This is a genomic window from Pseudomonas sp. FG13, assembly GCF_057809755.1.
This window is the reverse complement of the sequence record NZ_JBMDKO010000001.1, coordinates 519,044-615,985: the sequence shown is the minus strand read 5'-3', so window position 1 is coordinate 615,985 and position 96,942 is coordinate 519,044. Positions and strand designations below refer to the sequence as shown.

The window sequence follows — 96,942 nt, the reverse complement described above, 5'->3', positions numbered from 1 at the left end:
CGGGCTTGCTCGCGAAAGCGGTGTATCTGTCACAGAGATGTTGAATGTGCCGCCGCCTTCGCGGGCAAGCCCGGCTCCCACAGGTTCAGCAGTGTCCCCAATGCCGCACACACCACAACTCCCCTGTGGGAGCGGGCTTGCTCGCGAAAGCGGTGTATCTGTCACAGAGATGTTGAATGTGCCGCCGTCATCGCGGGCAAGCCCGGCTCCCACAGGTTCAGCAGTGTCCCCAATACCGCACACACCACAACTCCCCTGTGGGAGCGAGCCTGCTCGCGATGGCGGTAGTTCCGCCAACAACCATCCCGCCTCAAACCATCCCCAAGGCCAGCTGCAGGTGGCTGGAGCGAAAATCCTTGGGTGACTGTTCGAACTGCTTCTTGAACGAACGGCTGAAGTGGGCCGAGTCGGTAAAGCCCCATTTGTAGGCGATCGAGGTAATGGATTCGTCCCGCAGGAACGGGTTGCTCAGGTCATCGGCACTGCGCTTGAGCCGTGCCCGCTGGATGTAGCGGCAGACGCTGTCATCCTGCTCTTCGAACAAACGGTACAGGTGCCGCACCGAGATGTTCAGGCGATTGGCCAACCCGACCGGGCTCAGGCCGGGCTGGCTCAAGGATTCGTCGATGACCTTCTGCACATAGCTGCGCAGATGGCTGCCCTGCAGCGACACAGCGTCATCGCGGGCATCGGTGGTGTGTTCCAGCGCCGACCCCAGCAGCGAGACAAACGCATTCTGCAAGGCTTCCCCCTCCCCCTCCACGCCCTCGCCGTCCGGGGTGTCCTTGCACAACTGGTCCATCAGCACATGCAGCATCCGCCCGCAGGCCTTGCTCGAAGAGATCTTGCCGAAGGTCTTGGTCTCTGCGCCCAGTTGTCTCGACACATCCTGGCGAGACAAGGACAGCACGGCGTGCTCGATCAAGCCGAACGGGCTGATCTCAAGCGAGCCGGCCGAATCCATCAACAGCAGCTCACCGGGGGCCAGTTGGATGCTCAGGCCGTTCTGGGTGATGCGGCAGTAACCACTGCGCTGACTGACCAGCAGGCAATCCTGATCATCGTCGTGATCCGGATTGGGTGAATGGCGCTTGATGGAGCCGGCGTTGGTGCGCAGGTTGGAAAGGGATAGGCCGCCACGGCAGAAATTCGATACCTGACCGATGAACAACGCACGATTAAACGCCAACTCCGTCTCGAAGTGACCGCAAGTGGCGCGCAGATCCCGGTTCCAGGATTCCAGCCCGTCTTGCCCAACCTGTTGCATGCTCATGGCGCTCTCCGCAGTGGCTTATTGTTTTTGTACGGCAATAGTTAACATGTTATCTATATGCACGCAACAAGTACCTGATCGCCAGAGCAGTAGCAGGATTGATGCCAGGGCATCACAACAGAATCAAAGGTTCCTCAAGACCCGTTGCAAGCCGCTCAAGACCGTCAGCAACGCCCTGCGCTGCTCGTGTCCGATAGGAATGTAACGACGAAAGGCCGGCATGCGGTTGACCACCTCGCTGCCGCCCATGTGCTCCAGGCACACACGCCATTCGCGCCCTTGCAGCTCGATGCGCAAGCGCTTGAAGTCCAGTGGCATGAGCGCCTGATACAACGCCGGGTCCTGCTCTACAGCCTCCTGTAACCGGGCCGCCAACGCCGTGTCCCCGCCCCGCGGCCGGCAGCGAATGCCATTGCGGCGAATGGCCCCGCCATGGTGCAATTCCAGGCGCGCCATGCCCTCTATCGATGCCGGCACGCGCAGCACGAACTCAGTCATCACCAGGTGCATCAGGAGCTGTGACTCGGTGCGTTCGACAACCTCCAGATGAAGGCTGCCGTCGTCGGTGACCAGCGTCGCCGACGCCGGCCCCGATAACTCGAATCGAGCCAATCCGAGGTTGCGCCGCAGATATTCCAGGGTTACCCCAGGCCGATAACCGGCCGGGGCCCGGCTGGCGCTGAACAGCTCAGACAGTTTTTGCAGCACGCTCGTCAAACGCATCGACAGGTTGCCCTGGTTCATGGGAAAACTCCTTGGCCAGCACGTCTTCCACCGACGCCGGCGTGAATGGATTGACCTTCTGCACCACCAGGGTCCAGAACAACGCATAGGCTGCGGTGCCACCGAGCATCACCGCGAACGGGATGTAGATGTCCGCCGGGTTCATGCCCGGTGGCGTGATGAACCACATGCCCAACACGATGCCGACGCTGGACAGGATCTGTGGCAACGGGAACCACGGCGAGCGATAGGCCCGTGGCAGGTCGGGCCGACGGATCCGCAGGCTGACCACCGACACGGTCACCAGCAGGTAGGCAAAACTCCAGGCACACACCGCCGCCAATACCAGGTGCATGATGTTGTCGGTGTTGCCGCCGAGCCACAGCGCATGCAGGCAAGGAATCAGCACCGCCACCACGATGCACAGTAGCGGCGTCTTGAAGCGCGGGTGCAGGTAGGTAAAGACCTTCGGCAGAGCACCGTCCACCGCCATTCCATAGAGAATCCGCGGCACGCCGGCCATCAGGGTGTTGATGGTCGCAGCGCCGGCAAACAGAAAGCCGATCCCCAGCCATATCGGGCCGATATCACCCATGACCTGTTCGGCGAAGCGCGGAATCGCCATGGGCGTGTCCAGCAGGTGCACGCCGCTGGCAGCGTCCAGCAGCACGTTTTCCACCTGGCGTTTCATGGCTGCGCCGTAGATGAACATGCACGAAGCGACACTCAACAAGCCCAGCACCATCGCCCTGGGCATGACCTTGGCCGAGTTGCGCAGGTCCGGCGCCAATGGCGTCACGAACTCGCAACCGACAAACATGAACATTGCCATGCCCACCAGCGACAATATGGTGATCAGGTCAGTGCCCACCAGCGAGACGCCGAACCAGCCCTCCAGTTGCACCGCCGGCGCGGCGATCAGGCCCAGCACACCGAACACCATCAACGTGGTCCACATGCCGAAGGTCAGGATGATCTCGGCCCTGCCAAACGCGCTGACACCGAAAGCGTTGAGGACCCCGAAGACGATGACGAAGCCGACCCCAAGCAGCCAGGAGCCCCCGGCGGACTCGGCCAGGGTGTTCAGGTGTTCGAAGTTCACCAGTGCCATGACCCCGGAAAGAATGGTCTCGGCGGTGCCGGCGAACACGTGCACGATCAGATAGGCCGACAGCGTGCCGGTGATCGCAAAGAAGCGCCCCATGCCACAGTTGATGTAGTCATAGACCGAACCGGTGGTGGGCAGGATCGACGCGGCCTCGGCGAACGTGGTCGCCTGGGCCAGCATCATCACCACGGCGATCAGCATGGCCACGGCAAACGCGCTGCCGCCGATACCGAAACCCATGGTCGCGGTGAGAATCACCGGACTGGCCATGATCAGGCCGATGGTGCTGGCCAGGGCGGTGGGAAAGCCCACCGTACCCCGGTTCAAGTGCGCGGTAAGCCGGTCATTGATCGACATGATGCAGATCCTCGATAAGCGGATTTTTAGTATGGATGCCACCGCCGTCCAGGAGCCGGCATTCGAGCCCCCCAGCCAGTCCCTGATCGAAACGGCGTTGCGTGCAGCCTCACTTTGCGCCGCGCCGTCCCGGGCGTCTTGCCCATGTCTGCCGCCGGTTTTGTTGCTGCCTGCCAGCGTCCGTCACCTGGCGGGCTGGGTCAATTCCCTGGCAGCCAGGTGAAAGACTTCCCCGCCCCCCGCTCGCCTTAATGCGTGCTCTGCCATCCAACCACACTGGGGAAACACCATGGAGCACACACATCACACACCACCGCTGCGCCACGCCATTGGCCTGGGCATCGCCTTGCTGGTCGCCGGGCCGTCGGTCCAGGCCTATGAGCTTTACGCCGACGAAGACACCACTGTCACCGGTAACTTCCTGGCGGTCTACGGGATGTTCAACAGCCGCAAGAACTACGACGGCAACACCGGCGGTTCGAGCTGGCGGGAAGGTTTCATCAAGTATGGCCTGAGTATCGAGCAGACACTCGCAAGCATGGGCAGTGTCTACGGCACGGCCAATCTGGTCAGCTCCGGCACCTGGGGCGACGGCGATCCGGCCGGCCTGAGCGACGGTTCCGAACGCACCACCCAGTTCGATGAAGCCTTCGCCGGCTGGCGTTCGGGGGATCTGTTTCCGGTGCTGGGCAAGGATGGCGTCGACCTGTCCTATGGTCGCCAGGTGATCACCCTGGGCGATGGTTTCATCATCAACGACGACGGCTTGAACCTGGGCAAAGACCCAGCGGATGGCGAGTTCAACCGGGGCGGCGCCTATTACCTGGCGGCCCGTCACGCCTTCGACAAGACCGCCGTGCTGCGCCTGGGCGGCAAGGAAGGCGTGCATGGCAGCCTGATGTGGATCAAGTCCGATAACCGCGCCCAGGCCAACACCGAAATGGCCGCCGGTACCCTGGAATACACCCGCGCGCCCGGCACCCTGGGCTTGACCTACATCCATGGCATCGACGTCGATGATCACTACGCCAGCGACTTCCAGAAGCAGCGCGAAGGCATGGACATCTACAGCCTGCGCGGCAGCGGCAACGCCGGCATCGAAAACGCTCACTTCGCCTTCGAATACGCCTGGCAGGACAAGGACGCCGGCCCGGAAAAAGCCTGGTACACCGAGGCCGGCTATACCTTCTCCGAGCTGCCCTGGACGCCGGACCTGACCTATCGCTACAGCCGCTACTCGCAGAACTGGGACTCGATGTTCAACGGCCTGAGCCGTGGCTACGGGACCTGGTTCCAGGGCGAAGTGGCCGGCAACTATTCCGGCCCGTTCAACAGCAATACCGCCATCCAGCACGTCGGCCTCAAGCTCAAGCCGGCGGAAACCGTGACCCTCGGCGCGCTGCTCTTCGACTACAAGACCCTGCACACCCGCCAGGCCTTGAACCTCGACGGCCGAGAGCTGGACCTGTATGTGGAATGGGCGCTGAACGAGCACCTGATCGTCACGCCGCTGGTGGGCCTGTACAAGCCGGAAAAGGACGAGAGCAACGGTGGCAATCAGGTGGGCGGCAACGGCACCAACGTCTACAGCCAACTGGTGGTGGCAGTGCCGTTCTGAACGCATCGGGAGCGGCCAGGACGGCGGCTCCCGATCCGCTTACTGTTTATGCTGATGCAGCATCGTCTGGATCTGATGCGTCGCCTGGCGGGTACTCTCCGCCAGCTTGCGCACCTCATCGGCTACCACGGAGAAGCCCCGTCCGACCTCCCCCGCCCTGGCGGCCTCGATCGCCGCGTTCAAGGCCAACAGGTTGGTCTGGTCGGCAATCCCCTTGATCACCCCCACCACCGTGGCGATCTGGGCGTAGGTGACCTGGTTCTGCTCCAGCATGCGCTGGTGGGTGGATTGGGCCGAACGCTCATCGCTGATATCACGCACCGCGCCAATGACCCGCACCAGTCGCCCCTGGGCATCCCGTACCGCACGCCCGCGCTCACGGCACCAGATGTAGTCGCGGCTGTTGTGGCGCATGCGGTACTCGAAGACGTATTCGCCGCTGCCCTGGGAACCGAGGATCTCCCGGTCGAAAATCGCCATGATCTTCGGCAGGTCGTCCGGGTGGGTGATCCCCACCTGGGCATCCCAGCCATCGGGCAGCTCGTCTGGCCTGTAGCCCAGCAGCGAGCGGAACTGGCTGGAAAAACGCATGCCGCTGGCAGGGTGCTGAAGATCGCCATTGACCACCGTGATGTCCCAGCAGCCTTCGGTCAGGGTCGATTGCAGCAACTCCCAGATCTGCGCTTCCTGGCGTTGCTGCTGCAACTGCTGGCGGTATTCATCCAACTGCATCTGCAGTTCGCGTTCGCGCAACTCCGCTTGGGCCAGGTGCTGATGCACCGTTTCGAGTTCACGCTCGCCTTGCTGACTTCGGGCCACTTGCTCGCCCAACTGTTCTTCGAGCCGAAGAAAGCGCTCGGTGGCTTCCGCCATCTGTCGAGCGTGCCGGGCCAGGCACGCCCGCAGCTGCGGATACGCGTCGAGCACGGCTGTGTCGTCGGTTTCACCGGCCAGCACCCGTTGCACCTGAGCGCTCAATGCCAGCTTTTGTCTGTTAGTCTGGAGAAACATCGCCCGCCCCTTTGCCCATCACGTCGAAACACCGATCTGACCGCAAACCGACGACGCTGGCTTGTTTCTGGCTGCAATGGGTTTTGCTCCTGGCTGCCAACGCCTCCCTGGCAGGCACAGACATACGTTACGGCAGGCACAGTCAAGCCGCGCCATCCGCCAGCGATTAACCTCGGGTCTTCTCTTGTTCGCGATCAGGAAACTCCCATGAGCGATATTGCCCTGCTGCCTCAGGTCGACGCCTTTCTCGGTCGGCGTCACGCCCTGTTCATCGACGGCCGCTACGTCGAAAGCCAAGGCGGCCAGACCCTGGACGTCATCAACCCCGCCACCGGTCAAGTCATCGCCCAGGTCAGCGACGCCATGGCTGCCGATATCGACGCGGCAGTGGAGTCGTCCCGGCGCGGCTTCAAAGAATGGTCCCAGACGGCACCGGCGGTCCGGGGCCATGTGTTGCTCAAGCTGGCTGACCTGATGGAGCAGAACCGCGAAGAACTGGCGCAGATCGAAACCTGCCAGTCGGGCAAGATCATTCACATTTCCCGCGCCTTCGAAGTCGACCAGGCCGCTCACTTCCTGCGCTACTACGCCGGCTGGGCCACCAAGATTGGCGGCCAGACCATCACCCCGTCGCTGCCCTCCTTCGCCGGTGAGCGCTACACCGCGTTCACCCTGCGCGAACCGGTCGGCGTGGTGGTGGGTATCGTGCCGTGGAATTTTTCCACCATGATCGCCATCTGGAAACTTGCCTCGGCGCTGGTGACTGGCTGCAGCGTCATCATCAAGCCCAGCGAATTCACGCCGCTGACCATCCTGCGCATCGCCGAACTGGCCATGCAGGCCGGCCTGCCGGCGGGCGCCCTGAACGTGCTCACCGGTGGGGGTCAGGTGGGTAAAGGCTTGATCGAGCACCCGGGCACCAACAAGGTTTCGTTCACTGGCTCCGTGCCGACCGGCATCGCGGTGGGCCAGACGGCGATGGGTGCGGGACTGACCCGTGCCACCCTGGAGCTGGGCGGCAAGAACGCGGCGGGGTTCCTGCCGGATGTGGATCCGGACGTGGCGGTCAACGGCATCATCGAAGCCGGCTTCCTGCACTCAGGGCAAATCTGCGCCGCAGCGGAACGGTTCTTCGTCCACCGCTCGCAGATCGAGCCAATCATGGACAAACTGGCCCAGCGCCTGGGCCAGCTCACCATCGGCTCCCCCCTGGATGAAGGCACCCAGTTCGGCCCGGTCAGCAACCGCCCGCACCAACGCAAACTCGGCGAATGCTTCGCCAAGGCCCGGGCGCAGAACAACACCATCGTCCACGGCGGCAACCTGATCGAGGGGCCGGGCTGTTATGTCGAACCGACCATCATCCTCGCCCACCGTCGTGACGACACGTTGCTCCACGAAGAAACCTTCGGCCCCATCGCGACGTTCTTTCCCTACGACAGTGAGGAGGAACTGCTGGACCTGATGAACGACAGCCCATACGGCCTGAGCGCCAGCCTCTGGACCCAGGACTTGAGCAAGGCCCTGCGCATGGTGCCGGCCATCGAAGCCGGCACCGTCTGGGTGAACATGCACACCCTGCTCGACCCGGCCGTGCCGTTCGGTGGCAGCAAAGCCTCGGGGATCGGCCGGGAGTTCGGTGGTGCCTTCATCGATGACTACACCGAACTCAAATCAGTGATGATTCGCTACTGAGGACCGCGGCCGCGTTCGCCCTGGAGATCCGGCTCGTCTCAACCCACCCAGCCGACTGCCGTCTTGGGAATGACATCGGACTCATCGAGCTTGGATGCAAACATGCTCACCGCTTCGAGTGCATCCGTGGTGCCGGCCCTGATCTGCACGATAACCGATCCGGCCTGATCGGCCAGGGTCACCCCGCGCAACGCGCCCTCATGGGTCACGCTCATGCTGGCAACCGCTTCGCGGGTTTCGGACAGGATCATGTTGATCATTTCCGCGATCTCCGACGTCGAGCGACTGGTACGCCCGGCCAGTTGCCTGACCTCGTCGGCCACCACCGCGAACCCCCTTCCCTGGTCACCGGCCCGCGCAGCCTCGATGGCAGCGTTCAGGGCCAACAGGTTGGTCTGTTCGGCAATGCCGCGAATGGTATTGACGATTGCTGTGATCTCTTCCGAACGAGCCCCCAGTTGCCCGACCAGACGCGCGGAGGCACCGATGTTGTCGGCGATCTCGCGCATTTCCTTGGCCGTCTGATGGATCACCTGGGCGCCCTGCTCGGCGACCCTCTCGGTCTCGGCGGAGATGTGATAGGCACGGGACGCCCCTCGGGAATCTTCCTCGAACTTCTCCACCCGTTCGGTGATGTCGGTGGCGAACTTGACGATCTTGCTCAACTTGCCTTCAGCGTCGTAGACCGGGTTGTAACTCGCCTCCAGCCAGACCACCTTGCCGTGCTTGCCGATACGCTTGAACTGGCCGCTGAAAAACTCACCGGCGTTGAGACGGCGCCAGAAATCGCTGTACTCGGAACGGCTGACCAGCTCCGGTTCGCAAAACATCCGGTGATGCTTGCCCTTGAGCTCAGTCAGCGAGTAGTTCATGACGTGCAGGAAATTATCGTTTGCGGTCAGGATGTTGCCGCCCAGGTCAAACTCGATCACCGCCATGGCCCGGTCGAGCGCCGCCAGCCTGCCGCGGGTTTCAGCCTCGTTCGCGACTTTGGCCGTGACGTCCAGTGCGTACTTGACCACCTTCACGACGCGGCCATTTTCATCCTTTACAGGGTTGTAGCTGGCTTCCAGCCAGATGTGCTGGCCTTGTCCGCCGACGCGTTGAAAAGTGCCGGAAACGAACTGACCGGCACGCAACTGATTCCAGAATTCGCGATATTCAGCGCTGCCTGACAGCTTGGGGGTACAGAAGTCACGATGGGACAGACCGCCCAACTGGTCCGCACGGTAACCCATCGTACTGAGAAAATTCTCATTGGCCCGAAGCACCTTGCCATCGGGGCTGAACTCGACAACGGCCATCGACCGTTCCAATGCACCAACCAATCCCTTGTAGGTTGCCAACTCGGCTGTCCTGGCCATCAGTTCGTTTTTTAGCGTTGAATTAAACATGACGTACCCCTCGACGAAACTACAAATCAGTCGGACCTTGTAGGGCTATCGACTCATCAGTCGGGGGCTTGATACCGCCTAACAAAATTATGTATTGACGTCAAGAAAGCATCGCAAGGGCCCTAACGATCTAATCCGGTCAGCGGCTCGAGCATTGCTCCAGTATTGCGCTGGCCTCGCGGGTAAAGCGGTAGCTTTTGTCAGGCTGAAAAAGGATGACGCCCTCATCACACAACCGTCTGAGCACTTCACGGACACTGACAAGCGACAGCTCGGCCGCAAACAGCCCCAGGTAGTGGTGCACCCCGCGCACGTTGATGGAACGCCCATCCCTGGCGGCAACGAGCAAGGCATCGATGACCTTGAGGCGGATCAGGCTGGTGCGCAGGCCGTAATGTCGCAGCAACTCCCGGATGCTGTGGCGGTCGTCTTCGGGGGGTTGTCGAGTGGCCGCTGTCTCGCCTTGTTTATGTGTAGCGGGAGACGCGGATACGGAATGTCTGTACATGCGAATAGTCCTTTTCAAAATGTACGGGTAGCAAAAGTCTGGTGACCTCTTCCCGACCAACAGGCTTGCCGTCCCTGTCGGCAAGCCTGTTGGGGGATCCTTTAGCGAACGGGACGCTCGTTGATCGTGCTGGCCGCTTGGAACAGGATTTGCGCGACGAAATCGATTTCCTGTTCGGTGATGATCAGCGGTGGTAAGAAGCGCACGGTCGCACCGTGGCGTCCGCCCAGTTCGACGATCAAGCCATGCTTCAGGCAGGCCTGCTGGAACGCCTTGGCCCGGGTAGTATCCGCCGGTGCATGCCCCTGCACGTCGAGGGTGCCCTGTGGGTCAACGATTTCCATGCCCAGCATCAGCCCGCGCCCACGCACGTCGCCAATCCAGGCGAACTCGCTTTGCAGCGCCTGTAGCTGTTTGCGCAGGTGGGCGCCCACGGTTTCGGCATGCTTGACCAGGCCTTCATCGCGAATGAAACGCAAGGTCGCGGTGCCGGCTGCCATGGCCAGCTGATTGCCGCGGAACGTGCCGGCGTGGGCGCCCGGTTGCCAGGTGTCCAGCGAATCGTTGTAGACCATCACCGCCAGCGGCAGGCCACCGCCGATGGCCTTGGACAGGGTGATGACATCCGGGGTGATACCCGATTGCTCGAAGCCGAACATCCGGCCACTGCGGCCGATGCCGCACTGGATCTCGTCGACGATCAGCGGAATGCCGTGGGCCTGGGTCAAGCGGCGCAGTTCCTGGAGCCAGCGGTCCGGCGCGGCAATCACCCCGCCCTCGCCCTGGATCGGCTCCAGGATCATCGCCGCCGGGGCGGTCACGCCACTTTCCGGGTCATTGAGCAGATGCTCCAGATACCGCACGTTCAACGTCACGCCCTGGTCCCCGGCCACCCCGAACGGGCAACGGAAATCATGGGGGTACGGCAAGCGTTGCACCCCCGGCGTCAGTGCGCCGAGGGCATTTTTCGGCGACAGGTTGCCGCTGATGGCCAGCGTGCCCAGGGTCATCCCGTGATAAGCGCCTTCGAACGCTAGCACCGAGTGGCGGCCGGTGGCGGTGCGGGTGAGCTTGAGCGCGGCTTCGACCGCGTCGGCACCGCTCGGGCCGCAGAATTGGATGCGGGCGTTACGGGCGAATTCGCTGGGCAGGCAGGCGAAGATCTCCTGGACGAAAGCGTCCTTGACCGGGGTCATGAGGTCGAGGGTGTGCATGGGCACGCCGGCCGCCATGACCTGGGTGATGGCTTCGACGATCACCGGGTGGTTATGACCCAGGGCCAGGGTTCCGGCGCCCGCCAGGCAGTCGACGAACACCTGCCCGCGACTGTCCTGCACATAAATACCATGGGCCCGTTCGAGCACCAGGGGAATGCGCCGTGGATAGCTGCGGGCATTGGATTCCTGCTGTTGCTGGCGTTCCAGCAGCGGCGTCGGATCCAGGCAGTAAGGGCTCGACAGACCGGTATGCAACAGGCGTAGCTGTGGCGCGCCACCTGTCGTGGCATTTGAAAAAGCGTTCATGATTTCCTCCATGGAGGCTGGGTTTGGAAGGGAACAACAGCCTGAAAACAAACATCCGTGACACGGCAAACCGGGCGCGGGAAGATTGCCTTCCCGCGCCCCTGGGCTTACATGTCGTAACGCAGGAGCATGCCCAACGTGCGCGGTGCGCCGACGTCGATGATGTCGTCGTCACGGTTGTTGGTGATGTATTCCTTGTCGAACGCGTTCTTGACGTAGGCGGACACGGCAACGTTCTTGGTGATTTTGTACTCGGTGTTGAAGTTCACCAGTACATAGGCATCGCTCTTGCGCTCGCCACTGACCTTGCCATTCGAGTCGAACTCGTATTCCGACGGCGCGGTGCTCTGATAGACGATATCGGTGCCAAACATCAGGCGATCGTCGAAGCGATAGACACCACCCACCGAAGCCTTGTATTTGGGCGAATAAAGGAACGACTCGCCGCTCCTGTCCTGGCCATTGTCAGCGACAAAGTCCTTGTACTTGCTATCGGTGATTGCGCCACCGAAGTTCAGGGTCAGTTGATCGGTGACGTCTTTCTCGACGAAGACCTCAAGGCCCTTGATGTCACTGCGACCGGCGTTATAGATGTCAATGACGGTACTGCCAGGCTGCCGCACGCTGACCTGCTGGTCTTTCCAGTCGGTGTAGTACAGGTTGGCGCGGGTGCGCAGGGTCTTGTCGAAGAATGAACCGCGATAGGACAGCTCGTAGTTGGTGGTGTATTCCGGGTCGTAGGCCTGGTGGCCGCTACCGGAACGCAGGTTGACGCCACCACCGCGATAGCCCTTCTGCACCATGAAGCCGAGGTACTGGTCCGTTGCCAGTTCGTAGTCGATGCCGAGTTTCGGCAGCACGGCATCAAACGATTTCTTGATTTTCTCGGGAACGAAGCGGCCGTCTGCCTCGATGTCGGTATCGTTCGTTTCGTGGTCGTACCGCAGGCCGGTGATCAATGTCCAGCGCGGCACGAACGTCCAGTTGACTTCACCGAAGACCGCCTGGTTATCAATCTTGGTATCACCTTTGACGGTGCGAGCCAGGACGTTATCGAACAACAGCCGATCATGGAATTTGTTGGTGTTGTGACCGTAGTAGGCACCGACGAAACTCTTCACGGTGTCCGACGCGTAGTTCAGGCGCAGCTCCTGGCTGAACAGGTTACCGTCCTGCTTGCGCAGAACGACCTCGTTGTCCACGGCGGTCTGGTCAAAGTCCAGGCGGTTGCTGTAGTCCGAGCTGGTATTGGCGGTCATGCTCGTCAGCGACCAGGCATCGTTCAGACGATAATCCACCTTGGCGCTGAGGGTGTCCTGCTTGAGGTTGTCGTAGGCCTCGGTGTTGGACGCGATATCGTAATAGCTGGGCTTTCCATCGGCGCCGCGCATCGTCGAGCGGTCACCCTGGCGGTGTTCGCTATGGGCGTAGGTCAACAGGACGTCAGTGTCGTCATTGGGCAGGATCAGCAATTTGCCGCGGCTGTTGCTGGTGCGATGCGGGTTGGCATCCTTATCCAGCGTGGTGTTGCGGATGTAGCCGTCGCCGTCGGTATAGTCCACGGCAATCCGGCCGGCGATCTTGTCATCGACGATAGCGCCACCACCTGCGACGGCCGCCCCATGCTCACCATAATTCCCCATGCTGGTCTGCGCCGAGAAGCTGGGCTCGAACGTCGGTTTCTTCGTCTCGATCACCACCGCACCGGCCAGGGAGTTACGGCCCTGGGTAGTGGATTGCGGACCGAGGAACACTTCGACCTGCTCCGCGTCCCAGAGCGGAACCGGGCTCAAGGTCAACGCACGGTTCGGCTGTACGGCACCGTCGACATACACGGAGACCGCACCGTTGAGGGCTGCCGGCCCCTGGTCGTCAAAGCCGGACACCGGCACGCCACGAATACCCCAGTTTTCGTTGCCGGCCTGACTATAGACACCCGGCGTGCGCGCAAACACATCCACCAGGTCCTTATCAGCATGCTCACGCAGCTTCTCTTCGGTGACCACTACAACGCTGGACTGAGTCTGCTCCAGGGTACGGTTGATTTTCTCACCCGTCACAGTGATCGGAGCGATCTCCACGGCAGTGGACTCTTCCGCTGCCCATGCACAGTTGCCGAGGCCGATTGCCGACCCCACAGCCAACGCAATTGTATTCTTTTTGAAATTCAAGCCCCGCACCCCTGCGACAGATATTTTTGGTTTTTTTGAGCTGGCCGAACGCTGTTTGGCGCCAGCGGAGCGGAGTCTAATCCAAAAAAAAAATTAAATAAATAGTATTGATAATCTCTCTCATTTGTACCTAGTATGTCGTCCTGTATTAGATCCAAAACACTACAGACGAGTCCTACAGAGGCGCCTGGCGCGCCATCTTCAGGTCTCGTAACGGGTCGAAAAAGATAGAAGAGGATGTGCAAGGATGACCTCAATCGAACACCTGGACAGGCGTTCCGAGCCTTTTTCAATGACTTCCACGGACGGCGGTGAACACTCGTTGCCCGTGTTGGTGCAGGCGACGCCTGGGCAGTCGATTCACGATTTGGACGCCTCGCTGCGCGACATCCTGCCCCATGTGCTGAACACCGTGGGCGGGGTCTTGCTTCGCGGCTTCAACGTGGCGACCCCGATCGACTTTAAGCGCTTCGCCGCCAGCTTCGGTGCCCCCCTGGCCAGCTACGAATTCGGCTCCACGCCGCGCAGTAAAGTCTTCGCCGGGGTGTACAGCTCCACGGAATACCCGGCCCATCAGTTCATCCCCCTGCACAACGAGCAGGCCTATACCCGACCCTGGCCTTCGCGCATCTGGTTCCACTGCATCAAGGCCAGTGAAACCGGCGGCGAGACGCCGATTGCCGACAGTCGCCTGATCTACCAGCGCATGCCCACCGAGATCCGCGAGCTGTTCGCCAGCCGCGAGCTGCTTTACGTGCGCAACTACAGCGGCGCCCTGGACCTGCCCTGGCAGAAAGTCTTCAACACCGAGGACCGGGCCCAGGTCGAACGCTACTGCCAGGACAACGACATCGAGTGGGAATGGAAAGCCGACGGTGACCTGCGCACCCGTCAGCGTTGCGCGGCGGTGCAGCAGCATCCCGAGACCGGCGAGTGGGTCTGGTTCAACCAGGCTCACTTGTTCCATGTGTCGGCCATCGAACCGAGCGTACGCGCCAGCCTCCTGGCCGCCGTGGGTGAAGAGAACCTGCCGCGCCATGTGTATTTCGGCGACGGCTCGGCCATCCCCGACGAGATGCTCGACCGCGTGCGCGAGGTCTACCGCCAGACCGCCGTCAGCTTCCCCTGGCAGCCCGGCGACGTGCTGATGCTCGATAACCGACTGGTCGCACACGGTCGCAATCCTTACACCGGTGACCGCAAGGTCATCGTGGCCATGGCGTGAATTGCACAATGTCTTCATTCGAACAGTGGATCGAAGTGCTGGAAACCAATTCCCGGCGCTTTCCAGAACGTGCTGCCCTGCACTTTTTGCCGGACGGCGTCACGATCGGCGAAACCCTGACCTTCTCCCAGTTACACGAGCAGTCCCAGTCCCTGGCGGCCGCGTTGCAGTCGCGCTATGCGCCGGGCGATCGCGTGCTGTTGATGCTGCCCAGCAGCCTCGACTATGCCCGGGCGTTCTGTGCCTGCCTGTATGCCGGCATGATCGCCGTGCCGTTGTTTCCGCCGCCGTCGCGCAAACCGCGGCACCTCGAACGCGTGCGCAACGTGGTGGTGGACGCTGAGCCGGCACTGATTCTCGCCCCGGCAGATCACTGCGAAGGCTTGTTGGAACTGGTGGAGAGCCGTGTCGACGTGCTCACCGTCCAGCACCTGGGCACACCACCGCCCAGCCAATGGCAACGCCCGGCCATCGACGGTTCGACCGTGGCCTTCCTGCAATACACCTCCGGCTCCACCGGCTCGCCCAAGGGCGTCGAGGTGCGTCAGCGCAACCTGATCGCCAACGTCGAGCTGATGCGCCAGGCCTATGGTTTCGATGAGCACGGCGCCATGGTCAACTGGCTGCCGCTATACCACGACATGGGCCTGATCGGTGGCCTGCTGGCGCCGATCTACAGCGGTATGCCCTGCTACTTGATGGCTTCGCAAACCTTCGTCAACGCACCGTCGACCTGGTTGCAGGCATTGAGTCGCTACCGCGGCACCGTCAGTTTCGCGCCGAATTTCGCCTATGCCCTGTGCAATCGGGTGGTCAGCGACAACCTGATCGCCCAACTGGACCTGAGCGCCTGGAAACACGCCATCAACGGCGCCGAGCCGATCCACCCCGGCACCCTGGAAACCTTCGCCCAGCGCTTTGCCGCCTGTGGCCTCAACCCGTTGGCGATCAGCCCCGGTTACGGCCAGGCCGAAGCGACTCTGTGTGTCAGCGCTACGCCGGAAGACGCCTTGCCGGTGACGCTGCGCCTGGACAAAGCGGTGTTGGAAACTGGTCGCGTGGCCCTGGCGGCCGCCGGTGCCGCCGCCGTCGAATTCGTCGCCTGTGGCTTCCCCCAGGCTTTGCACAGCATTGCCATCGTCGACCCGCAAACCCATGAGCGCTGCGCTGCCGATCGCATCGGTGAAGTGTGGCTGAAGGGGCCGAGCAACGCCGAGTCCTATTGGAAAAACCCCGAGGCCACCCGCGAAGCCTTTGAAGCGCGCATTGTCGGCTCGACCGACCATTACCTGCGCTCCGGCGACCTGGGTTTCATGCACGAGGGCCAGGTGGTGATCTGCGGGCGGCTCAAGGACTTGCTGATTCTCAACGGACGCAACCTGTACCCCCACGACATCGAGTTCGCCATCACCGATGCCGAACCGGGCATCCGCACCGGGCGCATCGCCGCGTTCTCGGAAATGGACCCGACCCTGGGCCGGGAGAAACTGGTGATCGTCGCCGAGCCGCAGCGCAAGTTCGTCGACCCGGCGCGGCACCCGGCGCTGTTCGCCTCGATGCAGAACGCCGTGCGCGAAGCCGCCGACTGCGGCATCGACCAGATTGTGCTGGTGGAAGCCGGCACCATCCCGATGACCACCAGTGGCAAAATCGCCCGCCAAGGTGCGCGCAAGCAACTGGCGGCGGGTACGCTGAGCATCATCGCCCAGAGCGGCGGGCAGCTCGCTTCCAGCGGCGAAACCCTGGAACTCGGCCAACTCAGAGGTCTTGTGCAGGCTTCGGCGCAAGACGCCCAGGCCGCTTGCCGGCAATGGCTCCAGCAGACCTTGCACGGGGTGAATCCGTATCTGCTTCCAGACTTCGAACGGAGTCTGATCGGCCAAGGCCTGGACTCCATCGGCGTCGCCGATTTCGCCGCTCGCCTGCACAGAGACCTGGGCTGGAACCTCGATACTCAGAGCCTGTTCGGCGAACAGACGCTGGCGCACTGGGCGCAAGATCTGCTGGCGTTCCTCAGTGCACCATCAGCGGCGCTCACTCCGTCGGCCGAACGTACGGATGGCAGCGAAACTCGCCAGTCCTTCGCCCAACGCCGGCTGTGGTTCCTGCGCCAGATGAACCCGGACGACACCCGCCACAATCTGGTGCTGCACCTGCGCCTGCAAGGTCCATTGGACGTCGAGGGGTTGGCCGAGCGCTTGAACAGCCTCGTCAACCGTCACAGCGTGCTGCGCACGGTCTATCGCGACGGTGTCGACGGCCCGCAGCAACAGGTTCTGCCCGCCACGCCTGTGCCGTTGAACTGGCACGGACAGACCGAACAGCAAGCGCTACACGACTACCTGGCGAGCGAACACGCCACGCCGGTGGATCTGGTCAACGGTCCCCTGCTGCGGGCGCAGTTACTGAGCCAAGCAGACCAGCACCACCTGCTGCTGACCGTACACCACATCGCCTTTGACGGTCGCTCGGCGCAAGTGCTGCTGGCGGAACTGGCTGGCTCGGCGGACGCCGGGTGGCCGGTGCAGTACCTCGATTTCGCCCAGTGGGAAGCGGCGCACTGGAGCGAACAGCGGATCGTCACCGAGCAGGACTTCTGGCGTGAGCATTTGGCCGGTCTGCCACAGACCCTCGAACTGGGCGGCAGTGGCCAGACCCCGGGCGAACACAGCCTGGACTTCAAGGTGCCCCAGGCCCTCTGCGAGCCACTTTCGACGCTGGCCCGCGAACGCGGCATGACCTTGTTCATGCTGTTGCTGGCCAGCTATCAACTGGTGCTCAAGCAACTGGGCGGCCAACAACGATTCCTGTTGGGCACTGACGTCAGCGGCCGTCCACTGGCGGAGCACAATGACGTCATCGGTTTCTTCGTCAACCAGCTGACGTTGCGCTGCAACCTGCAGGGTGAACCGACCCTGGCCGGTTTCCTGGAGCGTGTTCGCGATGAGGCGCGCCTGGCCTATGCACACCAGGGCCTGCCTTTCGACCTGGTGGTGTCGGCCCTGGCGCCGCAGCGCCTGCCCGGTCACTCGCCATTGTTCCAGGTGAAGCTCAACTATCAGCCGTCACGAGTCACGCCGACCGCCATCGCCGGCGCGCACCTGCAGACCCTGGAGGTGGCACAGGCACCGGGAGATTTTCACCTGGTGCTCGACCTGGTGCACGGCACCGAAGGGCTCGACGCGACGCTCAAGTATCGCGGCGAATATTTCGACCAGGACCGCGCCTTGCGCCTGCAACACCTGTGGACGCGCCTGCTGGAAGAAACGCATCAGTTGCTGGACGAGCCGCTGCCGGCCCTGGCCGAGCGCATCGATACCTGGGACCTGGCCTTCCAGCGCGAGCGGCAACAGGCCCGGACGCTGGCCGGTCGCAGCCAGATGCTGCAAGCCAAACGTCGCTCAATGTTCCTTTAACCGAGTCGGATGCCGTTATGTCTACCCTGCCCCCATCGCCCCGCGCTCTTGGCGCCGTGCGCCGCAAAGTCATGAACGTCTCGGAACAGCAACTGGTCACCGAACGCCTGCTCAGCCCGGACCATGCCCTGCCACTGGTGATCGAGCCAGCGGTGAGTGGCGTCGATCTGGTGGCCTGGGCCGCTGGCAAACGCGAGTCCCTGGAGAAAAAACTGCTGCAATACGGTGCCCTGCTGTTTCGCGGGTTCAACGTGGCGTCCGTCGAACAGTTCGACCAGGTGATCGCCACCCTCTCCCCCGGCGCCCTGGAATACATGTTCCGTGCTTCGCCCAGGACCCGGGTCGGCGGCAACATCTACACCTCGACCGACTACCCGGCCGACCAGATGATCTTCCCCCATAACGAACACTCCTATTCGCCGCGTTTCCCGCTGCGACTGTTCTTCTATTGCCAGCTTCCCTCCGAGACCGGTGGCGAAACCCCGATTGGCTCGACCCGTACGGTCAAGGCCGCCATCAGCCCGGAGATCGAAGCACGCTTCCGGAAAAAAGGCGTGATGTACGTGCGCAACTATGGCGACGGTTTCGGCCTGCCGTGGCAGAGCGTGTTCCAGTCCGAAGACCGTAGCGACGTCGAAAGCTACTGCGCCAGCGTCGGCATCGAAGTGGAATGGAAAGACAACAATCGCCTGCGCACCCGCCAACGTGGACCCGCTGTGGTGCGCCATCCGCGCACGGGTGAAGAGGTCTGGTTCAACCACGCCACCTTCTTCCACATCAGCACCCTGCCGCCGCACATCCGCGATTCGCTGCAGAGCAACTTCACCGACCTCGACCTGCCCACCAACACCTTTTATGGCGACGGCGAACCCATCGAACCGCAGGTCCTGGAGGCGCTGCGAGCGGCCTACCTCGACTCGCTGGTGCGTTTCAGTTGGCAACAGGGCGATGTGTTGTTCATCGACAACATGCTCGCGGTCCACGGTCGCGAACCCTTTACCGGCAAGCGCGCAATCATGACCGGCATGGCCGAGGCCCTGCTGTCGAGCGACGTGACCCTTTGACTTTCAACGGCGGCACCCGTCGTTCGCCAGCGGCTTGCGTGACGGTCAGTCCGTAAGCCCCGGCGCCGGCGCTGCCCCCAGATCAAACCCCATTTTCCAGTCGAGTTGAACATGAGCGGACTTCAAGGTTTTCGTATTTCGCCGCAACAGGCAGCGCTGTATCCCCACATCAAGGGCGCTGTCGAGCACCCGTTCGGTTGTCACTTGCAATGGTCGCTGTCCGGCCCGACCGACGTCGACGCGCTGAACAGCCGCTTGCAAGCGTTACTGGCTGCCAGTGAAATCCTGCGGACTCGCCTGATGCCGGTACCGGGCCTGCGCCATCCGGTGCAGGTGATCGACGAGACCGGCACGCTGACGGTGGCCCAGCTGGATCTGCGCCAACACAACAGCGCCGACCAGGATGCCGAACTGGCGCGCCTCGTTTCACACTCCCGGGACTGGACCGCGCCGCTGGCCGTGACCCTGGTGCGCCTGGCGGATGACGCATCGGTGCTGGACCTGGCTGGCGCGGGCAGCCATTTCGACCTCGCCAGCCTCAGGCTGCTGGCCGACGCCTTGCTGCAAGATACCCCAGCGGATCTGTCCGAGGCCCTGCAATACGCCGACTACGCCGAATGGCGCTGGAACCTGGTGGAAGACGAACCCGACCATCCAGGCGTGAGCTTCTGGAAAGCCTTGGGCGAGGTCGAGCAGCCCACCTTGCAGCTGTCCCTTGAAGCGCCCTGCGGTGCCGGCTTCGCCCCTGCCCGGCAGGCACTGGCACTCCCCGCCGACCTTGCCCGTCACCCGGCTCTGACCTCAGCGTTGATGCTGGCCGCCTGGGCGGCGGTACTCGGCCGGTTGGCCGGTCAGCAACAGGTCCCGCTGACCCTGATCCACGAAAGCCGTGGCGCCGAACTGGACAACATCCTGGGCGTGTTCGAACAGTGCCTGCCCCTGAACATCGACCTGGATGCCCAGACCACCCTGCTCCAGCAGAGCCAACAACTGGCTGCCTCGGTGGAACGCAGCACCGGCTGGCAAGACTATTACACCCGGGACCTCACCACGGGCTACGCCTTCGCCTGGCGTTCCGGTGATGCCCGGGAACGCTACGCCGACGCGCTGATGGGCCCGGTGAAAGCCTGCCTGAATATCCGCCAATTGCCGGACAGCCTGCAGGCCAGCGTGATTTACGATCGCCACACCCTGAGCACCGAAGCCGCACGCAGCCTTGGCGAACAATGGCTGCAATTGCTGCAAGGCGCCCTGGCCGAACCGCAACAGGCCTGGTCCCACCTGCCCCTCGGCGGACCGTTGCAATCAGCGATTATCGCTAACACGCCAAGCTCGCCATCCATCGAGCCGCTGACCCTGGTGGACCTGATTGCCCGTCAGGTTCGTCAGCAACCGGACGCCATCGCCCTCAGCGACACCGACGGCGACCTGAGCTATGCCCGCCTCGACGCCTGCGCCACCCGTCTGGCCCATCAACTGGTGGCCGCCGGCATCGGCCGCGACGTGCCCGTCGGCATTCTGTTCCCCCGCAGCAACGCCGCCATCGTCGCCATGCTCGCGGTGTTGAAAGCCGGTGGCGCCTATGTGCCGATCGACCCGACCTATCCGGCCGATCGACGTGCCTACATGCTGGCCGACAGCGGCATCGCCCACATCGTGGTCAGTGCCGAATTGGCCGACAGCCTGCCGGCGACCCTGCAACGTTTCGTGCTGGATGACTTGAGCGGGCACGACACGAGCGACCTGCCGCCGCTGCCCCTGCCTGACGCGAACGCCCTCGCCTACCTGATCTACACCTCGGGCTCCACCGGTGCACCGAAAGCCGTGGAAATCAGCCACGGCGCCCTGAGTTTCTCGACCCAGGTGCGCATGGCTGCCTATGAAACGCCCGTGCGCGCTTACCTGCTGTTGTCGTCGTTTGCCTTCGACAGCTCGGTCGCCGGGATCTTCTGGACCTTGGCTCAAGGTGGCCGACTGGTGCTGCCGGCGCCTGGGGAAGAACTGGAGATGGCACGCCTGGCGCAGCTGGTTGCCCAGCACAAGGTCAGTCACGGCCTGTCGCTGCCATCGCTGTATCAGGCCCTGCTCGACCAATTGCAACGCAGCGCCAGCGCCGACAGCCTCGAGTGCTGGATCGTCGCCGGTGAAGCTTGCCCGCCGGCCCTGGTCGCCCAACACAGCAAGACCCTGCCTCACGCCCGCCTGGTGAACGAATACGGCCCTACCGAAGCCACGGTCTGGGCCAGTCATGAGGTACTGGAGCCGAGCCGCAGCGTCAGCATCGGCCGTCCGATTGCCGGCATGGACCTGCGCCTGCTGAACGAGTTCGACCAGGCCTGCGGCATCGGTGAACCGGGTGAGATCGTCCTCGCCGGCCCGACCCTGGCGCGGGGCTACCGCAACAAACCGGAAGAAACCGCCAAAGCCTTCGTCACCCTGGCCGACGGCACTCGCGCCTACCGTACCGGTGACCTGGCCTGCTGGCTGGCCGACGGGCGCCTGGCGTTCCTCGGACGCAAGGACCACCAGGTCAAAGTGCGCGGCTATCGCATCGAACTCGGGGAAATCGAACGGCAACTGTGCAGCCACAGCGACGTGCGCGAAGCCGCGGTGATCGTGCAGGAGCATGCTGCCGGCAAACGCCTGCTCGCCTACGTCCTGGCCGCACATGGCTATGCACCGGACTCGGAAGCGATCAAGCGTTTCCTCGGTGAGCGTCTGCCGTCGTACATGGTTCCGGCCCAGGTGCTGACCCTGGCGACGTTCCCACGCACCCCCAACGGCAAACTCGACACCCGTCAGTTGCCCGACCCGGATCAGTTCGACGAAAGCACCCACGTCGCGCCGCGCAACGCCATGGAAACCACTTTGCAAGCCATCGTCGCCAAAGTCCTGAAGCTGGCGAACGTGAGCGTCACCGACAACTTCTTCGCCATCGGCGGTGACTCGATCCTGAGCCTGCAAGTGGTGGCCCAGGCCCATGAGCAAGGAATCGCGCTCTCGGCCAAACAAGTCTTCGAACGCCAGACCATCGCCGCCATGGCCGAGGTCGCGCAACCACTGGCCGAATCCGCCGCCCCGCTGGCAGACAGTGCCGAGTTCAGCGCCTCGGGCCTGTCCGACGACGAAATGCAAGCGCTGATGGCCGAACTGGACGAGGCCGACCTGTGAGTCGCTCCTCCCGTCGCCAGGCCATCACCGTTGCCCCCTTTTACGCAGGACGCTTTCAATGACCACCGAAAAAACCACCGGCAATCCAATCGAAGACGTTTACCCGCTGTCGCCGTTGCAGCAAGGGATGCTCTTCCACTCCCTGCTCCACGAAGACTCCGGTGTCTATCTGATGCAGGACCGCTACCGCATCGGCGGGGCCATCGATGAAGTGGCCTTCCTGGAATCATGGCGCCAGGTGGTGGCGCTACACCCTTCCCTGCGCGCCAGCTTCCAATGGAAAAGCCAGAAGCAACCGGTGCAGGTGATCCACCGCGAGGTCAAGGTTCCGCTGGACACCCTCGACCTGCGCGGGCTCGCCGCCCACGAGCAGGAAGCGCGCATCCGCAGCCTGCTGGAAGACGAACAGAAAGTCGGCTTGAACCTGTCGAAGCCACCGCTGATCCGCTTTCGGCTGGTGCGCCTGGCCGATGAGTCCTACGAATTCATTCGCAGCTTCCATCACATCCTGATGGATGCCTGGTGCATTTCCCTGGTGACGGTGGACTTCCTCAAGGTCTACGAGGCGCTGTGCAACGACCGGACCCCGGAACTGAAAAGCCCACGGCCGTTTCGCGACTACATCCAATGGCTGCAACGCCAGGACGCGGGCAAGGCCGAGCAATTCTGGCGCGGCCAACTGCAAGGCCTCAATGCGCCGACGCCGCTGACCGTGGACAACGGCGTGGCCCATGATCGCTACACCGACGCGGTGCTGGTGGACGATCAGTTGATTCACCTGAGCGAACAGCAAACCCAGGCGCTGGCGGCGTTCTGCCGTAGCCGTCGGATCACCCCGAACACCTTTTTCCAGGGCGTCTGGTCATTGTTGCTGTCGCGCTATAGCGGCCAACGGGACGTGGTCTTCGGCGTCACCGTGGCCGGTCGTCCGGCGGACCTGACCGGCGTCGCGGAAATGATCGGACTGTTCATCAATACCTTGCCGCTGCGGGTGTCGGTGGACCCGGACGCCTCCCTCGGCAGTTGGCTGGGTGATCTGCAAGGGCTCAACGTCGACATGCGCGACTTTGAACACACGCCCCTGACGGATATCCAGGGCTGGAGCGATTTCCCCCGGGGCGAAACCCTGTTCGACAGCATCCTGGTGTTCGAAAACGCCCCCATCGACGAACAGATCCTCGAAGGCGGTTTCCAGTTCAGCCTCGAAGGCATGGACCACAGCGTGCACACCCACTACGGCTTGACCGTGGTGATCCTGCCCGGCGAACAACTGGGCATTCGCGTGTCCTATGACCGCGAACGCTTCGAAGCCGCCACCGTCGAGCGCCTGCTGGGCCATATCGCCAGCCTCGTAGCGGGCATGCTGGCAGCGCCGGATGCGCCGTTGAGTCATTTTGATTTGCTGGCCGTCGAGGAGCGCCAACAACTGTTGGGCGATTGGGCGGTCAATCCCCATGATTTCCCGCTGGATCAGAGCTACGCGCAGTTGTTTGCCCGTCAGGTCGCCCAACACGGCGGGCAGGTCGCCGCCCTCTGTGACGGCGAATCCCTGACCTACGCCGAGCTGGACCAGCGCTCCACACGACTGGCCCACGCCTTGCGCGAGGCCGGCGCCGGCGAAGATCAACTGGTCGCCCTGGCCGCCCCCCGTGGCCTGGCGCTGTTGACCATGATGATTGCCGTGTTCAAGACCGGCGCGGCCATGCTGCCCCTGGAAGTCAATCATCCAACTGAACGCCTGCGGGAGATCCTCAGCCTGTCCCGCGCGCCGTTGTTGGTCGCCAGCGAAGGTTGCAGCGTCCTGCTCGATCCGTTGCTCAGCGGTCTCGATCAGGCCCCGGTGGCGCTGTTCGCCGAAGCCTGCTGGAAGACTGGCAACGACTCGCCACTACCTGTTCTCGGCCGTCCGGACAGCCTCGCCTACGTTCTCTTCACCTCGGGTTCGACCGGTACGCCGAAGGGCGTGATGATCGAACAACGGGGCATGCTCAATAACATCTTCGGCAAGGTCCCGGCCCTGGGGCTCGGCGCCGAGGACCGAATCCCGCAGACCGCTTCGGTGGCATTCGACATTTCCGTGTGGCAGTTCCTCGCCGCGCCGGTGCTCGGTGCCACCGTGCACATCCTCCCGGACGAAGTCGCCCACGACCCGCAGCGCCTGCTGCAGGTACTCGCCAGCGAACGCCTGAGCGTGCTGGAAATCGTCCCGAGCCTGATGCGCACCCTGCTCGCCCTGTGCCCGTGCGACCTGCAACTGCCGGACCTGCGCTGGGTGCTGCCCACCGGTGAAGCCCTGCCACCGACCGTGGCCCGGGACTGGTTCGCGCGCTTCCCCGACATCGCCCTGATGAATGCCTACGGACCGGCGGAATGCGCCGACGACGTGGCCTTCCAGCCGATCTTCGAAGCCCCGGCCGCTCACATCAGCCACATGCCCATCGGCCAGCCGACCGCCAATAACCGCCTGTATCTGCTGGACGAAGCCCTGCGTCCGGTGCCCGTGGGTGTCGCTGGGGAAATCTGTGTCGGTGGCGTCGGGGTCGGCCGTGGCTACCTGCATGATCCGCAGCGCACTGCTGATGCGTTCATCGAACATCCGCAACTTGAAGGCCGCGTGTACCGCACCGGTGACTTGGGACGCTGGCGCGCAGACGGGGTGATCGAATACCTCGGCCGCCGCGACCAGCAGGTGAAACTGCGTGGCCACCGGATCGAACTGACCGAAATCGAACACCGCCTCGCGCAACACCCGAACGTGCGCGAAGCCGCCGTCCTGCTGCGGGAAAACAGCGTCGGTGAGGCCTGGCTGGTGGCGTACTGGTCGGCCCATGACGACACTCTGGGCAGCGACGGCCTGGGCGAGTACCTGCGGGCGCAACTGCCGCCGTACATGGTCCCGGCCGCCTTCGTCTGCCTGGACAGCCTGCCGCTGAACAACAACGGCAAGGTCGATCGCAAGGCCCTGGCCGCCCGGGAACTGGACTGGCAGGCCGACGCCCAGCAAAGTATCGCCCCGCGCAACCCATTGGAAACCGCCGTGGCGGCGATCTGGGCCGAGGTCCTGGGGCGCGACACCGTGGGTGTGGAAGACAACTTCTTCACCCTCGGCGGCCATTCGTTGTTGGCGACCCAGATCGTTGCGCGACTGCGCAGCCATTTCAAACTCGACCTGCCGCTGCGCACGCTGTTCGAACAGCCCACCGTGGCCTTGCTGGCCGTGAGCATCGCCGCCCGTCAGGCCGACGCCGCCGCGCCACAAGCCGCCGCCCTCAAGTCACCGAAAGCCCAGCCGCGCCCGGCCCTGTTGCCGCTGTCGTTCTCGCAACAACGCCTGTGGTTCATCGAGCAACTGACCCCGGGCACGACGCTGTTCAACATCCCGTTCGCCCTGCACCTCAAGGGTGAACTCAATGTCCAGGCGCTGCATGCCAGCCTGAACGACCTGCTGGCGCGCCATGAAATCCTGCGCACCGGCATCCACAGCACCGACGGTGTGCCTTGCCAACGCATCAGCGAGTCGTTGGACATCGCCTTGCCCTTCGAGGACTTGTCCGGCCTGACCGCCACCGCCCGCGAAGGCGCGCAGTTCAATGCCCTGCAAGACACCTTCGAGCAACCGTTCGACCTGACCTCCCCGCCGTTGCTGCGTGCCCGCCTGCTGCGCCTGGCACCGGGAGAGCACGTACTGGGCATCGCCCTGCATCACCTGGTGTCGGACGCCTGGTCAGCCACCATCGCGCTGCGGGAACTGGCCCTCGGGTATGAAGCCCGTTGCAATGGCGCCGCCGCTGAACTGCCGGCCTTGCCGGTGCAATACGCCGACTTCGCCCTCTGGCAGCGCGAACACCTGCAAGGCGCCGAACTCAAGCGCCAGCTGGATTACTGGACCAGCACCCTGGACCGCCGCGACAGCGAAGGCAGCCCGCTGCTGGCGCTGCCCACCAACCATCCACGGCCGTCGATGCAGAGCTACCGCGCCGGGATCGTCCAGCGCGAACTCAGTGCCGACCTCAGCGGCCGGGTGCAAGCCTTCGCCAGCCGCCTCGGCACCACGCCGTTCACGGTGCTGTTCGCCGGCTTCACCGTGCTGATGCACCGCTTGAGCGGCGATGCCACCGTGCTGGTCGGCACCCCGGTCACCCACCGCGAACAACCGGGCACCGAAGGCCTGCTCGGCATTCTGCTGAACAACCTGGCGATCCGCGCCGACTTTGCGCCGCAGGCGGATTTCACCGCCCTGGTGCGACAGGTGGCCGAGCGCCTGCGCAGCGGCCTGCTGCACCAGGACCTGCCCTTCGAGCAACTGGTGGATAGCCTGCAACTGCCCCGCAGCCTCAGCCACGCACCGCTGTACCAAGTGATGGTGGCCCAGCAACTGGCCATGGAATCGCGGTTGCGCTTCCCGGGGCTGGAATTCGAAGCCCTGGACACTCCGTTGCGGCATTCGGAATGCGACCTGGATCTGCACGTGCTGTGCCCCGCCAATGCACCGATCCAACTGGAGCTGATGTTCGCCCTGGACCTGTTCGTCGCCGACAGCGCTCGCCAGACCCTGGCCCGCCTGGAGCACTTGCTCGAGCAGATGCTCGCCGAACCGCAACGCCCGGTGGCAGCCCTGCCGCTGTTGATGGACGCGGAATGGCAGCGCACGGTGGTGGAATGGAACCGTACCGAGATGGCGGTGCCCACCCATCTGACCTTTGCCCAACTGTTCGAACAACAGGCCGAGCGCACCCCCGAACGTGACGCGCTGTGCTTCGAGGGCCGTCGCCTGAGCTACGGCGAGTTGAACCGCCGGGCCAACCAGGTGGCGCACTATCTGCGCAGCCGTGGCGTGGTCGCCAATCGTCCGGTGGCGCTGTGTGTCGAGCGCTCGCTGGAACTGTTGGTCGGCCTGCTGGGGATTCTCAAGGCCGGCGGCGCCTATGTGCCGCTGGACCCGACCTACCCGGTGGATCGCCTCGCCTACATGCTCGAAGACGCGCAACCGGCGCTGTTCCTCGGCCAACAGGGCCTGTTGGAACAGTTGGGCGCCGACCTGCCACGCCTGCGCCTGGACAGCGACGCGGCGCTGTTCGCCGACCAGCCGGACGACAACCTGCCGCCGCTCGCCGGACCGGATGATCTGGCTTACATCATGTACACCTCCGGCTCGACCGGTAAGCCCAAGGGCACCCTGGTCACCAACGGCTCGGTGGTCAACCTGGCCTGGGCGCGGATCCATGGCCTGTACCGCCGCTACACCGACCAGCCGATGCGCACCAGCTTCAACTACTCGTTCGCCTTCGACAGCTCGGTGGCCGAACTCATCCTGCTGCTCGATGGCCACAGCCTGTACCTGACCCCGGAAGACGTGCGCTACGACCCACAAGCACTGGCGCAGTTCTTCGAAGAAACCCGCCTGGAGACCTTCGAGTGCACCCCGGCGCAACTCAAGGCCCTGCTCGAAAGCGACGGCGTACGCCGTGGCGAGGTGTACCTGCCACGTTTCGTGCTGTTCGGTGGCGACGCCGTGGACGCGCAGTTGTGGCAACGCCTGCCGTCGATTGCCGGCAGCCGCTTCTTCAACACCTACGGCCCGACCGAGTGCACGGTGGATGCCACCGGTTGCGCGGTCGATGACTTCCCGGCGCGCCCCATCATCGGACGGCCGATTGCCAACGTGCGCACCTACGTTCTCGACGGGTTCCTCAACCCACTGCCGGTGGGCGTTCCGGGCGAACTGCACATCGGCGGTGCCGGGGTGACCCTGGGCTACCTCAACCGTGCCGAGCAGACCGCGAAGGTGTTCATCGAGGACCCCTTCTCGCCGCTGGAAGGCGCGCGGATGTACAAATCCGGCGACCTGGTGCGCTGGCTGCCCGACGGCCAGCTCGAATACCTCGGGCGCATGGACCATCAGGTGAAGATCCGTGGCTTCCGCGTCGAACTGGGGGAAATCGAAACCCTGATCGGCGCCCAACCCGGCGTCCGCCAGGCCGTGGTGCTGGCTCGGGAAGACGTGCCCGGCGAGAAGCGCCTGGTGGCCTACGTGACCTGTGACGAGCAGGCCGATGTCAACGCCTGGCGCAAGACCATCGGCGCCGCCCTGCCCGACTACATGGTGCCTTCGGCGTTTGTGCTGCTCGATGAACTGCCGCTGACCGACAACGGCAAACTCAATCGCAAGGCCCTGCCGGCCCCGGACATCCAAGCCGCGCCGGACGCCCTCGATCCGCCACGCAGCAGCGCCGAACGAAAACTCGCCGCGCTGTGGTCGGAGTTGCTGAAGGTGCCGTCGTCGCAGATCGGTCGCGACAGCCATTTCTTCTACCTCGGCGGTCATTCGCTGCTGGCGGCGGCCCTGTTTGCCCGTCTGCGCCAACAGTTCGCCACGGTGCCGCCATTGCGGGCGGTGTTCGAACACCCGACCCTGGAGGCCCTGGCCGCACTGCTGGGCGATCCGCTGCAAGCGTCCGCTGCGACCTTCGTCCCGGCACCACGTCCGGCGCGCTTGCCGTTGTCGTTCGAACAGCAACGCCTGTGGTTCCTGGAACAACTGAGCGCCGGCGGTGGCGAATACAACGTGGTCAGCGCCGTGCAATTGGACGGTGAGCTCGACACCCGGGCCCTGCAAGCGGCCCTGAACAGTGTGGTGCAACGTCACGAAATCCTGCGCAGCCGCATCGTGCGCGAGAGCGATGGCGAGTTGGCGCTGGTCATCGAGCCGCAAGTCGACATCACCTTGCAGTCGACAGCCCTGGAAGCCACCAGCGACGCGCACTGGCAGCAACTGAGCGACGACGCCATCCACGCAGAAACCGGACGCCGTTTCGACCTCGCCAGCCAAGTGCCGATCCGCGCCACCCTGCTGCAACGCAGCGGTCATGCCCAAGCCTTGCTGTTGCTCACCGTGCACCATTGCGCCACCGACGACGCCTCCAGCCAGAACCTGCTGGATGAACTGGGCCGCTGCTACAGCGCCCATTGCCAGGGCGCGACGGCCAGCCTGCCAGAACTGGTCCTGCAATATCCCGACTACGCCCTCTGGCAGCGCGAGCCGGGGCAACAGACCGCGTTCAGTAGCCAGTTGGAATACTGGCGTGGGCAACTGGAGGACGGCGACTACCTGCTGGACCTGCCCACCGAACAGGGTCGCCCCAACCAACTCGCCCCGGCAGCCGGTGCGGTGCAATTGCAACTGCCGCCGGCCCTGGTCGGACGTCTGCGACAGTTCGCCCAGCAACGCGGCGCCACCCTGTACATGCTGATGCTCAGCGCCGCGCAACTGCTGCTGGGTCGCTACGCCAACCAGCGCGACGTGCGGGTCGGCAGCCCGGTGGCCCAACGTCCGTTCTCCGAGCTGCAGCCGCTGATCGGTTGCTTCGTCAATACCGTGGTCATGCGCGCCGATCTCGATCCGAGCCTGGACTTCGAAGGCTTGCTGAGTCAGGTCCGTCACCGCGTACTGGACGCCCAGCAGCATCAGGACGTACCGTTCGACCAGGTTGTCGAGCACCTCAAGCCGGCCCGCAGCCTCGGCCAGACGCCGTTGTTCCAAGTGCTGTTCGCCATGCAGAACGGGGATTCCTCCTGCCCGCACTGGCCGTCGTTGCAGGTCAGCGAACGCGCCGTGAGCGCCCAGGCCACCAAGTACGATTTGAACTGGGAAGTGTATGACGGCGAGGTGCTGTCGGTGTTGCTGGAATACCGCGCCGCGCTGTTCAGCGAAACCACCGCCCGGCGTTGGCTGGAGCAATGGCAGCAACTGCTGGAAGCCATGCTCGATGCACCACAGACCCGCCTCGCGGACTGGTCGCCGTTGGCAGCGACAGAGCGCCAGCGCCAACTGGTCGAGTGGAACGCCACCGAGCGTCACTACAGCGGCCCTACCGACCTGCACACCGCCCTCAGCCAACAAGCCGCCCTCAGCCCCAACGCCCCGGCGCTGGTGTTCGAAGGCCAGCACCTGAGCTACGCCGAGCTGGATCACCGGGCACAAGCCGTTGCCCGGGCCCTGCGTGCGGCCGGCATCAGCACCGATGACATCGTGCCGGTGTGCATGGAACGCTCGGTGGACATGGTCGTCGCCCTGCTCGGCATCGTCCATGCCGGCGCCGCGTGGCTGCCGCTGGATCCGGAACTGCCCGCCGGGCGCCTGGCCTTCCTGATCGAAGATGCCGACGCCAAGGTCAGCCTGACCCAGGCGCAGTGGTTGTCGCGCCTGCCAACCGGCCATCAGGCCTGGACCCTCGACACCCTGCCCCAGGCTCCGGCGTTCGACCCGATCAGCGTCGCGGCCAGCGACCTGGCCTACGTGCTCTACACCTCCGGCTCCACCGGCCAACCGAAAGGCGTGATGAACGAACACGGCGCCTTGATGAACCGCCTGTACTGGATGCAGGACGCGTTCCCGATTGGTCCGAACGACCGCGTGCTGCAGAAAACCCCGTACAGCTTCGACGTCTCGGTGTGGGAGTTCTTCTGGCCGCTGATCACCGGCGCCACCCTGGTGGTAGCCCGTCCGGATGGTCATCGCGACCCGGCGTACCTCAGCCAACTGATCCAGCAAGAACAAGTCACGACGTTGCACTTCGTACCGTCGATGCTCCGCGCCTTTGTCGAGGAGCCGAGCCTGGTCGATTGCCGCAGCCTGCGCCAGGTGTTTGCCAGCGGCGAGGCGCTGCCAGTGGATCTGGTGCGGCGTTTCATGGGCCAACACCCGACGGCGCTGATCAACCTGTACGGTCCGACCGAAGCGGCCATCGACGTATCGGTATGGCGCTGCTCGGTGGACGATGTGATCGTGCCCATCGGCAAACCCATCGCCAACCTGCGCCTGTACATCCTCGACGAGAACATGCAACCGCTGCCTATTGGCAGCATCGGTGAGCTGTACATCGGTGGTGTCGGCGTCGCTCGCGGTTACCTCAAGCGCCCGGACCTGACCGAGGAACGCTTCCTCGCCAGCCCGTTCATCGACGGGGATCGCCTGTACCGCACCGGTGACCGCTGCCGTTTCCTGGCCGATGGCAACATCGAATACCTCGGACGTCTGGATCACCAGGTGAAGCTGCGCGGCCAGCGTATCGAACTTGGCGAAATCGACGCTGAGCTGCTGGCGCAAAGCGGCGTTCGCGATGCCGCGACCCTGCTGCTGGACCAACGCTTGGTGAGCTTCTGGTGCGGTGACGCAAACGAGGCAGTCATTCGTAGCGCATTGAGCAACAGCCTGCCCTCGCACATGCTGCCCAGCTTCTTCGTCCAGCTCGACAGCCTGCCCCTGAACAGCAACGGCAAACTCGACCGCAAGGCCCTGACCGCGACCCCGCTGCCGGAACACCACAGCGACCGGCCGCACACCGCGCCGCGCACTGCCACGCAAAGCGCGCTCTGCGAGTTGTTCAGCGAAGTGCTGGAATGCGCGTCGGTGGGCATCGAAGATCACTTCTTCCAGCTCGGCGGCCATTCCCTCTTGGCGACCCGACTGGTCAGCCGGGTCCGTGAACGCCTGGGGGTTTCCCTGCCGTTGGCAGTGGTGTTCGAACGCCCGACAGTCGCGGCCCTCGCCGATTACCTGGGCGTGGCGACAGCGGACGAATCAATCACCGTGCAGCCGCGTCCGGCGACACTGCCCTTGGGGCTGGCGCAGAAGCGCTTCTGGATGCTCAGCCGCCTGGTGCCGGACTCTCGCGAGTACCACATGCCGTTCGCCCTGACGTTGCGCGGCGAGCTGCAGGTCCGCGTCTTGCGCGAAGCCTTCGAACTGGTCAGCCAACGCCACCTGGTGTTGCGCAGCCGGATTGTCGAAGTCCAGGGCGAGCCGCAACTGCTGATCGACGACCACGGGCCAGCGCTCGCGGTCACGGCCGTTGCCACACAGGATTGGACCGCGACCTGCGCCACGGCCCAAGCCGAGTTGATGGCGCCGTTCGACCTGGCCGCCGCCGCGCCTTGGCGGGCGCACCTGCTGCAACGCCTGGACAGCGACGAAAGCCTGTTGCTGGTGTGCCTGCACCACAGCGCCACCGACGGCTGGGCCATGCAGTTGCTCATCGATGAGCTGACCCAGGCTTACGCCGCCGGCCTCGATGGGCAATCGCCGGGCTGGACGCCGCTGGCGATCGACTATGTCGACTTCGCCCTGTGGCAACAGCACCCGGACACCCAGGCCCGACGCAATGACAGCCTGGATTACTGGAAAAACCACCTGGGCCAGGACGACTACCAGCTCGACCTGCCCATCGACCATCCACGGGGCGCCGAAGCCGATCGTCGGGCCCGTCAGTTGATCGTCAACCTCGGCACCCAGCGCGCCGAATCGATCCGCCAGTTCGCCCGTCAGCGCGGCACCACCACTTACGTGGTGCTAGCCTCGGCCCTGAGCGCACTGCTGGCGCGTTACAGCGGTCAGCGCGAGATTCGTCTCGGCACTCCGGCAGACCAGCGCGATCAGCCGCAATCCCAGACGTTGCTGGCCTGCCTGGTCAACACCCTGGTGATCCGCAGCGAAGTCGACCAGCGGGCCCCGGCCGAGCAATTGCTCGCCAGTCTCGAAGCCGATCTGCGTGCGGCCCAGGCCCACGCGGACCTGCCCTTCGCCACCCTGGTCGGCGCCGTCGCCCAACACCGCGACCTGAACCGCACGCCGCTGTTCCAGGTGCTGTTCTCCCTCAACTATGGCCGCGTGGACAGCAGCCAATGGCCGGGACTGGAGGTCGAAGAGCAGACGCTGCCGGTGATCGACGCCAAGTTCGAACAGAGCTGGGAAGTCCAGGACGACGGCAGCGACATGACCCTGGCGCTGGAATACCAAGCGGCGCTGTTCGACGAGTCGACGATGCAACGCTGGAGCGCGCAGTGGTGTGCGCTGCTGGATGCGTTGGTGGCGGCGCCTGGGCGAACGCTGATCGAGCTGTTCCCGCAGCAGCAGGATCAGCAGCAACTGGACCGCTGGAACGCTACCGAGCGTCACTACAGCGGCCCTACCGACCTGCACACCGCCCTCAGCCAACAAGCGGCCCTCAGCCCCAATGCCCCGGCACTGGTGTTCGAAGGCCAACGCCTGAGCTACGCCGAGCTGGATAATCGGGCGCAAGCCGTCGCCCGGGCCCTGCGTGCAGCCGGCATCGGCACCGATGACATCGTACCGGTGTGCATGGAGCGCTCGGTGGACATGGTCGTCGCCCTGCTCGGCATCGTCCATGCCGGCGCCGCCTGGCTGCCGCTGGATCCGGAACTGCCCGCCGGGCGCCTGGCCTTCCTGATCGAAGACGCCGACGCCAAGGTCAGCCTGACCCAGGCCCAGTGGCTGTCGCGCCTGCCAAGCGCGCATCAGGCCTGGACCCTCGACACCCTGCACCCGGCACCGGCGTTCGACCCGATCAGCGTCGCGGCCAGCGACCTGGCCTACGTGCTCTACACCTCCGGCTCCACCGGCCAACCGAAAGGCGTGATGAACGAACACGGCGCCTTGATGAACCGCCTGTACTGGATGCAGGACGCGTTCCCGATTGGTCCGAACGACCGCGTACTGCAAAAAACCCCGTACAGCTTCGACGTCTCGGTGTGGGAGTTCTTCTGGCCGCTGATCACCGGCGCCACCCTGGTGGTCGCGCGTCCCGATGGTCATCGCGATCCGGCGTACCTCAGCCAGCTGATCCAGCAGGAACAGGTCACCACGTTGCACTTCGTGCCGTCGATGCTCCGCGCCTTTGTCGAGGAGCCGAGTCTGGTCGACTGCCGCAGCCTGCGCCAGGTGTTTGCCAGCGGCGAGGCGCTGCCGGTGGATCTGGTGCGGCGCTTCATGGGCCAACACCCGGCAGCACTGGTCAACCTGTACGGCCCGACCGAAGCGGCCATCGACGTGTCGGTCTGGCGCTGCTCGGTGGACGATGTGATCGTGCCCATCGGCAAACCCATCGCCAACCTGCGCCTGTACATCCTCGACGAAAGCCTGCAACCGCTGCCCATCGGCAGCATCGGTGAGCTGTACATCGGCGGTGTCGGCGTCGCTCGCGGTTACCTCAAGCGTCCGGACCTGACCGAGGAACGCTTCCTCGCCAGCCCGTTCATCGACGGTGATCGCCTGTACCGTACCGGCGACCGCTGCCGTTTCCTGGCCGATGGCAACATCGAATACCTCGGACGTCTGGATCACCAAGTGAAGCTGCGCGGCCAGCGTATCGAACTCGGTGAGATCGACGCCGCGGTGCTGAACCTGCCGGCCATCACCGGGGCCTGCACCCTGGTCATCGATAACCGGCTGGTGGCGTTCTACAGCAGCAGCGCGGCGCAATCGGGCCTCGACACCCTGCTCGCCGCCGAGTTGCCGGCCTACATGGTGCCGGCGGTGTGGGTCCACGTCCCGACGCTGCCGCTCAACAGCAACGGCAAGATCGACCGCAAGGCCCTGGCGGCCCTGCCCTTGCCGCAAACCCAGAAAGACTACGCCGCGCCGCGCAACGCGCTGGAAAGCCTGTTGTGCCAGTTGTTCGGCGAGCTGCTTGGCGAAAGTCTGACCGGCGGCCGCGAGGTCGGCACCACCGACAGTTTCTTCGCCTTGGGCGGGGATTCGATTCTCGGTCTGAAGCTGATCTCACGCCTGCGCGAACACGGCTACTCGCTGACGCCACGGGACCTGTTCCGCTCGCCCACCCCGGCGGCGCTGGCCCAGGTGACCACGGCCCTGCTGACCCAGGCCGAACAGGGCGAAGTGACCGGTACGATGCCGCTGATGCCTTTGCACCAGTGGTTCTTCGACCAACAGCAACCCCAGGCCGCGCACTGGAACCAGTCCGTGCTGGCCGACAGCGACCGGCGTCTTGAGCCAGCCATCGTGCAGGCGGTGTTGGATCGCTTGGTCGCGCACCACGACGCCCTGCGCTTGCGCTTCGCCGAGGTCGACGGACAGTGGCAAGCACGGATCGCTCCTGTAGCGCCGGCGCAAATGACTTGCTGCGAGCACCCGGATCAACTGCTACAGGTCGCACAAAGCCTGGACCTGCAACACGGTCCCCTGTTTGCCGCTGCCCTGCTGGAAGGTGAACCGCAGCGCCTGTATCTGGTGGCTCATCACCTGGTGGTGGATGCGGTGTCCTGGACGCCGCTGCTGGAGGATTTCCAACAGCTGTATTCAGGACTGGAGCGCGGCGAACAAACCACCTTGCCGGCGAAAACCACCTCCTACCGCCAGTGGGCCGAGCACCTGCATGCCCACGCCGCCAAGGTAGCGGGCGAACAGCGCTACTGGAGCACTCAGATCAGCGTGAACCGGCCGCCGGTTGCCACCGTGGCCGAGCGCCGGACCCTGTCGGCCCGTTGGGAGGTCACCCGCACCCACCAATGGCTAACCGAGTCCCACGCAGCGTACCGCACGCAACCGGAAGAACTGCTGATCGCCGCCCTCGCCGCGACCCTGGCGGAAACCGAAGATCGCAGTGACATCGTCGTGGATCTGGAGCGCCATGGCCGCGATGCGCCTTTCGACGGCCTGGACGTCAGCCGCACGGTTGGCTGGTTCACCACGCTGTTCCCGTTGCGCGTCAGCGCCAGCGGCGCCCATGGCGACCAGGTGCGCAACGCCAAGGAAGCCTTGCGTGCCGTGCCGGGCCAGGGCCTTGGCTACGGCTTGCTGCGTCAACGGGGTGAACTTCCGGCCAGTCATGGCGATGTGCTGTTCAACTACCTCGGACATGAGCAGACGCCCGAGGGCTGGTTGCGCGCCAGCAGCCTGACCCCACCGTCGGACGTGTCGCCGGCCAACCGGGTGACCCATGCTCGCGAAGTGGTGGCGTGGCTGGAGGACGGCGTGTTGCGTGTCGAATGGCACAGCGTCACGCCGGAGGCCGACAGCCGCTTGCCCGCTCGCCTGTTGGAGCACCTGCAAGCGCTGGTCGAGCACTGCCTCGATCCGCAGGCCGGCGCGCTGATGCCCTCGGACTTCCCGCTCGCCAAGGCGCTGAACCAGAAGTCCCTGGACAAACTGCTGGGCAAGCTCAAGACCAAACCGAACTCCCAAAGCCAGTGAGTGGCGCAGCCGCCGCGGGGTCACTGCCTGACCACCGCGGCGCCAGCCCGACACCCACTGTTTTCAAGCCTTTGAAATGGACCAAGCAAGCATGAACAACATCGAAGACATCTACTCCCTTTCGCCGACCCAGCACGGCCTGTTGTTTCACAGTGTCTTTGAACCGGATTCGCGGGTGTACTACCAGCAATTGAGCCTGGAAATGAACGGCCCGCTGCAACTCAACGCCTTTCGCGGTGCCTGGCAGGCGCTGATACAGCGCCACGCCGTGCTGCGCAGCGCGTTTCTCTGGGAAGAGCTGGACGACGCCTATCAGGTGGTGCAGCAGGACGTCGACCTGCCCCTGACCGAACTGGACTGGCAGGACCGCGCAGACCCACAGGCCGCCCTGGAACAACTGGGTCTGGAGCAACGGGCGCAACCCCTGGAGCTGAATGAATCGCCACTGATGCGCGTCTGCCTGGTGCGCCTGGCACCCGAGCGCTGGCACCTGATCTGGACCTTCCATCACATCCTCATGGACGGCTGGAGCGTCGGCATCGCGGTGCAGGAATGGCTGGCGCTCTACTACGAGCAAGCCCATGGCCGCCCCGCCCACCTGCCACCGACCCGCGCCTACCGCGACTACATCGCCTGGCTGGCGGAGCAGGACATGGCAGCCACCGAAGGCTTCTGGCGCGAGCAGTTGCAGGACCTCAGCGAACCGACCCCGCTGCCCAGCTTTGCCGTGCGCGAGGCCGCGCCTGCTGGAGCGCCTTTCGCCGAGCGGGAAAGCCTGCTGGATGACAGCGAAACCGAGCAGCTGTCACAGTTCGCCCGTCGCCACGACCTGACCATCAATACCTTGATCCAGGGCGCCTGGGCATTGCTGCTGGGCCAACACGCCGGACGTGACGACGTAGTCTACGGCGTCACCGTCGCCGGCCGCCCGGAGAACCTGGCCGCGGTCGACAGCACCGTCGGGCTGTTCATCAACACCCTGCCGCTGCGGGTGCAGTGGGCCGACAGCCCGGCGCTGGTGGACTGGCTGCAGCAGTTGCAGCACGCCAACAGCGACCTGCGCCACCACGCCTACCTGCCCCTGGGCAAACTCAAGGCGATGACGCGCATCGCCGCCGAGCAGGCGCTGTTCGATTCGATCCTGGTGTTCGAAAACTTCCCGGTCACCGATGCGCTGAACCAGGACACCGGCGGCTTGAGCTTCAGCGCTCCGGCCAGCGAGCAGCGGGCCGACGGCATCACCCTGACCCAGGGTCGCAACCACTTCCCGCTGTCGCTGATCGTGATGCCGGACAAACAGTTGCACTACCTGATCAGCTACGACCGCAGCCGCTTCAGCGACGCCGAGGTCGCGGTGTTGTCCGCACAGTTGCGCGCGATTCTGTTGGCGATGACGGCGCAAGCCCAGTGCCGGGTCAACGAACTCGAGTGGCTGAGCCTGGAAGAACGCCAGCAGTTGTTGGTACAAGGGCTCGGCGCGCAACTGCCGGTATCCCAGGACTGCCTGCACCAGCGTTTCGAACAGCAAGTAGCCGCATACCCCGAACAACTGGCGGTACGCGATCGCCAGGTGGCACTGACCTACCGTGAACTCGATAAACAGGCCAACCGCCTCAGCCAATACCTGCGCGCCCAGGGCATCGGCCACGACAGCGTGGTCGCCCTGGCCATGGAGCGCAGTGCCGATTTCGTCATTGCCCTGCTCGCCACCCTCAAGGCCGGCGCGGCGTATCTGCCGCTGGACATCAAGCAGCCCGCCGGCCGCCTGGCTGACGTGCTGGTAGACAGCCGCGCCGCGCTGTTGATCGGCGCCAGCCCTTCGCCGCTGCTCAAGGGCCTGGCCGAGCACACACCGACGCTATGGCTGACCGAACAGGCCCAGGCCATCGCCGCCCAGCCAGACGTGCCACCCGCCGTGGCCCACAGCCCGAGCGATGCCGCCTACGTGATCTACACCTCGGGCTCCACCGGCACGCCCAAGGGTGTGGTGGTCGAGCACCGGTCCATCGTCGACTACCTGACGGCGGTGCAAGCCGTGCTCAACCCGCCAGCGGCCGCCCGCTACGGCTTGCTGTCGAGCATCGCCGCCGACCTCGGCCATACCCAACTGTTCGGTGCGCTGTGCAGCGGCGCCAGCCTGTTGCTGGTGGATGAAGACAGCGGTTTCAGCCCACTGGCACTGGCCGAACTCTTCGACCAGCATCCGGTGGATGTGCTGAAAATCACCCCAAGCCACCTCGCCGGCCTGTTGCAGGCACTGCCCGATGCCCGCCTGCTGCCCCGCGCGCTGCTGGTGTTCGGTGGCGACGCCCTCAGCCCGGCGCTGCTGGAACAGGTGAACCGCCTGGCACCGGGCTTGAAGGTGTTCAACCACTATGGCCCGAGTGAAGCGACCGTCGGCGCCATCGCGACCGAACTGCCGGCGGGCCTGCGCAGCATCGCTCTCGGCCGGCCGCTGCCGAACCGTCAACTGCAGGTGGTCGATGGCAATGGTCGCCTGGCCGCCATCGGCGTGTCCGGTGAGCTGCTGATCAGCGGCGCCCTGGCCCGGGGTTACCTGCACCGGGACGACCTCACCGCCGAACGCTTCCATGTCGATGCGAACGAACAGCGCTGGTACCGCACCGGCGACCGCGTGCGCTGGCAAGTCGACGGTCAAATCGCGTTCCTTGGCCGAGTCGACAGCCAGGTGAAGATCCGTGGCAACCGCCTGGAGCTGGGCGAAGTCGAGGCGCAGATCAAGCGCCTGTCACCGCTGATCGAGCAGGCACTGGTGCGCGTCGTCGAACTGGACGGCAGCCCACGCCTGGTGGCCTGGCTGGTCGCCAGCCAATCGATCTCACCCGCCAAGCTGCGCAACGACCTCAGCGCCCGCGTGCCGGACTACATGGTGCCGGCGCACTTCATCACCCTCGACGAACTGCCCCTCACCCGCAATGGCAAAGTCGACGTGCAGCGCTTGCCGACACCACAGAAACCCACCGACGACAGCGCCAGCCATGTCGCCCCGCGCAACGAAGTCGAAGCACTGCTGGCCGACATCTGGCAGGACGTTCTCAAGCTTGAACGGGTGGGTGTGCACGACAACTTCTTCGCGCTGGGGGGGGACTCGATCATCAACTTGCAGATCATCGCCCGCGCCAACCAGCAGGGACTGAAGCTCACGCCTCGGCAGTTGTTCGAAAACCGCACCATCGCCGACATCGCCCGGGTACTGGGTGCCGATGCCAGCCAGGGGGTGGCGGAAAACCTTGCCAACGGTTACGAGCTGCCACTGGGCGCCGGCCAACGGGCACGCCTGCAACAGGGCCCGCTCGAGGCCACCTGGCGCTGCGTGGCGCTGGCCCAGGTCATCGACAGCGACTTGCTGGGCCAGGCGATCAGCGCCTTGCAGCAACACCACCAGGCCCTGCGCCTGGCACTCAAAGCGTTGCCCGACGGGCAATGGCAGCAACGGGTACTGGGCTCGGCCAAGGCGCCGCTGATCGCCCACGAGAAACTGGCCGAGTGCGACCCGCTGCACTTGCAAGCCCTGGCCCAGGCCGGTGTCGACGCGCTTGAACTGGATGCTGGCCAGACCTTGCATGCCTGCCTGCTGGACGTGGCTGGCAAGCCGTCCCTGTTGCTGGCCGCTCACCCGCTGTGCGTGGACGAGGCATCCTGGTCGCTGCTGCTCACCGACCTCAACCTGGCGCTGGCACAGCTGATGTATCACCGGCCGGTCCGCCTGTCCTATGCCGGCGGCGATTTCAGCCAGTGGACGCGACACCAGCAGGCACACGCCCAAAGCGATGCCCTCGACGACGCCTGGGAACATTGGCTGCAATACGCCGGCATGGAGCCGCTGCAACTGCCGGAAAGCGAGCAACCCAGCAGCGTGGTCGAACACGCCCTGCCCGCCAGCACCTCCAGCGAACTCAAACGCGTGGCCGAGGTGCTGCAACTGGACTGGAACAACCTGCTGGCCGCAGCCGTGGTCGAACAATGCCGTGAGCTGGGCGGCGACGGCCTGGTTGCACTGAGCGTTCAAGGCACCCGCCCCGCCACCGAGCGCTTGCCTGTCGATGCGCCCATCGCCGTGGCCGACCTCGAACCGGCACGCATCCTCGGCCCCCTGGATCTGGCCGTGCCGTACTTCCTCCAGACCGAAGGCGACAGCCTGCTGCAACGCGTGCAGGCCCTGGTCGCGCAGATGCGCGCCTACCCGCAACAAGGCGTTGACTACGGCGCCTTGCGCTACCTGTCGGACAACACTTACCTGCAAGAGCCCCTGCGCGATCTGCCGGCGGCAGCGGTCGCCATTCGCTGGTTGGGCAACCTCGACAGCCATCGCGAGGAGCACGGCATCCTCACCGGGGTCGAAGCGGCAAATCCACTGGCGGCGTCTGCCTGTCCGCTGACCCTCGACGCCTGGTGGCAGGACGATTGCCTGCACCTGCGCAGCCAGGGCGGCCTCGCCGCGACTTGGGCACCACGGCTCATGCAACGCTTGAGCGAACTCGCCAGGCTGCACAGCGCAACCGACCTGCGCCCTGCCAGCCAGGCCTTCCCGCTGTGCCACACGCAAGCGACGACCCTGGCGGCCGAGCCCCTGGACTGGTCGAACATCGAAGACGTCTACCCGTTGTCGTCGATGCAACAGGGCATGCTCCTGCACACCCTGCTGCAACCCCACAGCGGCATCTACCTGATGCAGCAACGCTACAGCTGGGACGGCGTGTTGCAACGCCCGGCCATGGAAGCGGCCTGGCAATTGTTCCTGCAACGGCACCCGATGATGCGCACCGCGTTCTGGTGGCAGGAAGACCACGAGCCGTTGCAATGCGTCTACCGACAGACCCACCGGGCTTTCGACTGGCAGGACCTGCGCCATCTCGATGAAGAGCAGCAGCGCCTGGCAATGGACCAGGCCCTGGAAGCGCAACGCCTGCAAGGCTTCGACATGGCCTGCGCGCCGCTGACCCATCTGCGGGTGTTCCAACTCGATGAGCGCCGCTTCGCCGTGGTGCGCAGCTTCCACCATATCCTCACCGATGCCTGGTGCTTCGGCCTGCTGATGGAGGACCTGCTGGCGATCTACCAGGCCCTGGTGCGCCAGGAGCCCGTGGCCCGTCCGCGCCTGCGTTCGTTCCGAGGCTACATGAGCTGGCTGGAGCGCCATGACATGGCCGCCGCGCACGCCTTCTGGCAAGCGGAAATGGCCGGTTTCAGCGAGCCGACGCCGCTGCATGTGGACAGCCCCGTGGCCCGCCCCGAGCAGGCACCGGAGCAAGTCGGCGACTTCGACCAGACCCTGAGCATCGCCCAGACCCAACGGTTGCAGCAGTTGTGCCAGCAATATCAACTGACCCCCAACACCTGGATCCAGGGCGCCTGGGCGCTGTTGCTGTCGCGCTACAGCGGCAACCGCGACGTGCTGTTCGGCGTGACTGTGGCCGGCCGCCCGACCGATCTGGCCGGTGTGGAGGAAATGGTCGGGCTGTTCATCAACAGCCTGCCGCTGCGGGTCGACGTCGACCCCGAAGCGCCGGTCGCCGACTGGCTGCAGGCATTGCTGTCGCACAACGCGCAGCTGCGCGAGCACGAAAGCGCGTCACTGGTGGACATCCAGCGTTGCAGCGAAGTGCCCCGTGGCCAGCAGCTGTTCGACAGCCTGGTGGTGTTCGAGAACGCCCCGCTGGACATCAGCAGCGTGCAACTGGACGCCTTCAGCATCGACATCTACGAAGACCGGGTGCACACCAACTTCCCGATGACGGTGGTGCTGTACCCTGGCGATCGCCTGGGCATTCGCCTGTCCTATGACAGCCAGCGCTTCAGCACCGACACCGTGCAGCGCATGCTCGGTCATCTGGTACAACTGCTGTCGAGCATGCTCGATCAGCCGCAAGCGCCCCTGGGCAGCCTGCACATGCTCCCCGAAGCGGAGCGCCAGCAGTTGCAGATCGAGTGCAACCGCAGCGCCGTGGACTTCCCGCTGGAGCGCGGCTACGCGGCGCTGTTCGCCGATCAGGTGCAGCGCCGTGCGCAACACCTTGCCGCGGTCTGCCAGGGCCAATCGCTGACCTACGCCGAACTGGACCGCCGCGCCAACGCCATCGCCCACTCGCTGCAAGCGTCGGGCGCCGGTCCGGAAACCCTGGTGGCGCTGTTTGCCGAGCGTGGCCTGGCCTTGCTGACGATGATGATCGCCACGCTCAAGGTCGGCGCCGCATTCCAGGCCCTGGACATCCAGCAACCGCCCGCTCGCCTGGCGGAACTGCTGAACCTCGGCGAAGCCCCGCTTCTGCTGGTCTGCGAGAGCGCGGCGGCGACGCTGGACAACGTCCTGCCGCAGCTGCGCCGGCAACCCACCTGCCTGATCGCCCAAGCGCTCTGGCAAAGCGGCGCACCAGCACCGGTCAGCTACGCCCATACCCCCGACCAGCTGGCCTACGTGATCTTCACCTCGGGTTCCACCGGCACGCCGAAAGGGGTCATGGTCGAACAACGAGGAATGCTCAACAACATGTTCGGCAAGGTGCCGAGCCTGGGCCTGGGCGAACACGACCGGATTGCCCAGACGGCGTCCGCGGCGTTCGACATCTGCGTGTGGCAGTTCCTCGCCGCGCCGCTGTTCGGCGCCACCGTGCATATCCTGCCCGATGCCCAGGCCCACGACCCGGTGGCCCTGCTCGACGCCGTTCAGGAACACGGGCTGACGTTGCTGGAAACCGTGCCAGCGCTGATTCGCGGCATGCTCCAGGAGAGTCAGGCGCATCACAACCTGGCAAGCCTGCGCTGGCTGCTGCCCACTGGCGAGGCCCTGCCACCGGCCCTGGCGCGGGACTGGTTCGCACGCTTCCCGGCCATCCCGTTGATGAACGCCTACGGTCCGGCGGAATGCTCGGACGACGTTGCCTTCCACCCGATCACCGAGGCACCGACCGACGACTGCCTGCACATGCCCATCGGCAAGCCGACCGCCAACAACCAGGTGTTCGTCCTGGATTCGGAGCTGCGCATGGTGCCCCTCGGCGTTCCCGGTGAGTTGTGCATCGGCGGCGTCGGCGTGGGTCGCGGTTACCTGCGTGACCCGCAGCGCACCCAGGAAGCCTTTGTCCCGCATCCGTTCCAGGCGGACGCACGCCTGTACCGCAGCGGCGACATCGGCCGGATGCGCGCCGATGGCGTGATCGAGTACCTCGGCCGCCGTGACCAGCAAGTGAAGATCCGTGGTCACCGTATCGAACTGGGCGAGATCGAAAACCGCCTGATGCAGCACCCGGCGGTGGACAGCGCTGCCGTCCTGGCGCTGCCCGACGCCCGTGGCGCCTTGCAGCTGGTCGCCTGGTACGTGCTCGACAGCGCTGCCGACCTGGGCGGCGAATCCGCGCAACAGGTGCTGAGCGCTTATCTGGGTACGCAACTGGCGCACTACATGGTCCCGGCCCGCTGGCTGGCGCTTGAGCAATTGCCGCTGAATGCCAACGGCAAGGTCGACCGCCGTGCACTCGCTGCCAAAGGCGTGCCTCAGGCCGAGAGCGCCGATGAGCTGTGCGTGGCACCGCGCACCGCCACCGAGCAGGTATTGGCGGAACTCTGGCAGGAGATCCTCGGCCTGGACAGCGTCGGTGTGCACGATGACTTCTTCGCCATCGGCGGCCACTCGCTCCTGGCTACCCAGGTGCTGTCGCGGATTCGTCGCCGCCTGAACGTCAGCCTGCCGCTGCGCACGCTGTTCGAACGCGGCACCCTGGAGCAACTGGCCACGGCGGTCGACCGGCAACGCGACGCCCAGGTCGTGGCCGAGGGCGACAATGAAATCGCCCTGGCGCCACGTCACCAGCCGCTGCCGTTGTCCTACGCCCAACAGCGCTTGTGGTTCCTCGATCGCTTCGAAGGCCCGAGTGCCGCCTACAACATGAGTACGGTGGTGAGGTTGCGCGGGGCGCTCGACATCCCGGCGCTGCAAGCAGCATTGCAAACTGTACTGGAACGCCACGAATCGCTGCGCACCGCCTTCCACCTCAACGGTGATCAGCCCTGCCAGGTGATCAGCCCGGCACCACGGGTCGACCTGACGCCGACCGAGTTGGCTCAGTTGACCGACGAGGCGCAGGCAGACACCCTGCAACGCCTGATCGATGAGCAGGCAAGCACCCCGTTCGACTTGCAACAGGCGCCGATGCTGCGCGCCAACCTGCTGCGCCTGGGCACGGATGATCATGTGCTGCAACTGGTGCTGCATCACATCGCCACCGACGCCTGGTCCATGGGCATCCTCGTCCAGGAACTGATCATCGGCTATCAGGCGTACACCAGCGGTTCGACGCCGACCCTGCCGGTGCTACCGATCCAGTACGCCGACTATGCCCACTGGCAACGCAGCGAAGCACAGCAACACCTGCTGGCACGGGCCATCGACTACTGGCGGCGCCAACTGGACGGCGCACCGACGCTGATCCCGCTGCCGCTGGATTACCCACGCCCGGCACGTCCCGATTACCAGGGCGCGGCCCTGGAGCAACGCTTCACACCGGCCCAGACCCAGGTGCTCAAGGCGTATGCGCAAGCGCAGCGGGCGACGCTGTTCATGGTCCTGCTCAACGCTTTCAACAGCCTGATGCAGCGTGCCACCGGGGCCAACGATTTCATCGTCGGCACCGACCTGGCCAACCGCGAACACCCGGCCCTGGAACACCTGATCGGGTTTTTCGTCAACGTGCTGCCGATCCGCGCACGCCTGACCGAAGGCGACACCTTCGACGCTCGCCTGCAACGCTTGCGTGAAGATTGCCTGTCGGCCTTCCAGCATCAACAAGTGCCGTTCGACAAGCTGGTGGAGGAGCTGCAACCGCCGCGCACGCCGGGGGTGAACCCGCTGGTCCAGGTGCTGTTCGTCATGCAGAACACACCGAGCGGCAACGCCAACCTGCCGGATCTTGAGGTGGAACACCTGGTCCCGCGCCAGGAGAGCAGCAAGTTCGACCTCGCGGTGTTTGTCGAGGAAGACGAGGAGCAGGGCCTGAACGTGCGCTGGGTGTATCGCACCAGCGTGTTGCAGGAAGCGACTGTCCGGCGTTTCGAGCAAGGTTTCGAAAGCCTGGTCGAGCAGATTGCGGTCTCCGGGCAGGCGCTGGACAACTGGTCCTGGCGCCTCGAGGAAGGCCAGGGCAGCACAGCGCCCGCCCTGCCCGACTCGCCCGCCGACGACGCCACGGCCCGTAGCGCCCGCAAGCTTTCCAAGCTGAGCAAGCTCAAGCAGACCCGCGCCACCGCCGTCAGCCAGCTGGCCCACGAACAGGTGCGCAGCCGCAGCCTGATCCCTGGACAACCCCTGCCGTTGGTGATCGAACCGTTGCTGGGTGACCTGGATCCGGTGCACTGGGCGCTGCAAGCCAGGGAATGGATCAACGGGCAATTGCGCACCCACGGCGGCCTGTTGTTCCGTGGCTTCAACCTGCCGGACGCCGCCGCGTTCGAACAGTTCGCCCAGGCCATCGAACCGGACCTCTATGGGACTTACGGCGATCTGCCGAAGAACACCTCCGGCAAGAACATCTACCATTCCACGCCGTACCCGGAACAACACATGATTCTCTTCCACAACGAGAGCTCGCACCTGCCGCAATGGCCGCGCAAGCAGTGGTTCTATTGCGAGACACCGTCCCCCGTAGGCGGCTGCACGCCCATCGTCGATTGCCGTCAGGTACTGGCGCGGTTGCCGAACGACATCGTCACCCGCCTGAAAACCCACGGCCTGCTCTATGTACGCCACTTCACCGACAAGCTGGACGTACGCTGGCAGGACTTCTTCAAGACCGAACAACGCGAGGAAGTCGAACGCCAATGCCGGGCATCGGGCATGCGCTGGGAATGGCTGGGGGCCGATAACCTGCGTATCGCCCAGCACTGCCCGGCGATTGTCGAGCACCCCGAGACCGGCGAGCTGTCGTTCTTCAACCAGGTGCAACTGCACCACACCGCCTGCCTGGAGCCTGAAGTGCGCAGCAACCTGATCAATCTGTTCGGCCCGGAGCACCTGCCGCGCAACGTCTACTACGGCGATGGCAGCGTGATCGAAGATGCGGTGATGGACGTGATCGGCGCGGCATACGAGGACTGCGCCGTGCGATTTACCTGGCAAAAAGGTGACATGGTGATGCTCGACAACATGCTGGTGGCCCACGCCCGGGACCCCTTTGAAGGCGAGCGCAAGATTTGTGTTGCCATGGGCCAGATGATGCGCCGCGAAGAACTGAAGGAGCATTTGCCTGAAGCGCAGGCGCTGCCGGTGGCGGAGGTGCAGGCATGACGGCTTACGAAAAGCGTGAAGAAGCCTTCGCCCTCTCGCCGCAGCAGCGCAGCCAATGGCTGGGCGGGTTGCCGCCGGTACGGCTGGAGCTGGAGATTCGCGGTGCGCTGGCGCTGGAGCGCCTGCAACAACGGCTCGCCGCGTTGAGTGCTTGCCATGAGGCCCTGCGCTTGCGGGTGCGGCCGGAGCCGGGGTTGCTGACGCCGTTGCAGGTCATTGAGTCCACCGTCACCGCAGCCGATGGGATCACCGTCGAAGTCCAATCGGTGGATGCCGACCGGCACCGGGTCGTGCTGCAACTGCAGGCGCTGAGCGCGGACCGCGGGACCTTGCTGCGCCTGGTGCAGGCACTGGCATCAGCGCAGGCACCGGTGCTCGACGACGAAGCCATGACCTACACCCAATACAGTGCCTGGCTCTACGAATTGCAGGCTGACGACGATGCCGAGCAGGGCCGGCGCTTCTGGGCTACCCAGGCGCTGGACGATTCGGCCGGCGAGTTGCTCTACCGCCAGGTACGCAGCGATCGCGCCGATGCGCCGGTGACCACCCGCCTGATTGCAAACCCGCAATTGGGCATGGCCCTGGACCGTTTTTGCCAGCGTCACGGGGCCTCCCACGAGCAGGTGCTGATGGCGGCCTGGGGCGTCCTGTTGCAGCGCTTGAGCAGCGGCGACAGCCCGGCGCTGACCCTGAACTGGGTGCATGACTGCCGTGACGACTACGAAGAACTCGCCGACTGCTGGGGGCTGTTCGCCAAGCCCCTGCCTTTGCGCTGGGAAGCGGCTCCCGAGCATTCCTTTGCCCAGGCGCTGGCAAAGCTGCAGACGCTCTGCGAACACGCCACCGAATGGCAGGAGTATTGCGGCGCCGGCACCGCCCAGGTGGTCGAAACCGCGCATTACGGCTTTCAATGGGGTGCTCGCCTGCCTGGGCCACTCGGAGTCTTCGGTAGCAGCGCATCGACGCTTGCCGTGCTGGACCTCCAAGCTGTCCCGTCGGGCATGGAACTGCTGCTGGTGGCCGAAACCCTCGGCGGCGACTATCGCCTGAACCTGTCTCACCCGCCGAGCCGCTACAGCGAACAGGCCGCCACGACACTGCTGGAACAGTTGCAGTCGCTGCTGCTCGACGCCCTCGCCTACCCGGACAAACCGCTGTCGGAACTGTCGTTGCAGGCCCCGGGCTTCGCGGCGACGCTGGCTGCCGTGCAGGCCCCGCTCGACGTGCCGCCGGCGTTTACCAGCGTGCCGGCGCGCTTTCGCGAATGTGCCGCACAATTCCCTGGGCACCTGGCCCTGCGCGATCACAACGGGCACTTGAGCTACGCCGAACTGGACGCACGCAGCAACCAACTGGCCCATTACCTGCGCGCCCAGGGTATCGGCCGCGAGGACCGTGTGGCGTTGTACCTGGACCGCTCGGTGCAAATGGTGCTGGCCATGCTCGCCGTGCTCAAGAGCGGCGCAGCGTTCATCCCGCTGGATGCCCAACAGCCCGCGCAACGCTCCCTGGCGATCCTGCAGCAGGCGCAACCGGCCTTCGTCCTCAGCGGCGCGGCCGGCAGCGCACCCGCCCTGCCGTCCGTCGTCAGCCTCGACCTGCGTAATGAAGCCGCCTGGCAACAAGGGCCGACGAGCGCACCGGACTTCGACATCCAACCCCAGGACGCAGCCTACGTGCTGTTCACCTCGGGCAGCACCGGCACGCCCAAAGGCGTCATCGTTGAACACCGGCAGCTTGGCAGCTATGTCGCCAGCGTTTCCCAGCGCCTGAAACTCATGGCGGGCGAGCGCAGCGCAGTGGTTACGTCGCTGGCGGCCGACCTCGGTTACACCCTGCTGTTCCCGGCGCTGCTCAGCGGCGGCGAATTGCACCTGTTGGACAAGGAAACCGCCATGGACGCCCAGGCCTGGGCTGCGTGGCAGACGCAATACCCGATCGATCACTTGAAGATCGTGCCATCGCTGCTCGACGCTTGGTTGATCCATGCCCAAAGCGCTGCCGTGCTGCCGCGCAAGCAATTGATCCTCGGCGGTGAAAGCTGCTCGCGACGCCTGTTGCAGAGCATTCGCAGCCATGCGCCGGCACTGACGATCTTCAACCATTACGGCCCTACCGAAACCACGGTCGGAGTGGTGATGCACGCTGTCGAAGCGGCGGTGGACTATCGTCGCCTGCCCCTCAGCGACCGTCTCGACGGCATGCGCCTGTACTTGCTCGACGACCAGCAGGCCCTGGCCGCTCCCGGCCAAAGCGCCGAGCTGTATATCGGCGGCCCGCAACTGGCACGGGGCTATCTGGACCCACAACAAAGCGCCGACCGCTTTATCGAACTGCCACAATGGCCAGGCGAGCGCCTGTATCGCACCGGCGACATGGCCCGTTATCTTCATGACGGCAGCCTGGAAATCACCGGGCGCGCGGATCGCCAGGTGAAGATCCGCGGCTTTCGCGTGGAACTCGACGAGATACAGGCACAATTGACCCGCCTGCCCGGCGTGGCCCAAGCCGCCGTGGAATGCATCCCTCGGGGCGAACTCGGCCAGCAACTGTTCGCCTTCATGACCCTGGCGCCCGGGCATTCGACCACCGTCGCCCGGCTGCACGGCCAGGCCCAGGATTGCCTGCCGGACTACATGCTGCCGACCCTGCGGATTGTCGAGGCGCTGCCGCTGATGGGTAATGGCAAGCTCGACCGCAAGACCTTGCAGCAATGGGCGGACAAAGTGCTCGACACGGTCGGCAGTGCCTTGCCACGCACACCATTGGAAGCCCTGCTCGCCGACGTCTGGGCGCAAGTGCTGGGCCTGGAGCGGGTGGGCATCGACGATGACTTCTTCGAGCTGGGCGGCCACTCCCTGGCGGCGGTGACGCTTGCCAGTCGCCTGCAGACCGCGTTGTCGGCACCGGTGACGGTCAATGCGGTGTTCAACGCCCCCAGCGTCTCGGCCTTTGCGGCGCTGGTGCAGGCCGAGCTCAAGCTCTCGCCCCTGGTCAGGTTGTCGGCGCTCAATGCCGAGGCCGCCAATCTGTTCTGCTTCCACCCGTCCACCGGCCATGTGCAGGACTACCGCACGCTGCTGGCTCCCCTGCAATCCTGGAACCTCTGGGGTTTGCAGGCGGCCTACCTGGCCGAGGACAGCACCACGCTGGACGGTGATATCGAAAGCCTCGCCGCACTCTACGTCGAGCACCTGCGCCAACAGCAGCCCCAAGGCCCCTATCACCTGCTGGGCTTTTCCCTCGGCGGACTGCTGGCGATTGCCGCAGCCGCGCGCCTGGAAAGCCAGGGCGAGCAAGTGGCCTTTCTCGGCATCATCGACTCGCAGTACCAGCATCAGGCACCGGAAGACAGTGTCGAGGCGCTGCTGGAGTCGGCTGCGCAGGCGCTGACCCTGGACAGCCAGGTGCTGATGCGTCAGTTGCCGCCACCCGTCATCGCCGCGTTGACCGAGCAACTGGGCGCCCTGCCCCCTGCGGCACGCCTGGCGGAACTGGTGCAATGGGCCCGCCAGCAAGGCCTGCAACTCGATGGCGACAGTTGGGACCACTTGCAAACGCGGCTGCGCTACCAGCAACACACTCAGCGCCTGCTGGCCAGCTTCAAGCCTGCACGGTTAAGCTGCCCGGTTCATGTCTGGTGGGCCAGCGACACCCTGGCCCAGGCCGAATTCGTCGACCCGCATTGGGAACGCCTGAGCAGCGGGCCGCTGACCCGCGAAGTCGTCCAGGCGCAACACCTCACCATCCTCGAGCAAGGCGTCCTGCATCAGCAATTGGCGGCGCGTCTCGAGACATTTGCGACACACGGAGCGGTTTGAAATGGATCTGTTGTTACTCATGGCTAAACGCTCATGGCGCGCACTGCTGGTGGCGACCCTGACGGGCCTGATCTGCGGCCTCGCCGCGGCCGGGTTGATCGCCAACATCAACCACAGCCTGACGGTGTTCGATCAGTTGCGTCCGGTGGATGGCCTGTATTTCGGTGGGCTGGTGGTGCTGGTGGCGATATCGCGGGTGATCTCCGACATCAGCCTGCTGCGCCTGGGCCAGGGGGCGGTCAACGACATGCGCCTGCACTTGAGCGCCAAGCTGATCGACACGCCCTATGCGCAGTTGCAACGCCTGGGCAAGCACCGCCTGCTGGCGATGCTGACCGACGACACCCAGACCATCAGCCAGGCAGTGGAGCTGGTGCCGATCCTGTTGGTCAATGCCGGTATCATCGCCGCATGCCTGGCTTACCTGGGCTGGCTGAGCCTGCCGTTGCTCGGTTTGACGATGCTGTTGATTGCCCTGGGCAGCCTCAGTTTCAACTGGCCGCAGCGCCGGGCCTTGACCTCGATCTCCCGTGCGCGGGAGCTCAAGGACCAGTTGTTCGACCAATACCGCCTGCTCACCGACGGCAGCAAGGAGCTGCAACTCAACCACCCGCGCCGGCAGCACTTCTTCACCCGCCTGCTGATACCGGTGAGCCAGCAGTACCGCCGGGACTTTGTACGGGGCATGAGCATCTATGCCCTCGTGCTGAACTGGGGCAATGCAGTGTTCTACTTGCTGATCGGCGTGGTGCTGTTCGCGGCGCCGCAGTTCATTGACCTGAGCGCCAGCCTGGTGACCGGCTATATCCTGGCGATCCTGTACATGATCACGCCGCTGTCGGAACTGATGCACGCCTTGCCGACCCTGGGCCGGGCCAGCGTCGCGCTGAACAAGATCCGCGCCCTGGAAGGTGAGATGCAAACCGCTGAGGAAGCCGTCGGGACGATCTCGCCGACCCAGGTTCGCAGCCTGGTGTGCCGGCAGGTCAGCCATACCTACTATCGCGAGCGCGAGGACGGTCATTTCACCCTTGGCCCCATCGACCTGACCCTCAATGCCGGCGAAGTGGTGTTCATCACCGGCGGCAACGGCAGCGGCAAGACCACCCTGGCCTTGTTGCTGACGGGCCTCTACCGGCCGGAAGGCGGCGACATCATGCTCGACGAGCAAGTCTCCTCAAGCAATGACAACCACCACTACCGCCAGCACTTCTCAGCGATCTTCACCGACTTCTGCCTGTTCGAGAACCTGTTCGATGGCGACGACCCGCAGTTGGTGAAGCAGGCCCAGGACTACCTGATCCACCTGCAGCTGGATCACAAGGTGCACATCGAGGAAGGCAAGCTGACGACACTGGCGCTGTCCACCGGACAACGCAAGCGCCTGGCGCTGCTCAGCGCCTATCTGGATGATCGTCCGTGCTATCTGTTCGACGAGTGGGCAGCCGACCAGGACCCGGTGTTCAAGCACTTTTTCTACACCCGGATCCTGCCGGACCTGCGCGAGCGCGGCAAACTGCTGATCGTCATTTCCCATGACGATGCCTACTTCGGCCTGGCGGACCGGCTGATTCGTATCGAGCATGGCCAGCTCAGCGAAATCGCGCCCCAGACCATTGTGAAAACGCCGGCCATGCTCTCCTGAAGCAGTCGATAGACCTGTGGCGAGGGGATTCATCCCCGCTGGGCTGCAAAGCAGCCCCAAAGCCCTGGTACTCGATATCAAGTGGATTGAGTCACCTATGTTGGGGCTGCTGCGCAGCCCAGCGGGGATAAATCCCCTCGCCACAGGTTCATCGTTCTTCTTAGGTGAACAGCATTACCCCCTAACGGGGCTCACGCTTCTTCATAGATGTAATGCAGGTAGCTCACCTGCTCCGCCAGGGGCAGGCGATGCAGTTTGGGGCAGGACTCGCAGAGCACCGGCGGCTGGCCTTCGACGGGTTCGTGCAGTTGGTAATGCAGGCAGCAATGCCGGCGCAAGGGCAAACACGGGCAGATCTGCGGCGCGGGTGATTCGACCATGCGTTGCAGGCCCCGCAACTTCAGGCGCCCGTCATTCACCGTGACCGGTTCCAGCCACTGGTGCGCCTCGGCAAACCCATCCCGGGACAGGTCGGGGTCCATTCGCGCGAACGCACCATCCCAGATGGCAACCATGTTGCCCCACAGTATCTTCGGTGCCAGGCCCCCGGCGGCGGCCAGGGTCGCGAACAGCGGTGCCAGGTGCTCGTGGACCAACCGTGACCAGTAGGCCGCGTGCTCGTCCGGGCCCAAAGCCGGTAGTCGGCTTGCCAGCCCCAGGGCCGAAGGCTGACCGTCATCGTGCAACAGCACCGCCTCTTCGCCCCAGAAATCGATGGCGCTGTGGCGGGTCAACACACAGGCCAGGGTCGCTGGCAGGACGATGCTCATGTAGTTCATCGACCATTGCGACGCCACGGCGGCGCGATTCACCCCCGGATAACGCAGGGCAAAGCGGGCCAGCAGCGGTTGCAGCACCTCAGGGTCGGCAAGTCGGCTCAACGCAACGGAGGGCTGCTCGCCAGCCCCCTGCCGGATCACCCGCTGTATCGGCGGCCAGGCCTGATTGAGCCATTCTGGAAATTCGATGGCGGGTCTCCCTTTCCCTAATTAATGCAAACGATTAGCATTGGCTGATCCTATCCTTCCTCATCTGCAAACTCAACGTCGTCAGCGACCGGGCTTACCAAGACCACATGCACACACTCCGCACTTTCTGGCGTCTCGCGCGGCCGTTCTGGACATCCGAGGAAAAATACCCGGCCCTGTTGCTGTTGTTGGGCACTGTGTTGATGACCCTGTGCCTGGTGGGCATCAACATTCTCAACAATTTCTGGAACCTGCATTTCTACAACGCGTTGCAGGCCCTGGACTATCACGGCTTTCTCGTCGGCAGCCTGCAATTCATCCTGCTGCAAGTCGGCATGGCCGGGTTTACCGTGGGCGCGTTCCACTTCCAGCAGAAGCTGACCATACGCTGGCGCCGTTGGGCCACCCGGAACATGCTCGACCAATGGCTGGGCAGCCAGCGCTACCAGAAGCTGAGGCTGAGCGAGACCGAGGTCGATAACCCCGACCAGCGGATCGCCGAGGACATCGACCTTTTTATCGTCAAGTCGCTGAAATTGAGCCTGGGGCTGTTGACGTCGGTGGTGTCGCTGTTCTCCTTCCTGAATATTCTCTGGCAGGCGTCGAACCTGGTCAGCGTGCCGTTCGATGACCAATCGGTGGTCATTCCAGGGCTGCTGGTGTGGATCGCACTGGTGTATGCGTTGCTGGGCACCGGCCTGGCGTTCTGGCTGGGGCGCGCATTGCCAAGCCTCAACTTCATGCAACAACGGCGTGAAGCGGATTTCCGCTTCTCTCTCATCCGCCTGCGGGAAAACGCCGACTCGGTGGCCCAATACCGCGGCGAAGCGGTGGAGAACGAGCGCTTCAACCAACGCCTGGAGGCGGCGCTGGAGAACTTCTGGGAGCTGGTCAAGAAGCAGAAGCTGATCATGGGTTACTCGACCTTCTACCTGCGCAGCGCCACGGTCATCCCCATGTTCATCATGGCGCCGCAGTTTTTTGCCGGCGCGTTCCCCTTGGGTCGCCTGACACAGATCAGCGCAGCCTTCGGCGAAGTCCATGCGGCCATCGCCTACCTGGTCAGCGTGTTTCCGGAACTGTCGGAATGGAAGTCGGTGATCGACCGTTTGAACGGCTTCCAGGAGCGCCTGGATCACCTCGAAATCAAGTCCGAGGTCCGGCTCGAACAACAGGCCAGTGGCCTCGATATCAAGGACCTGGACGTCTGGCTGCCCAGCGGCCGGCAATTGTTCAAGGGCTTCAACCTGTCGCTCAAGCCCGGCGACAGCCTCATGATCAGTGCGCCGTCCGGCTACGGCAAATCGACTTTGCTTCGCACCATCAGCGGGCTTTGGCCCCATGCTCGCGGCACCAGCCGCTACGACCGTGAGCAGGCACTGACACTCTCGCAAAAACCCTATCTGCCGCTAGGCTGCCTGCGCGAAGCGCTCTGGTACCCCAACCCGCCACGGCGCGAAGAAGATGCCGCGCTGCGCCAGGTGATGGAACAGGTTGGCCTGCAACACCTGGGCGACCAACTGGATGAAGAACGGGATTGGACCCAGACCCTCAGCGTCGGCGAGCAGCAACGCTGTGCTTTCGTCCGCGCCCTGCTGGCCCGCCCGGCGGTGCTGTTCCTCGACGAAAGCAGCTCGGCACTGGATGCGGTCAACGAGCTGCGTTGTTATCAGTTGCTCAAGCAGACGCTGCCGCAGACGATCCTGATCAGCGTCGGGCACAACGCTTCGTTGGAGCATATTCACTGGCAGGTCCTGGAACTCAAGGACGGGGCGCGGTGGGTGCATCGCAAGGTTCAGCAGGCGGCCGTCAGCTAGCCGGGCTGCCGTCATCGCGAGCACGCTCGCTCCCACAGGGCTTTCGGACGATTGCAAGATCTGTGGGAGCGAGCCTGCTCGCGATGGCGCCAGCGCACGCCACACCGACCCAAACTGACCCGCCGCTTTCGCGATGACCGCCAGTCCCCGCACCGCAAGATCTCTCTGAACTTCCATCCGGCATCTTCCCTCTGCCCTTTACCAGCACACTAATCAGAGAGAGGCAGGACATCATGAGAGCACTCACTTACCACGGTGCGCACACTGTAAAAGTCGACACGGTCCCGGACCCGATCCTGATGGACAGCGATGACATCATCCTGCGCGTCACGGCGACCGCCATCTGTGGTTCGGACCTGCACCTCTATCGCGGCAAGATCCCCTCGGTGGAACATGGCGACATCTTCGGCCACGAGTTCATGGGAATCGTCGAAGAGACAGGTCCCGCAGTCACCGCCGTTCAACCCGGCGACCGCGTGGTGATCCCGTTCGTGATTGCTTGCGGCAGTTGCTTTTTCTGCCAGATGGACCTGTTCGCGGCCTGCGAAACGACCAACACCGGTCGCGGCGCCATCCTCAACAAGAAAGCCATCCCACCCGGCGCAGCGCTGTTCGGCTTCAGCCACTTGTATGGCGGCGTACCCGGTGGGCAGGCCGAATATGTACGGGTGCCGAAGGCCAACACCGGCCCCTTCAAAGTGCCTGGGACCCTTTTGGACGAAAAGGTGCTGTTTCTTTCGGACATCCTGCCCACCGCGTTCCAAGCGGTCACCAATGCAGGGATCGGCAACGGCTCGAGTATCGCCATCTACGGCGCAGGGCCGGTCGGTTTGTTGAGTGCCGCATGCGCCAGGATGCTGGGCGCCGAGCAGATCTTCATGGTCGATCACCACCCCTATCGCCTCGCCTACGCACAGCGCACCTATGGCGTGATTCCGATCAACTTCGATGAAGACGACGACCCCGCCGACACGATCATTCGCCAGACCAAAGGCATGCGCGGTGTCGACGGCGTGGTCGATGCGGTGGGCTTCGAGGCCAAAGGCAGCACCACCGAGACGGTGCTCGCCACGCTCAAGCTTGAAGGCAGCAGCGGCAAAGCCCTGCGCCAGTGCATCGCGGCCGTCCGCCGTGGCGGGGTCGTGAGCGTGCCGGGGGTGTATGCCGGCTTCATCCACGGCTTCCTGTTTGGCGATGCCTTCGACAAAGGCCTGACGTTCAAGATGGGACAGACCCATGTGCAGCGCTATCTTCCCGAGTTGCTCGGCCACATCGAGACCGGTCGCCTGGCGCCAGAGGTCATCATCAGCCACCGGATGTCGCTGGAACAGGCCGCCGAGGGGTACGAGATTTTCGACAAGAAGCAGGAGGACTGCCGCAAGGTGATCCTGACGCCGGGCGACTCAGCCATCGCATTGCCGGAGGGTGACGGCCCGGCCCTGGTGCTGGGAACTTGAGTTCAGCGACCAGGGCAGCACTGGAGGCACTGGGCGAGCCCGTACGCGATAAACGGTCCGGTATTACTCCGCCTGCACCGTAACCTGGCGTTGCTCTCCCAGCCCCGTAATGCCCAGGCGCACGGTCTGCCCCGGGCGCAGGAACACTGGTTGCGGCTTGATGCCCAAGCCGACCCCGGGGGGTGTTCCCGTCGAGATCACATCCCCCGGCTGCAGGCTCATGCACCGGCTCAGGTAGGCGATCAGCTGCGGTACGCTGAAGATCAGCGTTCGCGTGTTGCCGTTCTGGTAGCGGTGCCCGTCTACTTCCAGCCATAGGTCCAGGTCATGGGGATCGTCGATTTCGTCCCGGGTGACCAGCCACGGTCCGAGGGGACCAAAGGTATCGAAGCCCTTGCCTTTGTCCCAGGTGCCGCCCCGCTCCAACTGCCACTCCCGCTCGGATACGTCGTTGATGACGCAATAGCCGGCAACATGCTCCATCGCCTTCGCTTCATCGATGTTGCGCCCGCCCTTGCCGATGACGACGCCCAACTCCACTTCCCAATCGGTCTTGAGCGAGCCGCGGGGGATCTGGATGTCGTCGTTCGGCCCGCAAATGGCGCTGGTCCATTTGCCGAAGATGATCGGCTCCTTCGGCACGTCCATATTCGACTCCGCCGCGTGATCGGCGTAGTTCAAGCCGATGCAGATGAACTTGCCGACGTCCCCGACACAGGCACCGAGCCGTGGCTGTCCGGCGACGATTGGCAGGCTGCGCGGGTCTAGGTCGGCCAGCGCTGCCAACCCCTCCGGACTCAGGACGTGCCCTGCGATGTCCGGCACGTGCCCCGAAAGGTCGCGGATCCGATTCTCGGCATCCAACAGACCGGGTTTTTCCGCGCCTTTTTCACCATAACGCAACAGTTTCATCGAGTGTTCCTCATTCAAATCCAACGTAAAGACGATTCAGAGGCTCATGCCGCCGTCGATGACATGCACAGCGCCGGTGGTATAGGTCGACGCATCGCTACCCAGGTACACCGCCAGTTGCGCGATTTCTTCGGTGCTGCCAATTCGGCCCATGGGCTGGCGCTCAAGGAACTGATGATAGATCTGTAATTCATCGACGCCCTGTTGCGCAGCCTGGGCAGCAATGCGCTGGCGCAACGAGGGCGAGTCCACCGTACCCGGACAGATCGCGTTGCAGCGAATGCCCTGGCCGACAAAGTCAATGGCGACGGCCTTCGTCAGGCCTATCACCGCGGCCTTGCTGGTCGCATAGGCGAAGCGGTTCGGCACGCCCTTGATACTCGACGCCACCGACGACATGTTGATGATCGAACCACCGCCACGGGCCAGCATGCCCGGCAGGAATGCGCGGATGGTCCGATACATCGCCGTGACGTTGAGGTCCATCGAGCGCGCCCAGGCCGATTCGTCGCACTCCAGCAGGTTGCCGCTGTGCACGTAACCGGCACAGTTGAACAACACGTCCAGGCCACCGATTCGTTCACAGGCCGTGTCGATGGCCTCGGCAGACGTAACGTCCAGTGTCATGGCTGTGACCCCTTCAATGCCCCTCAGTGCACTAATATCGATATCACTGGCGAACACCTCGGCACCGGCCCGGGCGAAGGCAATGGCGCTGGCCATGCCAATGCCCTGCCCTGCGGCCGTGACCAATACGCGCTTATTGAGCAGATTCAAGCGACCTCCAGTTTTGCTGACGTGACGGCGACCTTGGGGGTTCGGGCGAGCATCGAGACGGGGATGGCCAGGATCAGTCCACCGCTGACCAACAGACACAGGGCCAGTACATAGGTGCCGTTATTGATGTTGCCCGTGAGGGTTTCCGCTACCGCGGTGATCATCGAGCCGGTGAAGCCCGACAGGTTGCCAATGGCGTTGATCATGCCGATGCCAGCGGCTGCCGCGACGCCCGACAACAGCGTCCCAGGCAGAGTCCAGAAAATCGGCATCAGGCTGAGGATCCCCGAAGCGGCAACGCTGAGGAACAGTACGGACAGCACCAGATTGTTGGCGAAGAAAGCGCTGAGGATCAGGCCGACGCCGCCGATGAAGGCTGGAATGGCGGCGTGCAGGCGCCGCTCGCCGGTGCGGTTGGAGTGCCGCGCGTTGAGCAACATTGCCACGACGGCCACCGCGTAGGGAATCGCGGTCAGCAAGCCAATGTGCAAGCTATTGGTGATCCCGGTGCTCTTGATGATCGAGGGCATCCAGAACGCCAGGCCATAGAAGCCTGTGTTGAAGGTCAACAGGATCAGCACCAGCAACCACACCCGAGGGTTGAGGAACACCTCGCTCAAACGGCTGGCCTTGCCTTGGTTGTCTGTCTGCAGATTGGCCTTGAGCAGGTTTTTCTCCGCGACAGAGAGCCATTTTGCCTTATCGATGTTATCGGCCAGGCAGACAATCACCACGAACGCCATGATGATCGAAGGGATGCCTTCGATCAGCAGCATCCATTGCCAACCGGACAGCCCCTGCACGCCTTGCATGCTGTTCATCAGCCAACCGGAGAGGATTCCGCCCAGCGTCAGGCTGACCGGCAACGCCAACAGGAAGCCGGACATCACCCGGCTTTGCCGATGGGTCGGGAACCAGTAGTTGAGGTACAGGATCACGCCGGGGAAGAAGCCCGCTTCGCAGACACCCAACAGGAAGCGCAGCACGTAGAACATCGTGCTCGATTCGATATGGAAGAAACCCGCCAGCGGCACCGTGTAGGCCACGGCCATGGAGATCACGGCCCAACTGAGCATGATCCGGGCAATCCAGAACCGCGCGCCGAAGCGATGCAGCAGCAGATTGCTGGGGACTTCGAACAGGAAATAGCCCCAGAAGAACATACTGGCGCCCAAGGCATACACGGTGTTGCTGAACTGCAGTTCGTTGAGCATGTCGAGCTTGGCGAAACCGATGTTTACCCGGTCAAGGTAAGCCGCCATGTAACACAGGAGCAGGACGGGAAGGATGCGCCAGACGACTTTACGGTAGGTCCGGTCTTCGAAATCAAGTTCACCGGTTTGCGCCTGGGCAGGTAAATGCTCGGAGACGGTTTGCATGTGATAACCCCTGGGCACGTGGACATGCCTGATTGTTTTTATCGGATGGGAGCTGGGGCTCACTCTACGACCGTGAAACGATTCTTTCCCAATGGCATTTTTTGATTAAGCGATAACGTTCCGTTATCGCAGCAGTCGCCGCTTTCCAGTTATTCAATTGGCGGGACCGTCGTCCAGGCGAGCGTGGTCCTTGAGGATTTGTGCAAACTCCAGCGCCGCGCCCATCAATGGCTCGCCTCTGCGCGTGAGGATGCCATAATCCTGCGGCACCAGGTGCAGCGGGGTGTCGAGGGTCTTCAACTGGCCGCTCTCGAGCAATGGATCGACCATGGCATTGGGCAACATCCCGATCATCGGACCGCGCTGCAGGACCTGGAGAAAGGTCTGCATTGAAATGGTATCGACAGTGTTGCGCGGCATGCCTACCCCAGCCTCGGCGAAAGCCAGTTCCATGCGCGCGCGAATGGGTGTGCCGACCGGATAGAGAATCCACGGCAGATCCACCAACTGCCGCAAGGACGTCGGCCCGGCGTCGGCCAGGGGATGGCGGCTGTTGACCACAATGCAGAATGGTTCCGGGGCCAGGGGCTGGAAGTCATAACGCTGCTGCTGGCTTTGATCGGTAAAACGGGCTACCGCCAGATCGAGCTTCTTCTCTTCGAGCATCTCCATCAGGTGGTTACTGGTCTGCTCCACTACCTCAATCGACAGCAACGGCCAACGCTGCTTGATCTGCAAAATTGCCTCGGGCAGAGCCACCGCCGTCGCGGCAAAAATCCCGCCGACCTTGAGGTAGCCATGCCCTCCCTCGCGCAGGCTGCTGATTTGCTCGACGAACGAACGCGCGTCATTCAAGGCAATCTGCGCATACCGCAACACATGCTCGCCCAACGCCGTGGGCGGCATGCTGCGCGGTCGCCGCTCGAACAAGGCAAAGCCGAGCAGGCTCTCGATTTCCTTGAGCATCTTGCTGATGGCCGGCTGGCTGAGGTTCATCTGCTGGGCCGCCAGGTGCATGTTGCAAGTGCGGCCCAAAGTATCGATCAGCAGCAGATGACGGAATTTCAGCCAGCCGCAGAAGCTGGAAAAGGATACATCTGACATGGGCGATTTCCTCGAGCCTGCAATAACCGTTCGTTATCGATTACTGAATATATCTCATTGGAGTTTATCGTCCGCCCACCCTAGCGTGAAAACAATCACGAACCAGGAAGAACTGCCATGTCGCTATTGCTTACGCCCGAGAATACATTGCCCTCCGACGGCCTGGCCGGAACGCTGATTGGCCGCGCCTGGGTGCCCGGGCGAATCGCCGGGCCCTCGCCGATTGTGTTGCGCAACGACGGTGTGTTCGATCTGTCGGAGCATTTCGCGACCTTGAGCGACCTGCTGGAAACCGAGTCGCCCTTGACAGCCGTGAGGCAAACGCCAGGCACCTTCATCGCCAGCATTGAAGCCCTGCTCGCCAACACGGGTCCTGAGTCCGATCCCTCCAGGCCTTCGTTGTTGCCACCGTTGGATCTGCAAGTGATCAAGGCCGCCGGCGTGACGTTCGCCGCCAGCATGATCGAGCGGGTGATCGAGGAAAAGGCCGGCGGTGATCCGGAAAAAGCCGATGCCGTGCGAGCCACCGTGCGCAGTGTGATCGGCGACAACCTGCGCTCGGTGGTACCGGGCTCCGAACAGGCCATGCGCCTGAAAGCGCTGCTGATCGAGCAAGGCATGTGGTCGCAATACCTGGAAGTCGGCATCGGCCCAGACGCGGAAATCTTCACCAAGGCCCCGGTACTCGCCGCCGTGGGCAGCGGTAGCTACATCGGTATCCACCCCGGCTCCCAGTGGAACAATCCTGAGCCCGAAGTGGTGCTGGCGGTGAACAGCCGTGGCCAGGTCCATGGCGCCACCCTGGGCAACGATGTCAATCTGCGGGATTTCGAGGGACGCAGCGCGTTGCTGTTGAGCAAGGCCAAGGACAACAATGCCTCCTGTGCCATCGGCCCTTTCATTCGCCTGTTCGATGAGCACTTCAGCCTGGACGACGTGCGCGCCTGCGTGGTCGACCTGGAAGTCCAGGGCGAGGACGGTTATCGGATGCAGGGGTCGAGCTCCATGAGCCAGATCAGCCGGGATCCGCTGGACCTGGCGACCCAGACACTCAACGCCAATCACCAGTACCCGGACGGGTTCCTGCTGTTCCTGGGTACCCTGTTTGCCCCGACCGAAGACCGAGACACCGTCGGCAGCGGTTTCACCCATAAACCGGGTGACCGGGTCCGGATCAGCAGCCCATTGCTCGGTAGCCTGCATAACCGCGTGACCTACAGCTGTGAAGCCGCTCCCTGGACGTTTGGCTTGAGCGCGCTGTTGCGCAATCTTGCCGCGCGTGGATTGCTAGTACGCTGACACCGGTGCGGTTTGTCGATTCATCCAACAATAAGAGAGACAAGCATCATGAGTGACACGCCCAAACGCCGCCTGCGCAGCGAACAGTGGTTCAACGACCCGGCCCACGCGGACATGACGGCCTTGTACGTCGAGCGCTACATGAATTACGGGATGACCCGCGAAGAGCTGCAATCGGGACGCCCGATCATCGGCATCGCCCAGACCGGCAGCGACCTGACACCCTGCAACCGTCATCACCTGGAGCTGGCGCAACGGGTCAAGGCCGGTATTCGCGATGCAGGCGGCATTCCCATGGAGTTCCCGGTGCATCCGATTGCCGAGCAATCGCGTCGGCCCACCGCAGCACTGGACCGCAACCTGGCCTATCTGGGGTTGGTGGAAATCCTCCACGGCTACCCCTTGGACGGCGTGGTGCTCACCACGGGTTGCGACAAGACGACCCCGGCCTGCCTGATGGCGGCCGCGACCACCGACCTGCCGGCCATCGTCCTGTCCGGCGGGCCGATGCTCGACGGTCACTACAAGGGCGATCTGATCGGCTCAGGCACCGTACTCTGGCATGCGCGCAACCTGATGGCCGCCGGCGAAATCGACTATGAAGGCTTCATGGAAATGACCACCGCGGCGTCGCCTTCGGTGGGCCACTGCAACACCATGGGCACTGCCCTGTCGATGAATGCCTTGGCCGAAGCCCTGGGCATGTCGCTGCCGGGCTGCGCGAGCATTCCGGCGCCCTACCGCGAGCGCGGACAAATGGCCTATGCCACGGGCAAGCGCATCTGCGAGTTGGTCCGACAAGACATTCGTCCCTCGCAAATCATGACCCGCCAGGCCTTCGAAAATGCCATCGCCGTCGCTTCGGCATTGGGCGCTTCAAGCAACTGCCCACCGCACCTGATAGCCATTGCCCGGCACATGGGTGTCGAGTTGAGCCTGGATGATTGGCAACGGATTGGCGAAGACGTACCGCTGCTGGTCAATTGCATGCCGGCGGGCAAGTACCTGGGTGAAGGCTTCCACCGGGCTGGAGGCGTGCCCTCGGTCATGCATGAGCTGCAAAAAGCCGGGCGCCTGCACGAAGACTGCGCCACGGTCAGCGGCCGAACCATCGGCGAAATCGTGGGCAGCAGCCGGACCAGCGACGTCGACGTCATCCACCCCTTCGATACACCACTCAAGCACCGCGCCGGGTTCATCGTGCTCAGTGGCAATTTCTTCGACAGTGCGATCATGAAGATGTCGGTGGTGGGCGAGGCCTTTCGCAAGACGTATCTGTCCGAACCCGGTGCCGAGAACAGTTTCGAAGCCCGGGCCATAGTGTTCGAAGGCCCGGAGGACTATCACGCACGCATCGACGACCCGGCGCTGGACATCGACGAACGCTGTATCCTCGTCGTCCGCGGTGTCGGCACCGTGGGCTATCCCGGCAGCGCCGAAGTGGTGAACATGGCACCGCCGGCGGCCCTGATCAAACGCGGCATCGACTCGCTGCCGTGCCTGGGCGACGGACGCCAGAGCGGCACCTCAGCGAGCCCGTCGATTCTCAACATGTCCCCGGAAGCCGCCGTAGGCGGTGGCCTGGCGTTGCTCAAGACCAACGATCGCCTGAAAGTGGACTTGAACACCCGTACCGTCAATCTGTTGATCGACGAGGCGGAGATGGAGCGGCGCCGACGGGAATGGGTACCGCAGATGCCTCCCTCACAGACACCCTGGCAGGAGCTCTACCGGCAACTGGTGGGACAACTTTCCACCGGGGGCTGCCTGGAACCCGCCACCTTGCATCTGCGGGTGATTGCCCGTAGCGGTGAACCGCGGCATTCGCATTGAAGTATCGCTTCTCAGATATTCGCCAGGATTGACGAACGGACTGAACCATTGAGTCTCTGGACTGGACATCATCCAGTCCACAGGCTCACTCCTTCTCGCTCAACATCCCGATAGCCTCATACGGCGTCTGCAGATCACGCTCGGGAATCTCCCAGATCAGCAGCTTGGGGGGCGTATCCCGAAAAGCCGGGTTGCTGAAGTACTGATTGGCGCCACCGGAGAATTCGCCACCGTCCTTGGCGAAACTTCCCACAGGAGCTCCCAGTGCAAGTTCGAGAAACCCCAAGAAGTTGGAGTTGCGCGAGAACGAGGTGCCGATCAACGCTACATTGGGCAGGCCGCCGTCGCCGAACAGATCATCGAGGTTGTCGCCTCCGTCCTGAACGGCTTGCTGCTGCTCGCTGACTTGCGTGGCCGCTACGGTTTCCGGCGTGGGTTGCCAATTCAGCGGCAGCCAGTCGATGCCGGCCAGGTGCACGAGATCACCCGCACGCAAGGCCGCCGCGCTGGAGTGGGTGGCAAAGGTTTTTTGTGGCGTGGCGCGAATGCCCATTGCCTGTACCTGTTGCGCAATTGCCCGTGCCGCCGCATTGGAGCCGATCTCGCTCCAGTGTGTGTCGGTACGCAGGTAAGCCGATGCAGCCAACGGCTGCAACGTCGACGCAAGGTTCAGCGCCGACACCCCTGCCTGGTTCAGTGTCGCGGTCCATTCCTCCACCCGAGGGGCCAGTTCGGCCGGACGATCCAGGCCACACAACTGCGCGGCAGCAATACGGCTCTTGTCCGGCACCACCGCCACGAGCAATTGAATGCCACGTTGGCTCAGCCGTCGTTGTACGTCGATCACTGCCTGCGCCTTGGCCTCGGCGTTGGCCCGGGCGTGGTGGTTGATGCGCATCTCATCGGTCAGAAACAGCCAGCCCTGACAGCCCGGACGAACCCGGGGCCCGGTGTCATGGAACAGCAGCCAACTGGCGCCGCGCTCCAGATTGGCGGCCTGTTCGGGAAACCAGGCGTTGGACAGCTGCTTGGCGATACGGTGGGTGACGTCGCCATGCATCGCCGCATCGCGGGTCAGGTTGGGCGGCAACATTTGCACCTTGCCGCTGAACAGTAGCCAACCACAGGAAATCAAGCCGACACCGAGCAAGCCGATCAGTGTGTAGCCGGAGACTTTGCTGGTTCGGGTCACCAGGTCGCTGGGGGGCGTCGGTGCGCTGGGCGGAGACTTCTTTGGCGTCGTCATCAGAACTGAAAGTACAGGAAAGGCACGGCTTCACGGCTGGCGATCAGAGCGAACGACAGCAGGAAACCGGCTACGGGCCAAAAGGCGACAGCCAATGCATACAACGCATTGCCCGCCATTCGTCTTTCAAAACGTACCTGCCAGATCGGCAGGATCACGCACACCACGCCCAGCACCGCCGCCAGGCCCTGCACCGGCCGCAACGTCACCGCCAGCGCATCGCCGAGGGCAAACCCGTGCAGACCGAACTGCCCGGCGTACAGGGTCATGGCCGAGTGGAAGTCCGGGGCGCGGAACAGTGTCCACGCCAGGCAAACGAACAACAGCGTCAACACATGCGCCAGCACACGCGGGACAGCAGGCAGGCTCGAACGCGACCATGCCCGGTCGACACACAACGCCACGCCATGGGCCGAACCCCACAGCAAGTAGTTCCAACTATCGCCGCCATGCCACAGCCCGGCAATGGCCATGGTCAGGAACAGGTTGCGATAGGTTTTCCAGACGCCATGACGATTACCGCCCAGGCCGATGTACAGGTAATCGCGCAACCAACTGGACAGCGACAAGTGCCAGCGCCGCCAGAAGTCCTGGATACTGCTGGCCAGGTACGGCCGGTTGAAGTTTTCCGGGAAATGAAACCCCAGCATCAGCCCCAGGCCGATCGCCATGGCGCTGTAGCCGGCGAAGTCGAAGAACAGCTGCAACGAGTACGCCAGGCAACCGATCCAGGCGTCCACGAATGACGGGTTTTCCAGATGGAAGGCCACGTCCACCAACGGCGACAGGGTGTCGGCCACCAGCACTTTCATGCACATGCCGACCATGAAGCGGCGGGCACCCAGGGTGAAGTTCTGCCAGTTGAACCAGCGATCCACCAGCTCACGGCGGACCCAGTCATAACGAATGATGGGGCCGGCAATCGAGTGGCCGAACATGGAAATGTAGGTGGCGTAGTTGATGAAACTGCGCTCCACCGGAACCGTGTGGCGATGCACGTCCACCAGGTAAGAAATCGCCTGCAACACGATGAACGACAACCCGGCCGGCAACGCGACCTTCTGCCACTCAAGCGGCATGGCGCCGTAGTGGGTCATCAGCTCGCTCCATGTGCCAGCGAGGATGTTCGCGTACTTGTACCAGCACAGCACGGCGGTGTTGAACACGATCAACGCGACCAGCAGCCGCAGGCGTCCACGGGAGTCCTCGCGGCAACGGTCGACCAGCAGGCCGCCGACCCAGGCAACGATGGTCAGCACGACATGCAACGACAGGAACAGCGGGCTCAGCCAGCCGTAGAACAACCAACTGCCCGCCAGCAGCACCCCGTTGCGCCAGCCGTGGGGAACCAGGGCGTAGATCAACAGGAAGGCCGGCAGGAACAGCGTCAGGAACTCGAGCGAGGCGAAAACCATGGCGACAGCGCAATCCGATCAGTGGGACAACGTGTCCGTGGCGGCCAGGAGTCGAGGTCCGGTGGCGGTCGGCAACAGCAATACGCTGTAGCGCTCGCCCGCCTTCAGTTCACCCAGATCCAGCGCGGGGCCGACATTGGCATTGGCGCAGACCAGTTGCACGGACAACTTCACCGGGTTGATCGAGCGACGTTGCAGGTTGCCTTCGGTCACGCCTTTGAACAGGTCGGCGGTGCGACCTGCGGGGCGCAGGCTGGCGTCGACACAGCTGCTGTCCAGGTTGAAGAAGCCCAGCGAAGCCTTGAGGCCATTGAAATCGTCCGGGATGTCATGCACGGTCACTTGCCTGAGCCCCTTGCCATCCGGAAGCGCGACCACGGTCGCGAACTCGCCCGGCTCGGCCTTGACGTCCAGCGCCAGGCGCTGCTGGCCGCTGACCAGGGTGCCTTTGATAGCGCTGCTGGCCGTGACCGGGAAAAACAGCGAAGCCGGCTGCGCCGCATCCAGTTTCAGCGGCGGTTGGCCTTCCTGGGCAATGACCTGCATCGGCTCGGCGCTGCCGTTGACGAAGCGAATGAACGCAGCATCTTCGGCGGGACCGGTCGGGTACAGCGGGATGTCCGCCGCCACCACGCTCAAGCTCGACAACAGCAGCGCAGCCGCACTCAGGACCTTGGCGTTGATCATTTTTTCGCCCCTTTGCTGCTCAACGCTTCAGGCGGCAACTTGCCCAGTGCGGCGCCGATTGCAGTGCCCCAGGCCTTGTAACCTGCGACCGTGAAATGCTGACCGTCGGTGGTGACCCATTGGCCCGGCTTGGAGAAGGTCAGCGAATCGATATAGGTGCAAGGCGCGACGTTGCTGGCCAGAAATTGCGACATCAATTGGGTACGCGGATCATTTTTCTGGTACATGCCCCCCGCCTTACCCCACGCTGGGCCGACCCAGGCACATTTGGTGCCGGTCGCGGCGATGGCCTTGGTCAGGCTGGTCACGCTCTGCCAGGCCCAGGCCTTGGGAAACGCCGGTTTGTCGTAGGACGCCATGGTATCGCCGATGACCAGTACCACCAGGTCGGGCTTGTCCTTGGCGATCAGCTCGGCGATAGGCGTGGTGGTAGCGTCACGGCCCTTGATCTCGATCTTGGCGGTGCCCTTTTGCTCGGCACCACAATCGACTTTCTTGGTGATCAACCAGTCGCCAGCGCTGGCACCACAGGCGCCGATGGAATGAACGATCGCTCCCTGGCGGGTGAGATCGGCGTTGAGCGGCTCCATCAGGTGGTCCGCAAGGCTCATATGGCTTTCGCCAAGCACCAGAAGGGTCAGGCCGGCAAGGGCAGAGGCTGGCATAGATATCTCCGGGAATCAGTTCGAATAAGGAGAGCGGTAAGGGCTGACCGGGAGCGCCATCGGGCTGCCGGTCATGTCCTCGAACATGTAGCGCGCATACAGGCCACCATTGAATTGCTGATAATCGCTGGCGTTATCCATGCCGATCGTGGCGCCAAGGAAGAAGCGCGAACCGAACTTGTATTCGCCGGCTGCCGCCAGGCTGTAGCCCACGCCGGTTTTGCTCTGTCCTGAGTAGCGCGAATCGTTGGCCGCCTGACGGTCGCTGTCGTTCGGGAAGAAATCGGCGCCGTCCTGCTGGAAGTGCTGGATGCCCACCGAACTCTTGACCTGATAGGTAAAGCGCTCGGTGCGCTGCTGCCAGGTCACCGGCACGCCCAGGGCGAAATAGCTCTGGGGACTGAAGTAGCCACCATGCCCGTAGGTGAAGAAGTCCTGGTTGTTCTCGTAGCCCAGCGCCGTGGCGCTGAGGCCAACGGTGAGCGAGTGGTCCTGCATGTTGTCCAGGTACCAATAGACGCCACCGCCCAGTTCACCCCGGGTGTTGGATTCGACATTGTGTCCCACCAGTTCGTGCACGGAGCCATACCCGTAGGCACCGACCTGCGAGTTGTCGTAGCTCATTTCGCCACGTACACCGTTGGCGGTCACCCCGCCCCACGATCCACCGCCAGCACGCTTGTCGGTGGTGCCGGCAAACGACGTCAGGCTGTCGGTGACCGCGCGACGCGACGCCGCGACGCGGTAACGGAAATTGCCGTTATCGCTCAGTGGGCGATCGACACTCACGCCCCCCACCGCCGTCGTGTATTTGAAACCGATCGGCGTGGTCCCGACATCGGCCTTGATGCCTTCATCGGGACGCTCGTACGCCACCCCAAGACCGACGCCCTCGGCACGTTGCGAACCGATACCGGAGGTCGCGCTGGAGCCGCTACCGAAACGACTGGCGGCCTCGCCCTTCACACTGCCGGCCGTGAGCGCTACCGGGGTGATACGCACGGCCACACGGTTGTCACCAGCCGGCACGTTCACTTCGAACGGCGTTTCAACGTCCGTCAGTTTGCTCAGGCCCGATTCGCTGTTGTTGCTGCGAACGCTCAAGCCTTGGGCAACGTAACCGCTGCGCTCCTGCAGAATATCGTTGAGCGCGCGCTGAGCGGAGCTTGTCGAATCGACGACGGTCAGTACCGTTCGAGGTTGCGGCTGGGCATTGAAGGGATTGCTCTGCGCGACCGCGGCACCCCGCACAGAGGCCGTTTGACCGTTGCTTCGCGGCTGGCCTGGATAGGCATCGGCAGGCACGCCATCGGCACTGGCGAGCATGACGCCGCCGTTGAGAATGGCCTCTGCCGGTGGCGGAATGGCCGACGCCGGCGCGCGCAAGACCTGCCGACGCTGCCCCGCCCCACCTGCGAACGGATTCGCCGCCACATTCATCGCACCAGGCTGGGCGGCCAGGCTGCGTTGCTTCTCGCTCTGCTCGATGGCTACCGCTTTGCGCAGCACTTCAGTCGCCTTGCCGCTGTTGCCCATCGCCCGGTAGATGCGTGCGACTTCAGTCAACGATTCTGGATCGTAGTTCTGCAACGCCATGAACTGTTCCAGCGCATTTTCCGCATAGCCGTTGTCGTGGGCGAGCACGGCAGCATCGGCCGCGTTCAACAACACCAACGGGTCGTTCGGGTTGCGCTTGAGCAAGGGTTTGTACAGGTCGAAGGCCTTGGCGTTGTCGCCATTGGCGGTGTACATCCTGGCCAGGGCCGAGGTCGCGGCGACATCGCCCGGACGTTGGGCCAACGCCGGCGCCAACGTGTCATAAGCCGCGGCCAGGTCACCGCCCTCGCGCAAGCGGTCGGCCTGACGGATACGGTACAGGTACAGCACATCGTCGTAACGCTTGCGGGTCGCGACGCTCAGCGGCTGGTTCTGCAAGCTGTTCAGGATCGAATTAACCTGGGCATCATCCCCCGTCTTGAGCAGCAGGGATGCGTATTGCAGCATCAGATCGGCCGACGGCGCGCTGCTTTGGGTCAGCAACGAACGCATCATCGACAGCGCCTGCTCGACATCCCCGGCGTCGACATAAGCCGACGCCAAGGTCGCCGTGCGCTCGGGGCTACGAGCGGCCATCGGTTGCAGGCGATCCAGCAAAGCCAGGGCTTCCTGACGCTGTCCGCGCTTGGCCATGGCCGCCGCCAGATTGATCTGCGTGGTCAACGTGACCCGGTCCGCCAGCTCGTTCATGTCCGCAGTGCGGCGGTCGACGGGAATCCGGTTGATGGTGACCTGGGCGTCTTTCCACTGCTCCATTTCCACCGACAGCAAGGCACTGGTGTACAGCGCATCGACGTTGTCCGGGTGGCTTTTGAGAAAGGCGTCGATCAGATCGCGAGCCTTTTTCGATTCGCCGGTTTTCAGATACAGGCGCGCGAGGCTGAAGCGCGTCCAGACGTTATCCGGGTCGCTGTTCACGGCATCGAGCAACGCATTCTGGGCACTGCGGATATCGCCACGCTGCTCGGCCACACTGGCCATCTGGGTGGCGCGCAAGGCACGCAACTGGCCAGTATTGCCGAGCTTGGCCTGTTCAGCGGCCGGCAGGCTGTCCAACAGGCTCAAGGCTTCATCGGCATGCCCGGTTTGCGACAACACATTGACCAGGCCACGTATGGCCTGTGGGTTGCCAGGCTGGCTCGCCAGTACCTGACGGTAGCTGGCGGCTGCGCTGTCGAACTGGCCGGCCTGGGCCTGGATATCGGCCAGGGTAAGACGAGCGTCGACCCCATTGGGGTTCCAGCGCATGGCCTGGGCGACGGCCTCGGTTGCCTTGGCGGTCTGCCCTTTGGCCTGCAAGTCGCGGCCCTGTTGCAACAGCGCCCAATAGCGAACGCCGTTCAATGCGGTTTTCCAGCGGGTACCACCGGTGTTGATCGCACGGGTCAGCAGTTGTTCGGCTTCCGAGAAACGCCCCTGTTGCTGACGGACCACACCCAGACCGCCCAGGGCATCGCTATCATCCGGACGGGTCTTGAGGCGCGTCTGGAACGCCTTCTCCGCGCCGGCCTGATCGCCGTTCTCCAAGGCACGCAAGCCGCTGGCCACCAATGGGTCCTGCTGCCAGGTGGAACCGCCGGCGGTAGCCGCTTTTTGGCGACCCTTGTTCATCTGGTCACGGATGTCCTGATCATCCGGGTGAGCCCTCAGGAACTCCTCGAACAGCGGCACCTGAGCAGCATTCGGCGGACCGATCCAGACCAGCGCCAAGCGCCAGCTTTCATCGGCGTCGCCGGCGATTTCCACGCGTTTGGTCAACTTGGCGAGCACGCGAGCGCCCTCGGCACGGCTATCTTCGTGACGAATCAGTTGCTTGCCATAAAACAGCGCCAGGATCGCATCGTCGGGGGTTTCACGCAGCAAACGCTCCATGCCCTGACGTGCCTCGGACCAGCCGTCGGCGTTGAAGGCCAGGTTGTTGTAGTACTCACGCCCAACCGTGCCCTCCGGGGTCAGGCCGTTGAACATCCGGCGAAACACCTCGGTCGCCTTGTCACGCTCACCTGCGTCGACCAGGCGACGGGCCTCATCCAGTTGCGCCTTGTTCTCCGGCTTGGCCAACGCAATGTCCTGCTCCAGCTGGCGAGCCATCCAGGGTTGCGGTGACAACGCCTGCAGGCGCGTCAGGTATTCCTGGGCCTGTTGCGGCTTGTTCTGCTTGACGCCGATCAAGCCCATGCCATAGAGGGCATCGACCTGATTCGGATCCAGGCGCAGGACTTTCTGCCAGATCTCGGCAGAGCGCGACGCATTCGAGCGGGCTTGCCAGTACTGACCTTGTTCGACCAGTTGGGCCTGGATGTCCGTGCCTTCGGCATGAGCACCGGAAGCGATCAGCGCAATGAAAACTGCAACAGCTAGCGTAGAGCGGCGCGGGCGCATGACGTCTCCCAGGACAAAGTGAGCGTTCCGTCATCACGGAACTGGTAACGCTTCTCTGCCCAACCCAACCCGAACAGGCTTAGCATGACGTTGTAATAAAGAGGATCGGCACCTTGGTCGCTGCCTTTAGCGAAGGCCGCATCAATACCGTCCTGGGCGCGACGTTGCTGTTGCTCGGCCAACCATGGGTGCCCCTTGGCGATGAAATACGGCACCAGCGCCGCCGAATAGCCGAACGGCCCTGCACCATCGAGCGCAGCGGAAACCACCTGGGCTTTTTCTGGCGGGACACCGCCAGACGCCGTGCTTTGGGTCATGCCATCCAGCGCTTCCAGAAGCTTTGGATTCGCGGGATCGGTCTTGGGTGTCATCCCTGCCCACAGGTAAACGCGGATCGCATCGTAACTGCCCAAGCCGCCCTTGATCGGATCGATCACGAACAGGCCGGACTGCGCGGAAGTCCCGCGATAGCCCACCCAATCCGCGACATAGCCTTTGGGGCTGGCGCTGCGGATCAGCTTGACGGTGTTGTCCGCGATTTCTTTCCACGGCCCCTTCGGTTGTTCCTTGGCCAGCCGCAGGAGCAATGGCCGAGGCAGATAGCTCGGGTTCAGGCGCCACAGATGGTCTGGCTGAACGAAACCTTCGGGGCCAGGCAGCAGCATTTTGCCGAGGCCCGGCAACGTGACGACCAGCTTCGACTCAATGGTCTTGAGCAACTGCAACGCATCGACACGGTACTCGGGACGCTGCCACAGCCGCGCGGCTTCGAGCAGCGAGTAGACGATCCACAGGTCGGCATCGGAGGCCGAATTCGCATCCTGAAGCTGCCATTGCCCATCCTTGCCCTGCCCCCACAGCCAGCCCGGCAGACGGGTCGAGGGATCCGAACCGAGCATGTTGGCACGGGTCCAGGCCCACAGATGCTCGAAGCGCGCCGGATCGTTACCGATCAACGCGAAGAGCATGCCGTAGGACTGCCCCTCCGAGGTGCTGTGGTTGGCCTCCATGCTGGAAGACAACATCCGGCCATCGTCCTGGACATAGCGAGTGGCCCAGGACTCCCACAAAGGCCAATCCCGAGTCCCACACGCCGACTCCGTTGCGAACGACGGCAGGCACGTCAATGACGCGAGGGAGGCCAGCACTGCGCAAGCAGCGCCACGCAGCCAACCGCCGGATAGAGCGCGACGCACGTTCATCGATACGGTCTCATGGTCACGCTCAGACACTCAGTCGCTTCCTGGCCTTGGAACGCAACCCCAGGTAGGCCAGGCCGCTCAGCAACAGCACACCCAGTGCGGTCATCAGTAGCGTCCAGCCCACATGGCGCGACATCAGCCACTGCACGTACTTGACCGGTGACAGACTGCCGACGAAATACTGTTCGTCAGCCACCAGCGGCTCGATGGACTTGCCACGGATGACCACCAGGCTGCCCTGAATGGAACCTGCGCCCTGGTCCGTACGGGCCAATGCTTCAGTGGCCTGGGCCAGACCGACAGCATCCCCGCCGGCAATGACCACGACACTGCGGCCATTCTTGAGCGGCGATTCGAAGCCGGTCAGATAGGTGTTTGGCTGGCCACCGGAGAACGCCATGGCCAGACGGCTTTTGCGCAGGTTCGCTTCAGGATCGGAGCTGAGCCAGTCCTGTATGCGCAGGGTCAGGTCAGACACTTCAAAACGTTGCTGCTGACCGGTACCGGCCGCTGGCAGACGATCCGCCCATTGGCTCAGCAAGGGTTGGTTGTCACCGGACGCCATCACCAACAGGTCCTTGTCGGCAAAGGACGGAGCCTGTGCGGCCTGGATGACCGTCACGCCGGTCGCGGGGTAACCGGTGGAGTCACCGAAGCGGCCCAATACGTTCAGGTAAGCGCTTACGTCACCCGTGCCGGCGTGGTCCGGCAGCACCACCGCGGTCTGCGACAGGTCAGCCATGCGGGTGAACGGGAAGCCGGCGTCCTTGAACACGCCCAGGTTGGGCATGGCCATGAAATGGTCGTAATCGGTCAGGTCCAGCGTCGACTCAGGGTCGATGCTGCCGCGCATGTTGTCGATGATGATGTCGCGGCATTCCCCCTCCTTGATGTAGTCGTACATGTAGCGCAGTTGCAGGCGCGACTTCAGCGCAACGGAATTGAGCGGCAGCAACACGCGCATGTCACGCACCAGGGTATCGTCCTTGATCGCGCTCAATAGGCTCTTGTCCAGACGCTCCACCGAAGGCAGGGTCTCGGACTTGATCAGACCATCGTTGAAGCTGACGATGAAGGATGAATTGACGGATTTCGGCTGCGGCGTATAGCGATACTTCAGGTTCAGCGGTGCGCCATCCTGGTGCCAGTTGAACAGATCCGGCGGGAAGTTCAGCGGTACAGTGATGTCGCCCGGGTTGTACCCGGAAACGTTCAGTTGTTTGCTCGCGATCAGCTCACCCAACTTGACCGGGCGATCGGTAGGTAGCCAGTTCGGTGCATCGTAAGGCTTACGGGGCTTGAGGGTATCGAGCTTGTTGATGACCACCGTACTGCCCGACAGCGCCTGGCCACCGACCGTCAGCGCGATGGCGGCCAGCTTGAGCTCTTCGGTATTGCGCCCCGCCACCACCAGCAACTTGCCGTTGGCGTCGTTCGGGTTGGTCAGGATGCTCAGGGTCGGGCCCTTTGGCGCGGGAATCGACAATCCGCCAATCTGCGCAGGCGCGTCGCCGCTGAGCACGATCACACCGTTGCCCTGGGCGGGCAGCGTATTGAGCTGGACCCGGAAGGTCGCCCCGCGATAGCTCGCCAGGGCCCCGAACCAGGACGACAGCGCCCCCGCAGCCTCAAGGGTGCCGTTGTCCGGCGCGGCGCTGAAGATGATCGGCAGATCCAGGGGGCGGGCATCGCGCCGATCGAAGAACGGCACGGGTATCAGTGAAAGATCGTTCGGCAAGGCCAGCGGCGAGGTCTGGATCTGCAGCGAAGAATCGTTGCTGACCTTGGCCCACAGACTCGAGTGCTGAGGATCCTCACAGCTCATGGTGTAGTGGCCGATGAACTGCACGCTCAGGCGATTGAACTCGGTGATCAACTGCGGGGGAATCTCCACCGTCTGCTTCTGCAGCGTGCCGGCGTTTTCCTTGGGCAGCGGCACACTCGCCGCGACTTCGTCGTTGACCATGATGTTGATCTGCGACAGATCGGGCAGCAGCGCCGGCGAATAACTGTATTGCAGCGTCAGGTGCGCGCCGGTCACCACCTGATCGGCACGCACGTCAAAGTTGACGCTATCGGTCGCTTCGACCCCGTGCAGGTTCATCGGATAGGCGCGCCCCAACTGCTTGAGGGTCAGGTTGTAGCCATTGCCCATGTCCGCCGGCGCCGTATCGGCGAACGCCGCGCCACCACTCAAAGCCAGCAACGTTGAAGCCAAAATGCCTGAAAAATGCTTAGCGCTCATTGCTTGTCCATAAGGTTTTCGAGTGGTTGGGAAGACGGCGGCCGGCGGGCAGAAAGGAATCTTTGCAGCTCGGCGAGGGTGGCCTTGAACAATTCGTAGATACCCCCCAGGCCGATGAAAGCGACGTCGCGCAATGCAGCCAACGGCGTGTCCACCTGTCGGCCGCCCCAGGTCGATGCCCAGGTGTCGGCGCGCGAGAACGTCAGGCGCACCAGTTCGCTTTGCTGACGCAGGCTCAGCGGGTCGAACTGAGCCCCCAGGAGAGTGCCGCGACTGAACATCACGGTCCCGGGGAACACACTGGCCTGCTGGTTGCGAAACAACGTCATGCGGATGCGTTCGCCCTGGGCGATTTCAACGCCGTCCGGCAGACGGAAACCAAGCCCCTTCTGCGAGAAGTCCTGGGTGATGCCGTCAAACGTGCGCCCATCCGCCAGCTCAATGCGCACCGGCAGTTCGGCGGCAACCCGCGGCTCGCTGCGCACCTGGCGCGTTTCACTGGCCACAGCCACCGATGCGCTGGTAATGACAACGTTGTAGAGCGTCCAGGCCATGTTGATAAGGATCGTGGTCATCGCGCCCTCCTCGCCCTGGAACAATTGCCAGAGGCCGAAGGCAATACCCGCGACATTGAGAGTCAACAAAACGATGTAGGGACGCGCCAGCTTCCACTCGAAAAACTTGCGGTCGATGATCCCGCCCTTGTCGGTCACGTTGAAACCGCCGAACTTGGGGTTCACCAGCGCCATGAGCACCGGCCCCATGATGTACCAGGCCAGTACCGTCTCGTAGACCTCGTTCCAGAACGAGTGCCGGAAACGGCCCTGGATCCGTGAGTTGGTCAGGCTGGCGTGCAAGATGTGCGGCAGCACGTAAGCGGTGATCATCAATGCCGAGGCGTGGAAAATCTGCGCCCCGAAAAACAGATAGGCCAAGGGTGCCGTCAGAAATGCGAGACGCGGCAGACCATAGAAGAAGTGCAACATGGCGTTGAGGTAACACAGCCGCTGCCCCAGTTTCAGGCCGCGACCCATCAACGGGTTGTCGGTTCGGAAGATCTGCGCCATGCCCCGTGCCCAGCGAATGCGCTGGCTGATGTGACGCGAAAGGCTTTCGGTAGCCAGGCCTGCCGCCTGCGGAATGGCCAGGTAAGCGGTGTTGTAGCCGGCGCGGTTCATCTTCAGGGCGGTGTGCGCATCCTCGGTCACGGTTTCCACCGCGACGCCGCCCACTTCCAGCAGCGCGGTACGGCGCATCACGGCGCAGGAGCCGCAGAAGAACGTGGCGTTCCACAAGTCGTTGCCGTCCTGGACCAGGCCATAGAACAGCTCGCCTTCGTTCGGGACGGAGCGGAACGTGTTGAGGTTTTTCTCGAACGGATCCGGCGAAAAGAAGAAGTGCGGCGTCTGCAGCATCGCCAGTTTTGGATCCTTGGCGAACCAGCCCAGGCAGATCTGCAGGAAAGAACGGGTCGGTACGTGGTCGGCGTCGAAGATCGCGACGAACTCTCCCTCCGTGACTTTCAGCGCTTCATTGAGGTTACCGGCCTTGGCATGGCGATTGTTGTCACGGGCCAGATAGTTCACGCCAATGCTGTCGCAGAAGATCCGGAAGTCTTCACGACGTCCATCGTCCAGCACGTGCACGCGCAGCTTGTCCTTCGGCCAGTCGATCGCCTGGGCGGCAAAGATTGTCACCTTCACAATATCCAACGCTTCGTTGTACGTCGGAATGAACACGTCCACCACCGGCCATTCGGAAGGCGGCGTACTCATCAGCACCGGTTGGCGCCGCAGGGGCCAGGCGGTTTGCAGATAACCGAAGATCAGTACGATCAGCGCGTAGAGTTCCGCCGCCAGCAAGCCATAGCCGAACAGTATGTCGAGCCAATCGTCGAAGCCCAGGGTCGAGGTGATCCGCCAGTACATGTAGCGCAGCGAAGCTGTCAGCGACAGACCGATCAGCAGCACCACCGGGAATCGGCCGGATTGTTTGCGCAGTATCAGCGCGACGACAAAACAGCCTGCGGCGAAATAGCACTGTGACTGGAGATCGAAAGGCACCGTGATAATGAACAGCGCCAATAGAAGCGAGACCAGCAGAATACCGATCTGCAGGGTGCGGCGAACACCTTGCGAAAGACGGTCAAACCCGTCCGCTAGAGTCTGGGCCCAGCGTTGCAGGCGGCCGGGCGCTTCATGTTGCTCGTTGGATTGACTCATGATGCGCGACTACCTGCCAATGCAGAGGTCCGGACAGGCGACTTCAGCGCATCGGCAATGGCCAGGATTTCCTGCCGCGCAGATGAGTCATCGTCTTCCAGTAATGGGTTGACGCCAAAAGCGAGGCCTTCGCTGATGGCGTGATCGAGCGGCAGGACACCGATCAGCTGTTTACCAAAGCGACGCTTGAGCACTTCCAGCATGTCCTGGCAGAACGTGCGCGAGGCATCGAACTGGTTGACGATGTAGTGACAGTCACGCTGCGAAGCCTGATTGGCACGCCCTTCGAGCAATCGATCGATCGAGTCCAACGTCATGAACGAGGCTGCGTCCGGCGTGATGACGACGATCACCTGATCGGCGACATCGAGCACCTGCTCCAGATACAGGGTGCGGCCAGGGGGGGTATCGAGAATGACGACATCGTCGGCCACCAGATCCATGCGCGACAACTGCCGCGCCAGCCAATGGGCGTCGTCCTCAAGGAAACGCTCAAGCGCTCGACGCTCTTGCTCGGAGACCGAACCAAAGGGCAGAACGCGCGTTCCGCCAATGCCATCGAGCAGCAGCCCGCTCCAGCACTCGCCGGTCAGGCTTGCGCGGGCCATGCCGGCGACATCCGGACTGACACCCAGGTGATATTGCAAAGCGTTCTGCGGATCCAGGTCGATGGCCAGCCGGCGCCCCTTGGCATCCAGCGCACCAGCCAGCGCCGCGCAGAGCGTACTCTTGCCCACGCCACCTTTGGGCGATACCACCGCAATGACCCGAGCAGGGGTGACCGCCGCAGGGCCGTTCGGGATCGACAGGCGTAACGCCTCCTCGTTCTGCGCACGCGCTTCTGCCTGGCGCTCAAGGGCGACTTCAGCCAGCAGTGAACGTAGAGAACAAGCAGTCGCGGGAGTTGATACAGGTTCGGGTACTGCATCGGCGGCCGACGCAGCCTCCAGCAAATCATCCAGCACCGGCTCGACGCGTCGCTCCAGCGGATGAAGCGTCGTCGCTACTGTGACAGGCAGCAGGTCCGGCATCTCGGCGGGCTCAGGCAGGACAGCCCCTGTCGATTTTTCCGTTTGCGCAGGAGTCACAGGAGCAGCAAGCGTCGGAGATTCGGACAGTTCCTTGTAATTAAAGGAATTATCCATCTCGATATAGCTGGCCGCACTCTCTCCGAACCTGCTCATCAGGTTGTCAATATCATTTGTCCGATTCATAAGCCCTTCACTGCGAGGGTAAGAAGCATTCGGGCTCGTATAACGGCAAACGACTGCCTTCGCGTGGCCAAATGATATCGTCAATATTTTGTTAACAACAAGAGATTTTATTGGATCCAATCAAGAACAAGACAGGCGGACGCCAAACTATTGGCGCCGACTGTTTCACGGGTTTATCAGCGTCCCGGCAATGGCGAATTATTTGGCGAAAAGCTGGCTCATATCCTTGAATGCCTTGAACTCTAGGGCGTTGCCGCATGGATCGAACAGGAACATGGTGGCCTGCTCACCCACCTGCCCTTTGAAACGGATGTACGGTTCGATCACGAACTCAATGCCAAAGGACTTCAAGCGCTCCGCCAGCGCCTCCCACTCTTCCCAACCCAGGACAACGCCGAAATGCGGAACGGGAACATCGTGTCCGTCGACCGGATTGCTGTGAACGTCTTCCTGCGAAGCCGTTTTGGGATGCTCGTGAATGACCAGTTGGTGGCCATAGAAGTTGAAGTCGACCCACTGGGGGCTGGAACGCCCCTCTTCCAGGCCAAAGATTTCGCCATAGAAGGATCGTGCGGCTGCCAGGTCGTAAACAGGAATCGCGAGGTGGAAAGGCGAAAGGCTCATCAGCACTCCATTATTTGATATTTGTGGATGAACGTGGAGCGTAAGCCGGAAAATCGTCAAGAAAAATCAATATAATTTTTTCATAAGCACAATTAATATTTGTGAATGATTAAAGAACTCAAGACACTTGTCGCCGTGGCCCGGGAAGGTACGTTCGCCGCTGCGGGAAACAGGATCGGCCTCACCCAGGCAGCGGTCAGTGCCCAGATCCAGCGCCTGGAGGCAGAGCTCGGCTTCGAGATTTTCGACAGGAAAGGCCGTTCGGCCCACCTCAACCGGATGGGCCATCAGATACTCCTGCAGGCGCAAGAGCTGCTTCGCCTTTACGACAACCTGGGCTCCGCCACCGTGGGACTGCCGGCCAGTACCCTGGTGAATATCGGCGCCATCGCATCCGTCCAGCGCTCTTACTTGCCCGACGCGCTGGCCCGGTTCCACCAACAATGCCCGCAATGCCGGACGCGAGTCATTCCGGGCTTGTCGATGGAGCTGGTCAACCTTGTGGATGCCGGCGAAATCGACATGGCGGTGATCATTCGCCCACCCTTCTCTCTCCAGAGTGATCTGCGCTGGACCACCTTGGCGCTGGAGCCCTATCGCCTGATCGTGCCCCGTGATGTCCCGGGAGGAGACTGGTCGGAGCTGCTCTCCAACCACCTCTTCGTTCGGTACGACCGTTCGTCCTTTGGTGGCAGGCAGGTCGATCGTTTCCTGCGGCAGATGCATTTCACCCTGCGTGAAGTCTGTGAGCTGGATGAACTGGAGGCCATCATCAGGCTGGTGGAAAATGGCGTAGGCGTAGCCCTCGTGCCACAGACCGTGTCCCATCGGCAATGGCCAGCGGGCATACGCGCACTCGATCTCGGACCCCATACGTTCCATCGTGAAATCGGATTGGTGCATCGACCTCGACAGACCTTGACCGAACCGGTGCAGATACTGGCCCAGCTTATAAGCGATCAAGTAAAGGGCAGTTCCGAACTCCCTCAGCCCTGAAAAAAGCCACTCGAATCGAGTGGCCGTTAGGGGTCAGATCGCGCCCACGTTCATTTTCGAACCATCGGTCAAGCGCGAGAGACGGTAGGGCTTGGGATCGACACAGGGGGTATCGTTGGCGACCAGCTCAGCGGCCAGATAGCCGATCCCCGGCCCCAGGCCAAACCCATGCCCGGAACAGCCCGCCGCAAGGACGAAACCTGACAGCCCCTCCACGGCAGAGATCACCGGCACGGCATCGGGCGTGAAATCCACGTAGCCTCCCCAGGTTTCAGCCACTTCAATGTTCGCCAGGGCCGGGAAGCGCGTCCTGACCCGCTTCAGGATCTCGGCAATAGCCTCGGGCCTGGCCTCGGGATCGAGTACACGGTTGCGCTCGAATGCCAGGGGTTTGTCCGCACCCCAGCCCGCCAGCCCTTCGGGACCATGGATAAAGGCCTTGCCGATGCCGAACTCCATGGCGGCCAGCCGCTTGACGAACATGGGCAGAAAAGCCTTCCCATGGCGCAGGCCCTGCGGCGTGATATCAAGCCGGGCCTTGCCACTGATGGCGATCGTATAACTGCCATCCAGACGGCGAGTGAGCGCGAAATCCGGCGTGTAGATCGCATCCCCGAGGTTCGGCGCCGGACGCGTACGCAGCGCAGTCTGGCGCACGCTCGCCTGGGGGAAATTCAACCCGTGTCGTCGACAGAACGCCGAGGCCCAGGCGCCGGCGGCACAGAGGACGGCCTGGGTGCGGATAAGGCCTTTTTCGGTGATCACCCCGGTCACTGCGCCATTGGTGATATCCAGACCGTAGGCGGCGCAGTCCTGGTGGATGCTGGCGCCAAGGGCACGCGCGCCCTCGGCGATCCCCGGCGCTGCAATAGCCGGTTCGGCCTTGCCGTCATCGACGGAATGCACGCCTCCCAGCCATTGCCGACCGACAGCCGGAATCGCGGACGTCGCCTCCCCGGGGCTCAGTATCCGCGTCTTGATGTCGAACTGGCGCGCGATATCCAGCCACGCTTCCCATTCGGCGAGCTGCTTGGCGTCGTCGGTCGCGTACTTGAGGCCGCAGCGGCGAAATCCGAGATCGGTGCCAATCTGCGCCGTGAGTTCATCCCACAGCCGCAAGGCGATACCAGAGAGAGGCAGCTCGCGGGCGTCGCGATTCTGCTGGCGGCACCAGCCCCAGTTGCGGCTCGACTGTTCGCCGCCGACATAGCCCTTCTCGACCAGCGCCACCGAGAGTCCCCGTTTCGCCAGGAAATAGGCGGCAGTCGCGCCGATGATCCCGCCGCCAATGATCACCACATCGGCATGGGAAGGAAGCTTTTCATCGCTGGGGATGCGTTTTATCGAGGGTGACATGCCAAGAGTCTCATCTGGATGGGGGTTATCAAGCCGGGCAATGCAGGCCGTTTTTCCAACAACCTGATGGTGATCATTACGCCATGCACCGCCTGCAGAGCTGTCTCGTTTTCATCGCATTAAATCGCAGAAAAACTTGTTTTGGGGGCATGTGCAGCACAATCTGCCACGGCCTCCATGTGTCACCCTTATCGACTCATTCGGCACAGCGTCTGGCGATTTCCCCCATCAATAACGACGGGCTTGCCAATACCGGAAATTTCAACCCTGCCGCGAGCAGGTCGCGCAGATGCGCCAGCGATGCCTGGGCGAGTACCAGCACATCCACCTCGTTGGAAACCCCGGTGGCCGCTTCCAGGAGAATCCCGTCATGCCGCGCCCGATCGCCTGCCATCAGCGCTTGGTAGGCGTCGGGGCACAGCACCGTCTTGATTGTGATGTCGCGCCCTTGCGCTGCGGCATGGGCGTGCAATAGCGCGCGGCTCGGCTCCACCGTACTGGTCGCCGTGCAAAGCAGGCCAATGCGCGCGCCACGGCGCACCGCTTCCGAGGCCATCGGGTCGTCGATCTTCAGGATCGGCTGCGACACGACGCTCCGCGCGATGTCGACAGCCGGAGACGTCGATGAACAGGTGACGACGATCAGGTCAGGTTGCGCTCGCGCCGCCAGCACAATCTGATCAACCACGCGCTGGTAGACCTGCGGCTGCGGTACGCCGCGCAACAGGTCCTGCAGCAGACTTTCGTCAAGGACATGGAAGCAATCGGCGGTGGACATCTCGGCACGCATACGCGCCCGGAACTCCTCGACCAGGAAACCGACGGTATGGATGAAAGCGATCCGCTGGGTCATGGCATTCTCCTACGCGTTGGCCTTGTTCAAGGGCACGGATTTCGTGTCATCCATTACCGCACGCATCGCAGGTAACGCCGTCTCGTTTTCAGGCCATGAAATCGCAGGAAAAATTTTGTTGAGGGCTTTATGCAGCACAATCTGTCTGTCCAGCGGTGGGTCAGCTTGCAGGGATATTGATTGTGCCGGCGCCTTCGCGAGCAGGCTCGCTCCCACACTCCGGGGTGCTCATTAAAGTTCTGTACACACAGCCCTCTGTGGGAGCGAGCCTGCTCGCGATAGCCATCCATTGTCATCCCACATCCATCAGCCTCCACCCGGAACGTGACAATCCCTCCAGACCTCACGCATCCACTGCTTCAACATCAACGCCTCCTCCCAGCGATCACTGACATCGCGCCCATCGGCCCCGGTGATCGCATAGGGTGGCGGGCCGAGTTCGCAGGTGAAGGACAGGCTGGCAGGGCTGTTCGGCCGAGCCAGCCAATCCTCGATTCCGTAGCGCCACCAGCCGAGGAAGCGCTCCAGCCAGGGTCGGTGCTGGGCGAAACTCAAGGGCACCTGGACTTGTTCGCCATTACTGACACGTCCATGAAAACCCCAACTGTGACGCAGGATGCGATGGATGTAATCGTCGTCTTCAGCGGCGACCGGTTCTGGCATCTCGCGCCCCACGACATAGTGAGACAGGTCCGCCAATAGCTTCAGGTCGGGCATCTCCTCAAGTAAGTCCAACGTGAACAACAGGTCATTGCTCAGGCGATATCGATGGGTCTCAAGGAGAATCGGAAAATCCACCTGTTCGGCCAGGCGTTGCCAACCCTCGACCAGTGCGATCGCCTGCCTCAGCGTGCGTGGTCGGACGTCGGCCTGCAGCGTGAGATGGTGACAGCCATGGCGAGCAGCGACATCGAGGGCGGCCGCCAGACCATCCACAGTACGGGGAAAGAGCTGACCTTCGATTTGCAGACCGAACGCCTTGGCGGCGGCGTGCAGACGCGCAGCGTGGGAAGCCTCCCAGAAATGATCGGTGATGCCATCGAAGCCAGCGGCAGCAATTTTTTCCAGCTGCGCTTCGAGGGGAAGCGCGCATTGGCCGCAGTGATCCTGCATGGCCCAGAGCGATTGAAAAATCAGGAACTCGCGCATGTCAGCTTCTCAGTAATTGTTTGAGCGACACATCGGGATCGGCCAAAGCGTCCACGGCGAGGCGGTTTTGGTTGGCGATCAGCCGCTCACACAGTTTGATGTCCTTGGCGACGCTGTTGCCCTGCCCCCAGCCGCAGGCGCCTTGCAGGCGATGCTCGGCATCGAGGTAGAGCATCAGGAAACCGTCATTTGCGAGGGGCCGGTTCGCTGTCGATTGCGTATTTGAAATCACCCCCACGGTCTGGAGTCCCCAGTCGTACTGATCGGACCAGAAGCCGGGGATCACCTCGAAGGGCAACTCGTGGCCCAGCAGGTTAAGGGCTGCATGCCGCCCCTGGTTTTCGGCGTTGCGCCAGGTCTCCTGGCGCTGAAAAGCGCCCCCCGGATGCAAGCGAAACTCGCAGACATCCCCTGCGGCGAAGATGTCCGGCGCACTGGTGCGCAGCTGGGCATCGACACGGATGCCCTGACCGACGACCAGTCCGGCGGACGCGGCCAATTCGATGTTGGGTTGCATGCCGATGCCAACGACGACCAGGTCGCAAGGCAGCAACTCGCCGTCGACCAGTTGCACTGACTCAGCGCGAGTGTCGCCCTGCACCGCCTCGATGGCGACGTTCAGCCGTACGTCCACGCCCTGGCTGCGGTGCAATGTCAGCAGCGCGTGGGACAGTCGCTCCGGCAGGACGCGGCCCGCCAGTCGCGGTCCTGCTTCAAGCACAGTGACGGTGCAGCCCAGGGCGCGGGCGGTGGCGGCCACTTCGAGGCCGATGAAGCCTCCACCGATGACGACCAATCGTTTGCCGGGTTGCAGCGAAGCACGCAACCTCAGCGCTTCGTCATGGGTGCGCAGATAAAGCACATTGGCTAGACGCTCGGGCACCGAGGGCAATCGCCGCGCCCTGCCCCCGGTCGCCAGCAACAGCCGTGCATAGTGCAGCTCACGACCATCGGCCAACTGCAGCCGGTGTCGTTGCGGGTCGAGGCTCTCCACCGGATTGCCAGCCCAGTGCTCGATGCCCAGTTCGGTGAGCCGGTCGCTGTCACACAGGCTGAATCCCCCCAGTTCAGCCGTGCCTTGCAACAGCCCTTTGGACAGTGGCGGACGTTCATAGGGTGGATGGGCTTCATCGCCGATCAGAATCAAGCGCCCCCTATAACCTTCCTCGCGCAGGGTCAACGCCGCACGGCCGCCAGCATGTCCGGCGCCGACGATGACCAAGGGAGCGTTGTCAGCTTTCATGGCACAACCTCCACGTCGTTAAACGTCAATACCGAGCAGGACCCGCCCCGCCTCGACCCGGACCGGATAGGTCTTGAGGTTGACGCACACCGGCGCGCCAAGGGCTTTGCCGGAGCGGTAATCGAAGCGCCCGTTGTGCTTGGGGCATTCAATGACATGGTCCATCACCAGACCGTCGGCCAAGTGGATGGATTCATGGGTGCACAGGCCGGCGGTGGCGAAGAATTCATCGTCAGCGGAGCGGTAGACAGCGTAGGTCTGCGGACCGTGGTCGAAACGAATGACATCCTCTTCGTTTATTTCGCCCACGGCGCAAACGTCGATCCATTGATTGGTCATGGCGCGTTCTCTTGTAGTGGTAAAACGGGAAGGGTCAGGCCGGTGTCGCTTCAGCCTGGGTGCTGGCGGTCGGCGCCGTGCGTGGCGGCAAAGGGCGACGGACGAAATAGCTCGGGTCTTTGCGCTGCTTCCAGATGGTCGGGAGGATTTCCTTGAACGCCTCCAACAGGCTGGTATAGGGCGGCGGGCAGTCGTGGCGGATCTCTTCGTGAAGCTGCGCCAGTGCATGAAACGGCACCATCGGATACATGTGATGTTCGAGGTGATAGTTCATGTCCAGGTAGAGGAAACGCAGCACCGGATTCATGTAGATGGTGCGGCAGTTGCTGCGATGATCGAGCACGTCTTCAGCCAGGCCGACATGCTGGGACAGGCCGAACACGTAGGACAGCCAGCCGCCATAGAGCGTCGGCAGGCCGATGAACATCAGCGGCAACCAGCTCTGCAGGTACAGTGCCGCCGCCACGGTCAATCCATAGATCATCAGCCAGGCGCGCGCCGCCAGGAAGATCTTCGGCCACTCGGACTCGGGGATGAAGGTCTGCTCTTCTTCCGCCATCCGCCCGGTCGCATGCCGGCAGACCGACCCCATCGTCTTGATTGCGTAAGGCATCCTGAACAGGCTCAGCACCATGTTGATCAGGCTTGGCGGGCGCGGCTCGACGATCTCCGGATCGCGCCCGACGATAATGGTGTCGGTGTGGTGCCGCGCATGACTCCAGCGCCACACATGAGGCTCGAACATGAACATGAAGCTCGACACCTGGTAGACCACGTCATTCATCCAGCGGGTCTTGAACGCGGTGCCGTGACCGGTTTCATGCCAACGGGCATTCGACGCCGTGCCGTAGAGCAACCCATAGGCGAAGAAGAACGGCACACAGGCCCAGGATCCCCAGAACCAGTAACCACCGAAACCGGTGACGACCATCGACAGCAACCAGATCGCGGTGTCCCGCAGCGCCGGGCCGTCGCGGCGCTGCATCAATTCCTTCATGCGTTTACGCGAGATCGGCGATTGGTACCAATTGGCGGATACCAGGCCTTTTTGCGCCGCTTTCGCGGCTTCGGGCCCGAGCAATGAATAGTCCCGGCGTGCGGGTTTATCGAGGTGTTCGGAGGCTGCGTTTTGTTCAGGCATTTTATTGTTCTCCGCAAGCTTGATGGTGTTGAGCCCTTGCTCGATGCAGGTTCGCATCGTTGGAGAAACCATAGAGAGCGCGCCGATTAGCCTCAAGCCCTTGAATTGATTCCCTATCAAGCTATCATCCGGGCCCATCGAAGCTTGATAGTTTTCTATCAATGCGCTGTGGGGCCTGCCATGACCAACACCACCAAACGCCCAACCATTGCCACCGTCGCCCAGTACGCGGGGTTGAGTGTCGCGACCGTGGACCGGGTGCTCAACGCCCGGGCGCCGGTCACCCCGGCCACCGCCGAGCAGGTGTTCCAGGCCGCCGAAAAGGTCGGCTATTTCGCCGCCCGACTGATCGGCCAACGGATCCGTGAGCGCCGTCCCAGCTACCGTTTCGGCATTCTCCTGCTCGGCACCGCCCAGGCGTTCTACGGCAATGTGGCCGCCGCCATCACGGAAGCGGCGCAACGTCAGGCCGGCGCCAACCTGAGCATTCAATTCGAGTACGTCTTCGATCGCACACCCAGCGCGATCATCGCCCAGATCGAACAATTGGCGGTGCAGTGCGACGGCCTGGCAGTGGTCAGCTTCGCGCACCCGTTGATCAACGCCAGCATCGCCCAGATCAGGGCCGCTGGCGTGCCGGTGATCGCGCTGCTGTCCGACATACATGAAACGGCCGATGAGCCTTACGTCGGCCAGGACAACCATGCAGTCGGGCGCACCATGGGTTGGCTGATGGCCCACACCTGCGGAACCCATGAGGGTAGTGTCGGGGTGTTGCTCGGTGGCCATCGTTTCCTCGGCCACCAGGCCCGGATCGACGGGCTGCGCAGCTACCTGGCCGAGCATGCTCCCGGCCTGCGACCGCTGGAGGCGCTAATCAACCTGGACAACGACGACATCACCGAAGAGGCGACCCTGGACCTGCTGGCGCGACATGACGACTTGCGTGGCTTGTGTGTGGTCGGTGGTGGCGGCGACGGCATTATCAGCGCCCTGTCGCAACTGCCGAGTCGGCCGTCGCTGTGCTGCATCTTGCAGGAGTCCACCGAGCTGTCGCGCCAGGCTCTTGCACAGGGCCTGATCAGCCTGGTCATCGATTCCCAGCCGCGGTTGCTGGCTCAAGCGCTGATTGATCTACTGGTGGAGCTGCAGACCGCGCCAGCCTTCGATCCGGTGCGACATCGCATCCATATCCCGTTGCAGATCATGACCTCGGAGAATGCTCGTCCCTGAGTGCAATGCTGTTCACTCAAGACTCGCCCGGTTCATTGTGGCGAGGGGACTCATCCCCGCTGGGCTGCGTAGCAGCCCCAAAATCTTAGGGCCGCTTCGCGCCCCAGCGGGGATGAATCCCCTCGCCACAGGTTCATCTACTGACTTGAGTGAGCAGCCTTACCCCCGGAACGAAACGTTTCCGCCCTCAACCCGTACCGACTCATCTTGTTGTACAGCCCACCCCGGGAAACGTTCAGTTGCTGGGCAGTCAGGCGGATGTTGCCCCGGGTGGCCTCGAGGGCGGCGACAATCGCGTTCATTTCATGGGCGTCGAGGCCCAGGGCTGCCGGTCGCTCAGGCATATTCCCTGGCGATGACGGCCGCAGGCCCTGCCTGATTTCCAGCGGTAGATCATCCGGCTGCAGCTGTTCGCTGACCGCCAGATTGGTCGCACGCTCGATGATATTTTCCAGCTCACGCACGTTGCCTGGCCAGTGGTAGGCCGACAGCACGTCCAGCGCCTGGGGCGAGATGCCGCGCACCGATTTGCGCAGTGAGCGAGCGCAACGAGAGAGGAAATGGTGCGCCAGCAACGGTACGTCCTCCCGGCGCATGCGCAGCGGCGGGACCGTCAGATTCAGCACGTTGAGCCGATAGTAAAGATCCTCGCGAAACGCGCCGTCAGCCACCGCTTGGCTCAGGTTGCGATGGGTGGCGGCGATGATGCGCACGTTCACTCGCTGGGATTTCTTCGCCCCCACGCGAGTGACTTCGCCTTCCTGCAAGACCCGCAAAAGGCTGACCTGGGCCCCGAACGACATGTCACCGATTTCGTCGAGGAAGATTGTGCCGCCATCGGCCAACTCGAACTTGCCGGCGGATCCGCCGCGAGCCGAACCGGTGAAGGCCCCCTCGACATGCCCGAACAATTCGCTCTGCACCAGATCTCGTGGGATCGCCCCGCAATTGACCGCCACGAATGGGCCACTGCGACGCTCACTGGCGTTGTGGATCGCCTGGGCGAACAGCTCCTTGCCGGTACCGCTTTCGCCGAGGATCAACGTGGTGGAGTCGCTGCGACTGGCGATTCGTCCAAGGTGCAACGCGTCCTGGATGGCCCGGGAGCTGCCCTGGATGGTGTCGAAGGTGTAGCTGGCCTGGGTGCCGATGATCCGCCGGGTGATTTCGCGGATGCGCCGGTTTTCCCGCAGCGAAACGATGCGCCCGCCCTGCTCCAGTGAGCACACCGACACCAGGCAGGCCAGGTGGCTGCGATCATGCAATTCGAAGGTGCAATCCAGATCCCGCAGCCCTTCCCCGCCACGCAGCAGGATCTCATCGGTCAGCTCACTCTGGCCCAAGCGCTGGAACGGCTGGCCCAGCAGGTCGCGCCCGACGCGAAACAACTGTCGTGCATAACCGTTGATGGCCCTGATGCAGCCACGGTCGTCCAGCACGACCAGGCCTTCGTTGAGCACTTCAAGCATCGTCTGTTGTTCTTCCAGCAAGGCCTGCAGCGCCATTTGCCGTGATACGGCTTCGGCCGCGGCTTGCACGGTGCCCAACGTGTGGAAATGAAACCAGCCCGGCTCGGCGGTCAGGGTCAGGATCGCCAGGGTCCGTCCCCGGGCATCGCGAATCGGTGCGGCGGCGCAATGCATGCGTCGCTTGCGCAAGCCGACGCCGAAGTTCTCTTCGGCCAGCACATAGACCAGCCGATCTTCAGCCAATGCCAACCCCGTACAGTTGGTGCCCTGCACCGACTCCAGCAAGCGGCTGCCCACCGGGGTGAGATCGCTGCCGCAGAAATACAATGTGGTCCCTTCGGCGTCGGTCAGGTTGATATGGCCCCTGGGGTTGTAGGCCAACAACCCGCCCATGACCTCGGCCGCCACTGCGATCATCACGCGATGGGCGGCCAGCGTTGCGGCCAGGTCGGCTGGATCGACAAAACGATACGCGCCGTCCTCGGGGTCAAGGCCGGCCTCGACGCTGCGCAACCAGGAGTTCCAGATCACCTGCCGGACCCCATCAGGCCGCTCGATACATCCGTCCAGGCAAGCCAGCCAGGCCTGCTCCAAAGCGCCAATCGGTCCGTCACTCAACGACGCCGGACCGAGTGACGCGATGTAGTCGAGGTCTTGCTCGCTGACAGCGATGGGTGCCGGGATCACGAAAAGCTCCAATGTTCATTTTATGTACATGTGCAGTATAGGCATGTCATGAGAATTAACACTTATTTCGCTAGATAAGGAATAAATGCTTACTTATCAATAAGATATGCATTGGCACAGGCTTTGCTCCCCTGCCTGTACAGCGAAAACAATCCTGCTGATAACAAAAAAAGGGGAAGTGCGTTTCATGAATACATCCAAGATCATCCGCCTCGGTCTCATTGGCGCCGGCCGCATGGGCAGCTTTCACGGCCTGACGGCAGCCCGACACATTCCCGGCGCCTGCCTGGCTGCCATCGCCGACCCGACACCGGGCCAAGCCGCCCGCCTGGCGGCACAGTTGGGGGTGGAGCGGGTCTACACCGACCCACAGCAATTGCTCGACGACCCCGAGATCGACGGCGTACTGATTGCCGCTCCGGCCCGTAGCCACGCCGAGCTGGTCATCAGCGCAGCCCGCGCTGGCAAAAGTGTGTTCTGTGAAAAACCCATGGCGATCACCCTCGACGAAGCGGACCGCGCCATCGCCGCTGCCGCCGATGCCCGGGTCACCTTGCAGGTCGGCTTCAACCGCCGCTTCGCCAAGAGTTTTCGCACCGCGCACCTGGACGTGGTCGCCGGCCGCATCGGCACCCCACAACTGCTGCGGTCGCTGACCCGCGACCCGGCGCTGAACAATCCGGCCAACTCGCCGCAGTGGGTGATCTTCCTCGAAACCCTGATCCATGACTTCGACACCTTGCGTTACCTCAATCCTGGGGCCGAGGTCGTCGAAGTCTTCGTGATGGCCGATGCCCTGATCGCGCCAGACTTCAAGGACAAGGGTTTCCTCGACACCGCCATGGTGACCCTGCGTTTCGACAACGGCGCCCTCGCCACCGCCGAGGCGAATTTCCAGGCGGTGTATGGCTACGATGTCCGGGGCGAAGTGTTCGGCAGCGCCGGCATGTTGACCATGGGTGCCGTCAATGACTCCGACCTGGTTCGCTACCTGGCCGATGGCATCCAGGCCGACACACAGCGCCTGGACACCGACCTGCTACGGGATGCCTATGTGGCCGAGCTCAACCATTTTGTGAGTTGCCTGCGCACCGGCGAAAAGCCCCTCGCCAGCGGTGAAGATGCTCGCGCTGCCCTGGCCATTGCCCGCGCCTGCATCGAGTCGTTCCAGCAAGGCCAGCCCGTGCGCGTGCAAGGAGGCCGACCATGAGCTTCACTCCGTTCAAACTGGCGATCAGCGCCGAGATGGTTTTCCTCGACCTGCCGTTCACCGAGCGGGTCAAACGGATTCACGCACTGGGCTTCAGCGCCGAAATCTGGGACTGGACGAAGAAGGACATTGCCGCCCTGGTCGCCACCGGCGCCGACTTCACCTCGATGACCGGCTACATCGCGGGCAACCTGACCGACCCCGAGGACATCCAGCACCTGCTCGACAGCGCGCGGGAATCCCTGGCCGTCGCCGCCCGGTTGAACTGCCCGAGCCTCAACCTGCATGGCACAGGCCTGGGCGACAAAGGCTTGCCGGTCAAACCGGTGGCCCTCACCACCGGCCGCATGTGGTTGAACGCCTGCAAGACCCTGGAAAAAATCGCGCGCCTGGGTGAAGACGCCGGCCGGGTGTTCCTGCTGGAAAACCTCAACACCGAGGTAGACCATCCTGGCACGCCGTTCGCTCGCGCCGATGACACCCTGGCGCTGATCGAGGCCGTGGGCAGCCCTCATCTGAAGCTGAACCTGGACCTCTACCACGCACAGATCGGTGAAGGGAACCTGATCGAACTGATCCAGCGCGCCGGCAGCGCCATCGGCGAAATCCAAGTGGCCGACGTCCCTGGCCGCATGGAACCGGGGACCGGCGAAATCCACTACCCGGCCATTGCCAAAGCCTTGTTCGACATGGGATACACCGGTGTCGTCGGCCTTGAGGGCTGGGCCAGCGGTGACAGCGAGGCAGCACTCCAACGCTTCCGGCACGCGTTTACCCTGGATCGATGAAACGGCGGCGCCCTCGGGCATTGATCGAGGTGCGCCGGCAACCTTCACGCCTGATCGACTCATAACAACAAAAGGAATATCACCATGCGTCGTTGCACACTGCTTATTGCCACGCTGCTCTTCGCCTTCAGCCAATGGGCCACCGCCAGTTATCGCATCGGCGTCAGCATCGCCAGGGTTGACGACAACTTCATGACCTATGTGCGCAGCGGCCTGGAAGACGCCGCAAAGAAAGACAGCGTCCAGATCCAGTTCGAGGATGCCCAGGGCGATGTCGTGCGCCAGCTCAACCAGGTCCAGGGCTTCATCAACCAGAAGGTCGATGCGGTCATCGTCTTGCCCGTGGACACCGCCGCCACTACCAACATGACCCGCGCCGCCGTCGAGGCGAAGGTGCCGCTGGTCTACGTCAACCGTCATCCGGACGAGCGCGTCCTGCCCAAGGGCGTGGTCACCGTGGCTTCGAACGACATCGAGGCCGGCCAATTGCAAATGCACTACCTGGCGGAAAAACTGAACGGTAAAGGCACCCTCGCGATCATCATGGGCGACCTCGCGCAGAACGCTACGCACGACCGCACCGAAGGGGTCAAACAGGTGCTCAAGGATTACCCCGGGATCAAGATCGTCGAACAGCAAAGTGCCGAGTGGCAACGGGCCAAGGGGATGGACCTGACCAGCAACTGGCTGCTGGCCGGCACCTCGTTCGACGCCATCGTCGCCAACAACGACGAAATGGCCATCGGCGCGGCCATGGCCTTGCAACAGGCGGGAAAAACCAAGGGCGAAATTGCGATTGTCGGCATCGATGGCCTGCCCGACGGGCTGGCGGCAATCAAGCGCGGGATGCTGGTCGCCTCGGTGTTTCAGGACCCCAAGGCCCAGGCGACCGCCGCGCTGCAAGCGGCTGTCAAAATGATCAAGGGCGAGCCGGTCGAGGCGGAAGTGTGGGTCCCCTTCCAGTTGATCAAGCCGGAACAGGTCGCGATGTTTGAGCAACACTACAAGTAAGCGCGAAAGACTGGAGGTCAACGCCGCTGTCCCGGCCAGGGACGGTGGCGTTTTTCATTGAGTCATCTTACCCCGTCCTCACCCTCCCCCTCGCCACCTGCATGTGCGGCGAAACATCCATTGTTCGTTGCGCCTCGAAGTGAGACATCTGCCTGACGCATACGCTGTGAGCCCACATGGAGGAGTTGGCGATGAAACACAGCCGTTTTTTTGGAAAAACCGTACTGGCCTGCACGTTCATCCTGGCGATGATCGGTTGGGGGATCGGCTTCTATGGCCCGCCGATCTACATGCAATCGGTCATGGAGCGCACGGGTTGGCCTATCGCCCAGGTGTCGACTGCCGTCACCTTGCACTTTCTCAGCGGCACGATCGTCATCGCCAATCTACCCAGGCTCTACGCACGCTTCGGCATTCCAACCATCACTCTGCTGGGCAGCATCGTCCTGGGTATCGGCGTGAACATCTGGGCCCAAGCCGACCAGCTCTGGGTGCTGTATGCCGGTGCCCTGTGCTCGGGTATCGGCTGGGTGACCTTGGGGGCCGCGGCCGTCAATACCCTGGTCGCGCCGTGGTACGTCAAGGAAAGGCCCAAGGCCCTGGGCAAAGCCTACAACGGCGCCAGCCTGGGCGGCGTGGTCTTTTCGCCCCTATGGGTATGGCTGATCGAGGGCTTTGGCTTTGCCACGGCAGCGCTGGTGATCAGCCTCGTGGCCGTGCTGCTCATCGGCATTTTCGCCTTCCTGGTCTTCAACAAAACCCCACAAAGCCTGGGACAGCATCCTGACAACGCCGAGCAGCCGGAACCCTTGATACCCGCCAGCAGTGCCGTTCCATGGACTGTCGTGCAGACCCTCAAGGTGGCCAATTTCCGCACATTGGCCACCGGCATGTCCCTGGGGTTGTTCGCCCAGATCGGTTTGATCGCCCACCTGTACTCGATCCTGGCGGGACGCCTGGGAGCCCATGACGCCTCACTTGCCATGGGCCTGGCCACCGCCAGTGCCATGGGCGGGCGCTACATCGCGGCGCGCCTGATGATCCAAGGCATCGACCGCAGGCTACTGGCGTGCCTGGGCTATGCCATCCAGATGCTGGGCACCTTGATGCTCCTCGGCCTGGACCTCCACCCGTCAGTGGCCTGGATGGCGGTGGTGCTGATCGGCTCAGGCATCGGCAACGCCACCTCCCTGCCGCCGTTGATCGCACAGACCGAGTTCAGCCGTGAACACACCGCCAGGGTCATCGCGCTGATGGTCGCGATCAGCCAGGCCACCTATGCCTTCGCCCCTGCATTCTTCGGCCTGGTGCGCACCGCCTTCAGCCACCCGGATCAAGCCATCATCGCCGTCGTGACAGGCGCCGTCGTCGTGCAGATACTCGCCATCCTGTCGTTCTACCGAGGGGTGTCCGTTCGTCCCTTCAAGATCAGACCAATCGAGCACCGCCATCAACGTTGAGCACGGCACCGTTCATGAACGTGTTGGTCATCAAGAACACCGTTGCAGCACCGGCTTCCTCCGCCGTACCAATGCGACGCAGCGGCAAGGTCTGCTCCAGGGAAGCCACGTAGGCGTCACGGCCTTCGCCCAATGCTTTGCTGAAGATCGGGGTGTCGATCGGGCCGGGCGACAGGGTGTTCACCCGAATCGGCGCCAACTCCAGGGCCAGGCCACGGGCCAGCGACTCCATGGCGGCCGATGCCGCCCCGATGACGGCCGTGCCATGGGCATTGGGTCGATCAGCGAGCGCACCCGAGATGAAGGTGATCGATCCCGCCTTGGACAACCTGTCACCCAGGATACGGATCGCATTGATGGACGCCCAGATACGCTCATCGAACGCCCGGCGCAGATGATCGACGTCGGCGGTCAGGATGCTTCCGGTGACGAACGTACCGGCGAGCAGCACCAGGTGATCCACCACCGGAATATCCGCCAGAGCCGCTTCGACCGCCTCACGGCGGGTCACGTCGGCGCCGCGCCAGCCGTCCAAGCCGTGTTCCTTCGACGCCTGCTCGGCACGGGCCGCATCCGAGCCGATGACCAAGACTTTGGCCCCGGCGGCCTTCGCTTGTATCGCGGCGGCCAGGCCGATGCCCGATGTACCGCCGAAGATGACGACCGTACGGCCGGTGAGATTGGATGCAAGTGTTGGGGTGATGGTCATGTCGAGGCTCCAGTGAACGCCAGGATGGCGTGCGATGGAGTAAGCGTAAGGCTGTGATCGTAGATTGATAATTGGGGCGCAAGTCGCTTTACTAGTGCCATGAAGGCACAAATTGGTCTCGACCGTCTTACCGGACTCATCGCATTCGCGCGGGCCGCCTCCCTGGGCAGCTATACCGCTGCGGCGCGGGCGCTCTCGGTGTCCCCCTCCGCCGTCAGCAAGAGCGTGCAGCGGCTTGAGGAGCATTTCGGGCTGATGCTGTTCACCCGCACGACGCGCTCCCTGACCCTCACGCCTGAAGGGCGGGATCTTTACGAGCGTGCATTGCGCATTCTGCGAGAGGTCGAAGAAATCGATCAGGCTGCGGTCGCAACCCGCGCCGAGCCCTCAGGTGTCTTGAAAGTCACCGCCCCCCTCCCCATCGGTGTGAACATCCTGGCGCCTGCATTGCCCAGGTTTCGTGAGCAATACCCCAATCTGGCAATCGACTTGCGACTCGGCGATCAGTATTCCGACATCATCGAGCAAGGGATCGACGTGGCCGTTCGCGTGGGGAACCTCACCGATTCACGTCTGGTTTCGCGGCCCTTGGGGCCCCATCGAATCGGCGCGTTTGCGTCGCCCCAGTACCTGCAGCGAAAAGGTATACCGGCGACCATCGAGCATCTTGCGGAGCATGAGTGCGTGAACTTTCGCTACCAGAGCACCGGGCAGAGTCTGCGCTGGTCCTATCAGGCGGACGACAAACAACTTGAGTGGAGCCCCGACGCCGCATTCACCGTGGATGTCAGCGACGCGGTGGCGGCTATCATGGCGGCGGGCGGAGGCATCGGTATCACCCCGCACTACGTGGCTGCGCCCTATGTTCGCCGGGGAGAACTGATTCCAGTCCTCCCCCAGTTCACTGCGGAACGCTTCTCCATCACCGCCTTGTGGCCGGAAAGCCGACGCGGCAGTCCCAACGTAAAAGCCTTCATCGCCTTTCTGCTTGAGCTGTTCCCTGCAACGCCTGCCTGGGACGAGGCGGTGCATGAAGCGGCCGCAGCGAGGCTAGGTTGATCGGCCGTCGGGTTGGACAACCGACAGCCACCGATCCCGGCAGCCCCTCAAGAGGCCCGTATCATCCCAGACGCATCGACACTTCAATGTCATCGGCAAAAGGCACGGAGAGGTAGCCATTCTGCGGTGAACGCACGTAAGCCAGGTATTCAGGGCAGTAATCGGTATTGTCCGCCACCACCAGGGCGCCCGGCCGCAGGTGTTTTTCAACCAGGCTCAGCACGTCGCCATACAGCGACTTGGCGCCATCGAGCAGGAGCAGGTCGACCGCTTCCGGGAGATCGCTGGCCAGGGTAACCAGCGCATCACCTTCGCGGATGTCCACCAGATCATCGACGGCGCCTTCAACGAAATGGCGACGCGCCAGGGCGATCTTCGAAGGCTCGAACTCACTGCCAATCAGCACGCCGCCGCCGTTGTCCCGCAACGCCGCAGCCAAGTGCAGGGTAGACAGGCCGAACGACGTGCCGAACTCGACAATGGCCCTGGCCTTTGCGCTGCGTGCGAGCATGTACAGCAGCTTGCCCGTGTCGCGGGAGACCGGCAGCCACAAGTCCTTGAGCATTCCGTACAGGTCGAGGTATTCGGTCTTGCTGCGCATCAGCCGCTCGCGCTCTTCACTCGGCACCGTGCTCAGCACCGGACTGGTGGCCGCGCTGGCCTGGGTGTAGAGGCGTTCGATCAGGGTCGCCAGAGGTTCAGTGGTCAAAGTAGTCATGATTGCTTTCCATCGATAGGGGACTAAGATGCGACTGATTCGTCGCATTTAAATGATGCGAGTGATTCGCCCCATTCGCTATTCGCGTTTCCCCACGACGACCGAGCCGCCCATGACCCAGCGCCAGACCGCCCGTATTTCCTCACGCAAGCAGCCACAGCAGGCACGCTCCACCGAGCTGGTGGCGGCGATTCTAGAGGCCGCTGTTCAGGTTTTGGCCAAGGAAGGCGCCGCTCGCTTCACCACCGCTCGCGTCGCGGAAAAGGCCGGCGTGAGCATCGGCTCGCTGTACCAGTACTTTCCCAACAAGGTCGCGATCCTGTTCCGGCTGCAGAGCGATGAGTGGCAACAGACCACCCAGATGCTGTGCCGGATTCTGGAAAACCTGGAGGAACCGCCCCTGGATCGCCTGCGCAACCTGGTGCATGCGTTCATTCGTTCCGAGTGCGAAGAAGCGCCGATGCGTGGCGCGCTGAACGACGCCG

54 protein-coding genes and 2 pseudogenes (1 of these 56 running past the window's edge) are annotated in these 96,942 nt (G+C 63.3%); 23 read left to right on the top strand and 33 right to left on the bottom strand.

Annotated elements, in window-relative coordinates; translation table 11 throughout:
* Window positions 1-310: 310 nt before the first annotated feature.
* From feaR to ACODTO_RS02565, 3 genes are all read right to left on the bottom strand, one after another.
* A complete protein-coding gene (feaR, locus tag ACODTO_RS02575) occupies window positions 311-1,273 on the bottom strand; it encodes a transcriptional regulator FeaR (protein ID WP_139642355.1) in 963 nt (320 codons plus the stop codon).
* Window positions 1,274-1,396: 123 nt separating this feature from the next.
* Complete coding sequence (locus ACODTO_RS02570; RefSeq protein ID WP_175362900.1) at window positions 1,397-2,017, bottom strand: DUF3156 family protein; 621 nt, start codon at window positions 2,015-2,017, stop codon at window positions 1,397-1,399.
* Window positions 1,962-3,461 (bottom strand): APC family permease, encoded by a 1,500-nt coding sequence (locus tag ACODTO_RS02565; protein WP_139642352.1) that lies wholly within the window; start codon window positions 3,459-3,461, stop codon window positions 1,962-1,964. The genes ACODTO_RS02570 and ACODTO_RS02565 overlap by 56 nt, the downstream gene beginning before the upstream one ends.
* 31 nt (window positions 3,462-3,492) lie before the next feature.
* On the opposite strand from ACODTO_RS02565, the gene ACODTO_RS02560 reads away from it, so the two are divergent.
* Together ACODTO_RS02560 and ACODTO_RS02555 are read left to right on the top strand one after the other, a co-directional pair.
* Entirely contained in the window at window positions 3,493-3,684 is a 192-nt protein-coding gene (locus ACODTO_RS02560) for a hypothetical protein (protein ID WP_139642350.1), read from the top strand.
* Window positions 3,685-3,750: 66 nt separating this feature from the next.
* On the top strand, window positions 3,751-5,079 hold the full coding sequence (locus tag ACODTO_RS02555) for an alginate export family protein (protein ID WP_489105920.1): 1,329 nt from the start codon (window positions 3,751-3,753) through the stop codon (window positions 5,077-5,079).
* 39 nt (window positions 5,080-5,118) lie between these two features.
* Here ACODTO_RS02555 and ACODTO_RS02550 read toward each other — a convergent pair whose 3' ends face one another.
* Window positions 5,119-6,090, bottom strand: coding sequence for a methyl-accepting chemotaxis protein (locus tag ACODTO_RS02550; protein WP_489105919.1), 972 nt, complete (start codon window positions 6,088-6,090; stop codon window positions 5,119-5,121).
* Window positions 6,091-6,297: 207 nt separating this feature from the next.
* Between ACODTO_RS02550 and ACODTO_RS02545 the strand changes: the two genes are divergently transcribed.
* On the top strand, window positions 6,298-7,785 hold the full coding sequence (locus ACODTO_RS02545; protein WP_489105918.1) for an aldehyde dehydrogenase family protein: 1,488 nt from the start codon (window positions 6,298-6,300) through the stop codon (window positions 7,783-7,785).
* A gap of 38 nt (window positions 7,786-7,823) precedes the next feature.
* Here the strand turns inward: ACODTO_RS02545 and ACODTO_RS02540 are convergent.
* The 5 genes and pseudogenes from ACODTO_RS02540 to ACODTO_RS02520 all read right to left on the bottom strand — a co-directional run.
* Window positions 7,824-8,297: pseudogene (locus ACODTO_RS02540) on the bottom strand (methyl-accepting chemotaxis protein); the annotation flags it as partial.
* 114 nt (window positions 8,298-8,411) lie between these two features.
* A pseudogene (locus tag ACODTO_RS02535) lies at window positions 8,412-9,089 on the bottom strand (PAS domain-containing protein); the annotation flags it as partial.
* 229 nt (window positions 9,090-9,318) lie between these two features.
* Window positions 9,319-9,687 carry a fe2+ zn2+ uptake regulation protein gene (locus tag ACODTO_RS02530; protein WP_139642344.1) on the bottom strand — a complete coding sequence of 123 codons (369 nt, stop codon included), beginning with the start codon at window positions 9,685-9,687 and terminating at the stop codon, window positions 9,319-9,321.
* 101 nt (window positions 9,688-9,788) lie between these two features.
* Window positions 9,789-11,210, bottom strand: a complete 1,422-nt coding sequence (locus ACODTO_RS02525; protein ID WP_175362907.1) for a diaminobutyrate--2-oxoglutarate transaminase — start codon at window positions 11,208-11,210, stop codon at window positions 9,789-9,791.
* A gap of 107 nt (window positions 11,211-11,317) precedes the next feature.
* Window positions 11,318-13,381 (bottom strand): TonB-dependent receptor, encoded by a 2,064-nt coding sequence (locus ACODTO_RS02520; protein ID WP_489105917.1) that lies wholly within the window; start codon window positions 13,379-13,381, stop codon window positions 11,318-11,320.
* Between the two features lie 247 nt (window positions 13,382-13,628).
* On the opposite strand from ACODTO_RS02520, the gene ACODTO_RS02515 reads away from it, so the two are divergent.
* The 8 genes from ACODTO_RS02515 to ACODTO_RS02480 all read left to right on the top strand — a co-directional run bounded on the left by ACODTO_RS02515 (window position 13,629) and on the right by ACODTO_RS02480 (window position 52,031).
* A complete protein-coding gene (locus ACODTO_RS02515) occupies window positions 13,629-14,606 on the top strand; it encodes a TauD/TfdA family dioxygenase (RefSeq protein WP_139642338.1) in 978 nt (325 codons plus the stop codon).
* 8 nt (window positions 14,607-14,614) lie between these two features.
* Complete coding sequence (locus ACODTO_RS02510) at window positions 14,615-18,022, top strand: condensation domain-containing protein (RefSeq protein ID WP_489105916.1); 3,408 nt, start codon at window positions 14,615-14,617, stop codon at window positions 18,020-18,022.
* Between the two features lie 17 nt (window positions 18,023-18,039).
* On the top strand, window positions 18,040-19,086 hold the full coding sequence (locus ACODTO_RS02505; protein ID WP_489105915.1) for a TauD/TfdA family dioxygenase: 1,047 nt from the start codon (window positions 18,040-18,042) through the stop codon (window positions 19,084-19,086).
* 111 nt (window positions 19,087-19,197) lie between these two features.
* Entirely contained in the window at window positions 19,198-22,257 is a 3,060-nt protein-coding gene (locus tag ACODTO_RS02500) for a non-ribosomal peptide synthetase (RefSeq protein WP_489105914.1), read from the top strand.
* A 58-nt stretch (window positions 22,258-22,315) separates the two neighbouring features.
* On the top strand, window positions 22,316-36,265 hold the full coding sequence (locus ACODTO_RS02495; protein ID WP_489105913.1) for a non-ribosomal peptide synthase/polyketide synthase: 13,950 nt from the start codon (window positions 22,316-22,318) through the stop codon (window positions 36,263-36,265).
* 91 nt (window positions 36,266-36,356) lie between these two features.
* Window positions 36,357-46,562 (top strand): non-ribosomal peptide synthetase, encoded by a 10,206-nt coding sequence (locus ACODTO_RS02490; RefSeq protein WP_139642326.1) that lies wholly within the window; start codon window positions 36,357-36,359, stop codon window positions 46,560-46,562.
* On the top strand, window positions 46,559-50,386 hold the full coding sequence (locus tag ACODTO_RS02485; RefSeq protein ID WP_139642324.1) for a non-ribosomal peptide synthetase: 3,828 nt from the start codon (window positions 46,559-46,561) through the stop codon (window positions 50,384-50,386). Before ACODTO_RS02490 ends, ACODTO_RS02485 begins: the two co-directional genes overlap by 4 nt.
* Window position 50,387: 1 nt before the next feature.
* Window positions 50,388-52,031, top strand: coding sequence for a cyclic peptide export ABC transporter (locus ACODTO_RS02480; protein WP_139642322.1), 1,644 nt, complete (start codon window positions 50,388-50,390; stop codon window positions 52,029-52,031).
* A 191-nt stretch (window positions 52,032-52,222) separates the two neighbouring features.
* Here the strand turns inward: ACODTO_RS02480 and fhuF are convergent, their stop codons facing one another.
* A complete protein-coding gene (gene fhuF / locus ACODTO_RS02475) occupies window positions 52,223-52,912 on the bottom strand; it encodes a siderophore-iron reductase FhuF (protein WP_139642320.1) in 690 nt (229 codons plus the stop codon).
* Between the two features lie 194 nt (window positions 52,913-53,106).
* On the opposite strand from fhuF, the gene ACODTO_RS02470 reads away from it, so the two are divergent.
* Both ACODTO_RS02470 and ACODTO_RS02465 read left to right on the top strand, forming a co-directional pair.
* Window positions 53,107-54,816 carry an ABC transporter ATP-binding protein/permease gene (locus ACODTO_RS02470; RefSeq protein ID WP_139642318.1) on the top strand — a complete coding sequence of 570 codons (1,710 nt, stop codon included), beginning with the start codon at window positions 53,107-53,109 and terminating at the stop codon, window positions 54,814-54,816.
* Window positions 54,817-55,049: 233 nt separating this feature from the next.
* Window positions 55,050-56,273, top strand: a complete 1,224-nt coding sequence (locus tag ACODTO_RS02465) for a zinc-dependent alcohol dehydrogenase (RefSeq protein WP_139642316.1) — start codon at window positions 55,050-55,052, stop codon at window positions 56,271-56,273.
* 63 nt (window positions 56,274-56,336) lie between these two features.
* On the opposite strand, the gene ACODTO_RS02460 is transcribed toward ACODTO_RS02465, so the two are convergent.
* The 4 genes from ACODTO_RS02460 to ACODTO_RS02445 all read right to left on the bottom strand — a co-directional run bounded on the left by ACODTO_RS02460 (window position 56,337) and on the right by ACODTO_RS02445 (window position 60,445).
* Window positions 56,337-57,185 carry an ureidoglycolate lyase gene (locus ACODTO_RS02460; protein ID WP_139642313.1) on the bottom strand — a complete coding sequence of 283 codons (849 nt, stop codon included), beginning with the start codon at window positions 57,183-57,185 and terminating at the stop codon, window positions 56,337-56,339.
* Between the two features lie 36 nt (window positions 57,186-57,221).
* Window positions 57,222-57,962, bottom strand: coding sequence for an SDR family oxidoreductase (locus tag ACODTO_RS02455; protein ID WP_139642311.1), 741 nt, complete (start codon window positions 57,960-57,962; stop codon window positions 57,222-57,224).
* Window positions 57,959-59,341 carry an MFS transporter gene (locus ACODTO_RS02450; RefSeq protein ID WP_139642309.1) on the bottom strand — a complete coding sequence of 461 codons (1,383 nt, stop codon included), beginning with the start codon at window positions 59,339-59,341 and terminating at the stop codon, window positions 57,959-57,961. The genes ACODTO_RS02455 and ACODTO_RS02450 overlap by 4 nt, the downstream gene beginning before the upstream one ends.
* A gap of 153 nt (window positions 59,342-59,494) precedes the next feature.
* Window positions 59,495-60,445, bottom strand: a complete 951-nt coding sequence (locus tag ACODTO_RS02445) for a LysR family transcriptional regulator (RefSeq protein ID WP_139642307.1) — start codon at window positions 60,443-60,445, stop codon at window positions 59,495-59,497.
* A gap of 117 nt (window positions 60,446-60,562) precedes the next feature.
* Here ACODTO_RS02445 and ACODTO_RS02440 point away from each other — a divergent pair, with 117 nt between their 5' ends.
* Both ACODTO_RS02440 and ACODTO_RS02435 read left to right on the top strand, forming a co-directional pair.
* Window positions 60,563-61,744: a fumarylacetoacetate hydrolase family protein gene (locus tag ACODTO_RS02440; protein ID WP_139642304.1), complete on the top strand. Its 1,182-nt coding sequence runs from the start codon at window positions 60,563-60,565 to the stop codon at window positions 61,742-61,744.
* Window positions 61,745-61,792: 48 nt separating this feature from the next.
* Window positions 61,793-63,577, top strand: coding sequence for an IlvD/Edd family dehydratase (locus ACODTO_RS02435; RefSeq protein ID WP_139642302.1), 1,785 nt, complete (start codon window positions 61,793-61,795; stop codon window positions 63,575-63,577).
* A gap of 85 nt (window positions 63,578-63,662) precedes the next feature.
* On the opposite strand, the gene ACODTO_RS02430 is transcribed toward ACODTO_RS02435, so the two are convergent.
* From ACODTO_RS02430 to ACODTO_RS02385, 10 genes are all read right to left on the bottom strand, one after another.
* Entirely contained in the window at window positions 63,663-64,823 is a 1,161-nt protein-coding gene (locus ACODTO_RS02430) for an alginate O-acetyltransferase AlgX-related protein (protein ID WP_139642300.1), read from the bottom strand.
* Window positions 64,823-66,238, bottom strand: a complete 1,416-nt coding sequence (locus ACODTO_RS02425) for an MBOAT family O-acyltransferase (protein ID WP_139642298.1) — start codon at window positions 66,236-66,238, stop codon at window positions 64,823-64,825. The genes ACODTO_RS02430 and ACODTO_RS02425 overlap by 1 nt, the downstream gene beginning before the upstream one ends.
* Window positions 66,239-66,256: 18 nt before the next feature.
* Window positions 66,257-66,925 carry an alginate O-acetyltransferase AlgF gene (locus ACODTO_RS02420; protein ID WP_139642296.1) on the bottom strand — a complete coding sequence of 223 codons (669 nt, stop codon included), beginning with the start codon at window positions 66,923-66,925 and terminating at the stop codon, window positions 66,257-66,259.
* Window positions 66,922-67,590, bottom strand: coding sequence for an SGNH/GDSL hydrolase family protein (locus ACODTO_RS02415; RefSeq protein ID WP_139642294.1), 669 nt, complete (start codon window positions 67,588-67,590; stop codon window positions 66,922-66,924). The genes ACODTO_RS02420 and ACODTO_RS02415 overlap by 4 nt, the downstream gene beginning before the upstream one ends.
* Before the next feature lie 15 nt (window positions 67,591-67,605).
* On the bottom strand, window positions 67,606-71,529 hold the full coding sequence (locus ACODTO_RS02410; RefSeq protein ID WP_139642291.1) for a cellulose biosynthesis protein BcsC: 3,924 nt from the start codon (window positions 71,527-71,529) through the stop codon (window positions 67,606-67,608).
* Complete coding sequence (bcsZ, locus tag ACODTO_RS02405; RefSeq protein ID WP_139642540.1) at window positions 71,505-72,731, bottom strand: cellulose synthase complex periplasmic endoglucanase BcsZ; 1,227 nt, start codon at window positions 72,729-72,731, stop codon at window positions 71,505-71,507. Before bcsZ ends, ACODTO_RS02410 begins: the two co-directional genes overlap by 25 nt.
* A gap of 22 nt (window positions 72,732-72,753) precedes the next feature.
* Window positions 72,754-74,886, bottom strand: coding sequence for a cellulose biosynthesis cyclic di-GMP-binding regulatory protein BcsB (gene bcsB / locus ACODTO_RS02400; RefSeq protein ID WP_241801684.1), 2,133 nt, complete (start codon window positions 74,884-74,886; stop codon window positions 72,754-72,756).
* Between the two features lie 86 nt (window positions 74,887-74,972).
* Window positions 74,973-77,201, bottom strand: a complete 2,229-nt coding sequence (bcsA, locus tag ACODTO_RS02395) for a UDP-forming cellulose synthase catalytic subunit (protein WP_489105924.1) — start codon at window positions 77,199-77,201, stop codon at window positions 74,973-74,975.
* The gene (gene bcsQ, locus ACODTO_RS02390) at window positions 77,195-78,532 is read right to left on the bottom strand and encodes a cellulose biosynthesis protein BcsQ (RefSeq protein WP_489105912.1); all 1,338 of its coding nucleotides are present in this window, start codon (window positions 78,530-78,532) and stop codon (window positions 77,195-77,197) included. The genes bcsA and bcsQ overlap by 7 nt, the downstream gene beginning before the upstream one ends.
* 78 nt (window positions 78,533-78,610) lie before the next feature.
* Window positions 78,611-79,036, bottom strand: coding sequence for a VOC family protein (locus tag ACODTO_RS02385; RefSeq protein ID WP_139642285.1), 426 nt, complete (start codon window positions 79,034-79,036; stop codon window positions 78,611-78,613).
* 105 nt (window positions 79,037-79,141) lie between these two features.
* On the opposite strand from ACODTO_RS02385, the gene ACODTO_RS02380 reads away from it, so the two are divergent.
* The gene (locus ACODTO_RS02380) at window positions 79,142-80,032 is read left to right on the top strand and encodes a LysR family transcriptional regulator (RefSeq protein ID WP_175385426.1); all 891 of its coding nucleotides are present in this window, start codon (window positions 79,142-79,144) and stop codon (window positions 80,030-80,032) included.
* Window positions 80,033-80,065: 33 nt separating this feature from the next.
* On the opposite strand, the gene ACODTO_RS02375 is transcribed toward ACODTO_RS02380, so the two are convergent.
* The 6 genes from ACODTO_RS02375 to ACODTO_RS02350 all read right to left on the bottom strand — a co-directional run bounded on the left by ACODTO_RS02375 (window position 80,066) and on the right by ACODTO_RS02350 (window position 86,113).
* Entirely contained in the window at window positions 80,066-81,388 is a 1,323-nt protein-coding gene (locus tag ACODTO_RS02375; RefSeq protein ID WP_175385427.1) for an NAD(P)/FAD-dependent oxidoreductase, read from the bottom strand.
* A 196-nt stretch (window positions 81,389-81,584) separates the two neighbouring features.
* Window positions 81,585-82,241, bottom strand: a complete 657-nt coding sequence (locus tag ACODTO_RS02370) for an aspartate/glutamate racemase family protein (protein ID WP_175385428.1) — start codon at window positions 82,239-82,241, stop codon at window positions 81,585-81,587.
* Between the two features lie 306 nt (window positions 82,242-82,547).
* Window positions 82,548-83,390 carry a sugar phosphate isomerase/epimerase family protein gene (locus tag ACODTO_RS02365; RefSeq protein WP_175385429.1) on the bottom strand — a complete coding sequence of 281 codons (843 nt, stop codon included), beginning with the start codon at window positions 83,388-83,390 and terminating at the stop codon, window positions 82,548-82,550.
* A gap of 1 nt (window position 83,391) precedes the next feature.
* Window positions 83,392-84,633, bottom strand: a complete 1,242-nt coding sequence (locus ACODTO_RS02360) for an NAD(P)/FAD-dependent oxidoreductase (protein WP_489105911.1) — start codon at window positions 84,631-84,633, stop codon at window positions 83,392-83,394.
* Window positions 84,634-84,651: 18 nt separating this feature from the next.
* Window positions 84,652-84,972, bottom strand: a complete 321-nt coding sequence (locus ACODTO_RS02355; protein WP_139642270.1) for a MocE family 2Fe-2S type ferredoxin — start codon at window positions 84,970-84,972, stop codon at window positions 84,652-84,654.
* Window positions 84,973-85,006: 34 nt separating this feature from the next.
* Window positions 85,007-86,113 (bottom strand): fatty acid desaturase family protein, encoded by a 1,107-nt coding sequence (locus ACODTO_RS02350; RefSeq protein ID WP_175385431.1) that lies wholly within the window; start codon window positions 86,111-86,113, stop codon window positions 85,007-85,009.
* A 180-nt stretch (window positions 86,114-86,293) separates the two neighbouring features.
* On the opposite strand from ACODTO_RS02350, the gene ACODTO_RS02345 reads away from it, so the two are divergent.
* The gene (locus tag ACODTO_RS02345; RefSeq protein ID WP_175385432.1) at window positions 86,294-87,346 is read left to right on the top strand and encodes a LacI family DNA-binding transcriptional regulator; all 1,053 of its coding nucleotides are present in this window, start codon (window positions 86,294-86,296) and stop codon (window positions 87,344-87,346) included.
* A 137-nt stretch (window positions 87,347-87,483) separates the two neighbouring features.
* Here ACODTO_RS02345 and ACODTO_RS02340 read toward each other — a convergent pair whose 3' ends face one another.
* Complete coding sequence (locus tag ACODTO_RS02340; protein WP_175385433.1) at window positions 87,484-89,502, bottom strand: sigma-54 interaction domain-containing protein; 2,019 nt, start codon at window positions 89,500-89,502, stop codon at window positions 87,484-87,486.
* Between the two features lie 187 nt (window positions 89,503-89,689).
* On the opposite strand from ACODTO_RS02340, the gene ACODTO_RS02335 reads away from it, so the two are divergent.
* From ACODTO_RS02335 to ACODTO_RS02320, 4 genes are all read left to right on the top strand, one after another.
* A complete protein-coding gene (locus ACODTO_RS02335) occupies window positions 89,690-90,712 on the top strand; it encodes a Gfo/Idh/MocA family oxidoreductase (RefSeq protein ID WP_175361523.1) in 1,023 nt (340 codons plus the stop codon).
* Window positions 90,709-91,500, top strand: coding sequence for a TIM barrel protein (locus tag ACODTO_RS02330; protein WP_175385434.1), 792 nt, complete (start codon window positions 90,709-90,711; stop codon window positions 91,498-91,500). The genes ACODTO_RS02335 and ACODTO_RS02330 overlap by 4 nt, the downstream gene beginning before the upstream one ends.
* Before the next feature lie 84 nt (window positions 91,501-91,584).
* Window positions 91,585-92,511 (top strand): sugar ABC transporter substrate-binding protein, encoded by a 927-nt coding sequence (locus ACODTO_RS02325; protein ID WP_175385435.1) that lies wholly within the window; start codon window positions 91,585-91,587, stop codon window positions 92,509-92,511.
* Window positions 92,512-92,702: 191 nt separating this feature from the next.
* Window positions 92,703-93,971 carry an MFS transporter gene (locus ACODTO_RS02320; protein ID WP_489105910.1) on the top strand — a complete coding sequence of 423 codons (1,269 nt, stop codon included), beginning with the start codon at window positions 92,703-92,705 and terminating at the stop codon, window positions 93,969-93,971.
* On the opposite strand, the gene ACODTO_RS02315 is transcribed toward ACODTO_RS02320, so the two are convergent.
* Entirely contained in the window at window positions 93,940-94,680 is a 741-nt protein-coding gene (locus tag ACODTO_RS02315; protein WP_139642250.1) for an SDR family oxidoreductase, read from the bottom strand. The genes ACODTO_RS02320 and ACODTO_RS02315 overlap by 32 nt on opposite strands.
* Window positions 94,681-94,779: 99 nt before the next feature.
* On the opposite strand from ACODTO_RS02315, the gene ACODTO_RS02310 reads away from it, so the two are divergent.
* The gene (locus ACODTO_RS02310; protein ID WP_139642247.1) at window positions 94,780-95,739 is read left to right on the top strand and encodes a LysR family transcriptional regulator; all 960 of its coding nucleotides are present in this window, start codon (window positions 94,780-94,782) and stop codon (window positions 95,737-95,739) included.
* Between the two features lie 61 nt (window positions 95,740-95,800).
* Here ACODTO_RS02310 and ACODTO_RS02305 read toward each other — a convergent pair whose 3' ends face one another.
* Window positions 95,801-96,457, bottom strand: a complete 657-nt coding sequence (locus tag ACODTO_RS02305) for an O-methyltransferase (protein WP_175385437.1) — start codon at window positions 96,455-96,457, stop codon at window positions 95,801-95,803.
* A gap of 112 nt (window positions 96,458-96,569) precedes the next feature.
* Between ACODTO_RS02305 and ACODTO_RS02300 the strand changes: the two genes are divergently transcribed.
* On the top strand, window positions 96,570-96,942 hold the 5' portion of the coding sequence (locus tag ACODTO_RS02300) for a TetR/AcrR family transcriptional regulator (RefSeq protein ID WP_139642244.1). Its footprint extends 302 nt past the window's final position; only the first 373 of its 675 coding nucleotides appear in the window; it begins with the start codon at window positions 96,570-96,572; its stop codon lies beyond the right edge, outside the window.

Bases quoted from the DNA above. Each gene is read 5' to 3' on its own strand.
- feaR (WP_139642355.1), bottom strand. From the start codon at position 1,273: ATGAGCATGCAACAGGTTGGGCAAGACGGGCTGGAATCCTGGAACCGG.
- ACODTO_RS02570 (WP_175362900.1), bottom strand. From the start codon at position 2,017: ATGAACCAGGGCAACCTGTCGATGCGTTTGACGAGCGTGCTGCAAAAA.
- ACODTO_RS02565 (WP_139642352.1), bottom strand. From the start codon at position 3,461: ATGTCGATCAATGACCGGCTTACCGCGCACTTGAACCGGGGTACGGTG.
- ACODTO_RS02560 (WP_139642350.1), top strand. From the start codon at position 3,493: ATGGATGCCACCGCCGTCCAGGAGCCGGCATTCGAGCCCCCCAGCCAG.
- ACODTO_RS02555 (WP_489105920.1), top strand. From the start codon at position 3,751: ATGGAGCACACACATCACACACCACCGCTGCGCCACGCCATTGGCCTG.
- ACODTO_RS02550 (WP_489105919.1), bottom strand. From the start codon at position 6,090: ATGTTTCTCCAGACTAACAGACAAAAGCTGGCATTGAGCGCTCAGGTG.
- ACODTO_RS02545 (WP_489105918.1), top strand. From the start codon at position 6,298: ATGAGCGATATTGCCCTGCTGCCTCAGGTCGACGCCTTTCTCGGTCGG.
- ACODTO_RS02530 (WP_139642344.1), bottom strand. From the start codon at position 9,687: ATGTACAGACATTCCGTATCCGCGTCTCCCGCTACACATAAACAAGGC.
- ACODTO_RS02525 (WP_175362907.1), bottom strand. From the start codon at position 11,210: ATGAACGCTTTTTCAAATGCCACGACAGGTGGCGCGCCACAGCTACGC.
- ACODTO_RS02515 (WP_139642338.1), top strand. From the start codon at position 13,629: ATGACCTCAATCGAACACCTGGACAGGCGTTCCGAGCCTTTTTCAATG.
- ACODTO_RS02510 (WP_489105916.1), top strand. From the start codon at position 14,615: ATGTCTTCATTCGAACAGTGGATCGAAGTGCTGGAAACCAATTCCCGG.
- ACODTO_RS02505 (WP_489105915.1), top strand. From the start codon at position 18,040: ATGTCTACCCTGCCCCCATCGCCCCGCGCTCTTGGCGCCGTGCGCCGC.
- ACODTO_RS02500 (WP_489105914.1), top strand. From the start codon at position 19,198: ATGAGCGGACTTCAAGGTTTTCGTATTTCGCCGCAACAGGCAGCGCTG.
- ACODTO_RS02495 (WP_489105913.1), top strand. From the start codon at position 22,316: ATGACCACCGAAAAAACCACCGGCAATCCAATCGAAGACGTTTACCCG.
- ACODTO_RS02490 (WP_139642326.1), top strand. From the start codon at position 36,357: ATGAACAACATCGAAGACATCTACTCCCTTTCGCCGACCCAGCACGGC.
- ACODTO_RS02485 (WP_139642324.1), top strand. From the start codon at position 46,559: ATGACGGCTTACGAAAAGCGTGAAGAAGCCTTCGCCCTCTCGCCGCAG.
- ACODTO_RS02480 (WP_139642322.1), top strand. From the start codon at position 50,388: ATGGATCTGTTGTTACTCATGGCTAAACGCTCATGGCGCGCACTGCTG.
- ACODTO_RS02470 (WP_139642318.1), top strand. From the start codon at position 53,107: ATGCACACACTCCGCACTTTCTGGCGTCTCGCGCGGCCGTTCTGGACA.
- ACODTO_RS02465 (WP_139642316.1), top strand. From the start codon at position 55,050: ATGAGAGCACTCACTTACCACGGTGCGCACACTGTAAAAGTCGACACG.
- ACODTO_RS02460 (WP_139642313.1), bottom strand. From the start codon at position 57,185: ATGAAACTGTTGCGTTATGGTGAAAAAGGCGCGGAAAAACCCGGTCTG.
- ACODTO_RS02450 (WP_139642309.1), bottom strand. From the start codon at position 59,341: ATGCAAACCGTCTCCGAGCATTTACCTGCCCAGGCGCAAACCGGTGAA.
- ACODTO_RS02445 (WP_139642307.1), bottom strand. From the start codon at position 60,445: ATGTCAGATGTATCCTTTTCCAGCTTCTGCGGCTGGCTGAAATTCCGT.
- ACODTO_RS02440 (WP_139642304.1), top strand. From the start codon at position 60,563: ATGTCGCTATTGCTTACGCCCGAGAATACATTGCCCTCCGACGGCCTG.
- ACODTO_RS02435 (WP_139642302.1), top strand. From the start codon at position 61,793: ATGAGTGACACGCCCAAACGCCGCCTGCGCAGCGAACAGTGGTTCAAC.
- ACODTO_RS02430 (WP_139642300.1), bottom strand. From the start codon at position 64,823: ATGACGACGCCAAAGAAGTCTCCGCCCAGCGCACCGACGCCCCCCAGC.
- ACODTO_RS02425 (WP_139642298.1), bottom strand. From the start codon at position 66,238: ATGGTTTTCGCCTCGCTCGAGTTCCTGACGCTGTTCCTGCCGGCCTTC.
- ACODTO_RS02420 (WP_139642296.1), bottom strand. From the start codon at position 66,925: ATGATCAACGCCAAGGTCCTGAGTGCGGCTGCGCTGCTGTTGTCGAGC.
- ACODTO_RS02415 (WP_139642294.1), bottom strand. From the start codon at position 67,590: ATGCCAGCCTCTGCCCTTGCCGGCCTGACCCTTCTGGTGCTTGGCGAA.
- ACODTO_RS02410 (WP_139642291.1), bottom strand. From the start codon at position 71,529: ATGCGCCCGCGCCGCTCTACGCTAGCTGTTGCAGTTTTCATTGCGCTG.
- bcsZ (WP_139642540.1), bottom strand. From the start codon at position 72,731: ATGAACGTGCGTCGCGCTCTATCCGGCGGTTGGCTGCGTGGCGCTGCT.
- bcsB (WP_241801684.1), bottom strand. From the start codon at position 74,886: ATGGGCAATGGCTACAACCTGACCCTCAAGCAGTTGGGGCGCGCCTAT.
- ACODTO_RS02385 (WP_139642285.1), bottom strand. From the start codon at position 79,036: ATGAGCCTTTCGCCTTTCCACCTCGCGATTCCTGTTTACGACCTGGCA.
- ACODTO_RS02380 (WP_175385426.1), top strand. From the start codon at position 79,142: ATGATTAAAGAACTCAAGACACTTGTCGCCGTGGCCCGGGAAGGTACG.
- ACODTO_RS02375 (WP_175385427.1), bottom strand. From the start codon at position 81,388: ATGTCACCCTCGATAAAACGCATCCCCAGCGATGAAAAGCTTCCTTCC.
- ACODTO_RS02370 (WP_175385428.1), bottom strand. From the start codon at position 82,241: ATGACCCAGCGGATCGCTTTCATCCATACCGTCGGTTTCCTGGTCGAG.
- ACODTO_RS02365 (WP_175385429.1), bottom strand. From the start codon at position 83,390: ATGCGCGAGTTCCTGATTTTTCAATCGCTCTGGGCCATGCAGGATCAC.
- ACODTO_RS02360 (WP_489105911.1), bottom strand. From the start codon at position 84,633: ATGAAAGCTGACAACGCTCCCTTGGTCATCGTCGGCGCCGGACATGCT.
- ACODTO_RS02355 (WP_139642270.1), bottom strand. From the start codon at position 84,972: ATGACCAATCAATGGATCGACGTTTGCGCCGTGGGCGAAATAAACGAA.
- ACODTO_RS02350 (WP_175385431.1), bottom strand. From the start codon at position 86,113: ATGCCTGAACAAAACGCAGCCTCCGAACACCTCGATAAACCCGCACGC.
- ACODTO_RS02345 (WP_175385432.1), top strand. From the start codon at position 86,294: ATGACCAACACCACCAAACGCCCAACCATTGCCACCGTCGCCCAGTAC.
- ACODTO_RS02335 (WP_175361523.1), top strand. From the start codon at position 89,690: ATGAATACATCCAAGATCATCCGCCTCGGTCTCATTGGCGCCGGCCGC.
- ACODTO_RS02330 (WP_175385434.1), top strand. From the start codon at position 90,709: ATGAGCTTCACTCCGTTCAAACTGGCGATCAGCGCCGAGATGGTTTTC.
- ACODTO_RS02325 (WP_175385435.1), top strand. From the start codon at position 91,585: ATGCGTCGTTGCACACTGCTTATTGCCACGCTGCTCTTCGCCTTCAGC.
- ACODTO_RS02320 (WP_489105910.1), top strand. From the start codon at position 92,703: ATGAAACACAGCCGTTTTTTTGGAAAAACCGTACTGGCCTGCACGTTC.
- ACODTO_RS02315 (WP_139642250.1), bottom strand. From the start codon at position 94,680: ATGACCATCACCCCAACACTTGCATCCAATCTCACCGGCCGTACGGTC.
- ACODTO_RS02310 (WP_139642247.1), top strand. From the start codon at position 94,780: ATGAAGGCACAAATTGGTCTCGACCGTCTTACCGGACTCATCGCATTC.
- ACODTO_RS02305 (WP_175385437.1), bottom strand. From the start codon at position 96,457: ATGACTACTTTGACCACTGAACCTCTGGCGACCCTGATCGAACGCCTC.